Consider the following 84,127-nt stretch of genomic DNA (forward strand, 5'->3'; position numbering starts at 1 on the left):
TCCATCTCAAGGTCGCGAAGGTCTCGCGCGCGGAGATCACGGCGAGGGTGAACGTCACCGCCGAGATGCTCGGACTCACGCCGTACCTCGGCCGACGCCCGGCAGCCCTGTCGGGCGGGCAGCGTCAGCGCGTCGCGATGGGCCGCGCGATCATCCGCCGTCCGAAGGTGTTCCTCATGGATGAGCCGCTCTCGAACCTCGATGCGAAGCTGCGCACGCAGACGCGCAACGAGATCGCCCGGTTGCAGCGCGACCTCGGCATCACGACGATCTACGTCACCCACGATCAGGTCGAGGCGATGACGATGGGCGATCGTGTCGCGGTGCTCCGAGACGGAGCCCTGCAGCAGTGCGACCGACCGAAGCGGCTGTACCAGCGCCCCGCCAATACCTTCGTCGCGACCTTCATGGGGACGCCGTCGATGGCGCTCCTCGATGCGCACCTCGATGGGGAGGCGGCTGCGCTGCCGGGGCACGCGCCGATCGCGCTCACTCGCGAGCAGCGGGCAGCGCTGACAGGTGGGCATGTGATCGTCGGCGTGCGGCCCGACGCCGTCTCGGTCGTGCCGGCCGGTCAGGGCATTCCGGGCACCGTCGAGGTGATCGAGGAGCTCGGAAACGAATCCTTCCTCTACGTGAGAGCCGAGTTGGCAGGACAATCGGCCACCATCGCGGTGCAGGACCGTGACGGCGTCATGGAGATCGCACCCGGAGCGATGGTGGGTCTTCGGGTGTCGCCCGACATGGTCCATCTCTTCGACGGTGGAACCGGCCTGCGCCTGCCCGACTGACCAGCTCTCTTCCCCGTCGACGAATGGACGACCTCCGATGACCACGCTTCACCTCGATTCACTGCGCCTGCCCTCCGCCGACCTGGGCCCTCTCAATCCGCTGGCGCCGCTCGTTCGCTCCGGCGACCCGCACGAGGGCCTTCCACCAGAGATCGACGATCCGGCGATGCTCGAGAGGGTCGGGTACGGGCGGCTGCGCTCGCTGATGCCCTACCTCACCCAAGACGGGTACCACCGTGTGCGCACCGACCGCGAGCAGCCGACCGCGGTGCTCGAGAACGAGCTGCTGCGAGCGACCTTCCTGCTCGGGCTCGGAGGGCGACTGTGGTCGCTGATCCACAAGCCGACCGGCAGGGAACTGCTCTATCGGAACTCGGTCTTCCAGCCCGGCAACCTGGGGCTGCGCAATGCCTGGTTCGCTGGCGGCGCCGAATGGAACCTCGGCACCACCGGGCACACGGCGCTCACCTGCGAACCCCTGCACGCCGTTCGGGTCGATGACGCCGACGGCACGCCGGTGCTGCGCCTCTACGAGTACGAGCGGTCGCGGGAGCTGCTGTTCAGCATCGATTTCTCGCTCCCCGAGGGCTCGGCGGTGCTGCTCGCCGCCGTGAGGATCACGAACCCGAACGCCGATCCTGTTCCGCTGTACTGGTGGTCGAACATCGCGGTCCCCGAGCACGATGACGTTCGTGTGATCGCCCCGGCGAACCAGGCGTTCCACTACGCATACGATCGGGGATTGCACGTCATCCCCGTTCCGGAGCACGGTGGGCGAGACGTCAGCTACCCCGCCACGGCTCCCGGCGCAGCCGACTGGTTCTTCGACTGCCGTGCGGCGGGGCGGCCGTGGATCGCGGCGCTCGATGGCGAGGGCCATGGTCTCGTGCACGTCTCGACGGAGCGGCTCGTCGGCCGCAAGCTCTTCGCCTGGGGGAACGGCGTCGGCGGTCGCAACTGGCAGGAGTTCCTCTGCGGCCCCGGTGAGCGCTACCTGGAGATCCAGGGGGGAGCCGCCGCGACACAGTTCGAGCACGAGCGTTTGGCTGCAGGGGAGACGTGCTCGTGGGTGGAGGCATTCGGCTTCGCGGAGGCGGATCCGCAGGCGGTGCATGGCGCGTGGGGCGATGCGCAGCGTGCCGTCGAGCGCGTCGCCAAGGAGCTCGCACCGCGCGCGCTCCTCGAGAACGAGCTGGCGGCAGCTGCTCGGCGCAGAGACCTCCCGCCCACGGACGTGCTGCATCGGGGCTCCGGATGGGGCGCACTCGAGGAGCGGCGCCGGGAGCTGGCCGGAGAGCCGGCACTGGCGTCGCCGGGAACGCCGTTCATCGCCGAAACGCTCGGGCCCGAGCAGGCGGTCTGGATGGAACTGCTCGCGACCGGAGAGCTCCCGGTCGCCGACCCCGATGAGGCCCCCCGCTCGTACGTCGTGGGCGAGGGGTGGCGGCGGCCTCTCGAATCGGCCGGCGACGATTGGAACTCGTGGATGCACCGTGGCCTCGCCCGCTGGCACGCGGGGGATCGGGATGGCGCCTACGCCGCGACCGCACGCTCGGTTGAACTCCAGCCGACGGCCTGGTCGCTGCGCAACCTGGCGGCAATGGAACGCGCGGCCGGACGAGCAGATCGCGCGGCCGAGCACTTCCTCGCTGCTAGGAAGCACGCCCCCGAGCTGCGACCGCTGCTCATCGAGACGCTCGTCGCCCTCATCGAGGCCGGATCGGCCGGGGAAGCGCTCGAGATCATCGATGCGCTGGACGCTCGTGAGCGAGTTGTTCGTCGGGTCCGCATGATCGAGCTCCGGGCCGCCCTGGCATCCGGCGAACTGGAACGGGCCGCCGCGCTGCTCGAGGGCCATCTCGTGGCCGAGCTCGTGCCCGACGACCTGCAGGAGGGAGAGGACTCCCTCTTCGCTCTGTGGACCGAGTTCCATGCGCTTCGCGGAACCGATCCTGTACCGGCGCTTCCCGCCGAACTCGACTTCCGGATGGGCTGAACGTGGACATCGTCGCAGTGCACAACACCCTGAAGGTCCGACCCCGCGATGCGTGGCCACTCGGTGCGTCACATGTCGATCTGGCCGCGGCGGGCAACCAGGCGGAGATCGGCCAGCTGGTGCTCCGCGCGGCTGCGCCGACCCGCGGGGTCCCCATCTCGTCGACCCCGCTGACCGGCCCCGATGGGGCGACACTGCCGGTGGAGCTGTTCCGCCAGCACTACATCCGCGTCGAGCGGGTGACGACGCCGGCATTCGAGCCCGGCTGGTACCCCGACGCGCTCGAGCCGCTGACGGGCACGATCGATCTCGAGGCGGACACCAACCTGTCGGTGTGGCTGAAGGTCCACGTGCCCGAAGGACAACGGCCGGGGAACTACGCGGGGGCGATCCGCGTCGGTGATCGTGAGGTGCCCGTGCGCCTGCGCGTCTGGGATTTCGCGCTGCCGAGCGCCGGGCACTGCCGCACGGCGTTCGCGATCTGGTACGACCAGGTGGCCGACTATTACGGCCTCACTCGTGGCTCAGCAAAGCACTGGGAGCTGGCCGAGCGGTTCTACTGGTTCCAACTGGAGCAACGGCTGCCGGCCGACGACCTTCCGATCCCTGCGTCGCTCTCGGCGCGGGACTGGCTGGCCGCCGCTGCCCGGTTCCTTGAAGATCCGCGGGTCATCGCGTATCGGATCCCCGCTCGCGCAGCGGATCCGACGTGGACGAGGGACATCGTCGAGGGACTCCGCGCTGCCGGATGGCTCGAGCGCGGCTACTTCTACCTCGATGAGATCGACGAGCCGACGGCCGGCGGCATCGAGGAGCCCGCCGGCGGAGCGGCGAGGGTTCATGAGCTCTGCGCATGGCTCGACGAGATCGCGCCCGAGGTCGAACATCTGGTGACCGCCGAACCGGTGCCCGAGCTCGAGGGAGCCGTCACGACGTGGGTGCCGCTCTTCGATCGCTACGAAGCGGCGGACGCTCGCGCCCGCCAGGCGAAGGGGGAGACCTCGTGGTGGTACGGGTGCGTGTATCCGACGCATCCGTACCCGAGCTATCACATCGATGACGACCTCATGGCCGCACGGGTGGTGCCGTGGCTGATGCATCGCGATCGGATTGACGGGAATCTCTACTGGGCCACGACGATCTTCAGCTGCTGGGACGGCGCGGAGTTCGTGCCGCGCGACGTGTGGACCGATCCCATGGCCTGGCCGGGCGCGAACGGCGACGGCCAGCTGATCTACCCGGGCCCCGATGGTCCGCTTCCCTCCATTCGCCTCGAGGCGATTCGTGCGGGGCAAGACGATTACGAATACCTGTGGCTGCTGGAGCAGGAGCTCTCGGCGGCGGCTCGCGCGGATCCAGACGGCGCGAGTGACCCCGAGCTCGTGCTCGCGGCATATCGCGACCGCATCGTGCAGTCGGCCTTCGACTTCGCGCGCGGCGCGGAGGTCGAGCCGGTTCGACGTGCGATCGCCGAGCACATACTTCGTCTGCGCGGTGGGTCGTCGCCGCAACGCGTCCTCGAGCTCGGTGACGTCGAGATCGACGGGTGGGTTGCTGAGCTCGGCGGCGACACGCTCACGCTGCGAACGGGGCCGAATGGCGAGCATCGCCCGTCGGCGCGCTGGCTCGTGAAGGATTTCTCAGAGGGCGATGTCGTCGAGATCGAGCTCTCCAATCGCCGGCCGGTCTCCACAGCGCTCTTCGTCACGTTCCTCCGAGACGACGGCGTGCGCCACGAGGCCGCGCGCGCGATGGTCGATGCGCAGAGTGGCACCCGGATCCGCGTGCCCATCGACTTCTCGTTGATGGCGCCGACGCGCATCACCGGCTTCCAGATCGAGATGATGCCGCACCAGCCCGGCGCGGACCTCGAGGTTGCGGCCGTGGCGATCTCTTCGGCTTCAGCGACCAGGCGGTTCCGCCGGGCCGTACCCGAAGGGTGATGCCGGCGACGTGGACGAGATCTCGACCCACCAGCGCAGGGGCCGCCCCGGCGAGACGACCGGCGCCAGACCGAGCCGAACGGCGGTGTCGAGCGCGTCGAAGTACGCCGTCGAGGGTTCGATCGCGATGACCGGCTCGCGGCTGAACGCGGCGTGGTCGAACCAGACGCCGATGTAGGGGCACTCGACCGACCAGCGCAGCGTCAGTGAAGCGCCGTCGGCTCGCACCAGCCGAGCGGCGTGCACCGGCTGGTCGGGGTGGGCGTAGAGCTTGCGATATCCACCCGGCGGCACCGTGTCGATGGTCGCGAGGTCGCCGCTCCAGGTGAGTTCCGGCAGCGCGGGGTCCATCACGTCGACGACGCGCGACACGTCGACCACGCCTGCGTCGAACTCCACCCTGGTGCCGGGCGGGGCCGCGAACTGGGGGTGCGCGGCCCAGAGGAAGGGCATCGGCTCGTGAAGCGCGCTGGCCTCGTAGTCGAGCCGGAGCCCGGTGCCGGTCGAGCGGATGCCCCGGCGGAACCGGTATCCGAGTGAGGCGCCGATCGCGGTGACGGTGGTGCCGTCGGACTCGACGTCGAACGCGGTGTCCCAGAGATCGCCGTGGTCGGGGAGATCGTGACCGTTCGCGCGGCAAGCCACGATCGTCGGAGCGCACTCGTCCCATCCGGCCATTTCGGCGTCGACGAATCCCTTGCCTCGCGGGTCGACGGTCGCGGGATCGGCCTGGGCGAGCCACTCGAGCCCTGTGTCATCGCGAAGGGAGACGATCTTCGCCCCGCGACCGGCGTCAACGACGGCGGTGAGCGCTGGGTCGCCGACGACGATCATGGTTGAACCCATGCTCACGTGGCCACCGTCGTGCTCTGCCCGCCGTCGACCGGCAGAGCGACGCCGGTCACGTACGACGCACCGGCCCCCGCGAGGAACACCACGACGGAGGCGATCTCCTCTGGCAGGCCGAAGCGGCCGAGCGTCGCCTGTCGAAGCGCGGCGGCGCGAGCGGTTTCGTCGACCGACTCCCAGACCCGCGTCGCAATCGACCCCGGCAGCACGGCATTCACTCGAACGTGCGGCGCGTACTCGACAGAGAGCTGACGGGTGAGGGCGACGATTCCGCCCTTCGCAGCGGCATAGGCGGGATGCCCCGGCCATGCGAGCAGGGCATGCACGCTCGCAACGTTGACCACGGCGCCACGCGCTGCGGTCAATGCGTCGTGGAAGGTGCGCACCGATCGGTACACCCCGCCGAGTGTCACGTCGACGGTGGCCTGCCAGTCGGCCGGCGCGAGCTCGTGGGCCGGCGCGACGGTGTTGCGAAAGGCGTTGTTCACCAGGACCGCAGGGGCTCGCCCGGCAGCCCGAAGCTCATCGGAGAGGGCCTGCCACGCGGCATCCGATGCCACGTCGAGGGAGTGCGCGGTCGCCGAGCCACCCCTCTCGCGAATATCGCGTGCGACGTCGGCCGCTGTCGTCGCGTCGACGTCGGTGACCACGACGTCGTCGCCCTGCTCGGCGAATGCGCGCGCGACCGCCGCCCCGATGCCGTTCGCGGCACCGGTGATGAGCACGACGCGGTTCATGTGTCCACCCCATCAGTTCGAGAGACGAGCGCGAGGAGCGCAGGTCCTTGGCCCCACGGTACGACGTATCCGCGAGGCACCGCCGCATAGTGCCCGGGAACCGTGCTGGCATAGACGGCCGCCGACACCTCGCGCAGCCGCCCATCGGCATCGAGCGACCGCAGCACCGCGTCGCGCGCATCGCGCGCCGATCGATCGAGCACCGAGCGGTCGCCGATTTCCAGGCTCATCGCCGTTCGCATCGCGTGGGCCATGAACGCGGCGGTCGAGTATTCATCGCCGGATGCAGGCCGGTCGACCACGACCTCCCAGTGCCCGTCAGGTCGCTGCAGGCCCGCCATGCGCTCGAGCAGCAGTCGGGCGGATGCCGCGAGCTTGTCTTCATCCGCGGCGAATCGGTCGGCGCCCGGCGCTCCAGCGGCGTCGAGCGCACGGCGCCGGGCGCGCAGTTCGGCCACCACCTCGAGCAGGCCGAGCGCCGCCCATCCCTGGCCCCGGCCCCAGCCCGGGCCGAACGAGGCCTGCTCGCCGCGGAGGACGAAGTGGTCGAAGAGTCCGTCGGCGCGTTGGAGCAGCCGAACGGAGCCGAGGGCCTGCGCAACCCCGTCGGCGACGAGCGCGTCGTCGCCGACGACGCGCCCGAGGGCGGTGAAGAACGGGGGATCGAAGTGCAGGCAGTCGACGAAGACGCCCGCGGGAGGTGCGGCAAGCAATGCCCGGTCGTGTTCGGCCATGGGCGGATCCCCGTACGGGGCGAGGAGCGGTGAGGCGTCCCACGTCTCGTACACGCCGTCGAGCGTCGGCCGTGCACGCAGGAAGGAGCTGAGCGCGAGGAGTGCATCGAGCAGCTGCCCGTCTCGGTGACGCTCGGCGACGAGGGTGAGCGCACGACCGGGCACGGTGCAGTCGAGTCGGGCGAACGGTCGCGACCTCGTCGCCCAGGCACGGCCCCACCCATGCGCGAAGCGCTCCCAGCGATCGTCGCCGAGCCGGGCCGATGCCTCGACGAGCGCCTCGAACGCTACGGAGTCGCCGAACCCCCACGTCGTGAACTGCAGCCCGAACAGGGTGTCGGCGACCCGCCGAGCGAGAACGGTCGTGTCATCGTGGTGCGACGCCGGTCCCGACCGTCGGGTGCCGCGCAGGGCGGCCTCTGCATCCGCTGCAGCAGCGTAGTCGTCGACGCCCCACGCGACGCCGCTCATGCCGTCGCCCACACGGCCACGCCGTCGCGTTCGCCGACGCGAAGGGCGCGGCCTTCGGCGATGAGCCGTTCGAGATGGCCGGCGACCGGAAAGGCCAGTGCGCCCTCGGTGCCGTCGGCCGGCCACCCGCCGGCAATCGGGTTCACGGCGGCGAGGAGGTCGGCGAACGTGAGCCCGTCGGGCATGGTCGCGAGGGCGTCGGCGACGAGGCGATCGAGCCGCTCGGCGAACTCACGGCTGCGAGCGAGGAAGGCCCCGGCTGCCTCCCCGCGCATCACCGGGTAGTGCGCGGTGAGCAGGAGCCCACGGTCGAGCCGCTCGAGCCGGGCGACCGTCTCGAGGTAGTCGTCGACATGGCGGTAGGTCGGAGGGAACGCCGGAGTGCCGTCGGCGAGGTCGACGGATGCCGCGAGCACGGCATCGCCGACGATCACCGCGTTCGCCCATGGCACGTCGACGGCGACATGACCGCGCGAGTGACCCGGCACAGCGAGGACCTCGACGACGCGGTCGCCGCCGAGGTCGATCCGCTCACCGTCCGCGGCGGCTCCGTCGAGGCGGCCTTCGCGCGTGACCGATCGGCACCATGCGAGCACGGCCGGGTCTTCGTCCCACCCGTAGTCGGCGACGAATCCGCGGGCGCGCTCGGTGACGTACCGCTCGTAGTCCTCGATCACCGGCACGTCGAGGGCTCCGGCGACGATCCGCGCGTTCGCGAACGCCTCCCGCGCGTCGGCGACCCCGCCGAAGTGGTCGACGTCGCAGTGCGACACGATGACCGCGACGACCTCGTCGCTCCTGCGGCCGAGCAGCTCGAGGGCCGGCAGCACATGAGCCGGGATCGTGCCATCGATGCCCGTGTCGTACAGCAGCACGCCGGCCGGCCCGGTCACGACGTAGAGACTCGTGAACCGTGCTCCGAGAGGTGTGTCGATGCGGTGCACGCCGGGTGCGACCTCGACCGGGGCGACGTCGTCGGTTCGCGGCATCCGATCGGCCATGCTCATCGGCCCGTGAACACTGGAGCGCGCTTCTCGGCGAACGCAGCCTGGCCCTCGGCGGCGTCGTCGGTGCGCATCAGGTACGAGAACGAGTCGTTCTCTACGTGGAGCGCCGCGTCGATGCCCACGTTCTGCGCGACCCGCACCATGTACTTCGTTCGCTGCGTCGCGATCGGCGACTTCTCGGCGATCGACTCGGCGATGGCCGCCGCCCGTTCGAGCAGCTGGTCGCGCTCGACGAGCTCTTGGACGAGCCCGATGCGGTACGCCTCGGCCGCGTCGATGCGATCGCCCGTGAGAAGGATCTTCGACGCGTGCCCCGGGCCGATGAGATGCGTGAGGAACTGCGTCTGCCCCGAACCGCCGTGCCAGCCCCAACGGATCTCGCCTGCGCCGAATGACGCGTCAGGGCTCGCGATGCGGATGTCGCACGCGCTCGCCATCTCGAGGCCACCGCCGATGCAGTACCCGTTCACGGCCGCGATGGCCGGCTTGCGCAGCAACCAGATCGCGCGTGCGTAATCGGTGCGGTTGTCGAAGCGGTTGCGGTAGCTCCAGTTGTCGCCGTACTCGTCGAGGTCGGTGATGTCGCTGCCGGCACTGAACGCGCGGTCGCCGGCGCCCGAGAGCAGGACGACGCGGATGTCGCGATCGTTGTTGATCTCGAACACGAGCTCGTTCATGCGGTGGTCCATCGCCACGGTCATCGCGTTGAGCTTGGCCGGCCGGTCGATCACCACGTGGGCGATGTGTCCGTGGCGCTCGAGGCGCACCTGACCAGTAACGGGGTCGGTCATTCGTGTCTCCTGATGATCGAATCGGTTCCGGTGATCGTCGGGCGCGCTCTCGCGCCATTCTGCCAAAGCGGGATGTTCTGGTCGCGTGTCGACGATGACACCTGTGTTTGGACTAGTGTAGTAGTATTATCGTACTAATCGAAGGAGATCCGAATGGTCGTCCCACTCGCACCGGCCGGTGCACTCGACGGCGTCCGGGTGCTCGATGCCACGCAGATGCTGGCCGGTCCGCTCGCTGCCACACGCCTCGGCGACCTCGGCGCCGACGTGATCAAGCTCGAATCCCCACACGGCGGGGAGTTCAACCGCACGCACGGCTTCGACGGCATCCGGCTGCACGGCGAGATGACGACGTTCCTCGCGGTGAACCGCAACAAGCGCTCGCTGGCCGTCGATCTGAAGCATCCAGAGGCGAGCGAGGTCGTCGTCGACCTCGTACGCAGCGCCGACGTGTTCATCCAGAACTTCCGCCACGGCACCGCCGAACGGCTCGGGGTGGGCTACGAGCAGCTTCGGGAGATCAACCCTCGGCTCGTGTACTGCTCGATCTCGGGGTACGGGTCGTTCGGGCCCTACCGTGATCGGCCGGGTCAGGACCTCGTCGTCCAGGGATACTCCGGATCGATGTTCTCCGTCGGCAGCGCCGACGACGACCCCGAACCCGGCGCGTTGTGGGCGGCCGATGTGATGACCGGCTACCAGGCGGCGATCGGCATCCTCGCCGCGCTGACCGCGCGCGAGCGGCTCGGTGTCGGGCAGAAGGTCGAGGTCGACATGCTCTCGATCGTGCTCGACGCGCAGCTGCAGGAGCTCGTGACCTATCTGAACACGGGTCGGCAGCCGGAGCGCTCGGCCGAGCCATCCGCCCACGCCTTCATCCCCGCGCCTTATGGCGTGTACCGCACGCGTGATGGCTGGCTCACCCTCGCGATGACTCCGCTCGACGCACTCGGGGAGGTGCTGAACGACGACTGGCTGCGTTCGCTCAGCGACTACAACGACGGGCACACGCACCGCGACGAGGTATACCGGCACATCCGCCACGCGTTCGAGCACGAGACGACGGCACACTGGCTGGCGCGCTGCGACGAGGTCAACGTGTGGGCCGGGCCGGTGCACGACTACGCCGGCGTCGCGAACGATCCGCACGTCGTCGAGACGGGCATGCTCGTCGAACAGCCGTTCGGTGAGAACGGCGACACCGTTCGTACGGTTCGGCCGCCCCTGCGGATGTCGGCGACGCCACCCACCATCCGTCGCGGTGCACCGATTCTCGGCGCCGACACCGACAGCATCCTCGCCGACCTCGGCTGGACCCGAGCGCGAATCGCCGAGGCCGCCGCGACCGGCGTGCTGGGCGTCGCCTCGAGCGCCTTCGCCGAGGCCTGACAGTAGGCTCTGCACGTGAGCACATTCGGCGGACGCGGCCTGCATGGGCAAGTGGTCAATGAGCTGGGTGCCCGCATCATGCGTGGCGAGTTGCCCCCCGGAAGTACCCTCGACCCCGAGCTGGTCGCGCGGGAGTTCGAGGTGAGCCGAACGGTCGTCCGCGAGGCGATCAAAGTGCTCGCGGCGAAGGGCCTCGTCGGTGCACGCCCGAGACTGGGCACGTACGTCACCGAGCGAGCGCACTGGCAACTGCTCGACGCTGACGTCATGGCATGGCGTGCCACCGACGAGCCTGATCCGCGCCTGGTGATCGAACTCGACGAGGTGCGTCTCATCATCGAGCCTTCGGCAGCGCGCATGGCTGCCGAACGGCGCAGCGACGAGCAGCTCGAGCGCATTCGTGCCGCCTGCGACTTGCTCGACCGCTCGTACGCATCTGAAGAGCCCGATCGGCCAGACCACACCGCGGCTGATCTCGAATTCCACCGTGCGGTCCTGGCTGCGACGGGCAACGAATTGCTGGAGCACTTCGAAGTGGTGCTCGCACCCGCGCTGCAGGCCCGCGATCGGCTGGCGCACCGACACCTGACCACACTCGACTTCCTCGACGGGCATCGAAGCGTGCTCGACGCGATCGCCGCGGCGGATCCTGATCTCGCCCACGATCGAATGCGGGCGCTCATGGAACTCAGCGCGACCGACTCGGCCGAGGCACTCGGGCTCCGCGTTCGGCGCAAATAGGTCACGTCGTCGACGCGGCTGCCCCGAAGAAGTCGGCGAGATCGTTCGCGAGCGCTCGAGGCGCCTCCTCGGCCATGTGGTGCCCCGAGTCGATGCCATGCCCGCGAACGTCGGTGGCCCAGGATCGCCAGATCTCGAGCGGATCACCGTAGAGGCCCTCGAGGTCGTCGCGCAGCGACCACATCACGAGGAGCGGAGCCTCGACTCGTCTGCCAGCGAGCCGATCCGCGTCCTCGGCCGCGCGGTCGACGGTGAGTCCAGCGCGGTAGTCCTCGAGCATCGCTCGCACGACCGACGGCTTCGACGTCGCCTCGCGGAACTCGTCGTAGTTCTCCTGCCCCATGACGGCGGGATCGCCCGCGTACCAGCTCGCGGGATCGGCGTTGATGACGCGCTCGGGTGTCGCGGGCTGGGCGAAGAAGAACCAGTGCCACCACGCGGTGGCGAACCGGGTGTCTGCGCGACGGAGATGCTCGCTGATGGGGATGCAGTCGAGGAGCGCGACGTGATCGACGGCCTCAGGATGGTCGAGGGCGAGCCGGAGCGCGACATAGCTTCCGCGGTCGTGGCCCGCAAGGTGGAACTGGTCGTGCCCGAGTTCGGCCATGACCGTCACCATGTCGTCGGCGAACACGCGCTTCGAGTGCGCCGAGTGATCGGGTGTGGGCGTGCGCCCGGTGGAACGCCCGTATCCCGGCAGGTCGGGACACACGACGGTGAACCCGCGCCGCACGAGATCGGGTGCCACGAGATGCCACGTCGCCGAGGTGCGGGGGTGCCCGTGCAACAGGAGCACCGCGGGCCCGGCGCCGCCGTGGCGGACACTGATCACCGCGTGCCCCGAGTCGAGGCGTTCGGTCACGAATCCGTCGAACATGACAGCATTCTTACACTCGCCCTTCGCCCGCTCGCCCGCGAGGCTTTCGGTGTCAGCGAGATCCTCTGAGCCGAACATCGGCGATGACGGGAAAGTGATCCGAGGGATACATCCCGTCGACCGGCTGGTCAAGCGTGAAGGCGCCTTCGACGGCGATCTCCGAGCCGCGGCCGATGAGGATGTGGTCGACGCGCCGATCGATCTCCTTCGTCGCCTCGAGCGGGGCGAACGGCACCGCCGAGCTGAGCGTGACCGCATGCGGGTCGCCACCGCCCAGCTCCCAGGTGTCAACGGCCACGGCGGAGAGCGGGGCGAACTCCGGCTGGCTCGCGTCGCAGTTCAGGTCGGCGAGCAGGAACCGCGGCACCGACGAGGTGCCGGCACTCAGGAGCTCGGCAAGGCGACCGGTCTGCGCCAGGTGGTCGTCGGCGAACGCGGGCTCCCACTCCGTCGCGGCGACGACGACCTCGAAGACGTCGTCGTCGCCTTCGATGCGCGCCTCGAGCGCGACCGGAGCGACCTGGCGGTGACTGACCGGCAGCTCGTGCCGGCGCACCGAAACGATCGGCAGCCGGCTCACGAGCCCCACGCCCATGAGCACCCCGCGCTGCTCATCGTGCTCGGGCGGCTCGGGAACCGGGGGAAACGACGGTGCGAGAAAGGCGGCGTGCATGTCGAAATGCTCGGCGACGACGTCGGCCTGGGTGCCATCGCTCGCGCCCCAGCACTCCTGCAGGCCGATGACGTCGGGCTGCAGCTGGTCGAGGGCGGTCAGAATCCGTCGCTCGCGTGCATGCCAATCGGGCGCGAAGCGCCAGAGCACGTTCCAGGTGACCATGCGCATGGTCGCCACGTTACGACTCGGGCGCCCGTGCCCGCCAGTGCGCTCCGATGATCGCGCCCGATGCGCGGTGAGGAGAGCGGTTCGCGAGGGCCTCGCCACCGCTCGTCGACCGTCGTACGATGGCAGCGTCACGCCCGATCGACGGGAGGCCCCATGGTGCAGGTTCGCGTGCTGGGCATCGCGCTCGACGCGGCCGGGCAGCACATCGTGCTGCTGAAGCCCGTGCTCCAAGAGCGCGGCGTGGGGCGCGTGCTGCCGATCTCGATCGGTGAGCAGGAGGCGACCTCCATCCTCATCGCGATCTCGGGCGAGCAACCGCCCCGGCCGCTGTCGCACGATCTCATGAAGCTGCTGCTCGACGCGGTGGGTGCCACGGTCGTGCGCGTCGAGGTGACCCGCATCGAGACCGGAACCTTCTACGCCGAGATCTCGTTGCGCTCGGCGAGGGGGCCCTACACCGTCGATGCGCGACCCTCCGATTCGATCGCACTGGCGGTGCGCGCCGAGGCGCCCATCTTTGTGGCCGACGACGTGCTCGACGACGCCGGCATTCCCGCCGAGCTGGCCGAACGCCCCGACGAAGACGAGGTGCGGCTCGACGAGTTCAAGGAGTTCCTCGACAAGGTGGAGCCGGAAGACTTCGAGAGCTGACCGACCAGGGCTCAGGGCTCAGGCGCGGGTTGCGGCATCCGTCGCGTTCGAAGCCACCGCGCGGCCGTCACACCGACGGCCGCCGCGGCGCTCCCGAAGCCGATCAGTGCCAACGCCTGGTTGCCGCTGAAGATCCCGATCACTCCCATGACCACGCCGCCCGGAATCATCGCGACGCTTCCGTACGCGCGCGCCGTGCGCATCGGCAGATACCCGCTGAGCTCTCCGATGAAGAAGTAGCCGATCACGCTGGCGGCGAAGCCGGCGATACCGAGATTCGTCCAGAGGGCGTCACCGGTGACCGCCCCGGCGCCGGCCGCGGCGATCGACGCGGCGAAGATCACGCCGATGATGCCAGCCCGCCAGCCCATCATCACGGCCGCTCCGACGACGCCGGCGATGAGGACGCACGTGAGCGCCGCCACGATGATCACTTGGCCCAGGAAGTTCTCGTACAGGTCGTTGAGTTCCGGCGACGATTCCGTGAACGGCGCTGGAATGAGGAGTGCGACCACGACGCCCAGCACGATGATCGGGAGGCGGGTCGCGATGACCATGAGCGGATGCTTCGGCGTCGCCGCCGCCTGGCGTCGGTCCGGCCGTCCGCCGACCGGTCGGCGCCGCGGCCCCCGTCTTCGTCCCATGCACTTCCCCGTTCGACTCGCCAAGGCTAGCTGGTGCGGCCGTGCACTCGACGGGGGAAGAATGGCAGGCATGATCGATGCGATTCGCCCCCTGACGGAGATGCCGTCGCCGCAGTTCGTGATGTCTGCCGACGGCATCCGCATCGCCACCTACCTGTGGGGTGAGGAGGACGCCCCGACGGTACTGTGCGTGCACGGTTTCGCATCGAGTTGCCGCGACAACTGGGTCAGCACGGGGTGGGTGCGCGACCTCACGCGCGCGGGCTTCCGCGTACTCGGCGTCGACCAGCGCGGGCACGGTGCGAGCGACAAGCCGCACGAGGCATCCGCGTACGGAATGGACGCCCTCGTCGATGACATCGCGACGGTGCTCGACACGTACCTGCTCGACACGGTGTTCTACGCCGGGTACTCGCTCGGAGCGCGCGTCGGCTGGCAGGTCGCCGTGCAATTGCCCGACCGGGTCGATCGGGCCGTGCTCGGCGGCATCCCCGACGGACGCCCGCTCGCGCGGCTGCAGATCGAGCAGGCGCGCGCGTATGCCGAACACGGCATACCCGTCGAAGACCAGGTGACCCGCAACTACGTCACGCTCGCCGAGCGAGTCGCCGAGAACGACCTGCGTTCGCTCGTCGCGCTCGCCGAGGGCATGCGCTTCGGCGACGCCGACCCCGATGTGGAGCACCCGCCGACCCAATCCATCCTGTTCGCGACCGGCAGCGAAGACGCGATCCTCGAGCGCTCGAAACTGCTTGCGGATGCCACGCCGAACGGCACGTTCGTCGAGTTGCCGGATCGCCACCACTTCAACGCGCCGGGCTCGCGCGTCTTCCGACAGGCGGCGGTCGAGTACTTCGCGAGCGCGGCGGCCGACGCCTGATGGGTGCGTTCGAGCTGACACGCGAGATCGCGCGCGACCCCGCGACGGTGTGGGGCGTGCTCGGTGACGTGGAGCGCACGCCGGAGTGGTACGAGGCGATCGTTCGCGTCACGCCGCTTGCAGCGCCGGCGGTCGACGCGGGCGCCGGAGCTCGCTTCGAGCTCGTACGAGCGCTGCCGGGCGGGCAGGCCATCAACGTCGTCGAGGTGACGGAGTTCGAGCCGCTCGAGCGGCTCACCCTCACGAGCCGGAGCGGCCCGACGCCGTTCACCTATCGATACTCCCTCGAGCCGTCGCCGACGGGAACCCGGCTCACGCTCCATGGCGACATCTCCGCCGAGGGGCTCAGTGGCCCTGCCGGCCTGCTCGGGCCGCTCGCGACGCCCCTCTTCAAGAACGGCATGCGCACGAACCTCGGGGTGCTCGCCCGACTCGTCGAGGGTTCCTGAGACGACGGCCGCGGGTCGCGGCCGACGAGCGTCGCGCGAAAGGCGGTGCGGCTGGCCAGCCTGCGGACTAGCGTGGAGGCGTGTCCGCTCCTGCGACCGATGCACGAACCGCCCACGCCGACGGCGTGGAGCGATTGCTCGAGAGTTATCGGGCGGTGCCGGCGGCCGCATCGGTGCGGCTCGCCAAGCGCACCTCGAACCTCTTCCGGTCCCGAGCGGCGACGGATGCCCCTGGCCTCGACACCTCCGGCCTGACCCACGTCATCGCGGTCGACCCCGGGGCGCGCACGGCCGACGTCGCCGGCATGTGCACCTACGACGACCTCGTCGCCGCGACACTGCCGCATGGGCTCGCGCCACTCGTGGTGCCGCAACTGAAGACCATCACCCTCGGGGGCGCCGTAACGGGACTCGGCATCGAGTCGACGTCGTTCCGCAACGGTCTGCCGCACGAGTCGGTGCTCGAGATCGACGTGCTCACCGGCGCAGGCGAGATCATCACGGCGTCGCCGATCGAGCACGCAGAGCTGTTCCGCGCCTTCCCCAACTCGTACGGCACCCTCGGCTACGCCGTGCGCCTGCGCATCGAGCTCGAGCCGGTCGAGCCGTTCGTCGCACTCACGCACCTTCGGTTCCATGCGCTCACCGACCTCATCGAGGCAATGGAGCGCATCATCGAGACCGGTCGACTCGACGGGGTTGCCGTCGATTCCCTCGACGGCGTGGTGTTCAGCGCTGAAGAGAGCTACCTGTGCGTCGGCACGCAGACCGCGGCATCCGGCCCGGTCAGCGACTACACCCGCCAGCAGATCTTCTATCGCTCCATCCAGCATGACGACGGTGCGAAGCACGACCGGCTCACCATGCACGACTACCTGTGGCGCTGGGACGCCGACTGGTTCTGGTGCTCGCAGGCGTTCGGCGCGCAGCATCCGCTGATTCGCCGGTTCTGGCCGCGGCGATACCGGCGCAGCCGCTCGTACTCGACGCTCATGCGCCTCGAACGGCGATTCGACCTCGGCGATCGCCTCGAGAAGCTCAAGGGCCGGCCGGCGCGCGAACGCGTGATCCAAGACGTCGAGGTGCCGATCGGGCGCACCGTCGGCTTCCTCGAATGGTTCCTCGCGAACGTGCCGATCGAGCCGATCTGGTTGTGCCCGCTGCGCCTGCGGGGCGACCGCGGCTGGCCTCTCTACCCGATCCGGCCGCAGCAGACCTACGTCAACATCGGCTTCTGGTCGACGGTTCCGGTGGGCGGCTCCGAGGGCGAGACGAACCGCTCGATCGAGCGCGCCGTGAGCGAGTTCGACGGACACAAGTCGCTGTACTCCGACTCGTACTACTCGCGCGAGGAGTTCGAGGAGCTCTACGGCGGCGAGGCGTACCGGGCCGTGAAGCGGCGATACGACCCCGACTCTCGACTGCTCGACCTCTATGCGAAGGCGGTGCAACGGCGATGACCACGACCAAACGCCAGGCGACAGCGGGGCAGGCTGAGACCGCGCCGACGACGGATGCGGCGGCCGCACCCGACTCGTCGGCGAAGCTCACCCTCGCCGAGATCCTCGAGATCGTCGTCGCCGGTCGGCTGCCGCTGAGGTTCACCGCCTACGACGGGAGCTCGGCGGGGCCGCCTGACGCCCTGTTCGGCCTCGACCTGAAGACTCCGCGAGGAACGACCTATCTCGCCACCGGCCGCGGCGATCTCGGCCTCGCCCGCGCCTACATCGCGGGCGACCTCGAGATACAGGGGGTGCACCCCGGAGACCCCTACGAGCTGCTCAAGGCACTCGCCGACAGCCTGGTCTTCAAGCTGCCACCGCCGCGGGTGATGACCCAGATCATCCGTTCGATCGGCGTCGAACATCTGCGGCCGATCGCGCCGCCGCCGCAAGAGGTGCCGCCCCGGTGGCGCCGCATCGCCGAGGGGCTCCGACACAGCAAGGGCCGCGACGCCGAAGCGATCCACCACCACTACGACGTGTCGAACACCTTCTACGAATGGGTGCTCGGGCCGTCGATGACCTACACGTGCGCGTGCTACCCGGGCCTCGACGCATCCCTCGACGAGGCGCAGCAGAACAAGTACCGGCTCGTGTTCGAGAAGCTGCGGCTGAAGCCGGGCGACCGACTGCTCGACGTCGGCTGCGGGTGGGGCGGCATGGTGCGCTACGCCGCGCGCCACGGCGTGCAGGCGTTGGGCGTGACCCTGTCGCGAGAGCAGACGGCGTGGGCGCAGCAGGCGATCGCCGTCGAGGGCCTCGCCGACCTCGCCGAGGTGCGCTACGGCGACTACCGCGACATCGCCGAAGACGGCTTCGATGCGGTGTCATCGATCGGGCTGCTCGAGCACATCGGCGTGCGCAACTACGCTTCGTATTTCGGCTTTCTGCAGTCGCGCTTGCGGCCCGGGGGACTCTTGCTCAACCACTGCATCACCCGGCCCGACAATCGCTCCGAGCCGTCGGCGCGCGGCTTCATCGACCGGTACGTGTTCCCCGACGGAGAGCTCACCGGCTCGGGCCGCATCATCACCGAGGCGCAGGATGTCGGCTTCGAAGTGCTGCACGAAGAGAACCTGCGTCAGCATTATGCACTGACACTGCGCGATTGGTGCGCCAACCTCGTCGCGCACTGGGAAGAGGCGGTCGCCGAGGTCGGGCTGCCGACCGCGAAGGTGTGGGGCCTCTACATGGCCGGGTCACGGCTCGCGTTCGAGAGCGGCGGCATCCAGTTGCACCAGGTGCTGGCGGTCAGACCAGACGATCGCAGCGACGCCGCCCAGCTGCCGCTGCGGCCGTGGTGGACGCCATAGGACGCGATCAGTCGGTGGCCGGCACGAGCCGAATGGTCACGTCGCGCACGGCATCGCCGACCACCGTCCCGACGATGGCGGCGCCGTGGCGGTCGTACTTGCGGTGGTACTCGGCGTCGAGTTCGGGATGCACCTGCGCCGCGGCATCCGCGAAGCTGACATCTCGCTCGACGCCCCGGGCCCGGATACGTCCCTCACCGCTCGCGATCGCGCGTCGATACCAGGGGTTCTTCGAGCCGTACGCCGAACGCACGTAGAGCTCCTCGCCGACGCGCGCGACCCACATGGTGACGTACGGCCGCAAGGTGCCGTCGGCACGGCGCGAGGCGAGGTCGAGTTCTTCGGCGGCGCCGCGGTCGAGGTCGTCGTGGTTCCAGGTCGTCATCCGGACAGTGCTCCTCAGGTGGTGGTGGTCGGTGCGCTCGATGCGGCCGAGCCCGCGCTCGCCGCGGCGATGCAGGCCTCGAGCGCGACCCACGAGAGCATCGCGCACTTCACGCGCATGACGTACTTCGAGACGCCGTGGAAGGCGATCGCGTCGCCGAGCAGGTCTTCGTCGGCCTCGCCGGCGCCCTGCGAGCGCATCATCGAGCGGAACCCGTCGATCAGCTGGCGCACTCGTTCGAGGTCCGCGCCGGTCGCGAGCTCGGTCAGGGCCGACGCCGAGGCCATCGAGATGCTGCAGCCGTCGCCGACCCAGCCGATCGCCTCGACCCTGGTGCCGGATGCGTCGAGCCGAACGCCCATCGTGATCTCGTCGCCGCACGTGGGGTTCAGCTCGTGGTGCGTGGCGTGCGGGTCGGCGAGCTCGCCGTCGCCGATGCGGCGACGCGAGTGATCGAGGATGAGCTCTTGGTACAGACCCGAGAGGTCGCTCATGCGTCGACTCCGAAGAAGCCGCGAACCTCGGCCAGAGCCGACTCGATCACGCCGCTCATGCGTCGATTCCGAAGAAGCCGCGCACCTCGGCGAGCGCCGCCGCGAAGCGCCGGATCTCGTCGGGCGTCGTGTAGACGTAGGCGCTCGCACGCGTGGTCGCGCGCAGGCCGAGTCGTCGGTGCAGCGGTTGCGCGCAGTGGTGGCCGACCCGCACGGCGATGCCCCGCGAATCGAGGAACTGGCCGACATCGTGCGCGTGCACGCCGGCGACGTCGACGCTCGCGAGGGCGGCTCGCTCGACGCCGGCGGCCGGGCCGAGCAAGCGGATGCCGGGAATGCCGGCGACCTCGTCGACGAGCAGTTCGGCCAGAGCGCCCTCATGCTCGTGCACCCGCTGCATGTCGAGTGCATCGAGGTAGCGCACGGCCTCGGCGAGGGCGACTGCTTGCGACACCGGCTGGGTGCCCGCTTCGAACCGCTGCGGCGACGGCAGGAACGACGCCGACTCCATCGTCACCGTCGTGATGGTCGATCCGCCCGTGCGGGCCGGTGGCAGGGCGTCGAGCAGCGCCTCGCGGCCGTAGAGCACGCCGATGCCGGTGGGCCCGAGCATCTTGTGCGCCGAGAACGCCGCGAAGTCGACGCCGAGGTCGGCGAAGTCGGTCGGCCGGTGCGGCACCGACTGGCAGGCATCGAGCAGCACGAGCGCGCCGTGCCGGTGCGCGAGCTCGGCCACGTCGGCGACGGGCGCGAGGTGGCCGGTCACGTTGGAGACATGCGCGAACGCGACGAGGCGAGTGCGTTCGCCGATGACGGATGCCGCGTCGTCGATGCCCCACGTGCCGTCATCGTGCACGGGGATCCAGCGCAGCGTCGCCCCCGTCTTCGCGGCGAGCCGCTGCCAGGGGATGAGGTTCGCGTGGTGCTCGGCCTCGGTCACGACGATCTCGTCGCCTTCGCCGAGCCTGAAGACCGCGGCTTCGGGGCCGCCGAGGCCGGCCGCGGCATCCGCCATGCCGAGCGCGACGATGTTGATGGCGTCGGTCGCGTTCTCGGCCCACACGATCTCGCGGAGGCCGGCGCCGACGAAGCGGGCGACCGTCGCGCGGGCGTCTTCGAAGGCGGTCGTGGAGGTGCCCACGAGGGTGCTCGCACCGCGGTGCACGGCGGCGTTCGAGCGCTCGAGGTAGTCGCGTTCGGCATCGAGCACGGTGCGCGGACGCTGTGCGGTCGCGCCCGAGTCGAGATAGGCGAGCGGATGCCCGTTGAGCTCCTGTGCGAGGTACGGGAAGTCCAGTCGGAGCGCCTCGGGCAGCAGACCGTCGATGGTCGTCGTTCGGTCGAGGGTCACGGTTCCTCCCAGCATGCCGCCGCGGGGGGATCCACGTGACGGCGTGCTTCCAGTCTGACGCAGTTTCGGGCGGCCATCGCCGTTCGCGGCCGATCGGCCGAGGCGAATCGTGTGCCGATCGCCCTGGTGGCGGTGGCAGTGCGGGGGCGGACGGTGTGCGTGCGAGTTGCGCGCGGCGTGCGGGTGGGCCGCCGCCGGGATACCGTTTGGGTATGCCCCGGAGCGTGAGTGAGCGCGATGACCGCGACGACGAGGTCGACCTGCTCATCGATGCCTGGTCGCGCCGACTGCCGGGCGTCGACCTGACGCCACTCGACGTGATGTCGCGCTTGCGGCGCGTGGCCAATCGGCTCGGCCGGCTTCGGGCGAGCGCCTTCAGCGGTGCCGGCCTCGCAGCCTGGGAGTTCGACGTGCTCGCGGCCCTCCGGCGCGCCGAGCCCCCGCACGAGTTCAGCCCGGCGCAATTGATCGAGGCCACGATGATCGGCAGCGCGGCGATGACGAATCGCCTCGACAACCTCACCCGTCGAGGGCTCGTCGAGCGCCGTCCGAACCCGCGTGACGGGCGCAGCGTGCTCGTTCGGCTCACGCCCGAGGGTGCCACGCGGGTCGATCAGGCCATGCGGCTCCTCGCCGAGCGCGAAGCCGAAGAGCTCCGCGGCCTCAGCCGCGAGGAGCAGGCGACGCTGGCAGCGCTGCTGCGCCGGCTCGCGCAGGAGTCGTAGCCGCACCGAATCCGAGCCCGCCTCTCGTCAGCAACTCCGTCGTACGGGGGATCCGTCGCGGCGGGAGCCTCACTAGCGTTGATCGCGTGAGCGAAGAAGTGGCTGACCAGACCGTCTCAAGGGGCCCCGAGTCCGCGATCCCTGAAGCGTCTCCCGTCGGGGTGGCCGAGGCCGCGCCCGCATCGCAGCGCGTCGCGTGGGCGGCCGTCGCCGTGTTCGCGGTTGTCTCGTGCGGGCTCGCGTGGCTCGTCGCCGCGCCGCTCTGGGCGCGCGGGCTCGGCATGGCCGATCCGCTCGTGCCGGTGATCGCCACCGCCATGATGTTCACGCCCGCGATCGCGACGGTCGCGGCGCTGCTCGTGGAGCGGCGGCATCACGGCAAGCGGGGTGCACGCGGCATCCTGCGCGATCTCGGCATGTGGCCGCTGCGGCCCGTCGGCCGCACGCTCGGCGTCTCGATCGCCGCCATCATCGGGCTGCCCCTGCTCATCGGGGTGGGCCTCGTGGTCGTCGGGCTCCTCGGCCTCGCCGAGTTCGATCTTGTGGGCTTCTCGGGGTTCGCGGCGCAGCTTCAAGCCGACCTCGCCGTCGGCGACGTCACGCCACCGGTCGGTCTTCCTCCGATCGGCCTGCTCGTGGTGCTGCAGCTCGTGATGATCCCGATCGGCGCGATCATCAACGCGCCCTTCGCCTTCGGAGAAGAGGTCGGATGGCGCGGCTGGCTGCTGCCCGCGCTGCGACCGCTCGGCATCTGGCCGTCACTGCTCGTCTCGGGCGCCTTCTGGGGCTTCTGGCACTCGCCCCTGATTCTGCTCGGCTACAACTTCGGGCTCACCGACGTCACGGGCGTGCTGCTCATGGTGCTCGCGTGCATGGTGCTCGGTGTGCTGCTCGGCTGGACCAGGCTGCGCACCGGCTCCGTCTGGCCGGCCGTGTTCGGGCATGGCGCCTTCAATGCGGCGGCGGGCCTCGGCGCGCTGGTCGTCGCGGCCGGGTCCCCGGTGCCGCCGGCGTGGCTCGCGGGGCCCGCCGGGCTCATCACGTGCGCGGTGATGGCCGCGGTCGTCGCGCTGCTCGTGGCAGCTGGGCAGTTCCGGCGCGATCGTCTCACTGCCCGCCTCGGAGCGGCAGGCAGCGAACGAGTCGACGAGGTTCAGCCCGCGAGCGGCGTGTAGTCGATCTCGAGGAAGTCGTCGACCTCGTTCGCCCAGCGATCACGCACGAACGCCACGTGGGCGGGGTGCGTGTTGTACGCGTCGTACGCCGCCTGGTCGGCGAACTCCATCGAGAAGCCGAACGCGAACGCGTTCTTCGGGCTCACCTGCCGCAGTTGCTCGAATCGTTCGACGCCGGGGATGGCGGCCAGTTCTTCGGCGGCCTGCAGGAACGCCAGCTCTTCGGCGGAACCCGCGGCATGACGAAGTCGGAAGGCGACGGTGTGTCGGATCATGTGTTCACTGTAGAGGTCGCGCCGTTCTTGCGCCGCGCTCTCGCGGTGCTCGCCGTCGGCCGGCCATGAGAGGTTGGTGACATGACCCGCGCGACCACGACCAGCACCACCCTCGCCACGCTCGCCGTGCCCGGCGGCACCTTCATGCTGCGCCGAGCGCGCCGCGACGACCTGCCGGCGCTTGTCGCACTCATCGCCGCCGACGCCCTGCGCGCGAACGACGACAGCACGAACGCCGACGACCTCGTGCACTACGAGGCGGCGTTCGAGGCGATCGATCGCGACCCCGCGCACACCCTCGTGGTCGCCGAGACCGCGGGCGGTGAGGTGGTCGGCACGATGCAGCTCACGCTCATTCCCGGGCTTGCACGCCGCGGCGCCGCGAGACTGCAGGTCGAGGCGGTTCGCGTTGCCGAGTCGACGCGCGGCGGCGGGCTCGGCGGCGCGATGATGCAGTGGGCGATCGACGATGCCCGGGCGAGTGGAGCGGCGCTCGTGCAGCTCACCTCGGATGCGCGCCGCGACGACGCGCACCGCTTCTACGAGCGGCTCGGCTTCACCGGCTCCCACGTCGGGTTCAAGCTGTTCCTCTGAAGTGGCGGATTGCGAGCCGTGGCCGCTCGGCCGGGCTCAGTCGCGGCGCCACGCTTCGCCGAGGGTCGAACGCCGAGCGATGAGATGCGGCTCGAGCGTGACGGTGCGCGGCTGCGCCGACTCCGGTGCGGTGATCTGGTTGATCAGCAGCTGGGCGGCGGCGCGGCCCATCTCCTCACCTGGCTGGGCGATCGTGCTCACCGGCGTGGCGCTCTCAGAGGCGAAGTGGTTGTTGTCGTAGCCGGTGATCGCGATGTCGGCGGGCACGTCGAAGCCGGTCTCGTCGTCGAAGACCTGCATGCAGCCGATGGCCATGAGGTCGGATGCTGCGATGATGCCGTCGACGCGGCCGGCACCGCCCTCGACGATCTCTCGACCTGCCTGGCGCCCGTGCGGAATGTTGAGGCCGCGCGTCTCGAGCACCTCGAGCGATACGCCCCGGGACTCCTCGACGGCCTGCTGAGCGCCGTCGCGGCGGGCGGCGACCGCCTCGAGCAGGAACGGACCGCCGACGAAGAGCAACCGGGTTCGGCCGAGGTCGATGAGGTGCCGAGCGGCGAGATAGCCGCCGCGGCGTTCGTCGACCACCACACCCGAGCTCGACGGGTCGCCCGGGTGCGCGTTGACGTAGACGAGCGGAGTGCTGCGGATCGCCGGCCGACGCGCGGCGACCCATGGCGTCGGTGTGATCAGGATGCCGGCCACTCGCGACTCCTCGAAGAGTTCGAGGTTGCGCTGCTCCCGCGCCGGGTCGACATCGGTGTTCGCGATGAGCAGGTTCATGCCGTGCTGGCGCAGGATCGTCTCTGCGCCACGCGCGATGTCGACGAAGAAGGAGTTGTCGAGGTCGGCGAGCACGAGGCCGACGGTGGTGCTGCTTCCGGCCGCGAGCGAGCGCGCGGCATCGTTACGCACGAAGCCGAGTTCGGCGATGGCGGCGAGCACGCGCCGACGGGTGGCGTCCGACACCTTGTCGGGGTTGTTGAGCGTGTTCGACACGGTGCCGAGCGCGACACCGGCCTGGCGCGCGACATCCGTCATGCTGGGCTGAGCCCTCGCGCCTCTACGACGTTCTGCAGGAATGCGGCACCTCCATGTGCTGCGGGGCCGATGCTTCGGCCGTGGGTTCGTTCGCTATGTTCCCACGCCCCGGCTTGTCGGGCCCGGAAGTGAAGCGTTTCAAGATTGTGACCAAGACTACGTGACAGATGCTGAGCTTAGCGCTACGGTATCGATGAAGCGCTTCAATCGAAGCCAAAGATTCAAGGAGGAATCGTGACCACAGCACTCATGCGGCGGCGCCTGCTGCCCCTCGGCGCGCTGCTCGGTGCGGGAGCGTTGGCGCTCACCGCCTGCGGCCCCGCTGGTTCCGGCGGGGGAGCCGACGACGGCTCGTTCAGCTACCTCGGCCAGACCGAGAACACCACCATCATCAATACGCTCGAGACCCTCGGCGCCGAGCAGTGCGCTGCGGCCGAGAAGGCGGCACCGCTCGAGTCCGACAGCACCGCCGGCACTCAGTGGGACCAGAAGCTGCAACTGCTTGCCGGGCAGGACGCACTCTCCGACCTCTCGATGGCGGCCGGCACCCCGTCGCTCATGCAGCAGTTCATCGACGCCGACCAAGTGCTCGACCTCTCGGAGGCGCTCGACGACCTCGGCGTCGCCGACAAGATCCTCCCGGCCGCCGAATCGACGATCAAGGCCCTCTACGGCGGCGACTCGCTCTACGCGCTGCCGACCGAGCTGAACATCGAAGGCTTCTGGTACAACGAGCAGCTGCTCGCCGACAACGGCATCGAGGCGCCGCAGACGTGGGACGAACTCGTCGCCGCCGCCGCGACCCTGAAGTCCGCCGGTGTGCAGCCCTTCACCGCTGCGGGCAAAGACGGATGGCCGATCACCCGGCTCGTCGGCGACTACATCGTGCGCGACCTCGGCCCCGACGCCCTCAAGAAGGTCGCCGACGGCGATGCGAAGCTCACCGACCCCGAATACGTTGCGGCCGCCGACGCGGTCGCAGAGCTCGGGGCATCCGGGTACTTCGGCGACGCCGTCGGCTCCGTCGACTACAACGCCGCACTGAACCAGTTCCTCACCGGCGGTGCCGCGTTCTTCTACATGGGCAGCTGGGCGCTCGCGAACTTCAACGACGAGGAGCAGAACCAGATCGGCGCCGACAACATCGGCTTCGCCCCGTTCCCCGAGGTCGAGGGCGGCGCCGGCAGCATCGACCAGGTGCCCGCCAACGTCGGCATCCCGGTGATGCTGTCGAAGAAGGGCTACACCGACTCCACGGCCGACTGGCTGAAGTGCATCGCCGAGAACTACGGCGACACGGTGCTGGCCGAGAGCGGCGTCGTGTCGGGCTTCGCGCTCGAGAACCCGCCCGCCGACCTGCCGCCGACGACCCAGATCGTGCAGGACGTCATCGCGAACGCCCCGTCGAGCGTGCTCTGGTTCGAGGCGCTGTTCACCTCGAAGGGCACCACCGTCAGCCAGACCAACGGCGGCGGACTCGGCAACGGCACGCTCACGGGCGCCGAGTTCATGGAGCTCGTGCAGTCCGCGAACGACGAGGGCTGATGCACCGCTCCCCGAAATCGCCGGGCCGCGGTGCACTCCCGCTGCGGCCCGGCAGCGCCGCCCGTTCGGCGACCGAACCACCGCATCATGCCGCAACAGCGGCCGACCAGATTGTCTGACGATGGAAAAAACCCTCGGCGACAAGCGCGCCATCCTGATCCTGCTCGGGCCCGCGCTGCTCGTCTACACGCTCATCATGCTGGTGCCGATCGTCTGGTCGCTCGGCTACACGGTCATGGACGGCAACCCGATCGTCGGGTTCCAGTTCAACGGCTTCGACAACTTCGTGAAGTTCTTCGGCGACCCGGCCGCCTGGGAGGCCGTGGGCTTCACCCTGCGGTACGCGCTCGTGCTCACGGTGCTGCAGGTCGGCATTGGGTTCCTCCTCGCCCTGCTCTACGTGTTCTGGCTCCGCAAGGCGTCGGGCCTCATCCGCACCATCGTCTTCTTCCCGGTCGTGCTGCCGACCGTCGCCGTCGCCCTGCTGTTCCAGCGGCTCTTCGAGGCGGCGCCCACGACGGGCCCGGTCAACGCCCTGCTGAACTCGTTCGGGCTCGAATCCGTCGACTGGTTCGGCACGCCCGACGCCTCGTTCTGGATCGTCATCCTCATGGACCTCTGGCGTTCCATGGGCTTCTACGCCGTGCTGCTCTACGCCGGCCTCGTCGACATCCCCGATGAGTTGCTCGAGTCTGCGCGTCTCGACGGGGCATCCGGCTGGAAGCTCATCCGCAGCATCGTGCTGCCGCTCTCGCTGCCGGTGCTGCTCTCGTCGCTGATCTTCAGCATCAACGGCACGCTCAAGGTCTTCGACACGGTGGTCGCCCTGACCAACGGCGGGCCGGGCAATGCGACGACGCCGCTCACCGTCTACATGTTCGAGACCTCATTCACCTACGGCGAGTACGGCTACGGATCGACCGTCGCGCTGATGCTCACGATCCTCTGCCTCCTGTTCACCGTCTTCATCTTCCGGTCCACGCGCCGGGACCTCACGAAGGGCTGAGTCGTGACCTCCGCCACCGCACTCACCGAGGACCTGCGCACCGTCGCCGTCTCCTCACCGCGCGAGCCGCGGCGCCGACGCGGCGCCCGGGACTTCTTCGCTCGCTTACCGATGCGCCTCATCATCGCGATCCTGCTCGTGGTCGAGATCTACCCGATGCTGTGGATGTTCCTCGGCTCGTTCAAGACGCAGAGCGAGTTCCTGAGCGAGCCGTTCTGGGCGCTGCCGGCCTCGTGGTCGCTCGACAACTACGTCGAGGTCTTCACGACCGGCGGCTTCGGGCAGTACATCCTGAACAGCGTCATCGCGGTCTTCCCGTCGCTGTTCTGCATCCTGCTCTTCGGCGTCGCGGCGGGGTTCGCGCTCGAGGTACTCGTCTGGAAGGGCCGCGGCACCGTGCTGCTCCTCTTCCTGGCCGGCATCATGGTGCCCGCGCAGATGATTCTGCTGCCGCTCTTCACGATGTACTTCCGCACGGGGCTCACGGGCAGCCTGTGGCCGCTGATCCTCACCTACATCGCCACCGGGCTGCCGCTCACCGTGTTCATGATGGCGACGTTCTTCCGGTCGGTGCCACGCGAGATCTTCGAAGCGGCGACCCTCGACGGCGCGAGCATGCTGCGCGCCTTCTGGAGCGTCGGCATCCCGCTCGTGCGCAACGCGATCTTCACGGTGGGGCTCGTGCAGTTCTTCTTCATCTGGAACGACCTGCTCATCGCCTTGACCTTCACGACGTCGAGCGACCTGCGCACCATCCAGGTGGGCCTGCTCAACTTCACCGGCCAGTACGGCGCCGTGCAGTACGGGCCGACCTTCGCCGCCATCGCCGTGAACGTGTTCGGCACGCTCGCGCTCTACCTCTTCCTCAACCAGCAGGTCATGAAGGGCCTGACGGCAGGGTCGGTGAAGGGATGACGACGCAGCGCGTGGCGATCGAGGAGGTCGTGACGATCGAGGAGATCTGGCTCGAGAACCGACGGGGTGCATCGGAAGTCGGGCTCGGACTCGGCATCGGCGAGGCTACCCCCCGCCTGTCGTGGATCGCATCGGGTGCGGCAGAGATGTGGCTGGCCGAGTTCCGGCTCGACGACGGCGAGGTCGAGCGGGCGACGATCGAGGCCACCGCCGGCTCGACCCGGCTCGTCGCCTGGCCGTTCACACCGCTTCGCTCGCGTCGCGGCGGCGAGCTGCGGCTGCGGGCGACGGCAGCGGATGCCGCGTGGAGCGCGCCCGTGCGTGTCGAAGCGGGCCTGCTCGAGCGCGACGACTGGGTCACGCCGTTCGTCTCGCCATCACCCGCGGCGCCGCCGGCCGCCGATGGCGAGCTGCGGCCGGGGTACCTGTTGCGGGCGACGTGGGATGCCGCGGCGCTCGGCATTGCGCCGGACACCGTGCGGCGGGCGCGCGTGTACGCCAGCGCGCACGGCGTCTACGAACTCGAATTAAATGGGCGACCGGTCGCCGACGGGCTGCTCGCACCGGGATGGACGAGCTACCGGCACCGGCTGCGCACGCAGACCCACGACGTCACCGAGCTCGTGCGCGAAGGCCGCAACGCGATCGGCGCCTGGCTCGCCGACGGCTGGTATCGCGGGCGCATCGGCTTCGACGGTGGGCTGTGGAACGTCTACGGCACGGATGTCGCGCTGCTGCTGCAGCTCGAGCTGACCCTCGACGACGACTCGGTCGTGCGGGTGCCGCTCGATGAGGAGTGGACGTGGCATCCCTCGCCCATCACCGAGGTGGGCTTGTACGAGGGCGAGCGCTACGACGCCCGCTTGCTGCCGGCGGGCTGGAGCGAGCCGGGGTTCGACGACTCCCACTGGTCGCGCCCGGTGCTGCTGCCGCTCGAGCAGTTCCCGGCCCGGCTCGAGGCGCCGAGCGGCCCGCCGGTTCGGGTCATCGAGACGCTGCGGCCCGAATCCGTCGAGCGGCTCGAGGGCGGCCGCATCCGGCTCGACTTCGGGCAGAACATCTCGGGCAAGCTGCGCATCCGCGTCGCCGGCCCCGCGGGCCACGTGGTGCGGCTGCACCACGCCGAGGTGCTCGAGAACGGCGCCCTCGGGGTGCGCCCGTTGCGGGCAGCGGTGTCGATCGACGAGTACGTGTGCGCCGGCGGCGGCGGCGGCGACGACCGCGGGAGTGCCGAGACGTGGTCGCCGCGATTCACCATCCACGGGTTCCGCTACGCGGAACTCGAAGGCTGGCCGGGAGAGCTCGACACCGTCGACGTCGAAGCGCTCGTCGTGCACACCGACATGCCTCGGACCGGGTGGTTCGAGAGCTCGCACGAGGGCCTCAACCGCCTGCACTCGAACGTCGTCTGGAGCATGCGCGACAACTTCGTCGACCTGCCGACCGATTGCCCGCAGCGTGATGAGCGCCTTGGCTGGACCGGCGACATCCAGGTGTTCGCGCCGACGGCGCTGCGCCTGTACGCCGCCCACGGCACCTTGACCGGGTGGCTGCGCGACCTCGCCGAGGAGCAGGCCGAGCAGGGTCACGTGCCGAACTTCGTGCCGTGGCTCGACTGCGGGTTCCCGAACTTCCCGACCGCCGCGTGGGGCGATGCCGCCGTGATCGTGCCGTGGGAGCTGTACCAGCACGACGGTGATCTGCGGGTACTCGAAACGCAGTACGACAGCATGCGCGGCTGGGTCGATCTCGTCGATCGACTGTCTGGTGGCACCGGGCTCTGGAACACCGGATTCCAGCTCGGCGACTGGCTCGACCCCGCGGCCCCGCCCGAGAGCCCGGGCGACTCGCACACCGACAAGTACCTCGTCGCGACCGCCTACCACGTGCGCACCGCCGGCATCATGGCCGAGACCGCCGCACTGCTCGGTCGCGTCGACGACGAGCAACGTTACGGCACGCTCGCCGCTCGCGCGCTCGCCGCGTTCCAGGGGGAGTACCTGTCGTCGAGCGGCCGGGTCGTCAGCGACACCCCGACCTCACTCGCCCTGTGCATCGTCTTCGGGCTCTTCGCCTCGCCCGAGCAGCAGCGCCGAGCGGGCGAACGCCTGCTCGAACTCGTGGCGCAGAACGACTTCCGCATCAGCACCGGCTTCGTCGGCACGCCGATCATCTGCGACGCGCTCGCCATGGTGGGGGGCATGGATGCCGCGTACCACCTGCTGCTGCAGGATGAGCTGCCGTCGTGGCTCTACCAGGTCTCGATGGGTGCGACCACGATCTGGGAGCGCTGGGACAGCATGCTGCCCGACGGCACGGTGAACCCCGGCGACATGACCTCGTTCAACCACTACGCGCTGGGCGCCGTCGCGGGCTTCATGCATCGCGTGGTGGCCGGGCTCGACGTCGCCGCACCCGGCGGCGTCGCGCTGCGCATCGCACCCCGCCCCGGCGGCGGCCTCACCCACGCCTCGTCGAGCCACCTCGGCACCCTCGGCCTCGCCTCCTCGGCCTGGCGCCGGGAGGGCGCGCTCCTCACGCTCGACGTCGTCGTGCCGCTCGGCGCCACGGCCACGGTCGAGCTGCCCGACGGCCGCGTGATCGACGCCGTGCCCGCCGGGCAGCACACGTTCACGAGCATCGTGCGCGCCGTCGCCGACGATCCGCCCCGACCGCCGAAGCGCTGGCGCGGCGGGCCGCCGCCCGAACTCTCCGATTCCTCCCCTGAAAGGACCAGCAGTGCAGCACTCGATCCGACCCGGTGAGCCGTGGCTCGATACCGACGGCAACCGCATCCACACCCACGGCGGCTCCATCATCACCGTCGACGACACCTTCTACTGGTTCGGCGAGAACAAGGAGAAGACGACGCCGAGCAGCGGCATCTGGCACTGGGGCGTGCGGTGCTACTCGTCGAAGGACCTGTACAACTGGGAGGATCTCGGCACGATCATCCCACCCGTGCTCGACGACGAGACCCATCCGATGCATCCCGAGCAACTCGCCGACCGGCCGCACATCATCTACAACGCGACCACCGGCAAGTTCGTGTGCTGGGTCAAGGTCATGCACCGCAACGGCGAGCAGCGATCGAGCGTCTTCACCGCCGACCGCATCGTCGGGCCGTACGAGCTCGTGACGAAGGGCATCAAGCCGCTGGGAATGAACGCCGGCGACTTCGACCTCGTGGTCGAGCCGTCGGACGGCAAGGCGTACTACGTGTTCGAGCGCGTGCACAGCGAACTCATCGTCGCCGACCTGAACGACGAGTACACGGATGTCACCGGCTACTACTCGACGCACTTCCCCCGGCTGCAGCCGCCGTTCGTTCGTGAGGCCCCGGCGTACTTCCGCCGCAAGGGAAGGCACTACCTCGCGACATCCGGAACCACCGGGTACTTCCCGAACCCCTCGGAGTTTGCGACCGCAGACTCGTATCACGGCCCTTGGACCGTGCTCGGCGACGCGCACCCCGACGATGCGTCGCGCACCTCGTTCCGCTCGCAGATCTCATCGATCTTCAAGCACCCGACGCGTCGCGACCTCTACATCGCGATCGCCGATCGGTGGGTCGTCTCGCCGCCCGATGACCTGCCCGACATCCAAGCTCTGTTCGAGACGGTGTTCAGCGTCGACCTCGAGGGCCCGCGCGAATGGGGTGCCATCGACCTCGGCGAGCCCGACACCTCGCTCGCCGACTACGTCTGGCTGCCCATCCGCTTCGACGGTGAACGCCCGTACATCGAGTGGCGCGACGAGTGGACGATCGAGGAGTTCGAGGAGCTGCCTGGCTGAGGGTGCTTCTTCGTCGTCACCCGACCGCGCGCGGGCTCGCTCAGGCCGTCACTCCGAGCCACTCGGCGAGGCTCGCCACCTCGTCGTCGACGGCAACGCGCGTGGCTCGGTCGAACGGCACGTCTTCGTGCACGGCGTTCACGGTGAGCGTGCCGGCCTTGCGATCGACGGCGGCGTCGAGCTTGCCGACGAGCCGGTCGCCGTGCAGGATCGGCAGCGCGAAATAGCCCCAGCGGCGCTTCGCGGCCGGCTTGTACATCTCGAGTACGTATTCGAAGTCGAAGAGCTGCTGGGCTCGCACCCGGTCGTAGGTGAGCCGGTCGAACGGCGAGAGCAGCGCGGTGCGGCCGGTGAACGGCTGCCCCAGCTGCGCGGGGTCGACGCGCCACACACCCGGCACGCCGTCGACGACCGCGGGCTCGCCCGCCTGCCCGACGTCGACGGGTTCGAGCGGCATCATCGTGCTCTTCTCCCGCGCGATGCCGAGCGCGGCGAGGCGGCGCTCGTTGCGCCGGCGCAGGGCTTCGTCGGCGGGCAGCACGGGTGCGGCGAGCAGCTCGGCGGGGTACACGCGGTCGGCGAGGGTCCACAGCCGCTCGCGGCCGCGCCGGGCGGCGATCGCGACCTCGCCGCGCATCGTGAGCAGCTCGAGCATGCGGCCGACGTTGCGATTGTGGGTCCAGCCGGTCGACGCCCACGACACGTGGCTCGTGTCGGGGATGTCGCGAGAGAGCACGGGAACGGGGGAGTCGCCGAGCCGGTCGAGGATGTCGCGGCGGAAGCTCTGGTTCTGATCGAGCCACTCGCTCGATCGCTGCCAGGTCGGCCACGTCGCCATGTCGGCTCGCAGCAGTTCGAGGTCTTCGATGGGGCGAATCAGCGCGTCGAGTTCGAACAGGCGGCGCTCGTGCTCGAGCGCGTGCGCGAGATCGGCCGGGCGATACGCCGACCCGAGCCGGCTCCAGGCGACGAGATCGGCGTTCGGCGCGATCGCCGCCGTCGGGTCGATCTGCAGCAGCGTGAGCCGGCGCACCAGCTCGACCAGATCGCGCGGGCGGGCGGCGTCGAGCAACTGGGCCCGAATCGCGATGCGGCGCGCTTCGGTGCGGTCGAGGCGGTGCGGCTCCATGCCATCACGGTACTCGCGGCCGCCGACGTCGCTGCGATACGGTGCCCTTCGTCGACGCGAGCGCGTCGACGAGAGGAGCGTCATGACGGAGCAGCAACTGCCGAGCGCGATCCAGGCATTCGTCGACACGACGAACCGCGGCGACTCGGAGGGTTTCGTGGCGACCTTCGCGCCCGATGCATATCTGAAGGACATGTCGCGCGAGTTCCATGGGCGCGACGGCGTCGCGAGCTGGAACGAGACCGACAACATCGGTCGGCAGGAGCGGTTCGAGGTGCAGAGCGTCAGGGCGGGCGACGCGCCTGACGAATACGTCGTCAGTGTCGCCGTCTCGGGCAACGGCTACAACGGGCCGGCAGACTTCGCCTTTCAGTTGTCGAGCGGACTGATCTCGCGGTTCGTCATCTCCTGAGCGTCGACCGCTCGCAAGTACGCCATGCCTCGCGGCGAGATCTCGTAGCCGACCTCGAGGCTTCGAGTGAGCCCGAGCTCCTTCAGCCGTCGCACTCGGCGCTTGAACGCGAGCAGCTCGAGGTCGCCGCGCAACCGGTCGGCGGGGATTCGGGGCCGCTCTCGGATGCGGTGCAGCACGTCGTGGGTCCACGGCGCATTTCGGCCACGGCGGTCGACGCCCGCGAGCGTCTCGGCGATGGCCGCGACGTCTGACGCGCTCAAGGTCGCGTCAGCGGCGAGTTCGATGCGTCGGTCGGCGCCCGCCCACTCGACGCCGATGCGGAAGAGCGGATCGTTCGCGTGGCCGCCGAGCGCTACCAGCACCTCGGTGACGGATGATGCGCCAGCGCGTTGCGCGTCGGCGGCCGTGACCTCGCCGACCTCATCGATCGAGACGACCTTGATCACGCCCGCGCTCGAGCGGAACGTGCCTCCGGCCTTCACCCGCGGTCGCGCCCACCTACGGAACACGACGGAGATCGAGCCCTCGGCGATGGCACGTGCAACCGGTTCGGTGAGGAGCATCGCGTGCCGGCGATCGGAGTCGAGCCGGTCAGCTAGCGGTGATCGCTCGATTGCCGCGGATGACGCCGCCGGGGTCGACGCGCTGCTTCACCGCGGCGAGTCGATCGAGCACCTCGCGGTCGTAGGCGTCGGCGAGGGACGCGTCGGCACCCAGGAACGTCGGCAACGTGCCGCCCCCGGAGTACCTCGCCACGAGGTCGCGCAACGGCTGCAGCGCGGCCGCCGCATCGATCGTCGGATCGAAGAGCAGCACGCCGGAGTTGAGCAGTCCCTCGGCATGTACTGCTCCGACTGCCGACTGATCGGCTCCGAGCTCGTCGGCGATCGCGCCGCCCATCGCGCGGATGCTGCAGCGCATGAGTCCGAGGTCGGCGCCGCGGAGGAAGGCGTCGACGAACTCATGGACGAAGGCATCGTCGAGCCCGGCGACCGCGCCGCCGAAGTCGGCCGACGGCATCGGGTCGACGGGCTCGGCCGCGACCGCGGCGAGCGAGCCGATCGTGAACGGCACGAGCGTGTCGGCGATCGGCTCTGCGACGGCACGGAGTCGGTCGGCGAACGCGCGACCGGCCTGCTCGTCGCCCACGTGCACGAGGCCGACCGTGGCGACCGTGCGACCGCGCAGGTGCGGCGGCAGCATCGGCCCATCGGGGAAGCGCATCATGCCGACGTCGAGCCCCAGCTCGGGCTCGTCGTTCGCCAGGGCGAACGCCGCGGAGATGACGCCCTCAGCTGCTTCGGCCGGGAACATGAGGCTGCCGCCGAAGATGACGTCGCCCGGATAGAGCGCGAGTTCGATGGCCGTGATGACGCCGAAGAGCCCGCCGCCGCCGCGCAGCGCCCAGATGAGCTCGGCGTCGTCGGCATCGGTCACGCGGCGCAGCTCACCGCTCGCGTCGACGAGCTCGACGGCGACGATCGAACGCGCCGTGAGGCCGTAGCGACGGCTGAACATCGACTGGCCGCCGTTGATCGCGAGCGCGACGACGTTGACCTCGGGGTTCGACCCGGCGAGAGCGATGAGCCCGGTGCCGTCGAGACGCTCGAGCGCGCGCCCCCAGTTGACGCCGGCGCCGACGCGCAGCAGCCGGGCCGTCTCGTCGACCACGATCTCGTCGAAGTGGGACGGGCGGATGACGACGACGTCGCTGAGGTCGGCGGAGGCGGCATGGCCGTTGGGCTGGGTCGTGACGCCGAGGTTGAGGGCGGTCGCGACGCGAAGGACCGCTCGGATGTCGTCGACGTCGGCCGGCACGGCGATGGCCGCCGGGCGCTGATCGACGCTCAGGTTCCACGGAGTGCGGGCCGAGTCGTAGTCGACATCGCCGGGCAGCACGATCGATCCGCTGAGCTCGGAGCGCAGACCGAGCAGCGCGGCATCGGGGGAGGAGGTCATCGATGTCCTTTCGTCGGTGTCACGCTAGCGGCGGCATCCGACACTCACCGCAGGTCGAGGCGCATGAGCACGCGCGGAAAGCCGTTGAGTACCGACGCGGTGTCGGCGGCCTTCGTGAATCCCGCCTGCTCGAAGACCGCGCGCGTGCCGACATAGGCCATCGTCAGGTCGACCTTGCCGCCGTCGTTGTCAACGGGATATCCCTCGATGGCAGGGGCCTCGTGCTCGCGCGCGAATTCGACGGCGCCGGTCAGCAGGTGGTGCACGATGCCCTCGCCCCGATGCCCCGGGCGTACGCGGAAGCACCACACCGACCAAACATCGGTGTCGTCGATGTGCGGGATCTTGCGATTGCGCGCGAAGCTCGTATCGGCGCGCGGATGCACCGCCGCCCAGCCCACCACCTCATCGCCGTCGTAGGCGAGCACGCCCGGCGGCGGGTCTTCGGCGCAGAGTCCACGCACGCGGTCGGCGCGGGCGGGGCCCACGAGGGCCACGTTCTCTTTCGACCCGATGCGGTAGCTCAGGCAGAAGCACACGTTGGACTCGGGCTTCTTCGGCCCGACCACGGTCGCCACGTCATCGAAGACGGATGCGGCTCGCACTTCGATCACCATGTCGATACCCTGCCACCGGCATCCCGCGCCGGCAAGCTCAGTGCGCGGCGTCGATGCGTTGGAGGCGTCGGCTCGCCGCGCCGATGGTGTTCGCGCCGGCTCAGTCGCCGCCGGTCGACTCTCGATCGATGACGCAGAACGGCGAACGAAGCTCGCGCGGTGCGACCTCGTCGGAGACGGTGCCGCCGATGCGCTCGAGCAGCAGGTCGACCGCCATGCGTGCGATGTCGGCACGGCCGGGGTCGACGGTGGAGAGACTCGGGCGTGAGAAGCGACCCTCGTCGACATTGTCGAAGCCGATGAGGGCGACGTCGGCGGGAACATCGATGCCCTCTTCCTGCAGCACGCGAAGCGCGCCGAGCGCGAGCTCGTCGTTCATCGCGAACAGGCCGTCGAACGCAACGCCGCGCGAGAGCAGCTCGCGCATCGCCTTCGCGCCGTTGCTCCGATGCCAGAGGTCGACCTCGACGACGAGCTCGTCATGCAACTCGACCCCGCCTGCCCGGAGTGCCTCCACGAAGCCCTCGTAGCGCAGCACCGCCGATCCGTGGCGGGCGTCGAGGTGGGCCCCGATGACCGCGATGCGCTCACGGCCGAGCCGGAGGAGGCTCGTGGTGGCCGCGGCGCCGGCTTCGACGTTGGGCATGGTCACGCGATCGACGTTCGCATCGGGCAGGCGTTCGCCGAGCAGCACGAGCGGTGAACCGATGTCGAGCAGCGCGGTGTCGTCTTCGGTCATGCCGAACGGACTGAAGATGAGCCCGTCGGTGAGCTGTCGGCGCGGGCCGCGCAGCAGCTCGAGTTCGCGTGCACGGTCGCCGCCGCGCGTCTGCTCGATGAGCACCACGAGCCCGCGCCGCTCTGCCTCCTCGATGACGGCATCGGCCAATTGCGCGAAGTAGGCGAGGGAGAGTTCTGGGATCGCGAGGCCGATGACGCCCGTGCGGCCCGAACGCAGGCTGCGAGCCGAGAGGTTCGGCCGGTAGTCGAGTTGCGCGATGGAGTCGAGCACTCGCTCGCGCGTCGCGGCGCTGACCCTGCCGAGACCGTTCACGACGTTGGAGACCGTCTTGATGGAGACGCCGGCATGGCTCGCCACGTCGTGCAGCGTGGTGCTCATCGCGCTCCGATCCGGTTGGTTCCCGCTTGCTTCACGGCCAAGCGTACAACGTTGTACCCGATTGCTTGACAGCCTCGGCCGTTGTGGGTTTAGATGCTGGTCTAACGTTTACCGTACAACGTTTACCCTGACTGTTCCGGCGGCGCTTCGGCGTACTCCACCGGCAGGGCACCCAACCCGACGACGTCGCTCGGAACGACGACGACGTCACCACAGAAAGGCAACTTCGATGAGGAAGACTGCAACGGCCCTGTGCGCCGCAGCGGCGGTCGGGGCGCTCGCGCTGGCCGGATGCTCTGCGGCGGAACCCTCGGCGAACGGCCCCGCCACCATCACCTTCTGGCACGGGTATACCGAGGCCGACGGCGACGTGCTCGAGCAGATCGTCGAGGACTTCAACGCCTCCCAAGACGACGTCGTCGTCGAGACCGAGGTGAAGACGTGGGACGTCATCGACGACACGCTGCTGCCAGCGCTGTCGGCCGACGAAGGTCCCGACATCGTCGCGATGCCCGCCGAACGCATGCCGGTCTACGCAGACAAGGGCGCGTTCGTCGATCTCGGCGAACTCTACGAGAGCGATGAGAACCTCGCCGAGATCGTTCCGGCCGCCGCCGACATGATGACCGCGGGCGACACCCGGTTCGGTGTGCCCACCGGCTTCGTGCCGCTCTCGGTCTTCTACAATCGCGCGCTGTTCGACTCGGCCGGCATCACCGCGTTCCCGACCACGTGGGACGAATGGGTCGACGTCGCGGCGAAGCTGACCGTCGACGAGAACGGCGACGGCACGCCCGAGCAGTACGGGCTCGCTCTTCCCGATCACGCCACGGTGGCGAACGGCCTCTGGCCGAGCCTGTTCTACGGCGGCGGGGGAGACCTCGTCATCGACGGCGAATCCGTCATCGATTCGCCCGAGAACGTCGCGACGCTCGAGTACTGGTCGACGGCGGTGGCGACGAAGCAGATCTCGCCGACCGGCCTCGACGGCATCGGCGCCGATGAGCTGTTCAGCTCCGGCAAGGCGGCCATGCACGTCGGCGGGCCGTGGATGGCGTCGATCGCCGAAGACAGCGGCATCGACTACGGCATCGCCGCCATTCCCGCGGGCCCCGAGGCACAGGCCTCGAGCGCGATCGGCGTCGGCATGGGCGTCACGGCTCAGGCCGACGATGCACAGCTCGAGGGCGCCGAGGCGTTCTTCTCGTACTTCTTCAGCGAGGATGTCGCGATCGAATGGTCACTCGGATCGGGCTGGCCGCCGCTGCGCGGCGACATCCCCGCCTCGGCGGTCGAATCGAATCCGGTGGTCGCCTCGCTCACCGAGATCGCGGCGACCGGACGGCCCCTGCTGCCGGGTGTCACCGAGAGCGTCGACGTGCTGTCAGCGGTCGACGCCGCCACGCAGAAGGCGCTCGTCGGCGGTGATGCGTCGGCGCTGCTCGCCGAGGCGCAGGCCGATATCGACGCCGCCCTCGCCGGCTGAGCATCGAAGCTCCGGGTGGGGGCGCCGCGGCGTCACCACCCGACCGAAACGGAGAACCATGACCACCGCACTGCATCGGACGAAGCCTCGCTTCCGTCCGCCCGCACCGCTCGGCGGAAGGCCCCTTCAGCGCCGCCCCGCGCGTCGCGGCCTGCTCGCCCTCTGCTTCCTCGCCCCGGCTCTCGTGCTGCTCGGCGCGTTCGTCGCGTGGCCGATGCTGTCGGCCCTCCGACTCTCGTTCACCGACTCCAGCGGGTTCGGCAGCGAGAGCTGGGTCGGGCTCGAGAACTACGCGCGGGTCTTCACCGATCCGGCAGTGCTCAGCGCGCTCGGCAACACGGCACTCTACGCCGCGCTGTTCACGCCGGCAGCGGTCATCGCCGCACTCGTGCTGGCGTTGGCGCTGAACCACCCTCGTCTGCCGCTGCGGGGCGCATTCCGCACCGCGCTGTTCCTGCCGTTCGTCGTCTCCCTCGCGGTGGCGGCCTTCGCCTGGTCGTATCTGCTCGATCCGCAGATCGGACTGCTCAACTACTGGTTGCGCGGCGCGGGCGTTCAACTCGGCAACGTGCTGCAAGACCCCGCACTCGCGATGCCCACGGTCGCCCTCGTGGCGGTGTGGAAGAGCTTCGGCTTCTACATGGTCATTTTCCTGGCTGGCCTGCAGGAGATTCCCGGAAGCCTCCGAGAGGCTGCCGTCGTCGACGGGGCCAACGCCTGGCAGCGCTTCGTGCACATCACGCTGCCGATGCTGAGCAACACCTTCGCGTTCGTGCTCATCATCGCCCTGATCGCGGCGTTGCAGGCCTTCGACCAGATCTACGTGATGACCGGTGGCGGCCCGTTCGGCTCAACCCAGACGATCGTGATGGAGATCTACGAGTCGGGCTTCCGTGAACTCGAGCTCGGCTTCGCCTCTGCGCTCTCGTACGTGCTGCTCGCGATCACGCTGCTGCTGAGCCTCGTGCAGTTCGTCTTCTTCGGCAGGCGAGAGCAGGACGCCCAGTGACCGCGAACCGGCTCCGTCGCCCGCGTCGCGTGCACGCGACCTCTGTGCTGCTCGTCGTCGGCCTGCTGGCGGCGGCCGCGGCAGTGCTCCTGCCGATCGCGATCATCGTGTTCACGGCATTCAAGCCGACCGCGGAGGTGAACGCCTTCCCGCCGACGCTCGTGCCCGGCGAATGGACGCTCGAGAACTTCGCACGCATCTTCGACGAGCTGCCGTTCGGGCGGCTGATCCTGAACAGCGTCGTCTTCGCCGGCGGAGTGACCCTCTTCGCGCTCGTGTTCGATTCGCTCGCCGCGTACGCCCTCGCCCGCATCGACTTCCGCGGCAGCCGGGTGCTGCTCATCGCGATCATCGTGAGCCTCATGATCCCGTTCCAGGCGACGTTGATCCCCATCTACCAACTCGTGGCCGACCTCGGCTGGGTCAACACCTTCGCCGGGCTCATCGCGCCGCGAGCCGCCGACGCCTTCGGCATCTTCTTCCTGAGGCAGTTCTTCCTCTCGCTGCCGCGCGACCTCGACAACGCGGCGCGCATCGACGGCGCGAGCGAGTTCCGGATCTTCCGGAGCGTTATCCTGCCCAACGCGGTGCCGGCGCTGCTCACACTCGGCATCTTCACGTTCGTCAACAACTGGAACGACCTGCTCTGGCCGCTCGTGTTCACGACCGACGCCGAGATGGGCACCATCACCTCAGGGCTCACCCTGCTCACCGGACCCGGCGGCATCATCCCGCAGGGCGTGATGATGGCCGGCTCGCTCATCGCGGTGCTGCCGCTCGCGGTGATGTTCTTGATGATCCAACGCCGCTTCATCGAAAGCGTCGCGACGACGGGAATGAAGTGACCACGAAACACCATTGGCTCGATGACGGACGGTTGCACCTCGGCGCGGGCATCGAGAACACCTTCGTGCCGCAGGCGGGCGCGGGCGAGCGACCGATCGACGAGTACGAACTCACCGAGCACTACGAGCGGTGGCACGACGATCTCGCGCTCGCGCAGTCGGTCGGTGCGGAGTTCCTGCGCTGGGGCATCCCGTGGCACCGCGTCAGCCCGGCGCCCGGCACGTGGGACTGGAGCTGGACCGATCGCGTCATGGCCCGCTTCGGCGAGGTCGGCGTGCGCCCCGTCGTCGACCTGCTCCACTACGGCACGCCGTTATGGCTCGACGACCAGTTCCTGCATCCCGACTTTCCGCAGCACGTCGCCGACTTCGCGACGCGCGCTGCCGAGCGGTATGCGGATGTCGCGACGGACTGGACGCCCGTGAACGAGCCGATGATCCACGCGCTGTTCTCGGGCGAATACGGCTACTGGCCCCCGTATCGGCGGGGAGCCGCCGGCCTCGTCGCGGTCTCCACGGCGCTCGCACGAGGGTTCGTCGAGACGCAGCGGGGCATCGCCGAGGTGCAGCCCGATGCGGCGTTCGTGCACGTGGATGCCTCGTTGCGCTACGTCGGTGACATCGATGCGCCCGAGCACCGCTCGGAGGCGCAGCGCTTCAGCGAGCAGGCCTTCCTCGTCGAGGATCTCGTGACCGGCAGTGTCGGCAGCGATCATCCGCTGGCCCCGCTCCTCGCCGGCCATGGCGTCGGTGACGAGCAGTTGGCGTGGTTCGCCGAGCGGGCGGTCGTCCCCGACATCATGGGCGTCAACTACTACCCGCGGCACTCGACCGAGGTGTTCGAGGCGGGGGTCCACCATCGCGGCGGCTTCGCCGATCCACGCCCGACCCGTGACGACGGCGCCGAAGGGCTCACCGAGATGCTGCGGCTCTACGCGGAGCGATACGGGGCGCCTGTCATGGTGACGGAGACCTGCGTCACCGGCAGCACGGCCGAGCGCCTCGAGTGGCTCGACGCCTCGATCGATGCGGTCCAGCGGGTGCGAGCGGCAGGTGTCGACGTGGTCGGCTACACGTGGTGGCCGCTGTTCGACATGATCGAGTGGACCTATCGCCACTCGACGGAGCCGCCGATGGCGCACCGCCTGGCGATGGGACTCTACGACCTCGTCGAGGAGCCGACCGGGCTCGCGCGACGTCGCAACGCCGTCGCCGAGCGGTTCGCGGGGCATGCAAGGGCACTGCGCGACATCGACCGGGGGGCGGACTCGCTCGACTCGGTTCGTCGGGCGTGAGCACTCGGCACCTGAGCTCGCCGCTCAGCTCCGGATGTCGCGAGGGCGCCCGCCCTCGGCGGGCGGCGGGCCCGAGGATCGCCGCACGATGAGCTGCGACGGCGGTCGCTGCACCGCACGCACGGGGGTGCCCTCGATGCGGGCGAGCAGCTCGGCCACCGACGCGCGACCCTGCGACTCGAAGTCATTGCGCAGCGTCGTGAGCGGCGGATCGAAGTATGCAGCTTCGGGAATGTCGTCGAGGCCGACCACGCTCACGTCGTCGGGAATGCGGCGACCCCGCTCCTTCAGTGCGAGCATCGCGCCGAGCGCCATCTGGTCGTTCGCCGCGACGTAGGCCGTGGCTGCCGGTAGTTCGGCGAGTGCTGCGATCGCCTCGTAGCCCGATCTCGCCGACCAGTCGCCCGGCAGCACGCCGAGCGAGCGCAGGCCGTGCCGTTCGGCCGCGGCCTCGTAGGCGTTGATGCGGTTGCGCGCCGCCGCCCACGTCGACGGACCGGCGATGTGCACGACGGTGCGATGCCCGAGTTCGGCCAGGTGTGCGATGAGCCCCGGCAGGCCGACGCCCGTGAGCTCCGACGGGTGCCCGGTGAGCGCGTCGTCGGCCTCGGCCGCGATGTACGCGGGAACGCGGAACTCGGTGGTCTCGAATGCCCGCACCATCTCGTCGGTCGAGGCGAGGGCGAGCACTCCGGCGAGGTCCTGCTGGGTCAGCAGCTCGAGCGACTCCTCGATCTCGCGGGCGTCGTGCACGTCGAGCGAGACGAGGTCGAGCACGTACCCGGCCTCGCGCGCGGCCGTGCTCGCACCCTGAGCGACACGGCTCGGGCCGACGTGCGAGATCTCGTGCGTGAGGGCGCCGATGCGGTGCGAGCGACCCGACTTGAGGCTGCGTGCCGTGAGGTTCGGCCGGTAGCCGAGCTCGTCGAGCGCGCGGACCACGCGCTCGCGCGTCTCGGGCCGGATGCCCTCGAAGCCCCGCAGGAATCGGCTCACGGTCTGGTGCGACACGCCGGCGGCCAGGGCGACGTCGTAGATCGTCGCGGGCTTCGGCGTGCTCGCGACGGTGCCTCCTTCGACGGAGTCGGTGCTCGTGCTCATCGCGCCCTCCGGGCGTGCGCCGGGTGCGCGACCTGTAGCCGACGACTCGCGGGCGGGCCGATCGTCACGAATGCGTCACACCGTGAAAGTTGTGCTTGACAAGTCGATGTTATCGGCAACATCCTTGGTTCGACAGGATGTTGTCGAAAACATTCCTGCAAATCGAACCGAATCGCTCACGCGTCGACAACGGAGTACGCAACGGATGTCCCCTCAGCCAGCACAACCCTTGAGCCGCATCCTGTTCGGTGCCGCCTACTACGCCGAATACCACCGCGACGATCGCACCACGATCGACCTCGACCTCATGCAGCAGGCGGGGTTCACCGTCATCCGCGTCGGTGAATCGGTCTGGTCGACCTGGGAGCCGCGCGACGGCGAGTTCGACCTCGACTGGTTGCAGCCCGTGCTCGACGGGGCGCACGAGCGCGGCATCTCCGTCATCATCGGCACGCCGACGTATGCGGTGCCGCCGTGGCTGCAGACCGCGTATCCCGAGATCGCCGCCGAGCCGCGCACCGGTGAGCCGATGCCGTGGGGCGCCCGGCAGGAGATCGATTACTCGCACCCCGCGTTCCGGTTCCACGCCGAGCGCGTGATCCGCGCGGTCATCGCCCGCTACGCCGACCACCCGGCCGTCATCGGCTACCAGGTCGACAACGAACCCGGCATGCTGCTGCTGCACAACCACGGCTCGTTCCAGCGGTTCGTGCGCCGCCTGAAGGCGCGTTACGGCGATGTCGAGACGCTCAATCGCGAGTGGGGCCTCACCTACTGGTCGCACCGGCTCTCCGACTGGTCGGATCTCTGGACGCCCGACGGCAATTCGCTGCCGCAGTACGACCTCGCGTGGCGGCGATACCAGGCCGACCTCACGACCGAGTTCATCGCGTGGCAGGCGGGGCTCGTGCGCGAGTACGCCCTGCCGGGGCAATTCGTGACGACCTGCATCGCCTACCCGCGACCGGGCCTCGACGACGAGGCGCTCGTCGAGACGCTCGACCTCACCGCCGGCAACCCCTACTACGCGATGCAGGACCACCTCGACGCGACCGAGCGGCTGGAGCCGCTGACGCCGTGGACCACCTCGGGCGTGCCGGCGATGCTCCGGCAGGCCGACCGCATCTTCTCGTCGAAGCAGTCGCGCTTCCTCGTGACCGAAACCGACGCCCAGTCGATCGGCGGTTCCGAGTTCAACCTGCCGCCGTACCCGGGGCAGTTGAAGCAGGCGGCCTTCGCCTTCATCTCGCGCGGGGCGGCGATGATCGAGTACTGGCACTGGCACACGCTGCCGTACGGCACCGAGACCTACTGGGGCGGCGTGCTGCCGCACAGCCTCGAGCCGGGCCGCGTGTACCGCGAACTCTCGGGCGTCGGCGCCGACCTCGCGGCGATCGGCGATGCGCTCGACGGGTTCGAACCCGACGCCGACGTCGCCATGCTGTGGTCGAACGACAGCCGCTTCGCCTTCGAGTTCACGCCGCCGCTCGCGACATCCGACGGTGCGCCCGATCGCGCGGCCTACCAGCGCATCTTCGACGCGTTCCACGGCGGCATCATCGAGGCCGGCGCGCAAGTGCGCATTCTCCACGCCGGTCAGGCGCACGGCCTCGGCGCCGCCGACCTCGTGGCCCGGTTCCCGGTGCTCGTCGCGCCGGCGCTGTACGTGGCATCCGATGCCGACCTCGACCTGCTGCGCGAGTACGCCGCGGCCGGCGGTCACCTCGTCATCGGCATCCGCACGGGATACGCCGATGAAGAGGCGCGTGCTCGCGTCGCCGTCGCCCCCGACCGCCTGCACGAGGCGGCCGGCGTTCGCTACGAGGAGTACTCGAACCTCGCGGCCGAGGTGCCGGTGACGACCGAGCCGCCGCTCGCGCGAGCCGGCGCCGACGGCGAGGCCGCAACCGGAACCGCTACGGCCGCCACCACCGCGCGACTCTGGGCCGACGGCCTCATCGCCGATGGCGCCGACGTGCTCGCCAGGTACGAGCATCCGTGGTTCTCGACCTTTCCCGCCGTCACGACGAAGGTGCACGGCTCCGGCCGCATCACCGTCGTCGGCACCGTGCCGTCGCCCGAGCTCGCGATCGACCTGATGCGCTGGGCCGTGCCCGAGGCGATCGCCGACGAACTCGCGCCCGCCCGCGAGCTGCCGGTGACGATCGCCTCCGGCACCCTGCCCGACGGCCGCCGCGCGTGGTTCCTCTTCAACTGGAGCTGGACTCCGACCGCCGTCACGCTCGCCCGCGACGTGACCGACCTCGTCTCCGCCGCGTCGCATGCTGCGGGCACCGAACTCCCCCTCGCCGCATGGTCATCGCTGACCCTGATCGACGGGTGAGACGACCGGATCCCCTCCCGGTCCCGACCGAACAAAGGAAGAAGGACATGAGGAACGCACCAAGAACAGCACTGGCGCTGGGCTCCGTCGCCGTGGCCGCAGCACTCATCCTCTCGGGTTGCACTCCCGGCGCAGACGACGGCGGCACCACCGGCCCGATCACCGACGAGCAGCGCGAAGAGGCGCTCACCACGCCAACCGAACTCACCTTCTGGACCTGGGTGCCCGACATCGAGAACGAGGTGGCCCTCTTCGAGGAGAAATACCCCGCCATCGACGTCAAGGTCGAGAACGTCGGCCAGGGCCTGCCGCACTACCAGAAGCTCCGCAGCGCGATCGAGGCGGGGGAGGGGGCGCCGGATGTCGCACAGATCGAATACCAGTACATTCCGTCGTTCGTGCTCTCCGAGTCGCTGCTCGACCTCGTTCCATACGGCGCCGACGAGCTCTCGGGCGACTACGTCGACTGGGCCTGGAATCAGGTCTCGCCCGACGACGCCGTGTGGGCGATGCCGCAAGACGTCGGCCCGATGGGCAACCTCTACCGTGAAGACCTGCTCGCCCAGGCCGGCATCACCGAGCCCCCGGCGACGTGGGAGGAGTACGCGACCGCGGCGCAGGCGGTGAAGGACGCAACGGGTTCGTACATCTCGAACCTCGGCGCAACCCAGGCCGGCCAGATGATCGGCTTCTTCTGGCAGAAGGGAGTGAAGCCCTTCGGCTACGACGGCGACCAGACCGTGTCGATCGACGTCAACAGCGACGAGGCGAAGGAGGTCGCGACCTACTGGACCGAGCTGATCCAGAAGGATCTCATCTCGACCGACGTCGACTTCCAGGACCAGTGGTACCAGGGTCTCGCGAGCGGCAAGTACGCGGGCTGGCTGACGGCCGCGTGGGGGCCGGTGTTCCTGCAGGGCACTGCAGAGGGCACCTCGGGTCTCTGGCGTGCAGCGCCGTTGCCGCAGTGGGCCGAGGGTGAGAACGTGTCGGGCAACTGGGGCGGCTCCTCGGATGCCGTGCTCGCGTCGAGTGAGAACCCGATCGCCGCGTACGAGCTCGCGAAGTTCATCAACCACGACGAGGAGTCGGCGATGATGCTCGCGACCGAGCAGTTCCTCTACCCGCCGCAGCTCTCAGTGCTCGAGGACCCGGCGTTCATCGATCTGCAGTCGGAGTTCTACGGAGGCCAGGAGGTCAACAAGCTGTTCGCCGAGATCTCGGAGACGGTCGACACCGACTTCCAGTGGCTGCCGTTCATGGACTACGTCTACTCGACCTATGAAGAGACGATGGGCACCGTGATCGCCGACAAGGGCGACATCGCCGCGGCGCTCGACGAGTGGCAGGATCAGCTCGTCGCCTACGCGGAGGACCAGGGCTTCACGGTCGAGTGAGGCCCGTGGGGCGCTCGCAGGCATACGCCGGCGAGCGCCCCTACCCGGGCCCCTCCCGAATTCACGACCACCGAGAACCCTGAGAATCCGAGAACAAGGAGCAGCAATGTCGCACTCCCCGGCGCTCACGACCCCGAGCCCGCCCGTCGCGCCGCCGAAGCGGCGCGGCGCGAGCACGGCCAAGCGCAAGCAGCACCTCGCGGCGTACCTCTTCGTGCTGCCGTTCTTCGTCGTCTTCATCGCCATGCTCGTCGTGCCCCTCGTGTACTCGGGGTATCTCAGCCTGTTCGAGTCGAAGCTCATCGGCGGCGACGTGTTCGCGGGCCTCGCGAACTACGTGCGCGCCCTGCAGGACTCGGCGTTCCTCGCCAGCATCGGCCGCATGGGCCTGTTCTTCGTCGTGCAGGTGCCGATCATGCTCGGGCTCGCGCTGTTCCTCGCCCTCGCGCTCGACACGGCCCGGGCGCGCGGCTCCAAGGCCGTGCGGCTGCTCGTCTTCATGCCGTACGCGGTGCCCGCCGTCGTGGCGACCCTGATGTGGGGCTACCTCTACGGCCCCGACTTCGGCCCGATCGCCCAGATCGCCCGCGCGGTGGGCCTCGGCACCCCAGACTTCCTGTCGCCCGGCAGCATCCTCGGCTCGATGATGAACATCGTCACGTGGGAGTTCGTCGGCTACAACATGATCATCATGTACGCCGCGCTCCGGTCGATCCCGGCCGAGCTCTACGAGGCCGCCGAGATCGACGGCGCCGGGCAGTTGCGCATCGCGTGGAGCGTGAAGATCCCGGCCATCCGCCCGGCCATCCTGCTGACCGTCATCTTCTCGATCATCGGCACGTTCCAGCTGTTCGCCGAGCCGAGCCTGCTGAACGCGATCGCGCCCGACGCGATCACCAACTCGTTCACCCCGAACTACTACGCCTACAACCTCGCCTTCATCAACCAGGAGCTGAACTACGCGGCCGCGATCGCGTTCCTGCTCGGGCTGTTCATCGCCGTCGTGTCGTACATCGTGCAACTGGGCTCGCAACGCCGCGAGCGCCGCGAGAGGAGCGCATCGTGACCGACCTCGACACCCGGGCCGCCGTGACCATCGGCCACACCGGCGGTGCGCGTCGCGGCAAGCGCAGCTTCGACCCGAAGAAGCGCCGCAGCCTGCTGCTCACCGTGCTGCTCTGGCTGTGCGTGCTGTACTTCGTGCTGCCGCTCTGGTGGCTCCTCGTCTCGGCCACGAAAGACAACTCGGCGCTGTTCTCGACGTTCGGCCTGTGGTTCGGCGGCGACTTCTCGCTCGGCGAGAACCTGGCGACGCTCTTCACCGTGCGCGACGGCATCTTCGTGCGCTGGCTCGCGAACACGCTCGTGTACTCGCTCGCCTCGGCGGTCGGCGCGACGCTGCTCGCCACGATGGCCGGGTACGCCTTCGCGAAGTACGAGTTCCCGGGCAAGCGCGCGCTCTTCAGCGCGACCCTCGGCGCGATCATGATCCCGCTCACCGCCCTCGCCCTGCCGACCTACCTGCTGTTCTCGCAGGCCGGCCTCACCGACACTCCGTGGGCGGTCATCGTGCCGTCGCTCGTGACGCCGTTCGGCGTCTACCTGATGCGGGTCTATGCGGCCGATGCCGTCGACGACAGCCTCATCGAGGCTGCGCGGGTCGACGGCGCCGGTGAGTTCCGCATCTTCTGGCAGGTCGGGCTGCGCTTGCTCGGCCCGGGGCTCGTGACCGTGTTCCTCTTCTCGCTCGTCGCGACCTGGAACAACTACTTCCTGCCACTGATCATGCTGAACAGCTCGGACCTGTACCCGATCACGGTCGGCCTTGCGCAACTGCAGTCGGCGGCATCGGCCGGCGGCGGATCGCAAGCACTGTTCTCGACGGTCATCACGGGGTCGTTCGTCTCGATCCTGCCGCTCATCATCGCGTTCCTGTTCCTGCAGCGCTACTGGCAGTCGGGTCTCGCGACCGGCGGGGTGAAAGGCTGATGGGCGAGCGGATGTCGCAGGGCGAGCGGATGCCACAACGAGAGGTTCGAGCATGACGATCTGGTACGGCGGCGACTACAACCCCGAGCAGTGGCCCAGGGAGGTCTGGCCCGACGACGTTCGACTCATGAACCGGGCGGGCGTCAACCTCGCCACGGTCGGCGTCTTCTCGTGGGCGAAGCTCGAGCCGCGGCCCGGTGAGTACGACTTCGACTGGCTCGACGACGTGCTCGACGGCCTGCACGCGGGCGGAGTACGGGTCGACCTCGCCACGGCGACGGCCTCCCCTCCGCCGTGGCTCGCCGCGCAGCACCCCGAGACCCTGCCGGTGACCGAAGACGGCGTGCGGCTCTCGACCGGTAGCCGGCAGCAGTACTGCCCGAGCTCGCCGGTCTACCGCGAGCGTGCGAGGCGGCTCGTCGAGCGCCTGGTCGAGCGGTATGCGGAGCATCCGGCGCTCGAGCTCTGGCACGTGAACAACGAATACGGATGCCACGTGAGCCACTGCTACTGCGAGGTGTCGGCCGCGGCGTTCCGCACCTGGCTCGAGGCGAAGTACGGCTCGATCGAGGAACTGAACCGGGTTTGGGGCACGGCCTTCTGGTCGCAGCGCTACGACTCGTTCGCCGAGATCGAGCCGCCGCGCACCGCGCCGAGCTTCCCCAATCCGACGCAGCTGCTCGACTTCGACCGGTTCTCGAGCGATGAACTGCTCGCCTGCTACCGCGCCGAGGTCGAGGTGATCCGGGCGGCATCCGACGTGCGGATCACGACCAACTTCATGGGCTTCTTCAAGCCCGTCGACTACTGGAAGTGGGCGCAGCACGTCGACATCGTGTCGGACGACACCTACCCCGACCCTGCAGACCCCGTGTCATCGGCCTACGCGGCGATGGTGCGCGACCTCATGCGATCGCTCGGCGGCGGTGCGCCGTGGCTGCTCATGGAGCAATCGCCGAGCGCGGTCAACTGGCGCGAGCAGAACGCCGCCAAGTCGCCCGGGCAGATGCGCGCCTGGTCGTACCAGGCGGTCGCGCGCGGCGCCGACGGCGTGCTCTTCTTCCAGTGGCGGCAGTCGCAAGCCGGGTCCGAGAAGTTCCACTCCGGCATGGTGCCGCATGGCGGCACCGACACCCGGGTGTGGCGCGAGATCGAGCAGCTCGGCACCGAGCTGCGTGATCTGTCAGGGGGCGAAGGCACAGCGAGCCTCAGTGGCAGCCGGGTGCCCGCCCACGTTGCGATCGCCCTCGACTGGGAGAGTTGGTGGGCGATCGAGCAGCCCGCATCACCGACATCCGTCTCATATCTCGAGACGCTCTTCGCCTGGCATCGCGCATTCACCGCGCTCGGGCTCGTCGTCGACTTCGTGCGCGCCGACGGCGACCTCTCGACCTATCGAGTGGTCGTCGCGCCGGCGCACCTCGTTGCGACCGATGCGCAGCTCGAGAACCTCGCGGGCTTCGCCGAGGCGGGCGGCACGCTCGTCGTCGGGTTCGGCACCGCGATCACCGACGAGCACCTGCACGTGCGACTCGGGGGGTACCTGGGCGAGCGGCTACGGCAGACGCTCGGCGTGTGGATCGAGGAGTTCGCCCCGCCGGCCGCGCCCGACCTGCGGGCGAGAGGTGGCGGCACGCCGCCGCCCGTGCCGCTCACGGGCGACATCTTCGGGGGCGACGCCACCGGGAGCGTCTGGGCCGAGTCAGTGCGTGTCGAGCACGCCGAGACGCTCGCGACCTTCACCGGGGGAGCGCTCGCCGGCTGGCCGGCCGTCACCCGTCGAGCGGCGGGCGCCGGTCACGCGTGGTACGTGGCGACCCTGCCCGAACCGGCCGCGCTCGGTCGACTCGTCTCGCGGGTCGTCGAGGAGGCCGGTGTCGAGGTGCCGGCTGCGGTCGCGAACGCAGGCGACGTCGAAGCGGTGCGTCGCGGCGAATTCGTCATCGCGATCAACCACGGGCGTCAGACCGCGGTGCTGCGACTCGAGGGCACCGACGTGCTCACGGGCGCGCCGGCATCAGGCCTCGAGCTGCCGCCGCAGGGAGTGGCGATCGTTCGGAGCTGATTGCTCGCATCTACCATGGGCGGGTGGACTTCTCCTTCGCCTTCACGCCCGACCTCATCGCCGTCTTCGTGACCCTCTTCGTGCTCGAGATCGTGCTCGGTGTCGACAACGTCATCTTCATCTCGATCCTCGCGTCGAAGCTCCCCAAAGAGCAGCAGGCCCGCGCGCGCAATATCGGCCTCACGCTGGCCATGGTGATCCGCGTGGTGCTCGTCTTCTTCGCCGGGTGGATCATCACCCTGAAGGAGGACGTCGTCGTCTGGTTCGGCGTGGGCTTCTCGGTGAAGGACTTCATCCTCATCGCCGGTGGCCTCTTCCTCGTCTACAAGGCCGTCACCGAGATCCACCACAAGCTCGAAGGCGCTGAAGAAGAGCACGGCAGGGCGCCCAAGAAGATCACGTTCAGCTCGGTCCTCATCCAGATCCTGCTGCTCGACATCGTCTTCTCGCTCGACTCGGTCATCACCGCCGTCGGCATGACCGAGAACCTCATCGTCATCGTCACCGTCGTCGTGCTCTCGTTCGGCATCATGCTCTTCGCATCGCGGTACATCTTCACGTTCGTGAACCGCCACCCCACGGTGAAGATGCTCGCGCTGTCGTTCCTCCTGCTGATCGGCGTGTTCCTCATCGCCGAGGGCTTCGGCGTGCACATCGACAAGGCGCTCATCTACGCGCCGATGGCGTTCGCGATCCTCGTCGAGGCACTCAACCTCGCGGCATCCGCTCGCAAGGCGAAGCGCGAGCACCGCCGCCAGCAGGCCGTGCAGTTGCGCCCGGAGTGTCCCGACGTCGACGAATCGGTCGCCGTGTCGGCCGCGCTCTCGACGCGCCCGGGCCGCGGCTCGGTCGGACTCTCCAATCGCCCGGTCGAGGGCGAGACGGATGCCGCTGAGGAGCGCGCCGGCCTCGGCTGATCGTCAGCCCGAGGCTCGCGCCGCGGTGCGCTCGGCCGACTGGATGACGGCTTCGACACCGAGCATGAAGAGGTCGCGATCGGTGAGTTCGGCGAGCTCGCTGTTGTAGGCGGCGATGAGCGGGTATCGGCGAGGATCGGCGAGTATCGGCCCGTCGAACCACGGTGCCGGCTCGGGATGGTCGCCGTGTTCGGCGCGGCCGCGGGAGATGCCGGCGGCCGTCGAGAGCGCGTGAGTGGCGAGCAGCGCATAGTGGCGCACGACATCGTCACTCGAGAGGCCGGCCTCGGTGAACGCCTCGAGCATGATCTCGATGGCGGCGAGTTCGCCCGGCCCGTGGGTGGTGAGCACGATCGCCTCGGTGCCGATCGCCGGGTGGGCCGAGAACGTGGCGAGTGTGGCCGTGGCGAGTTGACGGATGCGTGCGCGCCAGTCGGCCTTGTCTGCCGTCACCGCGGCGACACTGCGCAGTGTCAACTCGTCGAGCAGCGCTTGCATGAGCTGCTCCTTGCTGCGGAAATGGCGGTAGATCGCGGTCGGATCGGCGCCGAGCTTGGTGCCGAGCTCGCGCACCGAGATCGTGGCGGTGCCGGCGGTGGCGGCGAGCTCGAGCCCGGCGGCCACGATCGAGTCCCGATCGAGGCGGGTTCGGCGGGCCGGGGCGCGCGAGACGTCGCCACTCGCTGAGCCTGCTGCGGTCGTCATCGCCCTCTTCCCGTTCGCGTTCCATCATGCCCCGCTCGGCGTCGATCTCGTCGAGCAGCGCTCCACCGCCAGCATAACGACTCGGTACACATCGATGTCAACAGCGTTGACATCGATGTTGGGCAGTGGATACTCTCGCCCTCACCACCCAATCGACGAGGAAGCGAGGGCGACGTGTCAGTTGCCGACGTGTTGTTCACCGGAGCGGCCGTGTTCACCGGAACCGGTCAGCCGATCCAGGGTCACGTCGTGGCCGTCACGGGCGGTCGCATCGTCGCGATCGTTCCGGAGTCGGAGGCGACGGCGTTCATCGGCGAGCGAACCCGACTCGTCGAGCTCGAGGGGGCACTGCTCAGCCCCGGCTTCCAAGACGCGCACGTGCACCCGGTCGGTGCCGGCGTCGAGCTGCTCATGTGCAACCTCTCCGAGGCCGAGAGCGCCGACGAAGCCGTCGCGACCGTGAAGGCCTACGCCGACGCCAACCCCGACGAGCCATGGATTCTCGGCGGCGGCTGGTCGATGGATCAGTACGCGGGCGGCGCCCCGGTGAGAGGGCTGCTCGACGCCGTGGTGCCCGACCGGCCCGTCGTGCTCTCCAGCCGCGACCACCACAGCACCTGGGCGAACACCGCGGCCATCGCCATCGCCGGCCTCGACGCATCGACTCCCGACCCCGTCGACGGACGCATCGAGCGCGAAGCCGACGGCTTTCCGGCCGGCACCTTCCACGAAGGCGCCGAGCACCTCTTCAACGACGTGCGGCCCGGCATCGACGCCGACCTCGCCTACGCCGGACTGCTGCGCGCACAGCACGAGTTGCTCGCGCTCGGCATCACGGGCTGGCAGGACGCCATGATCGGCAGCCTGCTCGGCATCGACGACATCGACGCGATCTATCGCCGGGCGGTCGCCGAAGGCACCCTGCTCGCGCACGTCGTGGGCGCCCAGTGGTGGCAGCGCGACGGCGGCATCGAGCAGGTGCGGCAGATGGTCGCCCGCCGCGACGAGCTGGCGAGGCTCGGCACGACTGACCGCTATTCGCTCGGCACGGCGAAGATCATGGTCGACGGTGTCGCCGAGAACCAGACGGCGGCGATGCTCACGCCCTACCGCGACGCTCACGGCCACGACACCGACAACAGTGGACTCTCGTTCATCGATCCCGAGTTCCTGAAGCACATCGTCACCGAGCTCGACGCCGCCGGCATGCAGGTGCATTTCCACGCCCTCGGCGACCGTGCCGTCCGCGAGGCGCTCGATGCGATCGAGACGGCGCGCGAGGTCAACGGTCCCACCGGCGGCCGGCATCATCTCGCGCACCTGCAGATCGTCGAGGAGTCGGAGACCGCACGCTTCGCCGAACTCGACGCGGTGGCGAACCTGCAGGCGCTCTGGGCCACCCACGAAGACCAGATCGACGAGCTCACGCTTCCGTTCCTGCAGCACGGGGCCGAGGCACGCCAATACCCGTTCGGAGACCTCGAGCGTCACGGAGCCCGGCTCGCGGCGGGCAGCGACTGGCCCGTGTCGAGCGCCGACCCGATGGACGCGGTGCACGTGGCCGTCACTCGCATCGCGCCCGGTCTCGGCCACGAGCCGCTCGGCGGCGCGCACCAGCGGCTCGATCTCGCCACGGCGATGGCGGCCTACACCTCGGGCACCGCCTACGTGAACCACCGCGATCACGACACGGGATACATCCGCGAGGGCTATCTCGCGAATCTCATCGTGCTCGAACCGAATCCCTTCAGCCTCCCGACGGAGGAGATCCACCGTTCGACGGTGACCTCCACCTGGATCGAGGGAACGCCCGTCTTCACCCGCACTGACTGATTGCGAGGAACCGCCATGTCCCCATCTCCCGCCACGCCCGCCCGTCCGATCCGTCGACGTATCGCTTCGATCCTCTCCCTCGGTCTCGGAGCCGCCCTGCTCCTCAGCGCCTGCACCGGCCCCGAGCCCGAGACGAAGGAGCCGGCCGAGTGGGAGCTCACGGCCGAGACTGCCGCCCCCTCGGGAGATCTCGACTCGTTCACGTGGGTCAACTACGGCGAGCCGTACTCGCTCGACTACGCCTACGCCTTCGACTATGCCGACAACATGGTGCTCGCGAACGTCTGCGAGTCGCTCATGCGCCTGAATCCCGACTGGACGCTGTCGCCCGGCCTCGCCGAGTCGGTCTCGCACCCGACGCCCGAGACCTGGGTCTACGAGATCCGCGACGGGGTGACCTTCCACGACGGCACCCCGCTCACCGCAGGCGACGTCGTCGCCTCGATGAACCGCCACCTCGATCCCGCCGTCGGCTCGTCGTGGTACTCGGTCTACCAGAACGTCGTTGCGATCGAGCAGACCGGCGACCGGCGGGTGACCGTCACGATGGCCTCTGCCGACTCGCAGTTCAACCTCGGCATGGGCGGATCGGCCGGCGTCATCGAGTCCGCAGCGACGCTCGCCGAGAAGGGCGCCGACTACGGCAACTCGACCGGCGGCGTCAACTGCACGGGCCCGTTCAGCTTCGGGGAGTGGCAATCGGGTGAATCCATCACGCTCGAGCGTTACGACGACTACTGGGATGCCTCGCTGACCGCTCGCTCGGCCGAGGTCGAGTTCGTCTTCATGAACGATGCCAACGCCCGCACCAACGCGCTGAAGTCGGGCGAGGTCGACGGCGGCTGGATGATTCCGGCCGACGCCGTGCCGCAGCTGCTCGACTCCGACCGGGGCGACCTGCTCTTCGGCCTGAACACCGCGGTCAACAACCTGATCATCTCCGACCTCGAGGGGCCGCTCGGCGACGTGCGCGTGCGCCAGGCGCTGCTCATGGCGCTCGACCGGCAGGGCATCGTCGATGCGGCGGTCAAGGGCTACGGCACCACGACCGACGTGCTCACGACCGAGTCGGTCTGGGACGGCGCGAGCGATGCGGCGATCGCCACGGCGTTCGGTGACGTCGAGGCCTACCCGACCGACATCGAGGCGGCCAAGAAGCTGGTCGAGGAGGCCGGGGCCGTCGGTGAGGAGCTCACCTACGTGACCGCGCCGATCAGCAGCGACTTCAACGTCTATGCGCAGGCCACGGCCGCGGCGGCCGAATCCATCGGCCTGAAGGTCACGATCGAGACCGTCACGCCGAACGCCTACACCGCGCTGTTCTCCGACCCGAGCGCTCGCGAGGGCGTCGACCTCTTCTACACCTCGTGGTACCTCTCGAGCCCCGACCCGCTCGAGATGTACAGCGTGCTGCGCACCGGCGAGTTCAGCAACTACGGCGGCTGGTCGAACCCCGAGTTCGATGCCGTCGTGAACGAGGCGCTCGCCATCGAGGATCCGGCCGCTCGCTCCGAGAAGACCGCGCTGGCGCAGCAGATCGCCAACGAAGAGCTGCCGTGGCTGCCGATGTTCGAAGCCCCGGTGACACTGTTCATGGGTGAGCGCATCACCGGCGTCGCGCCGTCGATCGCGTTCATGTACTTTCCCTGGGCGGCCACCATTGGCGCACGCTAGCACCGGCCGGCGCGGCTCGAAGCAGCTCGGCGGAGCGGAGGTCGACCGATGACCGCCCTCCGCCGGGTGGCGGGCAAGCTCGGCGCTCTGCTCCTCACGCTCTTCCTGGCATCGCTGCTCGTCTTCTTCTCGCGGTTCCTCGTGCCCGGTGATCCCCTCAGCTTCCTGCTTCGCGGGCGCAAGCCGAGCGCGGAGGCCGTGGCGCAGGTCAGCGCGCAGTACGGGCTCGACCTGCCACCGTGGCAGCAGTACCTGAACTGGCTGGCCGGCGTGCTGCAGGGCGACCTCGGTCGTTCGCTGCAGTACCGGCAGGATGTCACGGAGGTGATCGGCGACCGGCTGCCCGTGACGCTCGGGCTCGTCGTCATGGCGGGCGCCATCATCGCCGTGCTCGGCCTGACCGCGGGCATCGTCGCGTCGCTGAATCGCGGCAGGATCCTCGACCGTGCCGTGCTCGTCGGCCTCACGGTGCTCGGCGCGATCCCCTCGTTCGTCGGGTCGATCGTGCTCATCGCGGTCTTCGCGGTGCAGCTCGGGTGGTTCCCGTCGTTCGGGTCGGGCGAGGGATTTCTCGACACCGTCTACCATTTGGTGCTGCCCTCGATCGCGCTCGCGCTCGTGTTCGTCGTGCTCGTCGGCAAGGTGACTCGCTCGTCGATGGTCGAGCAGCTCGGCCGCGAGCATGTCGAGGTGGCCACGAGCCGCGGACTGAAGCGCGGCACGGTGATCCGGCGCCACGTCGTCCGCAACTCCATCGGCCCGATCCTCACGGTGAGCGGCGTGCTCGTCGCAGGCTTGCTCGTGGCGAGCGCCATCGTCGAAGCGGCGTTCGGCCTCGCCGGCATCGGGTCGCTGCTCGTGCAGTCGGTCGACCGTCTCGACTTTCCGGTCGTGCAGGCGATCGTGCTGCTCGTCGTCGCGGCATTCGTCACCGTCAACGCCGTCATCGACGTGCTCGAGCCCCTGGTCGATCCCCGAGCCGCTGCAGGAGTTGGTGCCCGATGACCACACCCACCCTCGCGATGAGCGTGCTGCGGGCACCTCGCGTGCGTCGCTCGAGCACGACGTTCGCGGTCAGTGCCGTGTTCCTCTCGGCGGTGACCGTCGCCGCGATCCTCGCGCCGGTCGTCGCTCCGTACGATCCGAACCACGTCGACCTGCTGAACTTCCAGGCCGGCCCGAGCACGGCGCACTGGCTCGGCACCGACTCGCTCGGCAGGGACATCCTGAGCCGGATGATCTACGGCGCACGCACCGCGCTGCTGGCGCCATTGCTCGTGGTCGTGTTCTCGACGGTCGTCGGCATCCTGCTCGGGCTCCTCGCCGGCTGGCGTGGCGGCTGGATCGATGCCGTGCTGGGTCGGGCCTTCGACGTCGTCTTCGCGTTCCCCGCGCTGCTCCTGGCCATCATGGCGGTCGCGCTGTTCGGCAAGGGCCTCGTCGGCCCGGTGATCGCGATGAGCATCGCCTTCACCCCCTTCGTCGCGCGTCTCACGCGAACGCTCGTGGCCTCGGAGCGCTCGCGACCGTATGTCGCGGCGTATCGCGTGCAGGGCTTCGGCGGTGCGTTCATCGCGCTCCGCCGGGTGCTGCCCAATGTGACCCCGATCGTGGGGGCGCAGTCGACGCTGAACTTCGGCTACGTGCTCGCCGAGCTCGCCGCGCTGTCGTTCCTCGGGCTCGGTGTGCAGGCGCCCACCGCCGATTGGGGCGCCATGATCAACGAGGCCCAGTCGGGGCTGATCGGCGGCTACTTCCTTCCCGCGCTCGTGCCGGCGCTCGCCGTGGTATTCGTCGTGGTCGCCGTCAACGTGATCGGCGAAGAACTCTCGGACCGCATCGGAGGCGAGCTTCCCGCATGACAATCCTCGACATCTCCGAGCTGACGCTCGACCTGCCGAACGGCACGCGGCTGCTCGACGGCATCAGCCTCACCGTCGCCGAGGGCGAGACCGTCGGCCTCGTCGGCGAATCGGGCTCGGGCAAGTCGCTCACGGCCCGTTCGGTGCTCGGCCTGCTGCCCGGCGGCGCGGTCATGGGCGGGTCGGTGCAGCTGTTCGGGCGCTCGGTGCTCGACGCGAGCCGCGGCGAGCTGCTCGAGCTGCGCCGGACCCGCGCCTCGATGATCTTCCAGGACCCGCGCGCGGGCATCAATCCGATGCGCACCGTCGGCGACCACCTCACCGAGACCATGCGGCTGTGCGATGGGCGATCGGCGGCGGAGGCGAGAGCCGTCGCGATCTCGCTGATGGAGGCGGTGCACCTGCCGCGCCCTGCGGAGCACCTGCACCAGTACCCGCACGAGCTCTCGGGCGGCATGCTGCAGCGCGTCATGATCGCCGGTGCACTCACGAGCTCGCCGCGGCTGCTGATCTGCGACGAGCCGACGACCGCGCTCGACGTCACGACGCAGGCCGAGATCATCGGCGTGCTCGCCGAGCAGCGTGCGAGTCGCGGCATGGGCATGCTCTTCATCACGCACGACCTGAACCTCGCCGCCGCGATCTGCGATCGGGTCTACGTGATGAGCGCGGGCCGGGTCGAGGAGCAGGGCGACGCGCGCCAGGTGTTCCGCAACCCGCAGGCGGACTACACGAAGCGACTCGTCGCGGCCACGCCCACGATCTCGGTCGCGGGCGACCGTGGTCGGTCCCCGGTCGATGGGTCGGATGCCGCGGCAACGGGCGTGCGGAGCGCGACCGCTCCTGTGCCGGCCGAGCCGATGCTCGAGGCCGTCGGCATCTCCAAGACGTACCTGCGGCGCGGCAAGGAGCCGGTGCGCGCGGTCATCGACGCCACGATCGAGATCCCGCGGGGCGGAGCGCTCGGCGTGGTCGGCGAGTCGGGGTCGGGCAAGTCGACGCTCGCCCGAATGATCGTGGGCCTCGAACAGGCCGACGCCGGAGACATCCGCATCGCCGGTCGCGAACGCGCCTCGGCACGGGCGTCGCGTGCCGAACGACTCGCGCACGCACGCTCGATGCAGATGGTGTTCCAGGACCCGTACCTGTCGCTCGACCCCCGGATCACCGCAGGCAAGGCGATCGAAGACGCGCTGCGACTCCACTCGCGCCTGGGCACGACCGAAGCGCGGGCACGGGTCATCGAGCTGCTCGAGCAGGTCGGACTCCGCGACGCGCACGCGCAGGCGCGGCCGCGCACCCTCTCTGGCGGGCAGCGGCAGCGCGTCGCGATCGCCAGGGCGCTCGCGATCGATCCGCACGTGCTCGTGATGGACGAGGCGACGAGTGCGCTCGACGTGTCGGTGCAGGCGCAGGTGCTCGGTGTCGTCGAGCGGATCCGCCGCGAGCGCGGCCTGACGGTGCTCTTCATCAGCCATGACCTCGCGGTCGTGCGCAGGCTCTGCGAGCAGACGGTCGTGATGAAGACCGGCGAGATCGTCGAGCGGGGCCGCACCGACGAGTTGCTCAGCACGCCGCGGCATCCCTATACCCGATTGCTCATCGACTCCGTGCCTCGGCCCGATTGGCAACCCGAGACGGTGGCCGGCGAGGCGGACGCGCTCGAGGAGGCCGCCCGATGAAAGTCATCATCGCGGGTGCCGGCATCGGCGGCCTGAGCACGGCTCTCGCGTTGCACGCGGCCGGCATCGACGACGTGACGGTGTACGAATCGGCGGCCGAGATCCGCCCGCTCGGCGTCGGCATCAACCTGTTACCGCATGCGGTGCGCGAGCTCACTGAACTCGGCCTCGGCGAGCAGCTCGCCGAGCTCGGGGTCGCCACGAGCGCCCTCACCTACTTCAACCGGCACGGCCAGCAGATCTGGACGGAAGCGCGGGGGAGGGCCGCGGGGTACCACTGGCCGCAGTACTCCGTGCATCGCGGTCGGCTGCAGTTGCTGCTGCGCGATGCCGTGCTCGCGCGGCTCGGCACCGAATCCATCCGGCTCGGTAGTGCAGTCGGTGACGCACGAGACGACGGCGGCACCACGAGTGTCGCGATCGGCGAGGGCACGGATGCCGCGGCGCGCGTCACTGCCGACGTCGTGATCGGTGCCGACGGCATCCACAGCGCGCTGCGCCGCCAGCGGTATCCCGACGAGGGTGCTCCGGTCTGGAACGGGCTGATCCTCTGGCGGGGAACCGCCCGGGTAAGGCCCTACCTCGACGGGCGCACCATGATCATGGCGGGCGACGCGGCGCAGAAGTTCGTCGCCTACCCGCTGTCTGAACGGGGTGACGACGGCCTGCAGACGGTGAACTTCATCGCGGAGTACCGATCGGACGACGCGCAGCCCGGCGCGAGCGACTGGAATCGCGGCGCCGCCCCGAGCGCCGTGTTCGGCCGCTTCGCCGACTGGGACTTCGGCTGGCTCGACGTGCCGGCCGTCATCACGGCCGCCCACGAGATCCTCGAGTACCCGATGGTCGACCGCGACCCGATCCCGCGCTGGACCTTCGGAACGCAGACGCTGCTCGGCGACGCCGCGCACGCGATGTACCCGATCGGCTCGAATGGCGCGTCGCAGGCCATCATCGACGCCCGCACGCTCGCGTTCCGGCTCGGCACGATCGACTCCGCCGAGGAGGCGCTCGCCGCCTATGAGGGGGAGCGTCGCCCGCGCACAACGGCGATCACCGTCAGCAACCGCTCGATGGGCCCCGAGCAGGTGATGCAGCTGGCCTACGAGCGCGCGCCCGGCGGTTTCGGCGACATCGACCTCGTCGTGCCCTACGCCGAGCGCGCCGAGATCGCGAATCGGTATAAGGAGGCGGCCGCTTTCGTGCCGGAGCTGTTGAATGATCGCCCGACCCTGTCGGTGCCGGGCAGCACTACGGCGTCCCGTCGAGCGATGCCACGTCGATGAGCACCTTGCCCACCGTGCCGGCCTCGACGGCGTCGTGCGCCTCGGCGGCGCGGTCGAGTGGGAAGCGGGTCAGCGGCAGGCCCGCTGCCGCACCGACATCGAGTGCGCCGTCGCGGAGTGCCAGGCCGATGGCCGAGGCCGCGGCAGCCAGCGGCTCGGCGCCGACGGTGTAGAGCAGCAGGAACTGGTAGCGCACGTTGAGCGCGAAGTGATGCCGCACGTCGAGCAGCATCTCGCCGCCGCCGTCGGTGGCGTACACGGCGATCGTGCCGTGGTTCGCGATCACGCTCGAGTTGAGCTGGGCGTTGCGGGCCGGTGAGACCTCGACCACGATGTCGACGCCGTCGGGGGCGATGGCCCTGATGGCGCGCGTGGTGTCGCCCTCGCGGTAGTTGACGACGTGGTGGGCCCCAGCCGCTATGGCGAGCGCCGCCTTGTCTGCAGAGCTCACGGTCGTGATGACGCGGGCGCCCGACCAGCGGGCGAGCTGGATCGCCGCATGGCCGACGGCCCCGGCGCCTCCGGCGACGAGCACAATGCGGCCGTCGAGGGCTCCGGGGCCGAGTCGCGACGGACCGCCCTCGGCGACGGTGAGTGCACGGTGTGCGGTCATCGCGGGAACGCCGAGGCTCGCGCCGATGTCGAAGCTCGCGGCATCCGGCAGCGGCACGACCCGCTCCGCCGGCAGCACTGCGAACTCCTGCGCGGTGCCGGTCGGCCGTTCGTGTGCGGCGAGGAACACCCACACCCGATCGCCGACCGCAAGGCCCGTGACGTCGGCGCCGATGGCGTCGACCACTCCGGCGCCGTCTTGATCGGGCACGACCTCGTCGAACGGCGTCGGCCGGCCCGGTCGGCCGCCGGCGCGGGCCTTCCAGTCGGTCGGGTTCACCCCCGAGACGACGATGCGCACTCGCACCTCGCCGGTGCCGGGTTGCGGCAGCGGCCGCTCGACCAACTGCAAGACGGATGAATCGCCGGTCTGCGAGTACACGATCGCTCTCATATCGGAGGCAACGCCGCGGGGGCCCTCGTTCTTCCGCGGTGACCGCGAAACGGTCGGGTAGTTGAATTCGAGCAGCCGTGCAAGCCCTTGAGGGCGGCGTTCGTGCGCGGCAGCGTGGAGGTCGGGGCATGCGCGACATCCGCCCCGCTTCGCGACCGCTCGACGGAAGGATGGCACGACCATGGTGCAACAGACCCTCACGACCCCCGAGGAGCTCCTCCATTTCCAGCTCCGCACCGCGGTGACGATGGAGAACGACTCGCTCGCGGCGCTCGGCGAACTCGAGAAGGCGGCGAAGTCGGCGGAGATCAAGAAGCTCTTCCGCCACCACGCCGACGAGACGAAGGAGCAGCTCGCGAACCTCGAGCGCGTCTTCGCGCTGCTCGAGTTCAAGCAGTCGACGGCGCCGTCGCCGAGCACGAAGGGCATCAGCAAGCAGGCGGCTTCGCTCATCGAGCGCAGTGCGCCGAAGCTTCGCGACCAAGTGGCGCTGTCGAGCGCCCTCGGCAACGAGCACTACGAGATCTCGGCGTACCAGGGCCTGATCGCCCCCACGCGGGCCATGGGCCTCGTCGACGTGGTCACCCTGCTGCAGGCGAATCTCGACCAGGAGACGCACACGAGCGAGGAGCTGCAGAAGACGCTGCAGAAGATCGTCGCCTGACGGCTGCGTCGTGCGATGGGCCGGGCGCTGCGGCGCCCGGCCCATCGTGCGTCTGTGACGCCGGATGTGACGCCGGCGTCTTGCGATGCGGGATCGGAGCGGCTAACGTCTGCCTAACTAATGATCGTTAGGTAACCCATGACCAGAGCGCAGATCCTCACCGAAGCCCGTGTCGTCTTCGGCCGCAACGGATACGCCGAGGCGAGCCTGCGCGAGATCGCCGAGGCCGTCGGCATCAAGACGCCCTCGTTGTACGCGCATTTCCCGAGCAAAGAGGCGTTGTACGCGGCGGTCTACGCCGAGGTCTCCGTCGAGCACACCGCGTTCTTCGATGATCTCGCTCGAGCGAGCAGCACCCTGCCACCGCTCGAGCGACTCGGTCATCTGCTGGGCGGCATCGAGGCGTACTACCGCGATCGCCCCGATCTCGCCGAGTTCAGCCTCCGTGCCGCCGTCGCCGAGTACGGCCCGGGTGGGCGCGACCTGCGCGAGATCTTCCTCGACTCCGAGTCCGATCTCGCGGGCGCCGTGCGTCAGGCCTATGACGAAGGCGTCGCGTCAGGCGACTTCATCGCGGGCGACCCCGACGGGTTCACCGCACTCGTGTTCGTGCTGATGGACGGCCTCTTCCTGCAGTTGACGCACTACGCCCCCGACGTCTATCGCGCGCGATTCGATCTCGCGTGGCACCACCTCCGCACCATGCTCCGCGCCGCCGACCGTTCCCCCGAAGGATGACCATGAACGCCACCGACTACGAACATGGCGCCGTGCCCGCCGACCAGCGCAAGGGCTGGCTCTCGATCGCCGCCGTCTGGATCGCGATCGGCATCGACCTCTCCGGCGCCTTCCTCGGTGTCGCGCTCGCCACCGGAATGGAGTTCTGGCCGGCCATCTTCGCCACGCTCACCGGCTCGCTGCTGCTCGGACTGCTCGCGATGGCGTGCGCCTACGTCGGCGCTGCGACCGGCCTCTCGACCGCGATGATCTCGCGGGCGGTGTTCGGCAAGATCGGCGGCGCCGTGCTCGCGATCGCCCTCGCGCTCAGCCTGCTCGGCTGGTTCGCGGTGCAGGCCGGGTTCTTCGGCAGCAACGCGCAGATCGCCTTCGTCGAACTGACCGGGCTCGATGTGCCGGTGCAGGTGTTCACGGCGATCGGCGGGGTGCTCATGGTGCTCACCGCACTCTGGGGCTACCGCTCGATCTCGAGGCTCAGCACGCTCGCCGTTCCGCTGCTCCTGCTGCTGCTCGTGCTCGGCATCGTCTTCGCCGTCGCCATCCGCGGCGCCGGCAGGCTGCTCGACCCGGTCGACGCCGTGTTCACCTTCGGCGGCGCCGTCTCACTCGTCATGGGCATCTTCATCCTGGGCGTCGTGACGGCGCCCGACATGGCGCGCTGGGCGAAGTCGCCGAAGCAGGCGATGGCTGCCGGCTTCGTCGGCTTCTTCTTCGGCAACTCGATCATCATCGTCGTGGCCATCGTGCTCGCCCGCATCATGGACGAGTCCGAACTCATGACCATCTACTTCGCCCTCGGGCTGGGCCTCGCCGCAGTGGTCGTGTTGATCCTCGCGCAGTGGACCACCAACACGACGAACATCTACTCGGCCGCCCTCAGCTTCTCGTCGATCAGCGGGCGACTGAACCGTCGTACCCTCACGATCGTCGGGGGCGTGATCGGCATCGCGATCGCCGTGCTCGGCGCGGCCGACGCGTTCGTGCCGTTCATCTCGGCCATCGGCATCATCATCGCCCCGTTCGGCGGCGTCTACCTCGCGGCCTTCTTCACCGAGCGGCGCACCGGCCGATTCGAAGCGGATGCCCCGGCGCCGACGGTCGACGGCTGGTCGGCGACCGCGTGGCTGGTCGGCATCCTCACGGCGCTCGCGACGACGCATCCGACCGACGGCCTCGGGTTCGGTGTCTTCGACCTGTCGACCATTCCCGCACTCGACGGCCTCGTCGTCGGCTTCGTGGTGTACCTCGTGATCGCGTTCGTGCGGCGGCGGTTCGCGCCCGTGGCGCCCATCACGGTCGCGCCGCACACGGCGGCTGCGCCCGATGGCGACGCGGCCCGGGCAGAGGTGGTGGCATGAGCATCGACGCGCAGCGAAGCGGCGACGATCGGCTGATCACCGAGGCCGACGTCGACGAGATCGCGCTCGGCGCAGCCGTGCTCGGCACCGGCGGCGGGGGAGACCCGCACGTCGGCGCCCTCATCGCCAAGCGGCTCATCCGCCTGCACGGCCCCGTGCGGGTGATCGGCGTCGACGAGCTCTCACCGGCCGACTTCGTCGTGCCGATCGGCGGCATCGGCGCGCCCTCGGTCGACGTCGAGCGCATCATGGCCGAGTCCGAACTGCTGGCGGCGCTCGAGGCGATCGAGCGTGCCACCCGACGCATCCCGACCGCCGTCATGCCGATCGAGGTCGGCGGCGGCAACTCGATGATCCCGATCGCCGCCGCCGCGCTCAGCGGCCTGCCGATCGTCGACGCCGATGCCATGGGGCGCGCATTCCCCGAGGCGCAGATGGTGACCTTCCACCTCGCGGGCTACGGGCCGGGCACGACCGTGCTCGTCGACCACCACGGCAACGAGGTCGTGAGCCGACCCGTCGACGGCGCCTGGTCGGAGCGGCTCGCGCGATCGGTCACCGTCGAGATGGGTGGTTCCGCCACGATGATCGACTACGCCTACGGCGGCGAGGTCGTGCAGGAGTGCGCGATTCCGGGCACCCTCACGGCGGCCAAGCGCATCGGTCGCATCCTGCTCGGCCACGGCGAGTCCGCCGAGCTCCGCGATGACGCGCGCATCGATGCGCTCTGCGACGAGCTCGACGCCGTGCGACTCTTCGACGGCAAGGTCACCGATCTGCAGCGCCAGTTCGAGGGCGGCTTCACCAGGGGGGCGGCCGAGCTCGAGGGCGTCGGCGATGATCGCGGCGCGCGGTTCCGGCTCGACTTCCAGAACGAGATGCTGCTCGCCCGCCGCGACGGCGTGCTCGCCGCGGTGACCCCCGACCTCATCGCGGTGCTCGACCTCGCGACCGGGGCGCCGATCACGACCGAGTCGCTGCGCTACGGAGCGCGGGTCGCGGTGATCGGCATGCCGTGCCACGAGAAGTGGCGCACGCCTGTGGGGCTCGACAACGCCGGACCGGCGCACTTCGGCTACGACGTGGAGTGGGCGCCGGTCGAATCGCTGGCCGCCCGACGGAAGGAAGCAGCCTGATGGGCGCACGCGGGTACCGCATCGGCATCGACGTCGGCGGCACGAACACCGACGCGGTCATCCTCGACGAGCGGCTGGCCGTCGTGGCATCCGTGAAGTCGCCGACGACGCCCGATACGGGCGACGGGGTGGCCGCAGCGATCGACGCGGTCATCGAGGCAGCCGGTGTCGACCCCGCTGTCATCAGCCACGCCATGCTCGGCACGACGCACTGCACGAACGCGATCGTCGAACGCCGTGGTCTCGGCCGCGTCGGCATTCTGCGCCTCGGCGCCCCTGCGACGACCGCCGTGCCGCCGCTCGAGGGCTGGCCCGACGATCTTCGGCGCGCGATCGGCGAGCACGCCTACCTCCTGCCCGGCGGCTACGAGGTCGACGGCCGGGTGCTCTCGTCGCTCGACGAAGCCGCCGTTCGCGACGCATGCCACCGCATGCGCGGCGAGGTCGACGCGGTCGCCGTCGTCGGCGTGTTCTCGCCGATCGACGAGCGCCAGGAGGAGCGGGTCGCCGAGATCGTGAGTGCTGAGCTCGGTGTGCCCGTGTCGCGCTCGGCGCGTATCGGTTCGCTCGGCCTCCTCGAACGTGAGAACGCGACCGTGCTCAACGCCGCCCTCATGCAGACCCTGCGCTCGATGGCGCGCGGCTTCGTGACCGCGCTCGAGGCACGTGGCATCGACGCCGAACCGTACTTCGGGCAGAACGACGGCACCCTCATGCGGCTCGAGTACGCGCTCGAGTTCCCCGTGTTCACGATCGGCTGCGGGCCGACCAACTCGATCCGCGGAGCCGCCCACCTCTCGGGGGCGAGCGACGCGCTCGTCGTCGACATCGGCGGCACCACCACCGACATCGGCGTACTCGTCGGCGGGTTCCCGCGCCAATCGGCGCACGCCGTCGAGATCGGCGGCATCCGCACGAACTTCCGCATGCCCGACGTGCTCTCGGTCGGCTTGGGCGGCGGCACGGTGGTTCGAGCCAGCGGCCCCGCGAACTCCGTCGTCACGCTCGGGCCCGACAGTGTCGGGTACCGGTTGCCGCAAGAGGGCCTCGCCTTCGGCGGCACGACGCTGACGGCAACGGATGTCGCGCTGTCGGTCGGTGGAGCAACCATCGACGGCCTCGTGGCCCCTGCGTTCGATGCCACGGTCGGCGAGGCCGCGTGGCAGTCGATCCGCGAGCTGCTCGAGGACTCGATCGACCGCATGAAGCCGAGTGCCGCCCCGGTGCAGGTGATCCTCGTCGGCGGCGGCAGCATCATCGCGCCCGACGAGCTCGACGGCGTCGGCGAGCTGATCCGCCCCGAGCACTTCGGTGCCGCGAACGCCGTCGGCGCCGCGCTGGGCGAGGTGGCCGGGCAGGTCGAGAAGATCTACCGGGTCGACGGCGACCGCCGCGACTCGCGGGATGACGCGGCGCGCGAGGCCACCGATCGCGCGAGACTCGCGGGTGCCGACCCTGCCACGATCGAGGTCGTCGCGATCGAGGAGCTGCCGGTCGCGTACATGGACGGGCAGGCGGTGCTGATCAGGGCACGCGCCGTGGGGAGGCTCGCGGCGTAGGCGTGCCCGGCGCCGGGCCTGGCCGTCGTCGCCGGCGATCTAGGCTGTGACGATGGGCAAACTCTTCGACTCCATCGACGACTCGTTGCAAGCGTGGATCGAGGCGCAGCCGATGTGGTTCGTCGCGACCGCGCCGCTCGGCGCCGAGGGGCACGTCAACATCTCCCCGCGCGGGCACGACTCGTTCTCGGTGCTCGACGGGCGCACGGTCGCCTGGGTCGACTACACGGGCAGCGGCATCGAGACCATCGCCCATCTTCGGGAGAACGGGCGAGTCTGCCTGATGTTCAACTCGTTCGGCCCTCGCCCTCGAATCGTGCGGCTGCACGGCCGGGGAACGGTCTCGCTGCCCGGCGATGCCGCGTTCGAAGAGGTCGTCGCGCTCCACCCCGAGCACCCCAGCACGCGCGCCGTCATCACCGTGGAGGTCACGAGGATCAGCGACTCGTGCGGGTGGGGCGTGCCGGTCATGGAGCTGACCGGTGAGCGGGACCTCCTGCGGTTGCAGGCCGAGAAGAAGGGGCCCGACGGCATGTCGGAGTATCGCGTGGAGAAGAACACGATGAGCATCGACGGGCTCCCCGGACTGTCCATGCTTCCGGCCTGAACCTCGCCGTAGCCGGTGGTCCGGGCCGGCCGGCGGTCAGGTTCGTCGGCGGCGCAGGTCAGCCGAGCGCGACGAGCAGGGAGAGCACCGCGAGCACCGCCGAGAGCGGTGCCATCGTGAACCGCTCGGGCTTGCTGCGAGAGATCGCGTTCATGAAGATGCCGAGCACGAAGTAGCCGAACACGACCCACATGCCGATCGTCGAGACGGCGTCGGGCACGAGCTCGACGAGGCCGGTTCGATCGAGTGCGAGCACGGCGATGAACGCGTAGATGAGGATCGACACGCCGCTGCCGATGCGCAGCCTGGTCGGGAGCACGCGGTGCTGGCCACCCCACGCGAATCGGCCGATGGGCGCACCGAAGGCGAGTGCGATCTGGAACACGGCGAGCACCGCGAGAAGCACGGTGAGGGCGATGGCGGCGGCGGGCATGCCGCGAGCCTATCGGCACGGTTCGGTCGGCAGTGGCGCCGACGTGTCGCAGCCCCGCGCCCGCCGTTACGCCTCGGGAATCGTCAGCCTGAACGTGTCCGTCGTGATGGCGGTCGGGTCCGGTCCGCCCCGCACCCCGGTATCGAGCCGGTCGATCGCTTCGAGTTCGGCGCCCGCGAGCTCGAAGTCGAACACGTCGAAGTTCTCGGCGATGCGCTCTGCGCGCACCGACTTCGGAATCGCGGAGTGCCCGTGCTGCAGCTGCCAGCGCAACATGATCTGGGCCGGCGTCTTGCCGTGGTTCACGGCGATGCCGCCGATCACATCGTCGTCGAGGGTGCTCGCGCGCTCGCCGCGGTAGAACGTGATGCCGCCGATCGGCGACCACGCTTGCGTGAGAATGCCGTTCGCCGCATTCGCGGCTCGCGCCTCGGGTTGCGAGAAGTAGGGATGCACCTCGATCTGGTTCACCGCGGGCACGACGCTCGTCTGCGCGAGCAATGAATCGAGGTGATCGGGCATGAAGTTGCTGACGCCGATCGCTCGTACGCGGCCGTCGGCCAGCAGGGTCTCGAGCGCCCGATACGCCTGCACGGTCGCGTCGAATCGTGCGGGCACCGGCTGGTGCAGGATGAGGAGGTCGATCGTGTCGACGCCGAGCTTGCCCGCGCTCTTCTCGAAGGCGTGCAACGTCTCGTCGTAGCCGTAGTCGCTGATCCAGACCTTCGTCTCGATGAAGACCTCCGAGCGGTCGAGACCCGACCGACGGATCGCCTCGCCGACCCCGCGCTCGTTCGAATAGGCGGCCGCCGTGTCGACATGGCGATAACCGGTGCGAAGGGCGGATGCCACGGCCTCCACGGTCTCGTCGGGCGGCGTCTGGTAGACGCCCAGCCCGATCGCGGGCATCGTGATTCCGTTGTTGAGCTCGAGGGTGTCAGTCACGCTTCGACGCTAGGCGAACTCGTCGGGATGTCACGGTGCGCTCGGCGCCAGTCGGGGAATCGCCCGCCCGCGACATCCGCTCGAATCGATTGACAAACGATAGAAAATGCACGAAAGTCGATGCATGCAAAGAATCGACTGGGTCGTCGTCTCGCTTCGAGTGCTGCTCGTGCTCGTCTTCATCGGCCTGCTCGTGGCACAGCTCATGAGCCTGCCGGGCGAGTTCTCGCAGATGGCGCGCGAGAACCCCGACGCCGGCGTCGTGCCGTGGCTGCTCCTGACCTTCGCGATCCTCGAGGTGCTCTGCTTCCAGATCGTGATCGTCTGCACCTGGCGGCTGCTCACCCTCGTGAGGTCCGACCGCATCTTCAGCGACAAGTCGTTCGTCTGGGTCGATGTGATCATGTGGACCGTGGCCGCCGCCTGGCTGGTGCTCGCCGCCGTTTCGGCCACGCTCATCGGCATCATCTACTTCACGCCCGAGCTCCGCGACCCCGGCACGCCGATCCTGCTCACCGGAATGACGCTCATCGGGGCCGTCGTGGTGCTCGTGGTCGTGGTGCTGCGGGCGTTGCTGCGGCAGGCCACGGTGCTGCGATCAGACCTCGAAGAGGTCATCTGATGGCCATCGTCGTGCGCATCGACGTCGAGCTCGCCAAGCGAAAGATGAGCGTCGGCGAGTTCGCCGAGCGCGTGGGCCTGACGCCTGCGAACGTGGCCGTGCTGAAGAACGGCCGCGCCAAGGCGGTGCGCTTCACCACCCTCGATGCCATGTGCCGGGTGTTCGAGTGCCAGCCGGGCGACCTGCTCGAGTGGGTCGAGGGCGATGACGATGACGATGGCGACGGCGATCTGCAACTCCCATTGTCTTAACTAGTAGTTACGTATACTGTTTACGTGACTACTTGAAACGAGCACAGGAGAACACCATGACGACCGACCACGAACAGAGCTTCGGCGGACGCACCGCACTCATCACCGGCGCCGGCTCGGGCATCGGCCGGGCCACGGCCCGCGTCCTCGCCCACGAAGGCGCGACCGTCATCGCCACCGACATCGCAGCCGACCAGCTGAGCGACCTCGCCGCCGAGCTCGAAGGCTTCGACGTGCGCACCGTCACCGGTGACATCACGCAGGAGTCAACGGTTGCCGAACTCGTCGCGTCTGCTGACGGAAGAGTCGACATCCTCGCGAACATCGCCGGCATCATGGACGGCTTGCTCCCCGCCGACGAGGTCGACGACGCAACATGGCAGCGCGTCTTCGACGTGAACGTGACGGCAGTGCTTCGCGCAACACGCGCCGTCGTGCCCTTGATGCGCCAGCGCGGATCGGGCGCGATCGTGAACATCGCCTCCGAGGCGGCGTTCCGCGGGTCGGTGGGCGGCGCCGCGTACACGGCGTCGAAGCATGCCGTGGTCGGCCTGACGAAGAGCAGTGCCTTCATGTACGGGCCGCAGGGCATTCGCACGAACGCCGTCGCACCCGGCGCCGTCATGACGGGTCTCGACATCGCGGTGAAGTCCGAGTACGGCGGCAGTCGGGTCGGTCCGGTGATGCAGGCGACCATGTCACCGCCGGCCACGGCCGAGCAGGTCGCAAGCACCGTGGTCTGGCTGGCCGGTGATGCTGCGTCGAATATCAACGGCGTGATCCTCGCTGCCGATGGCGGCTGGTCGGTCGCCTGACGGTCAGCGGCTCGGGTCGGCCGGGCACCGGCCGGCCCGGCGCCTAGGCTGGATCGCGCAGACAGTGAGGGGTGCGAGTGGCCGACGACATGATCAACCCTGAATGGTCACGAGGGCTCGCCCTCGCGTGGGGGGCGGTGCCGTCGGCGCAGCGAGGCCCGAAGCGGGAATTCAGCCTCGCCCAGGTGCTCGATCACGCCATGGCCATCGCAGATGCCGATGGCGTCGACGCGGTGACGATGCCATCGGTCGCGGCAGCACTCGGGCTCACCGCCATGTCGCTGTACCGGTACGTGTCGTCGAAAGACACCCTCCTCCTCCTCCTCCAGGAGCGGGGCATGGGCTCTCCGCCTGATTCGATCGGCCGCGCGTCGGGCTGGCGCGCCGGGCTCGAGGCGCACGCCGAGGCATCCGCCGATGTCTATCGCCGACACCCCTGGATGCTCGACATCACGATCAAGGGCATCGCGACCACCCCCAACAACCTCACGTGGATGGAGGCGGGGCTGGCTGCGCTCGCCGAGACCTCACTCACTCGACAGGAACGAGTCGCCGTGGTGCTCCAGGTGAGCGGGCATGCCCGGTTCCGTGCGCTGATCGAGCGCGGGTATCGTGAGCGCGCCGACGATGCGGGAGTCAGCCTGGGTGCGGTCGCGCTCGCGGAGTCGCAGCTTCTCGACGAGCTCGTCACCGATGAGCGTTTCCCCGAACTTCATGCGACACTCGCCACCGGTGCGATGAGCGCCGTCGTCGATCAGGGATTCGACAAGTTCGACTTCGGCCTCGCACGAATCCTCGACGGCATCGCCGATTACCTCGCACGTCATCCTGCGACTGGCTCAGCCGACTGAGTCGAGCGCGGCATCGGCACGACCCGCCCGAAGCTGCAGCCACAGCGCGAGTCGCTCGTCGGCCCCGTCGGTGCGGATGCCATGCGCCTCACTCGCGCGGCGCAGCCGGTGGCGCACGGTGTTCTCGTGAACGCCGAGCCGGGCGGCGGTCTGGGCGATGTTGCCGAAGCACTCGAGCCAGACGAGCAGCGTCTCGGCGATCGGCAACGTCGACTCGGAGCCCTGTACCGCATCGACCGCGGGATCGCGGAGTTCGTGCGCCGAGGCGAACAGCTTCGCTGCGCGTTCGACGATGAGGATCGGCCGCAGACTCGAGGCGGTGACGATGCGCGACATCGACGGGTCGACGCTGCGGGCCGCGGCATCGAGCAGTCGGTCGGCGAGCTCGCGAGCTCCGGCGACATCGCCGGACCGATGTGTCGGGCCGGCGACGGCCACTCGGGTGCCGTCGCCGACCAGCCGGTTCACGAGTGGAAGCAGCGGTGTCGCGACGTTCACGGCTTCGTCGACCGAGCTCGCGGCGAAGAGCGTGTAGACGCGACCTCGATGCGGCACGGCGACGGCATCGGGGCGCTGCAGCACGAGGTGGCGGATGACGGTCGAGCGCAGCTGCGCGATGGTCGTCGGGCCGGCGCCGGGGACATCGAAGGCGAGCAGCGCGGCCCCGCGCTCCTCGGGGATGCCCAGCTCGGCGAACTCGGTTCCCGTCAGGTCGATGCCGGTCAGCAGTGTGCGAAGGCGATCCTCGCGCGGGCGCTGATTCGTCGCGTGCACGCGGAGGTCATCGAGGAGGTGCGCACCCGCAAGGGCGCTTGCATGCCGCATGCGGCGCTCCTGCTCGGCGGTGAGGCGCGACGCGCCCGAGGCGTCGATCGCCCAGATGCTGCCGAGCGGCAGCGCCCCCGCCCGAATCGCGAAGGCCACCCGTGGCTCCTCGTCGCCCAGGCGCGGGTAGCTGATCGGTCGATCGGAGCGCAGCACGGTGCGGTACTGATCGTCGTTGTACGGCGATGCCGGAACCTGACGGGCCAGGATGCCGTGGGTGCGGAGTGCGTCGATGACCTGACCCGGCACCGAGGAGTAGGCGAGGATGTTGCGGCTCAGGTCTTCGATCGCGACCGAGCCGCCGAAGAACTCGGCGAGTTCGTTCGCGATGGCGAAGAGCGGCTCGGCACCACGGTCCTGGGGTGCCGCGAGCACGGTGTCGGCCTCGCCGAGCAGATGCGTGAGCTGGGCGTCGAGGAGACGCCAACTGATGCGATCGGCCACGCGGAGCAGCGCGAGGCCGGTGGAGTCCGCGACCGCAGCCAGCGCCGGGAGCCGCTCGGCGCTGCACTTCAGGGCGATCCCTGCCGCACCATGCTCCGCTGCGGCTGCCGCGAGTGCGCCGATGCGTGCGGTGCTCAGTGATGCCGTCGACGGGGCGAGCAGGAGCGTGCCGGAGGCACCCGTCAACTCGTCGGCGATGTCGAGGAACTCGGTGCCGGTGACGGCGACCCGATCACCGAGCGGACCGATCGAGGTGAGCGTGCGTGGTCCCAGCTGATCGACGAGCTCGGCGAGAACCACCTTTGCTCCCGGTGCTCTGCCGGGTTGGGTTGGAGATTCCGCTGCGCTCATGTCGCAAAGCTATCTGAAATCCCCAACCACGGGCGAGCGTGATCTTTCTAGGCTGGCCCCGGCGAACGCGAATTGCGGCGCAGAAGGAGGAATGATGACCCCGACCCGGCCCGCACCCGGCGGCACTCGTCTCGGCGAACTCTGGCGCATCCTGCCGGAGGAGGCGACCGCAAGTGGCGACGGTGTGCTCGAGATCGGGGGCGTCGCCGTCACCGAATTGGCCGAGCGGTTCGGCACCCCCCTGCACGTCTACGACGAGGTCGGCCTGCGCCGCCAGATCCGCCGGTTCGTCGACGGACTCCGCGAGCGCTGGCCCGACTCCGAGGTGCTCTTCGCCTCGAAATCGTTGCCGGCGGTCGGAATGTACCGGGTGGCGTACGAAGAGGGGCTCTCGATCGACATCGCAGGCGGCGGGGAGCTGCAGCTCGCGCTCGCCGCCGGGGTCGACCCGGCTCGGCTGTTCTTCCACGGCAATGCGAAGACCGACGCCGAGTTGCAGATGGCCATCGACGCCGGCATCGGCACGATCATCGTCGACAACGACGACGAACTCGACCGCCTCGAGCGGCTGCTCGTGCGGCCGCAGCGACTGCTGCTCCGGGTCATCCCCGGCGTCGAAGCGAAGACGCACGTCTCGCAGGCCACCGGTGGTTCGAACTCGAAGTTCGGACTGCCGATGGACCAGGCCGAGCGGGCGATCGCCCGCATGAGCGCACACCCGCTGATGGAGTTCGAGGGGGTGCACCTGCACATCGGATCGCAGATCCTCGACACGGCGCAGTTCGCCGAGGCAGTCGGCAAGATCTCGACCGTCGGCACCTTCTCGACCTACGACGTGGGCGGCGGGCTCGGGGTCAGCTACACGTACGACGAGCACGCGCCGAGCGTGGAGGCGTACCTCGATGCGATCGTCGCTGCCGCGCGGGCGCAACTGCCCACGGGCTCGCGCCTGATGATCGAGCCGGGCCGCTCGATCGTCGCGCGGGCCGGTGTGACGCTCTACCGGGTCACGTCGGTCAAGCGCACCGGTCGCACCTTCGTGGCGGTCGATGGCGGTCTGGCCGACCAGATGGACATCGCCCTCACGCAGCAGCGGTACGAGGCACTGCTCGCCGACCGGTTGCTCGAGCCGTGGGCAGAGACCGTGCAGCTCGTCGGGCGCCAGTGCGAGTCCGGCGACCTGCTCGTCGACGGCGCACCGATGCCGCCGGCGCACGTCGGCGATCTCGTGGTGATGACGGCCACCGGCGCGTACTCGTACACGATGTCGAACAACTACAACGGTGCGTTGAAGCCGGCCATCGTCTTCGTCAGCGACGGTGAGGCGAGGCTCGTCACACGTCGGGAGACATACGCCGACCTGCTCGCCACGCACGCTCCGGCACGTGCCGGCGCCCTCGTCTGACCCTTCACAGCCCACCTGCACACCCCGACGACAAGGAAGTCACATGAAGGCACGCACCACGACACTGCTCGGAGCCGCGGCATTGGCCGTCGGCGCCCTGTTCCTCAGCGGATGCTCCGGTATCACCGGGTCGGGTGAGGCCGCGGCATCCGGCCCCGACCTGCCGGTCGACGACGAGATCTCGACCACCGTCGACGCGTCGCTGACGCAACTGCTGCCCGCCGACATCGTGGAGAAGGGCCGCATCGACATCGCCGTCGACATCCCCTTCCCGCCGATGGCGATGTACGACGACTCGAATCGCGCGATCGGGTTCGACCCTGAGCTCGGTCGTCTCCTCGGCCAGAAGCTCGGTATCGACGTCGCGCTCAACAAGCAGGCGTTCGACTCGGTGATCCCCTCGCTGCAAGCGGGGAAGAACGACATCATCATGAGCGGCATGAACGACACGCCTGAACGCCAGGAGACGGTGAGCTTCATCGACTACACGCACGGCGGATTCGCGATCCTGGTGCCCGCGGGCAACCCCGACGACGTCACGACCCAGACCGACCTGTGCGGCATGACGGTCTCCGTGCAGAAGGCGACCGTGCAGGGCGACCTGCTGCGGGCGATGGAGTGCGGCTCGGAGCCGGTGGTCGTCACCGAGCTGCCCTCCGACCTCGACGCGCAGACCGCCCTTCGGGCGGGCAAGAGCGATGCGTACGTCGCCGACGCCGTGGTCGCCGAGTACGTTGCGGCGACGACCGACGATGGTGACGCATTCGACGTCGTCCGCGATCCCGAGAACCCGGCGGGCTTCAATCCGGTGTACAGCGGCATCGGCGTGTTGAAGGCCGACACCGGGCTGGTCGATGCGATCCGGCAGGCGCTGCAGGCACTCATCGATGAGGGCACGTACCAGGAGGTGCTGGAACGGAACAACATCGGTGCGTACGCCGTCGAGTCGGCCGAGGTGAATCAGGGGGCGGCGCAATGACCGCGCTCGAGCAGACGCGGAGCGAGTTCGGCACTGAAGCCACCGACGACGATGTCGTCGCCATCCCGCTGCGTAGGCCATGGCGCTGGATCGGTGCGGCGCTGGTGCTGCTGCTCGCTGCGGCGTTCCTCTACTCGGTGCTCACGAACCCCAACATCGACTTCGCCGCGATCGGCCAGTTCCTCTTCGACCAGCGGATCCTCGAGGGCGTCGGCCTGACGCTGCTGATCACGCTGATCTCGATGGTCGTCTCAACCGTGCTGGCCGTCGTCGTCGCCGCGATGCGACTGTCGTCGAATCCCGTGCTGTCCACCGTGGCGTGGTTCTACGTCTGGGCGTTCCGCGGTACACCGTTGCTCGTGCAGATCGTGCTCTGGGGCTACCTCGGCCGCCTCTACGAGAAGCTCTCGCTCGGCATACCGTTCACCGACGTGGTCTTCTGGCACATCGACACCAATCAGCTCATCAGCGCGTTCGTGGCCGGTTTGCTCGCGTTGACGCTGAATCAGGCGGCGTACTCGTCGGAGATCGTGCGGGCCGGCATGTTGTCGGTCGATGAGGGTCAGCGAGAGGCCGCGTACTCGCTCGGGATGTCGCCGCTCTACACCTTCCGTCGTGTTCTCCTGCCTCAGGCGATGCGGGTCATCATCCCGCCGATGGGCAACGAGACCATCTCGATGCTGAAGAACACCTCGCTGCTCTCGGTGATCGCGGTGCTCGAGATCTACACGCAGGCGACAGTGATCTCGTCGCAGAACCTCAAGCAGGTCGAACTGCTGATCGTCGCGAGCCTCTGGTACCTGCTCATGACGAGCGTGCTCTCGATTCCGCAGTACTACCTCGAGCGACGGTACGGCCGCGGCACTTCCCGCGCCCTGCCGCCGACTCCTCTGCAGCGGATGCGACGTGCATTCGCCTCCCGTCGGCACGGCGTCGCGCCGGCGCCAGAAACCAAGGCGGTCAGTGTCATATGAGCATCACCCTTCCGGTGGATCCGTCCACCACGACCTCCCACCGCTCACTTGTCGAGATCCGCCGGGTTCGCAAGAGCTTCGGCGCCCATCAGGTGCTGCGCGACGTCTCCCTCGCGGTGCCGGCGGGCACCGTGACGGTGCTGCTGGGCCCATCGGGATCGGGCAAGAGCACGCTGCTGCGCTGCATCAATCACCTCGAGACGATCGATGGCGGTCGCATCATCGTCGACGGCGAGCTGATCGGCTATCGCCAATCGGGCCACAATGCTCATGAGATGACCCCGCGCCAGATCGCCCGGCAGCGGCGCGGCATCGGCATGGTGTTCCAGCGGTTCAACCTGTTTCCGCACATGACCGCCCTCGAGAACATCATCGAAGCGCCGATCGGCATCGCGGGGCTGCCGCGGGCGCAGGCGAGGACTCGGGCGAAGCAACTGCTCGATCGCGTCGGCCTCGCCGACTTCGCCGCGCACTACCCGGCCCAGCTGTCGGGCGGACAGCAGCAACGGGTTGCGATCGCCCGTGCGCTGGCGATGGATCCGAAGCTGATGCTGTTCGACGAGCCTACGAGCGCTCTCGATCCCGAACTCGTGGGCGATGTGCTCGACGTCATGCGTGAGCTTGCCAAAGAGGGTATGACCATGATCGTCGTGACCCACGAGATCGGCTTCGCGCGCGGTGTCGCCGACCAGGTCGTGTTCATGGACGGCGGTGTCGTGGTCGAGTCGGGCCGTCCAGAGCATGTGTTCGATGACCCGCAGCGCCAGCGCACGAGGAACTTCCTCGAGAGCGTGCGGTAGCCGCGGCAGTGAGCTCGGCGCCGGGCGGTGCTCGAGCAGTTCGTCAGTGCCCGGCGACCCGCCGGGCAGCAAAGGAAGAGGTGGAGCCGTGGAACAACGACGTTCGCGCATCGGGCGCGAGAGCAGCATCGAGAACCTCGGTGTGTCGGCACCGCAGGGGGGTGTGTTCGCTCGCCGAGGCAAGCGAGCGCTCCTCATCGCGGCGGTGGCCGCGCTGACGGCGGGGTCGCTCGCCAGCCCGGTCGCCGCCGGGGCCGTCGACACGAGAGCAACGCGAGAGCCGTCGTTCGACGTGCTCGTCCATGGCGGTACGGTCTTCGACGGCACCGGCGGTCCAGGCCGGATCTTGGATGTCGGGGTCACGGACGGTCGAATCTCCAGCATCGGGGACCTGTCGGGAGCGTCGTCCGAGGTCCGGTACGACGCAACGGGACTGTACGTCGCGCCCGGATTCATCGACGTCCATGCGCACACCGATACCGGCGATGCGCTGGCTCTCGCCAAGAGCGCATTGACGCAAGGGGTGACGACCGAAACGCTCGGCCCAGACGGCGTCGGTCGTTCCGATATCGCCGGCCAGCTGGCGGAACTCGACGCCACCGAGAAAGGCATCAACGTAGCGCCGTACGTCGGATTCAACACGGTGTGGGCGGACACGGTCGGTGCGGCGAACGTGCGACCCACGCAGGCGCAGATCGAGACGATGCAAGGCGTCATCCGAAATGCCATGGCCGAAGGCGCGTGGGGCGTCTCGAGCGGGCTCGGCTACCCACCGGCACGATTCGCGGAAACCGATGAGGTGATCGCGGCACTGCAGACGGTCGGACCCTGGCGCGCGATGTTCAGCGATCACATGCGAGATGAAACGAACTTCGTGGTCGAGTCGACGCAAGAGAACCTCGCGATCGGTGCGGCGACCGGGCTCATGGCGGAGGCGACGCATATGAAGGTCGCGGGGCCATTGAACTGGGGGGAGTCCGCCACGTTGCTGCAGCTGCAGGCTGATGCTCGGGCGAACGGCAACCATGCCGGCGGCGACGTCTACCCGTACACGGCTGCCCAGACCGGCCTGTCGTTCTACATTCCGTCATGGGCGCAAGACGGTGGCACCGCGGTCATGCTCGACCGCTTCGCCGACCCGATCCAGCGCGCGCGGATCGACGCCGAGGTGTCGGCGTTCGTGGTCGACGACGTGGGCGTGCCCGAGAACATCGCGTTCCCGGCGCTCGGCAACACGACGCTGCGCGAGGTCATGCTCGGGTATGGGGGAGTCACGATCGGCGAGGCCGTGATGCGCGTTCTCGAAGAGCATGAGGGCGACATCTCGGCAGTGATGCAGATCGGCTCCGAGGGCGATCTCACCAACTTCCTCCAGGACCCCTTCGTCGCCATCTCCTCCGACGGCGGGGTGACCGAATCGGCGGCGACGCATCCGCGCCACTACGGCACGTATCCGCGTGTGCTCGGCCGCTACGTGCGAGAGCTCGGGGTGCTGAGCTGGGAAGAGGCGATTCGAAAGATGACCGGCCTTCCGGCGACCATGCTCGGAATGGTCGATCGGGGCTTCATCGCCGAGGGCATGGCCGCAGATATCACGGTCTTCGATCCGAACACGATCATCGATCGGGCGACCTTCGCCGAGCCCAAACAGTACGCCGAAGGCGTGCGCTGGGTCTTCGTGAACGGTGCTCTCGCGCTCGATGACGGCGAACCGACGGGAGCGCACTCCGGCCTGGCGCTGCGCCGAGCCTCGAGCATGCCGACCCGACCGCAGAACGTCGATGAGCGACTCACAATGGTGGCCGATGGAACGGTGACGCCCGAGGACGGGTCGAGCCCGGTGAAACTGAACATCGCTCTCAGCCAGCGACCTGGCGAGGGCGCCGTTCGTGGAGCAGTGGTCGTGCATGGTCCCGACGGCGCCGCCCTTCATGGCGTGCGGTACGGCGTGCTCCAGACCGCAGAGGAATGGTCGTCGGTGACCGGCATCGGTCGGGACGAGCGCGGGGCCGAACATGCGTTCGTCATCATCGTGGACGGACGTGATCCGCTCGCGGCCGTCGGCGAAACCCGCGTGACGATCCAGATCGACGGCGTCGGCGAGACGTACGGCTCGCTCTCGAAGCGACCGTCGCGACGGTAGCCCGCGGCGTCGAGAGCGATGACGACGACTCGTCAACCCCGTAGCCCCGATGCGCGGGCGTCAGTAGCCTGAGGCGGCGTCTTCCCGCGAAACCGGGCCGATCCACCCGTCGGGTCACCGCGCGCGACGCGAAGGAGTGGCATGCAGAACACCGTGCACAAGGCACTGCGCAGCATCCTGACATCACTGTGGCTGATTCCGGTGCTGTGCGTGCTCGTCGGCATCGGCATCTCCTTCACGACGATCGCGATCGACCGGGCCACCGGCTACCGCCTCCTGCCGGCGGACATCGTCGGTGGCCCAGAAGCTGCCCTGGAGATCCTCACGACGGTCGCCGCGTCGATGGTGAATCTCACCGTCCTGGTGCTGACGATCGTTCTGGTCGTGGTGCAACTCGCGATGGGTCAGTTCTCCCCTCGAATCGTGCAGCGGCTGCTGCGCGACCGGCCGAGCCAGTTCGCGATCGGGCTGTTCGTCGCGACGTTCGTGCACACGCTCCTGACCATCCGCGAGGTCGAGATCGGTGAAGGGGATGACCCGGGCCAGGTGCCGGGCGTGGCCATCGCAGCGACCTTCGTGCTCTCCCTCGTCAGCATCGCGGTTCTGGTGGTGTACATCCATCACATCGGCCAGGCGCTCCGCGTCTCGGCGCTCGTGGAGATCGCCGGGGAGAACACCCGCAGGATGATCCGCAAGGTCTACCCGAACGAAGCGCCCGTTCCCGACGTCGAGGACGCAGGGGTCATCACTGCCCAGCAATCGGGCGTCGTCTCGTCGATCAGGTACGAGCACCTCGTGGCCGCCGCGCGGCGGGCAGGCTGCGCGTTGGAGCTGATCCCGGCCCTCGGTGAATTCGTACCGTCCGGCGGCCGGTTGTTCACGGTTCACGGCGACCCTGCACGACTCGACCGACGGAAGGTGCACGGGGCCATCGTCCTCAGCCCCGAACGCATCTTGGGCCGTGACGTCGCCTACGGGGTGCGGCTGCTCGTCGACATGACGATCCGCGCCCTCTCCGACGCGCCCTGGCAGGACCCGACCACGGCGGTGCAGGCCATCGATCGACTGCACGATTGCTTGCGCGAACTCGTGCGACGGGAGTTTCCAGACGGCCGCTACCACGATGACGACGGCAAGCTGCGCCTGACCGAGAAGGTGATGACGTGGGGTGACTACGTGGCCCTGGCATTCACCGAGGTCCGACTCGCCGGCGTCGGCTCGCCGCAGGTGGCCCGTCGTCTCCATGCGGCGTTGGACGACCTGCTCGCCGTGGCCCCTGACGACCGGCACGCGCCGCTGGAGATGCAGCGCGGCCTCCTGCTCGCCGCGGTCGCACGTCAGTACGACGACGACAGCGACACCGAGCTCGCCTCCGGTGCCGATGGCAGCGGGATCGGCGCGGCGGTCGACGGGCGGAGCAGGCCGTAGCCACGCTCACGGCCTCGCGCGCTCGCGCGCTTGTTTCGCGCCTTCTTCGCACAGGGCGGGCCGGCGTGGCGTCGGTAGAGTTGGCGAATGACCCCGATGGAGTCGAGCTTCGTCGTGACGGGCGGCGCCAACGGCGTCGGCCGGGCGATCGCCGAACGGCTGGCCGAGCAGGGTCCAGTCGTGATCATCGACCGGGTCGAGGTGCTCGACTGGCGACATGACGGTGTCACGCTCCTCACCGGAGATGCGAGCGATGCCGCCGTCACGGTGCGCGCCGCGCGAACGGCCGAGGCGCTCGCACCGCTCGCGGGCTGGGTGAACAACGCCGCGATCTTCGACGACGCTTCGCTCGACACCGCGTCCGCGGCCGATGTCGTCGCCCGCATCACCGCGAACCTCACGCTCGGCGTGGTCGGCTGTCACACCGCGGTGAACCACTTCCTCACCCACGGGCGCCCGGGCGCGATCGTGAACGTGTCGTCACATCAGGCGCAGCGACCGGTGCGCGGCGCGTTGCCGTACGCCACTGCGAAGGCAGCGATCGAGGGACTCACGCGGGCGGTGGCGGTCGATCACGGGCCACGCGGCATCCGCACGAACGCGGTCGCCCTCGGCTCGATCAACACCGCCCGATACGAGGAGTATCGCGCCGGCCACTCCGAGGTCGAGACGCTGATGGCGGCGCTGCACCCGATCGGCCGGGTCGGTGAGGTCGGCGAGGTGGCAGACGTCGTCGCCTTCCTCCTCTCGCCGTCGGCGGGGTTCGTCAACGGTGTCGTGCTGCCCGTCGACGGTGGCCGGGCCGCTCGTGGCGACGACCCCGAAGCCACGTGAACGGGGTTCGAGGGCGCGGAGGCGGCAGGCACGACCGAGTTCCCGCTCGTGCGCATCGGGGCGTTCCCGTTGCGCCTCGCGGGCGACGGGGCGCCGGCTCCCTCTACGGCTCGATCCACTCTTGCTCGACGCCCGTGCCCGAGAGGGGGCCGGGTTCGGGCTCGGCGCGTCGCAGCATGGCGTCCGGCGGTGTCCAGTCGGCCCGCAGTCGGTCGGCCCACTCCGTGAACCGAGCGTCGCTGGTGATGCGGTGGAGCGTCTCCAGTTGCCAGGAGTGGATGACATGGTAGGTCTGGTTCTGCCAGAGGGGGCTCTGACAGTACTCGGCCTGGACACAGTAGTACGAGACGTCGTTCTCGACACGGACGAGCGGCATCATCCGTTCCAGCACGGTTGTGGCACCGCCGTCGAAGTAGCGCGCGACCTCGGGATTGCCCGTATGACGCCAGTAGTCGTACAGGCCGAACATGGCGAAGATCTGGCCGTTCAGCACGAGCAGCGGCGGCTGGTTGCCGGCGTACTCCTCGAAGTAGAGGTGATCATCGATGACCAGCGTCGACCATGGAGCGGTGGCGGAGTACGCCTGGGCGAAGCTCCACCATGTTCGGTCGGCCGCAGTGCTCCACCGGTCGTCACCCGTCTGCTCGGCGAGTCGCGTGAAGAGGGAGAGCGCCTGCCCCTGCGCCATCGCCGACCACCAAGGGGCGACAAGGGAGCGCTCGTAGTACGTCCAGGGGAAGTTGTATGGGAACCACCACGCGCCATCGCGTAGGACACGTATCTCCGTGAGCCGTTGGCCGTGTCGCAAAGCCCGGTCGAGCCAGACCTGCTCACCGGTTCGTTCGTACTCCAGCAGTGCGGAGATGCCGTACTGCGCGTAGGCCACGGGGTGGTCGGCCCGCCTACCCGTATCGGCGCGCACGTAGATGCGCAGCCCGGTGGCGTCGAGTGAGACCGACTGGTTGTGAACGTCGACCGGCGGTCGGTCGGCGTATGGGGCGAGGATGTCGCTCGCCATCGTCCACCCCGAGACCGCCCAGCCGTCGAGGGGCTCGTTGGTCACGGCGTACACGCATCGCGCATTCGCGGCCGCGGCATCGGATACCACCGCCGTGCCGCCGAGGACGACTCGGCTCACGGCGCCGAGCTCATCGACGCCGTCAGCGACGGCAGGGTGCACGCACGTGCGCGGGGTCACGTTGAGCGGTGCGGCGAGCCGACCTGCGAGCGCGGCGGCGGCGAGGGCGTCGGGATAGTCGAGTCCCGTTGTCAGGAAGGTCGTCGTCGCAGAGCCGGCCGGAAAGTACGACCTGTTGATGAGCGCCGCGGTGTCGTAGCGAGAGGCGCCGCCGTACCGAGTCACCGCGTACCCCGCGTTCGTGAGCTGCGACTGGATGCCGTCACTCACCGCGCCCGGACCGCCGGCGATCGAAACGGACGTCACCCCGAGGGTGGCGAGGGTGTCGAGCGTCGCCGGGCGGACCGTTGCGACCGCTCCATCGACGAGGAGAACGGGCGCTCGGCGGGCGCCGGCTGCTCCTGTGGCGGCGAGGGCGTCGGGGAAGGTCCGCCCGGTTGCGATGATCGCGTGGTCGGCCTCGGTGAATGTCTTACCGACGATCGCAAGTCCGGTCGTGTAGCGATCGCTGCCTGCGAGGCGCGTGGTCGGAGCGATGTCGTTCAGCGCGGCTTGGACACGCGCGCTCACCACGCTGGTTCCGCCCACGACGTGGATGTGTGCGGGCCGCAGCCGCTGCAATTCGGTACGCACGACATCTGGGAGTCGCGTCGACGGTGTGAGGAGGAGCGGGCCGCCCGAGAGGGCGGCGGCAGCCGCGGCCGAGAGCGCGTCGGGAAAGTCGGCGCCGGTGGCGACGAATGCGACGGGCGCGCCCGGCTCGAATCGCTGGGACACGGCGACGGCGGTCTCATAGCGCGATTCGCCGCTCAGTCGGGTGATGCCCTCAGGGAACGGATCGATCGTCGACGGTGTCGCAGTCGCAGTCGCAGTCGCAGTCGCAGTCGCAGTCGCAGTCGCAGTCGCAGTCGCAGTCGCAGTCGCAGTCGCAGTCACGGTCGGAGCGACGAGCGCGAGGGGGAGCGACACCACGATCGCGGCCACGGCGACCAGTAGCGCGCGAACTCGCATGGATGACATCCCGTCGTGGTTGGAATGGAACGGGCGCCTTCCCAGCGCAGCCAGCATGACTCTACCTCGCCCCATCAGCTCGATATGAGCCTCGATTGCCGCCTCCGTGGCGAGCACGGCGAGCTGGTCGAGCTCACGAGGGCGAGACCAACGCGGGCATCGAGCACGCG

The 84,127-nt window shown here is 69.2% G+C and carries 77 protein-coding genes (1 of these 77 running past the window's edge); 52 read left to right on the forward strand and 25 right to left on the reverse strand.

Going from position 1 to position 84,127, the window contains the following annotated elements; all coding sequences use genetic code 11:
- The 3 genes in view from H521_RS0103400 to H521_RS21295 are tightly spaced (at most 37 nt apart) and all read left to right on the forward strand, a layout consistent with a single transcriptional unit that may run on beyond the window.
- On the forward strand, positions 1-791 hold the 3' portion of the coding sequence (locus H521_RS0103400) for an ABC transporter ATP-binding protein (protein WP_051159173.1). Its footprint begins 337 nt before the window's first position; the window shows 791 of its 1,128 coding nt (coding positions 338-1,128); its start codon lies off the left edge, out of view; its stop codon occupies positions 789-791.
- A gap of 37 nt (positions 792-828) precedes the next feature.
- The gene (locus H521_RS0103405) at positions 829-2,787 is read left to right on the forward strand and encodes a DUF5107 domain-containing protein (RefSeq protein ID WP_022891630.1); all 1,959 of its coding nucleotides are present in this window, start codon (positions 829-831) and stop codon (positions 2,785-2,787) included.
- Between the two features lie 2 nt (positions 2,788-2,789).
- Positions 2,790-4,730 (forward strand): DUF4091 domain-containing protein, encoded by a 1,941-nt coding sequence (locus H521_RS21295; protein ID WP_022891631.1) that lies wholly within the window; start codon positions 2,790-2,792, stop codon positions 4,728-4,730.
- Here the strand turns inward: H521_RS21295 and H521_RS0103415 are convergent.
- Genes H521_RS0103415 through H521_RS0103435 form a run of 5 tightly spaced genes read right to left on the reverse strand, consistent with a single transcriptional unit; the run spans position 4,689 to position 9,319 of the window.
- The gene (locus H521_RS0103415; RefSeq protein ID WP_156891261.1) at positions 4,689-5,582 is read right to left on the reverse strand and encodes an aldose epimerase family protein; all 894 of its coding nucleotides are present in this window, start codon (positions 5,580-5,582) and stop codon (positions 4,689-4,691) included. The two genes, H521_RS21295 and H521_RS0103415, sit on opposite strands and share 42 nt — an antisense overlap.
- Positions 5,579-6,316 (reverse strand): SDR family NAD(P)-dependent oxidoreductase, encoded by a 738-nt coding sequence (locus H521_RS0103420; RefSeq protein ID WP_022891633.1) that lies wholly within the window; start codon positions 6,314-6,316, stop codon positions 5,579-5,581. Before H521_RS0103420 ends, H521_RS0103415 begins: the two co-directional genes overlap by 4 nt.
- Positions 6,313-7,521, reverse strand: a complete 1,209-nt coding sequence (locus tag H521_RS0103425) for a glycoside hydrolase family 88 protein (protein ID WP_156891262.1) — start codon at positions 7,519-7,521, stop codon at positions 6,313-6,315. The genes H521_RS0103420 and H521_RS0103425 overlap by 4 nt, the downstream gene beginning before the upstream one ends.
- The gene (locus H521_RS0103430; RefSeq protein WP_169513962.1) at positions 7,518-8,510 is read right to left on the reverse strand and encodes an MBL fold metallo-hydrolase; all 993 of its coding nucleotides are present in this window, start codon (positions 8,508-8,510) and stop codon (positions 7,518-7,520) included. Before H521_RS0103430 ends, H521_RS0103425 begins: the two co-directional genes overlap by 4 nt.
- Before the next feature lie 14 nt (positions 8,511-8,524).
- On the reverse strand, positions 8,525-9,319 hold the full coding sequence (locus H521_RS0103435; RefSeq protein ID WP_026481856.1) for an enoyl-CoA hydratase/isomerase family protein: 795 nt from the start codon (positions 9,317-9,319) through the stop codon (positions 8,525-8,527).
- Between the two features lie 153 nt (positions 9,320-9,472).
- Between H521_RS0103435 and H521_RS0103440 the strand changes: the two genes are divergently transcribed.
- Complete coding sequence (locus H521_RS0103440; RefSeq protein WP_022891637.1) at positions 9,473-10,708, forward strand: CaiB/BaiF CoA transferase family protein; 1,236 nt, start codon at positions 9,473-9,475, stop codon at positions 10,706-10,708.
- Positions 10,709-10,723: 15 nt separating this feature from the next.
- A complete protein-coding gene (locus tag H521_RS0103445; protein ID WP_022891638.1) occupies positions 10,724-11,449 on the forward strand; it encodes a FadR/GntR family transcriptional regulator in 726 nt (241 codons plus the stop codon).
- Between the two features lies 1 nt (position 11,450).
- Here H521_RS0103445 and H521_RS0103450 read toward each other — a convergent pair whose 3' ends face one another.
- Positions 11,451-12,326 (reverse strand): alpha/beta fold hydrolase, encoded by an 876-nt coding sequence (locus H521_RS0103450; protein ID WP_022891639.1) that lies wholly within the window; start codon positions 12,324-12,326, stop codon positions 11,451-11,453.
- Positions 12,327-12,378: 52 nt separating this feature from the next.
- Positions 12,379-13,170 (reverse strand): endonuclease/exonuclease/phosphatase family protein, encoded by a 792-nt coding sequence (locus tag H521_RS24870; protein ID WP_156891263.1) that lies wholly within the window; start codon positions 13,168-13,170, stop codon positions 12,379-12,381.
- Positions 13,171-13,323: 153 nt separating this feature from the next.
- On the opposite strand from H521_RS24870, the gene H521_RS0103460 reads away from it, so the two are divergent.
- Positions 13,324-13,821, forward strand: coding sequence for a bifunctional nuclease family protein (locus H521_RS0103460; RefSeq protein ID WP_022891641.1), 498 nt, complete (start codon positions 13,324-13,326; stop codon positions 13,819-13,821).
- 11 nt (positions 13,822-13,832) lie between these two features.
- Here the strand turns inward: H521_RS0103460 and H521_RS0103465 are convergent, their stop codons facing one another.
- Positions 13,833-14,378, reverse strand: a complete 546-nt coding sequence (locus H521_RS0103465; RefSeq protein ID WP_022891642.1) for a hypothetical protein — start codon at positions 14,376-14,378, stop codon at positions 13,833-13,835.
- A gap of 157 nt (positions 14,379-14,535) precedes the next feature.
- Here H521_RS0103465 and H521_RS0103470 point away from each other — a divergent pair, with 157 nt between their 5' ends.
- From H521_RS0103470 to H521_RS21305, 4 genes are all read left to right on the forward strand, one after another.
- Positions 14,536-15,345, forward strand: a complete 810-nt coding sequence (locus H521_RS0103470; RefSeq protein ID WP_022891643.1) for an alpha/beta fold hydrolase — start codon at positions 14,536-14,538, stop codon at positions 15,343-15,345.
- Positions 15,345-15,794: an SRPBCC family protein gene (locus H521_RS0103475; RefSeq protein WP_022891644.1), complete on the forward strand. Its 450-nt coding sequence runs from the start codon at positions 15,345-15,347 to the stop codon at positions 15,792-15,794. The genes H521_RS0103470 and H521_RS0103475 overlap by 1 nt, the downstream gene beginning before the upstream one ends.
- 80 nt (positions 15,795-15,874) lie before the next feature.
- Complete coding sequence (locus H521_RS0103480) at positions 15,875-17,254, forward strand: FAD-binding oxidoreductase (protein WP_022891645.1); 1,380 nt, start codon at positions 15,875-15,877, stop codon at positions 17,252-17,254.
- The gene (locus H521_RS21305; protein WP_022891646.1) at positions 17,251-18,609 is read left to right on the forward strand and encodes a class I SAM-dependent methyltransferase; all 1,359 of its coding nucleotides are present in this window, start codon (positions 17,251-17,253) and stop codon (positions 18,607-18,609) included. Before H521_RS0103480 ends, H521_RS21305 begins: the two co-directional genes overlap by 4 nt.
- Positions 18,610-18,616: 7 nt before the next feature.
- On the opposite strand, the gene H521_RS0103490 is transcribed toward H521_RS21305, so the two are convergent.
- From H521_RS0103490 to H521_RS0103500, 3 genes are read right to left on the reverse strand one after another with little or no spacing between them, the layout of a single operon-like run.
- Complete coding sequence (locus H521_RS0103490) at positions 18,617-18,994, reverse strand: DUF2255 family protein (protein ID WP_022891647.1); 378 nt, start codon at positions 18,992-18,994, stop codon at positions 18,617-18,619.
- Positions 18,995-19,008: 14 nt separating this feature from the next.
- A complete protein-coding gene (sufU, locus tag H521_RS0103495) occupies positions 19,009-19,488 on the reverse strand; it encodes a Fe-S cluster assembly sulfur transfer protein SufU (protein WP_022891648.1) in 480 nt (159 codons plus the stop codon).
- A 55-nt stretch (positions 19,489-19,543) separates the two neighbouring features.
- On the reverse strand, positions 19,544-20,854 hold the full coding sequence (locus H521_RS0103500; protein WP_022891649.1) for a SufS family cysteine desulfurase: 1,311 nt from the start codon (positions 20,852-20,854) through the stop codon (positions 19,544-19,546).
- 209 nt (positions 20,855-21,063) lie between these two features.
- Between H521_RS0103500 and H521_RS0103505 the strand changes: the two genes are divergently transcribed.
- Together H521_RS0103505 and H521_RS21310 are read left to right on the forward strand one after the other, a co-directional pair.
- The gene (locus tag H521_RS0103505; protein ID WP_026481858.1) at positions 21,064-21,564 is read left to right on the forward strand and encodes a MarR family winged helix-turn-helix transcriptional regulator; all 501 of its coding nucleotides are present in this window, start codon (positions 21,064-21,066) and stop codon (positions 21,562-21,564) included.
- Between the two features lie 86 nt (positions 21,565-21,650).
- Positions 21,651-22,739, forward strand: coding sequence for a CPBP family intramembrane glutamic endopeptidase (locus tag H521_RS21310; protein ID WP_245560923.1), 1,089 nt, complete (start codon positions 21,651-21,653; stop codon positions 22,737-22,739).
- On the opposite strand, the gene H521_RS0103515 is transcribed toward H521_RS21310, so the two are convergent.
- The gene (locus H521_RS0103515; RefSeq protein ID WP_022891652.1) at positions 22,718-23,014 is read right to left on the reverse strand and encodes a Dabb family protein; all 297 of its coding nucleotides are present in this window, start codon (positions 23,012-23,014) and stop codon (positions 22,718-22,720) included. The two genes, H521_RS21310 and H521_RS0103515, sit on opposite strands and share 22 nt — an antisense overlap.
- An 81-nt stretch (positions 23,015-23,095) precedes the next feature.
- On the opposite strand from H521_RS0103515, the gene H521_RS0103520 reads away from it, so the two are divergent.
- Positions 23,096-23,608, forward strand: a complete 513-nt coding sequence (locus tag H521_RS0103520; RefSeq protein ID WP_022891653.1) for a GNAT family N-acetyltransferase — start codon at positions 23,096-23,098, stop codon at positions 23,606-23,608.
- 36 nt (positions 23,609-23,644) lie between these two features.
- On the opposite strand, the gene H521_RS0103525 is transcribed toward H521_RS0103520, so the two are convergent.
- Entirely contained in the window at positions 23,645-24,649 is a 1,005-nt protein-coding gene (locus H521_RS0103525; RefSeq protein ID WP_022891654.1) for a LacI family DNA-binding transcriptional regulator, read from the reverse strand.
- A gap of 234 nt (positions 24,650-24,883) precedes the next feature.
- On the opposite strand from H521_RS0103525, the gene H521_RS0103530 reads away from it, so the two are divergent.
- The 5 genes from H521_RS0103530 to H521_RS0103550 all read left to right on the forward strand — a co-directional run bounded on the left by H521_RS0103530 (position 24,884) and on the right by H521_RS0103550 (position 31,910).
- On the forward strand, positions 24,884-26,194 hold the full coding sequence (locus tag H521_RS0103530) for an ABC transporter substrate-binding protein (protein WP_022891655.1): 1,311 nt from the start codon (positions 24,884-24,886) through the stop codon (positions 26,192-26,194).
- 121 nt (positions 26,195-26,315) lie between these two features.
- The gene (locus tag H521_RS0103535; protein WP_022891656.1) at positions 26,316-27,200 is read left to right on the forward strand and encodes a carbohydrate ABC transporter permease; all 885 of its coding nucleotides are present in this window, start codon (positions 26,316-26,318) and stop codon (positions 27,198-27,200) included.
- A 3-nt stretch (positions 27,201-27,203) separates the two neighbouring features.
- The gene (locus tag H521_RS0103540) at positions 27,204-28,115 is read left to right on the forward strand and encodes a carbohydrate ABC transporter permease (RefSeq protein WP_022891657.1); all 912 of its coding nucleotides are present in this window, start codon (positions 27,204-27,206) and stop codon (positions 28,113-28,115) included.
- Positions 28,112-30,880: an alpha-L-rhamnosidase gene (locus H521_RS21315; RefSeq protein WP_022891658.1), complete on the forward strand. Its 2,769-nt coding sequence runs from the start codon at positions 28,112-28,114 to the stop codon at positions 30,878-30,880. Before H521_RS0103540 ends, H521_RS21315 begins: the two co-directional genes overlap by 4 nt.
- Positions 30,855-31,910: a family 43 glycosylhydrolase gene (locus H521_RS0103550; RefSeq protein ID WP_022891659.1), complete on the forward strand. Its 1,056-nt coding sequence runs from the start codon at positions 30,855-30,857 to the stop codon at positions 31,908-31,910. The genes H521_RS21315 and H521_RS0103550 overlap by 26 nt, the downstream gene beginning before the upstream one ends.
- Positions 31,911-31,950: 40 nt before the next feature.
- On the opposite strand, the gene H521_RS0103555 is transcribed toward H521_RS0103550, so the two are convergent.
- Positions 31,951-33,039 carry a DNA glycosylase AlkZ-like family protein gene (locus H521_RS0103555; RefSeq protein ID WP_026481861.1) on the reverse strand — a complete coding sequence of 363 codons (1,089 nt, stop codon included), beginning with the start codon at positions 33,037-33,039 and terminating at the stop codon, positions 31,951-31,953.
- A gap of 82 nt (positions 33,040-33,121) precedes the next feature.
- On the opposite strand from H521_RS0103555, the gene H521_RS0103560 reads away from it, so the two are divergent.
- Positions 33,122-33,451, forward strand: a complete 330-nt coding sequence (locus H521_RS0103560; protein WP_022891661.1) for a nuclear transport factor 2 family protein — start codon at positions 33,122-33,124, stop codon at positions 33,449-33,451.
- On the opposite strand, the gene H521_RS21320 is transcribed toward H521_RS0103560, so the two are convergent.
- The 4 genes from H521_RS21320 to H521_RS0103580 all read right to left on the reverse strand — a co-directional run bounded on the left by H521_RS21320 (position 33,409) and on the right by H521_RS0103580 (position 37,150).
- Positions 33,409-34,017: a hypothetical protein gene (locus tag H521_RS21320; protein WP_022891662.1), complete on the reverse strand. Its 609-nt coding sequence runs from the start codon at positions 34,015-34,017 to the stop codon at positions 33,409-33,411. The two genes, H521_RS0103560 and H521_RS21320, sit on opposite strands and share 43 nt — an antisense overlap.
- A gap of 28 nt (positions 34,018-34,045) precedes the next feature.
- Positions 34,046-35,413 carry an FAD-binding oxidoreductase gene (locus H521_RS0103570; RefSeq protein WP_022891663.1) on the reverse strand — a complete coding sequence of 456 codons (1,368 nt, stop codon included), beginning with the start codon at positions 35,411-35,413 and terminating at the stop codon, positions 34,046-34,048.
- Between the two features lie 44 nt (positions 35,414-35,457).
- Positions 35,458-36,030: a GNAT family N-acetyltransferase gene (locus H521_RS0103575; RefSeq protein WP_022891664.1), complete on the reverse strand. Its 573-nt coding sequence runs from the start codon at positions 36,028-36,030 to the stop codon at positions 35,458-35,460.
- Positions 36,031-36,130: 100 nt separating this feature from the next.
- A complete protein-coding gene (locus H521_RS0103580; RefSeq protein ID WP_022891665.1) occupies positions 36,131-37,150 on the reverse strand; it encodes a LacI family DNA-binding transcriptional regulator in 1,020 nt (339 codons plus the stop codon).
- A 229-nt stretch (positions 37,151-37,379) separates the two neighbouring features.
- Between H521_RS0103580 and H521_RS0103585 the strand changes: the two genes are divergently transcribed.
- From H521_RS0103585 to H521_RS21325, 4 genes are read left to right on the forward strand one after another with little or no spacing between them, the layout of a single operon-like run.
- On the forward strand, positions 37,380-38,636 hold the full coding sequence (locus tag H521_RS0103585; RefSeq protein WP_022891666.1) for an ABC transporter substrate-binding protein: 1,257 nt from the start codon (positions 37,380-37,382) through the stop codon (positions 38,634-38,636).
- Between the two features lie 58 nt (positions 38,637-38,694).
- Entirely contained in the window at positions 38,695-39,645 is a 951-nt protein-coding gene (locus H521_RS0103590; RefSeq protein WP_022891667.1) for a carbohydrate ABC transporter permease, read from the forward strand.
- Complete coding sequence (locus H521_RS0103595) at positions 39,642-40,490, forward strand: carbohydrate ABC transporter permease (RefSeq protein ID WP_022891668.1); 849 nt, start codon at positions 39,642-39,644, stop codon at positions 40,488-40,490. Before H521_RS0103590 ends, H521_RS0103595 begins: the two co-directional genes overlap by 4 nt.
- Entirely contained in the window at positions 40,487-41,785 is a 1,299-nt protein-coding gene (locus H521_RS21325; RefSeq protein ID WP_022891669.1) for a family 1 glycosylhydrolase, read from the forward strand. Before H521_RS0103595 ends, H521_RS21325 begins: the two co-directional genes overlap by 4 nt.
- A 24-nt stretch (positions 41,786-41,809) precedes the next feature.
- On the opposite strand, the gene H521_RS21330 is transcribed toward H521_RS21325, so the two are convergent.
- A complete protein-coding gene (locus tag H521_RS21330) occupies positions 41,810-42,886 on the reverse strand; it encodes a LacI family DNA-binding transcriptional regulator (protein ID WP_022891670.1) in 1,077 nt (358 codons plus the stop codon).
- 205 nt (positions 42,887-43,091) lie between these two features.
- Between H521_RS21330 and H521_RS0103610 the strand changes: the two genes are divergently transcribed.
- The 6 genes from H521_RS0103610 to H521_RS0103635 all read left to right on the forward strand — a co-directional run bounded on the left by H521_RS0103610 (position 43,092) and on the right by H521_RS0103635 (position 51,598).
- Positions 43,092-45,230, forward strand: coding sequence for a beta-galactosidase (locus tag H521_RS0103610; protein ID WP_026481862.1), 2,139 nt, complete (start codon positions 43,092-43,094; stop codon positions 45,228-45,230).
- Positions 45,231-45,277: 47 nt separating this feature from the next.
- The gene (locus H521_RS0103615; RefSeq protein WP_245560924.1) at positions 45,278-46,627 is read left to right on the forward strand and encodes an ABC transporter substrate-binding protein; all 1,350 of its coding nucleotides are present in this window, start codon (positions 45,278-45,280) and stop codon (positions 46,625-46,627) included.
- A 106-nt stretch (positions 46,628-46,733) separates the two neighbouring features.
- Complete coding sequence (locus H521_RS0103620) at positions 46,734-47,693, forward strand: carbohydrate ABC transporter permease (RefSeq protein ID WP_022891673.1); 960 nt, start codon at positions 46,734-46,736, stop codon at positions 47,691-47,693.
- Positions 47,690-48,616 carry a carbohydrate ABC transporter permease gene (locus H521_RS0103625; protein ID WP_022891674.1) on the forward strand — a complete coding sequence of 309 codons (927 nt, stop codon included), beginning with the start codon at positions 47,690-47,692 and terminating at the stop codon, positions 48,614-48,616. Before H521_RS0103620 ends, H521_RS0103625 begins: the two co-directional genes overlap by 4 nt.
- Positions 48,617-48,668: 52 nt before the next feature.
- Complete coding sequence (locus tag H521_RS0103630) at positions 48,669-50,681, forward strand: beta-galactosidase (protein ID WP_022891675.1); 2,013 nt, start codon at positions 48,669-48,671, stop codon at positions 50,679-50,681.
- Between the two features lie 23 nt (positions 50,682-50,704).
- Positions 50,705-51,598, forward strand: coding sequence for a TerC family protein (locus H521_RS0103635; protein ID WP_022891676.1), 894 nt, complete (start codon positions 50,705-50,707; stop codon positions 51,596-51,598).
- 3 nt (positions 51,599-51,601) lie between these two features.
- Here H521_RS0103635 and H521_RS0103640 read toward each other — a convergent pair whose 3' ends face one another.
- Positions 51,602-52,303 (reverse strand): TetR/AcrR family transcriptional regulator, encoded by a 702-nt coding sequence (locus tag H521_RS0103640; protein WP_040423494.1) that lies wholly within the window; start codon positions 52,301-52,303, stop codon positions 51,602-51,604.
- Positions 52,304-52,477: 174 nt separating this feature from the next.
- Between H521_RS0103640 and H521_RS0103645 the strand changes: the two genes are divergently transcribed.
- Genes H521_RS0103645 through H521_RS0103670 form a run of 6 tightly spaced genes read left to right on the forward strand, consistent with a single transcriptional unit; the run spans position 52,478 to position 60,640 of the window.
- Positions 52,478-54,136, forward strand: a complete 1,659-nt coding sequence (locus tag H521_RS0103645) for an amidohydrolase (protein WP_022891677.1) — start codon at positions 52,478-52,480, stop codon at positions 54,134-54,136.
- A 15-nt stretch (positions 54,137-54,151) separates the two neighbouring features.
- Positions 54,152-55,810 carry an ABC transporter substrate-binding protein gene (locus tag H521_RS0103650; RefSeq protein WP_022891678.1) on the forward strand — a complete coding sequence of 553 codons (1,659 nt, stop codon included), beginning with the start codon at positions 54,152-54,154 and terminating at the stop codon, positions 55,808-55,810.
- Between the two features lie 48 nt (positions 55,811-55,858).
- Complete coding sequence (locus H521_RS0103655; protein WP_022891679.1) at positions 55,859-56,815, forward strand: ABC transporter permease; 957 nt, start codon at positions 55,859-55,861, stop codon at positions 56,813-56,815.
- Positions 56,812-57,672, forward strand: coding sequence for an ABC transporter permease (locus H521_RS0103660; protein WP_022891680.1), 861 nt, complete (start codon positions 56,812-56,814; stop codon positions 57,670-57,672). Before H521_RS0103655 ends, H521_RS0103660 begins: the two co-directional genes overlap by 4 nt.
- Complete coding sequence (locus H521_RS21335) at positions 57,669-59,354, forward strand: dipeptide ABC transporter ATP-binding protein (protein ID WP_022891681.1); 1,686 nt, start codon at positions 57,669-57,671, stop codon at positions 59,352-59,354. The genes H521_RS0103660 and H521_RS21335 overlap by 4 nt, the downstream gene beginning before the upstream one ends.
- Positions 59,351-60,640 (forward strand): flavin-dependent oxidoreductase, encoded by a 1,290-nt coding sequence (locus tag H521_RS0103670; RefSeq protein ID WP_022891682.1) that lies wholly within the window; start codon positions 59,351-59,353, stop codon positions 60,638-60,640. The genes H521_RS21335 and H521_RS0103670 overlap by 4 nt, the downstream gene beginning before the upstream one ends.
- Here the strand turns inward: H521_RS0103670 and H521_RS0103675 are convergent.
- On the reverse strand, positions 60,606-61,646 hold the full coding sequence (locus tag H521_RS0103675; protein ID WP_022891683.1) for an NADPH:quinone reductase: 1,041 nt from the start codon (positions 61,644-61,646) through the stop codon (positions 60,606-60,608). The genes H521_RS0103670 and H521_RS0103675 overlap by 35 nt on opposite strands.
- 181 nt (positions 61,647-61,827) lie before the next feature.
- Here H521_RS0103675 and H521_RS0103680 point away from each other — a divergent pair, with 181 nt between their 5' ends.
- From H521_RS0103680 to H521_RS0103705, 6 genes are all read left to right on the forward strand, one after another.
- Complete coding sequence (locus tag H521_RS0103680; protein WP_022891684.1) at positions 61,828-62,310, forward strand: YciE/YciF ferroxidase family protein; 483 nt, start codon at positions 61,828-61,830, stop codon at positions 62,308-62,310.
- 138 nt (positions 62,311-62,448) lie between these two features.
- Positions 62,449-63,048 (forward strand): TetR/AcrR family transcriptional regulator, encoded by a 600-nt coding sequence (locus tag H521_RS24875; protein ID WP_022891685.1) that lies wholly within the window; start codon positions 62,449-62,451, stop codon positions 63,046-63,048.
- A 2-nt stretch (positions 63,049-63,050) separates the two neighbouring features.
- Positions 63,051-64,406: a cytosine permease gene (locus H521_RS21345; protein WP_084511851.1), complete on the forward strand. Its 1,356-nt coding sequence runs from the start codon at positions 63,051-63,053 to the stop codon at positions 64,404-64,406.
- Positions 64,403-65,542 carry an S-methyl thiohydantoin desulfurase family protein gene (locus tag H521_RS0103695; protein ID WP_022891687.1) on the forward strand — a complete coding sequence of 380 codons (1,140 nt, stop codon included), beginning with the start codon at positions 64,403-64,405 and terminating at the stop codon, positions 65,540-65,542. Before H521_RS21345 ends, H521_RS0103695 begins: the two co-directional genes overlap by 4 nt.
- Positions 65,542-67,101: a hydantoinase/oxoprolinase N-terminal domain-containing protein gene (locus H521_RS0103700; RefSeq protein WP_022891688.1), complete on the forward strand. Its 1,560-nt coding sequence runs from the start codon at positions 65,542-65,544 to the stop codon at positions 67,099-67,101. The genes H521_RS0103695 and H521_RS0103700 overlap by 1 nt, the downstream gene beginning before the upstream one ends.
- Positions 67,102-67,153: 52 nt before the next feature.
- Positions 67,154-67,708 (forward strand): pyridoxamine 5'-phosphate oxidase family protein, encoded by a 555-nt coding sequence (locus H521_RS0103705; RefSeq protein WP_022891689.1) that lies wholly within the window; start codon positions 67,154-67,156, stop codon positions 67,706-67,708.
- A gap of 58 nt (positions 67,709-67,766) precedes the next feature.
- Here the strand turns inward: H521_RS0103705 and H521_RS0103710 are convergent, their stop codons facing one another.
- A complete protein-coding gene (locus H521_RS0103710; RefSeq protein ID WP_022891690.1) occupies positions 67,767-68,141 on the reverse strand; it encodes a hypothetical protein in 375 nt (124 codons plus the stop codon).
- 66 nt (positions 68,142-68,207) lie between these two features.
- Positions 68,208-69,050, reverse strand: coding sequence for an aldo/keto reductase (locus H521_RS0103715; protein ID WP_156891270.1), 843 nt, complete (start codon positions 69,048-69,050; stop codon positions 68,208-68,210).
- 160 nt (positions 69,051-69,210) lie between these two features.
- On the opposite strand from H521_RS0103715, the gene H521_RS0103720 reads away from it, so the two are divergent.
- The 4 genes from H521_RS0103720 to H521_RS21350 all read left to right on the forward strand — a co-directional run bounded on the left by H521_RS0103720 (position 69,211) and on the right by H521_RS21350 (position 71,625).
- Positions 69,211-69,708, forward strand: a complete 498-nt coding sequence (locus H521_RS0103720; RefSeq protein WP_022891692.1) for a DUF2975 domain-containing protein — start codon at positions 69,211-69,213, stop codon at positions 69,706-69,708.
- The gene (locus H521_RS0103725) at positions 69,708-69,959 is read left to right on the forward strand and encodes a helix-turn-helix domain-containing protein (RefSeq protein WP_022891693.1); all 252 of its coding nucleotides are present in this window, start codon (positions 69,708-69,710) and stop codon (positions 69,957-69,959) included. The genes H521_RS0103720 and H521_RS0103725 overlap by 1 nt, the downstream gene beginning before the upstream one ends.
- 56 nt (positions 69,960-70,015) lie before the next feature.
- Positions 70,016-70,774, forward strand: a complete 759-nt coding sequence (locus H521_RS0103730) for an SDR family NAD(P)-dependent oxidoreductase (protein ID WP_022891694.1) — start codon at positions 70,016-70,018, stop codon at positions 70,772-70,774.
- A 77-nt stretch (positions 70,775-70,851) separates the two neighbouring features.
- Positions 70,852-71,625 (forward strand): TetR/AcrR family transcriptional regulator, encoded by a 774-nt coding sequence (locus H521_RS21350; protein WP_022891695.1) that lies wholly within the window; start codon positions 70,852-70,854, stop codon positions 71,623-71,625.
- Here H521_RS21350 and H521_RS0103740 read toward each other — a convergent pair.
- Entirely contained in the window at positions 71,614-73,194 is a 1,581-nt protein-coding gene (locus H521_RS0103740; RefSeq protein WP_022891696.1) for a PucR family transcriptional regulator, read from the reverse strand. The genes H521_RS21350 and H521_RS0103740 overlap by 12 nt on opposite strands.
- 145 nt (positions 73,195-73,339) lie before the next feature.
- On the opposite strand from H521_RS0103740, the gene lysA reads away from it, so the two are divergent.
- From lysA to H521_RS0103775, 7 genes are all read left to right on the forward strand, one after another.
- The gene (lysA, locus tag H521_RS0103745; protein WP_084511918.1) at positions 73,340-74,650 is read left to right on the forward strand and encodes a diaminopimelate decarboxylase; all 1,311 of its coding nucleotides are present in this window, start codon (positions 73,340-73,342) and stop codon (positions 74,648-74,650) included.
- Between the two features lie 43 nt (positions 74,651-74,693).
- The gene (locus H521_RS0103750) at positions 74,694-75,629 is read left to right on the forward strand and encodes an ABC transporter substrate-binding protein (protein WP_022891698.1); all 936 of its coding nucleotides are present in this window, start codon (positions 74,694-74,696) and stop codon (positions 75,627-75,629) included.
- Entirely contained in the window at positions 75,626-76,603 is a 978-nt protein-coding gene (locus H521_RS21355; RefSeq protein ID WP_022891699.1) for an amino acid ABC transporter permease, read from the forward strand. Before H521_RS0103750 ends, H521_RS21355 begins: the two co-directional genes overlap by 4 nt.
- Complete coding sequence (locus H521_RS0103760; protein ID WP_022891700.1) at positions 76,600-77,403, forward strand: amino acid ABC transporter ATP-binding protein; 804 nt, start codon at positions 76,600-76,602, stop codon at positions 77,401-77,403. Before H521_RS21355 ends, H521_RS0103760 begins: the two co-directional genes overlap by 4 nt.
- An 88-nt stretch (positions 77,404-77,491) precedes the next feature.
- Positions 77,492-79,546: an N-acyl-D-amino-acid deacylase family protein gene (locus H521_RS21360; RefSeq protein WP_022891701.1), complete on the forward strand. Its 2,055-nt coding sequence runs from the start codon at positions 77,492-77,494 to the stop codon at positions 79,544-79,546.
- A gap of 141 nt (positions 79,547-79,687) precedes the next feature.
- A complete protein-coding gene (locus H521_RS21365; RefSeq protein ID WP_022891702.1) occupies positions 79,688-80,974 on the forward strand; it encodes a DUF2254 domain-containing protein in 1,287 nt (428 codons plus the stop codon).
- A gap of 87 nt (positions 80,975-81,061) precedes the next feature.
- Positions 81,062-81,808 (forward strand): SDR family NAD(P)-dependent oxidoreductase, encoded by a 747-nt coding sequence (locus tag H521_RS0103775; RefSeq protein ID WP_026481870.1) that lies wholly within the window; start codon positions 81,062-81,064, stop codon positions 81,806-81,808.
- Positions 81,809-81,911: 103 nt separating this feature from the next.
- Here H521_RS0103775 and H521_RS21370 read toward each other — a convergent pair whose 3' ends face one another.
- Positions 81,912-83,966, reverse strand: coding sequence for a cell wall-binding repeat-containing protein (locus tag H521_RS21370; protein WP_169513963.1), 2,055 nt, complete (start codon positions 83,964-83,966; stop codon positions 81,912-81,914).
- Between the last annotated feature and the right edge of the window lie 161 nt (positions 83,967-84,127).

Origin of the sequence: Agromyces subbeticus DSM 16689, assembly GCF_000421565.1 — a bacterium.
Lineage (GTDB): Bacteria > Actinomycetota > Actinomycetes > Actinomycetales > Microbacteriaceae > Agromyces > Agromyces subbeticus.

Coding starts and splice junctions, on each gene's coding strand:
- H521_RS0103405 (WP_022891630.1), top strand. CDS start 829: ATGACCACGCTTCACCTCGATTCACTGCGCCTGCCCTCCGCCGACCTG.
- H521_RS0103420 (WP_022891633.1), bottom strand. CDS start 6,316: ATGAACCGCGTCGTGCTCATCACCGGTGCCGCGAACGGCATCGGGGCG.
- H521_RS0103425 (WP_156891262.1), bottom strand. CDS start 7,521: ATGAGCGGCGTCGCGTGGGGCGTCGACGACTACGCTGCTGCAGCGGAT.
- H521_RS0103430 (WP_169513962.1), bottom strand. CDS start 8,510: ATGCCGCGAACCGACGACGTCGCCCCGGTCGAGGTCGCACCCGGCGTG.
- H521_RS0103435 (WP_026481856.1), bottom strand. CDS start 9,319: ATGACCGACCCCGTTACTGGTCAGGTGCGCCTCGAGCGCCACGGACAC.
- H521_RS0103440 (WP_022891637.1), top strand. CDS start 9,473: ATGGTCGTCCCACTCGCACCGGCCGGTGCACTCGACGGCGTCCGGGTG.
- H521_RS0103450 (WP_022891639.1), bottom strand. CDS start 12,326: ATGTTCGACGGATTCGTGACCGAACGCCTCGACTCGGGGCACGCGGTG.
- H521_RS24870 (WP_156891263.1), bottom strand. CDS start 13,170: ATGCGCATGGTCACCTGGAACGTGCTCTGGCGCTTCGCGCCCGATTGG.
- H521_RS0103460 (WP_022891641.1), top strand. CDS start 13,324: ATGGTGCAGGTTCGCGTGCTGGGCATCGCGCTCGACGCGGCCGGGCAG.
- H521_RS0103465 (WP_022891642.1), bottom strand. CDS start 14,378: ATGGTCATCGCGACCCGCCTCCCGATCATCGTGCTGGGCGTCGTGGTC.
- H521_RS0103470 (WP_022891643.1), top strand. CDS start 14,536: ATGATCGATGCGATTCGCCCCCTGACGGAGATGCCGTCGCCGCAGTTC.
- H521_RS0103475 (WP_022891644.1), top strand. CDS start 15,345: ATGGGTGCGTTCGAGCTGACACGCGAGATCGCGCGCGACCCCGCGACG.
- H521_RS21305 (WP_022891646.1), top strand. CDS start 17,251: ATGACCACGACCAAACGCCAGGCGACAGCGGGGCAGGCTGAGACCGCG.
- H521_RS0103490 (WP_022891647.1), bottom strand. CDS start 18,994: ATGACGACCTGGAACCACGACGACCTCGACCGCGGCGCCGCCGAAGAA.
- sufU (WP_022891648.1), bottom strand. CDS start 19,488: ATGAGCGACCTCTCGGGTCTGTACCAAGAGCTCATCCTCGATCACTCG.
- H521_RS0103500 (WP_022891649.1), bottom strand. CDS start 20,854: ATGCTGGGAGGAACCGTGACCCTCGACCGAACGACGACCATCGACGGT.
- H521_RS0103515 (WP_022891652.1), bottom strand. CDS start 23,014: ATGATCCGACACACCGTCGCCTTCCGACTTCGTCATGCCGCGGGTTCC.
- H521_RS0103520 (WP_022891653.1), top strand. CDS start 23,096: ATGACCCGCGCGACCACGACCAGCACCACCCTCGCCACGCTCGCCGTG.
- H521_RS0103525 (WP_022891654.1), bottom strand. CDS start 24,649: ATGACGGATGTCGCGCGCCAGGCCGGTGTCGCGCTCGGCACCGTGTCG.
- H521_RS0103535 (WP_022891656.1), top strand. CDS start 26,316: ATGGAAAAAACCCTCGGCGACAAGCGCGCCATCCTGATCCTGCTCGGG.
- H521_RS21315 (WP_022891658.1), top strand. CDS start 28,112: ATGACGACGCAGCGCGTGGCGATCGAGGAGGTCGTGACGATCGAGGAG.
- H521_RS0103555 (WP_026481861.1), bottom strand. CDS start 33,039: ATGGAGCCGCACCGCCTCGACCGCACCGAAGCGCGCCGCATCGCGATT.
- H521_RS0103560 (WP_022891661.1), top strand. CDS start 33,122: ATGACGGAGCAGCAACTGCCGAGCGCGATCCAGGCATTCGTCGACACG.
- H521_RS21320 (WP_022891662.1), bottom strand. CDS start 34,017: ATGCTCCTCACCGAACCGGTTGCACGTGCCATCGCCGAGGGCTCGATC.
- H521_RS0103570 (WP_022891663.1), bottom strand. CDS start 35,413: ATGACCTCCTCCCCCGATGCCGCGCTGCTCGGTCTGCGCTCCGAGCTC.
- H521_RS0103575 (WP_022891664.1), bottom strand. CDS start 36,030: ATGGTGATCGAAGTGCGAGCCGCATCCGTCTTCGATGACGTGGCGACC.
- H521_RS0103580 (WP_022891665.1), bottom strand. CDS start 37,150: ATGAGCACCACGCTGCACGACGTGGCGAGCCATGCCGGCGTCTCCATC.
- H521_RS0103585 (WP_022891666.1), top strand. CDS start 37,380: ATGAGGAAGACTGCAACGGCCCTGTGCGCCGCAGCGGCGGTCGGGGCG.
- H521_RS0103590 (WP_022891667.1), top strand. CDS start 38,695: ATGACCACCGCACTGCATCGGACGAAGCCTCGCTTCCGTCCGCCCGCA.
- H521_RS21330 (WP_022891670.1), bottom strand. CDS start 42,886: ATGAGCACGAGCACCGACTCCGTCGAAGGAGGCACCGTCGCGAGCACG.
- H521_RS0103610 (WP_026481862.1), top strand. CDS start 43,092: ATGTCCCCTCAGCCAGCACAACCCTTGAGCCGCATCCTGTTCGGTGCC.
- H521_RS0103615 (WP_245560924.1), top strand. CDS start 45,278: ATGAGGAACGCACCAAGAACAGCACTGGCGCTGGGCTCCGTCGCCGTG.
- H521_RS0103620 (WP_022891673.1), top strand. CDS start 46,734: ATGTCGCACTCCCCGGCGCTCACGACCCCGAGCCCGCCCGTCGCGCCG.
- H521_RS0103630 (WP_022891675.1), top strand. CDS start 48,669: ATGACGATCTGGTACGGCGGCGACTACAACCCCGAGCAGTGGCCCAGG.
- H521_RS0103640 (WP_040423494.1), bottom strand. CDS start 52,303: ATGACGACCGCAGCAGGCTCAGCGAGTGGCGACGTCTCGCGCGCCCCG.
- H521_RS0103650 (WP_022891678.1), top strand. CDS start 54,152: ATGTCCCCATCTCCCGCCACGCCCGCCCGTCCGATCCGTCGACGTATC.
- H521_RS0103655 (WP_022891679.1), top strand. CDS start 55,859: ATGACCGCCCTCCGCCGGGTGGCGGGCAAGCTCGGCGCTCTGCTCCTC.
- H521_RS0103660 (WP_022891680.1), top strand. CDS start 56,812: ATGACCACACCCACCCTCGCGATGAGCGTGCTGCGGGCACCTCGCGTG.
- H521_RS21335 (WP_022891681.1), top strand. CDS start 57,669: ATGACAATCCTCGACATCTCCGAGCTGACGCTCGACCTGCCGAACGGC.
- H521_RS0103670 (WP_022891682.1), top strand. CDS start 59,351: ATGAAAGTCATCATCGCGGGTGCCGGCATCGGCGGCCTGAGCACGGCT.
- H521_RS0103675 (WP_022891683.1), bottom strand. CDS start 61,646: ATGAGAGCGATCGTGTACTCGCAGACCGGCGATTCATCCGTCTTGCAG.
- H521_RS0103680 (WP_022891684.1), top strand. CDS start 61,828: ATGGTGCAACAGACCCTCACGACCCCCGAGGAGCTCCTCCATTTCCAG.
- H521_RS24875 (WP_022891685.1), top strand. CDS start 62,449: ATGACCAGAGCGCAGATCCTCACCGAAGCCCGTGTCGTCTTCGGCCGC.
- H521_RS21345 (WP_084511851.1), top strand. CDS start 63,051: ATGAACGCCACCGACTACGAACATGGCGCCGTGCCCGCCGACCAGCGC.
- H521_RS0103695 (WP_022891687.1), top strand. CDS start 64,403: ATGAGCATCGACGCGCAGCGAAGCGGCGACGATCGGCTGATCACCGAG.
- H521_RS0103700 (WP_022891688.1), top strand. CDS start 65,542: ATGGGCGCACGCGGGTACCGCATCGGCATCGACGTCGGCGGCACGAAC.
- H521_RS0103705 (WP_022891689.1), top strand. CDS start 67,154: ATGGGCAAACTCTTCGACTCCATCGACGACTCGTTGCAAGCGTGGATC.
- H521_RS0103710 (WP_022891690.1), bottom strand. CDS start 68,141: ATGCCCGCCGCCGCCATCGCCCTCACCGTGCTTCTCGCGGTGCTCGCC.
- H521_RS0103715 (WP_156891270.1), bottom strand. CDS start 69,050: ATGCCCGCGATCGGGCTGGGCGTCTACCAGACGCCGCCCGACGAGACC.
- H521_RS0103720 (WP_022891692.1), top strand. CDS start 69,211: ATGCAAAGAATCGACTGGGTCGTCGTCTCGCTTCGAGTGCTGCTCGTG.
- H521_RS0103725 (WP_022891693.1), top strand. CDS start 69,708: ATGGCCATCGTCGTGCGCATCGACGTCGAGCTCGCCAAGCGAAAGATG.
- H521_RS0103730 (WP_022891694.1), top strand. CDS start 70,016: ATGACGACCGACCACGAACAGAGCTTCGGCGGACGCACCGCACTCATC.
- lysA (WP_084511918.1), top strand. CDS start 73,340: ATGACCCCGACCCGGCCCGCACCCGGCGGCACTCGTCTCGGCGAACTC.
- H521_RS0103750 (WP_022891698.1), top strand. CDS start 74,694: ATGAAGGCACGCACCACGACACTGCTCGGAGCCGCGGCATTGGCCGTC.
- H521_RS21355 (WP_022891699.1), top strand. CDS start 75,626: ATGACCGCGCTCGAGCAGACGCGGAGCGAGTTCGGCACTGAAGCCACC.
- H521_RS0103760 (WP_022891700.1), top strand. CDS start 76,600: ATGAGCATCACCCTTCCGGTGGATCCGTCCACCACGACCTCCCACCGC.
- H521_RS21365 (WP_022891702.1), top strand. CDS start 79,688: ATGCAGAACACCGTGCACAAGGCACTGCGCAGCATCCTGACATCACTG.
- H521_RS0103775 (WP_026481870.1), top strand. CDS start 81,062: ATGACCCCGATGGAGTCGAGCTTCGTCGTGACGGGCGGCGCCAACGGC.
- H521_RS21370 (WP_169513963.1), bottom strand. CDS start 83,966: ATGTCATCCATGCGAGTTCGCGCGCTACTGGTCGCCGTGGCCGCGATC.